At 66.3% G+C, this 89,137-nt stretch carries 71 protein-coding genes and 1 pseudogene; 25 read left to right on the top strand and 47 right to left on the bottom strand.

Translation table 11 applies throughout. The features are described 5' to 3' along the window. Nucleotides 1-158: 158 nt before the first annotated feature. The 3 genes from DBV14_RS06675 to DBV14_RS06665 form a co-directional block, all read right to left on the bottom strand. Nucleotides 159-944 (bottom strand): IclR family transcriptional regulator, encoded by a 786-nt coding sequence (locus DBV14_RS06675; protein WP_124458411.1) that lies wholly within the window; start codon nt 942-944, stop codon nt 159-161. Nucleotides 945-1,193: 249 nt separating this feature from the next. Continuing rightward, a complete protein-coding gene (gene dusA / locus DBV14_RS06670; RefSeq protein ID WP_124458410.1) occupies nt 1,194-2,195 on the bottom strand; it encodes a tRNA dihydrouridine(20/20a) synthase DusA in 1,002 nt (333 codons plus the stop codon). 342 nt (nt 2,196-2,537) lie between these two features. Further along, nucleotides 2,538-3,092 carry a hypothetical protein gene (locus DBV14_RS06665; protein ID WP_124458409.1) on the bottom strand — a complete coding sequence of 185 codons (555 nt, stop codon included), beginning with the start codon at nt 3,090-3,092 and terminating at the stop codon, nt 2,538-2,540. Between the two features lie 249 nt (nt 3,093-3,341). Between DBV14_RS06665 and DBV14_RS06660 the strand changes: the two genes are divergently transcribed. The 5 genes from DBV14_RS06660 to DBV14_RS06640 all read left to right on the top strand — a co-directional run bounded on the left by DBV14_RS06660 (nt 3,342) and on the right by DBV14_RS06640 (nt 9,038). Beyond that, nucleotides 3,342-4,181: a DUF6502 family protein gene (locus DBV14_RS06660; protein WP_124458408.1), complete on the top strand. Its 840-nt coding sequence runs from the start codon at nt 3,342-3,344 to the stop codon at nt 4,179-4,181. A 5-nt stretch (nt 4,182-4,186) separates the two neighbouring features. Beyond that, a complete protein-coding gene (locus DBV14_RS06655; RefSeq protein ID WP_260396847.1) occupies nt 4,187-5,581 on the top strand; it encodes a DUF5666 domain-containing protein in 1,395 nt (464 codons plus the stop codon). 217 nt (nt 5,582-5,798) lie between these two features. Further along, nucleotides 5,799-6,278 (top strand): hypothetical protein, encoded by a 480-nt coding sequence (locus DBV14_RS06650; RefSeq protein ID WP_124458406.1) that lies wholly within the window; start codon nt 5,799-5,801, stop codon nt 6,276-6,278. A gap of 332 nt (nt 6,279-6,610) precedes the next feature. Next, the gene (locus DBV14_RS06645) at nt 6,611-8,305 is read left to right on the top strand and encodes a sensor histidine kinase (protein ID WP_124458405.1); all 1,695 of its coding nucleotides are present in this window, start codon (nt 6,611-6,613) and stop codon (nt 8,303-8,305) included. 43 nt (nt 8,306-8,348) lie between these two features. Beyond that, nucleotides 8,349-9,038, top strand: a complete 690-nt coding sequence (locus tag DBV14_RS06640) for a response regulator transcription factor (protein ID WP_124458404.1) — start codon at nt 8,349-8,351, stop codon at nt 9,036-9,038. Nucleotides 9,039-9,094: 56 nt separating this feature from the next. On the opposite strand, the gene DBV14_RS06635 is transcribed toward DBV14_RS06640, so the two are convergent. From DBV14_RS06635 to DBV14_RS06545, 20 genes are all read right to left on the bottom strand, one after another. Continuing rightward, nucleotides 9,095-10,015 (bottom strand): type II secretion system F family protein, encoded by a 921-nt coding sequence (locus DBV14_RS06635; protein ID WP_260396846.1) that lies wholly within the window; start codon nt 10,013-10,015, stop codon nt 9,095-9,097. 12 nt (nt 10,016-10,027) lie between these two features. After that, entirely contained in the window at nt 10,028-11,020 is a 993-nt protein-coding gene (locus tag DBV14_RS06630) for a type II secretion system F family protein (RefSeq protein WP_124458403.1), read from the bottom strand. 9 nt (nt 11,021-11,029) lie between these two features. Then, on the bottom strand, nt 11,030-12,400 hold the full coding sequence (locus DBV14_RS06625) for a CpaF family protein (RefSeq protein WP_124458402.1): 1,371 nt from the start codon (nt 12,398-12,400) through the stop codon (nt 11,030-11,032). A gap of 40 nt (nt 12,401-12,440) precedes the next feature. Then, nucleotides 12,441-13,592 (bottom strand): AAA family ATPase, encoded by a 1,152-nt coding sequence (locus DBV14_RS06620; protein ID WP_124458401.1) that lies wholly within the window; start codon nt 13,590-13,592, stop codon nt 12,441-12,443. A 19-nt stretch (nt 13,593-13,611) separates the two neighbouring features. After that, a complete protein-coding gene (locus DBV14_RS06615; protein WP_124458400.1) occupies nt 13,612-14,040 on the bottom strand; it encodes a TadE/TadG family type IV pilus assembly protein in 429 nt (142 codons plus the stop codon). Next, nucleotides 14,037-14,495, bottom strand: a complete 459-nt coding sequence (locus DBV14_RS06610; protein ID WP_124458399.1) for a TadE/TadG family type IV pilus assembly protein — start codon at nt 14,493-14,495, stop codon at nt 14,037-14,039. Before DBV14_RS06610 ends, DBV14_RS06615 begins: the two co-directional genes overlap by 4 nt. Nucleotides 14,496-14,500: 5 nt before the next feature. Then, on the bottom strand, nt 14,501-15,769 hold the full coding sequence (locus tag DBV14_RS06605; protein ID WP_124458398.1) for a pilus assembly protein TadG-related protein: 1,269 nt from the start codon (nt 15,767-15,769) through the stop codon (nt 14,501-14,503). Nucleotides 15,770-15,893: 124 nt separating this feature from the next. Beyond that, on the bottom strand, nt 15,894-16,073 hold the full coding sequence (locus DBV14_RS06600; RefSeq protein ID WP_124458397.1) for a Flp family type IVb pilin: 180 nt from the start codon (nt 16,071-16,073) through the stop codon (nt 15,894-15,896). A 106-nt stretch (nt 16,074-16,179) separates the two neighbouring features. Then, complete coding sequence (locus DBV14_RS06595; protein ID WP_124458396.1) at nt 16,180-16,389, bottom strand: Flp family type IVb pilin; 210 nt, start codon at nt 16,387-16,389, stop codon at nt 16,180-16,182. Between the two features lie 137 nt (nt 16,390-16,526). Next, entirely contained in the window at nt 16,527-16,820 is a 294-nt protein-coding gene (locus DBV14_RS06590; RefSeq protein WP_124458395.1) for a hypothetical protein, read from the bottom strand. Between the two features lie 11 nt (nt 16,821-16,831). Then, a complete protein-coding gene (locus DBV14_RS06585; RefSeq protein ID WP_124458394.1) occupies nt 16,832-18,370 on the bottom strand; it encodes a type II and III secretion system protein family protein in 1,539 nt (512 codons plus the stop codon). Between the two features lie 25 nt (nt 18,371-18,395). Then, complete coding sequence (gene cpaB / locus DBV14_RS06580; RefSeq protein WP_124458393.1) at nt 18,396-19,235, bottom strand: Flp pilus assembly protein CpaB; 840 nt, start codon at nt 19,233-19,235, stop codon at nt 18,396-18,398. 33 nt (nt 19,236-19,268) lie between these two features. Next, nucleotides 19,269-19,853 (bottom strand): prepilin peptidase, encoded by a 585-nt coding sequence (locus tag DBV14_RS06575; protein ID WP_124458392.1) that lies wholly within the window; start codon nt 19,851-19,853, stop codon nt 19,269-19,271. A 16-nt stretch (nt 19,854-19,869) separates the two neighbouring features. Further along, on the bottom strand, nt 19,870-20,016 hold the full coding sequence (locus DBV14_RS33350) for a hypothetical protein (protein ID WP_185545950.1): 147 nt from the start codon (nt 20,014-20,016) through the stop codon (nt 19,870-19,872). A gap of 203 nt (nt 20,017-20,219) precedes the next feature. Next, nucleotides 20,220-20,858, bottom strand: a complete 639-nt coding sequence (locus DBV14_RS06570) for an RNA polymerase sigma factor (RefSeq protein ID WP_124458391.1) — start codon at nt 20,856-20,858, stop codon at nt 20,220-20,222. A 20-nt stretch (nt 20,859-20,878) separates the two neighbouring features. Next, nucleotides 20,879-32,311, bottom strand: a complete 11,433-nt coding sequence (locus tag DBV14_RS06565; protein WP_185545949.1) for a filamentous haemagglutinin family protein — start codon at nt 32,309-32,311, stop codon at nt 20,879-20,881. 115 nt (nt 32,312-32,426) lie between these two features. Then, on the bottom strand, nt 32,427-33,437 hold the full coding sequence (locus DBV14_RS06560; protein WP_185545948.1) for a FecR domain-containing protein: 1,011 nt from the start codon (nt 33,435-33,437) through the stop codon (nt 32,427-32,429). 88 nt (nt 33,438-33,525) lie between these two features. Next, entirely contained in the window at nt 33,526-34,017 is a 492-nt protein-coding gene (locus DBV14_RS06555) for an RNA polymerase sigma factor (protein ID WP_260396845.1), read from the bottom strand. 29 nt (nt 34,018-34,046) lie between these two features. Next, entirely contained in the window at nt 34,047-34,757 is a 711-nt protein-coding gene (locus DBV14_RS06550; protein ID WP_124458387.1) for a TonB-dependent outer membrane receptor, read from the bottom strand. 245 nt (nt 34,758-35,002) lie between these two features. Continuing rightward, nucleotides 35,003-35,929 carry a LysR family transcriptional regulator gene (locus DBV14_RS06545; protein WP_124458386.1) on the bottom strand — a complete coding sequence of 309 codons (927 nt, stop codon included), beginning with the start codon at nt 35,927-35,929 and terminating at the stop codon, nt 35,003-35,005. Between the two features lie 162 nt (nt 35,930-36,091). Between DBV14_RS06545 and DBV14_RS06540 the strand changes: the two genes are divergently transcribed. Continuing rightward, nucleotides 36,092-37,198, top strand: a complete 1,107-nt coding sequence (locus DBV14_RS06540) for a branched-chain amino acid ABC transporter permease (protein ID WP_124458385.1) — start codon at nt 36,092-36,094, stop codon at nt 37,196-37,198. Between the two features lie 94 nt (nt 37,199-37,292). After that, a complete protein-coding gene (locus tag DBV14_RS06535; protein ID WP_124458384.1) occupies nt 37,293-37,913 on the top strand; it encodes a bifunctional 2-polyprenyl-6-hydroxyphenol methylase/3-demethylubiquinol 3-O-methyltransferase UbiG in 621 nt (206 codons plus the stop codon). 9 nt (nt 37,914-37,922) lie between these two features. Here the strand turns inward: DBV14_RS06535 and DBV14_RS06530 are convergent, their stop codons facing one another. Continuing rightward, nucleotides 37,923-38,552, bottom strand: coding sequence for a hydrolase (locus tag DBV14_RS06530; RefSeq protein ID WP_124458383.1), 630 nt, complete (start codon nt 38,550-38,552; stop codon nt 37,923-37,925). Nucleotides 38,553-38,822: 270 nt separating this feature from the next. Between DBV14_RS06530 and DBV14_RS06525 the strand changes: the two genes are divergently transcribed. Then, nucleotides 38,823-39,782, top strand: a complete 960-nt coding sequence (locus DBV14_RS06525) for a LysR family transcriptional regulator (RefSeq protein WP_185545947.1) — start codon at nt 38,823-38,825, stop codon at nt 39,780-39,782. Between the two features lie 73 nt (nt 39,783-39,855). Next, nucleotides 39,856-40,581: a DUF1566 domain-containing protein gene (locus DBV14_RS06520; RefSeq protein WP_124458381.1), complete on the top strand. Its 726-nt coding sequence runs from the start codon at nt 39,856-39,858 to the stop codon at nt 40,579-40,581. A gap of 23 nt (nt 40,582-40,604) precedes the next feature. On the opposite strand, the gene DBV14_RS06515 is transcribed toward DBV14_RS06520, so the two are convergent. Genes DBV14_RS06515 through DBV14_RS06480 form a run of 8 tightly spaced genes read right to left on the bottom strand, consistent with a single transcriptional unit; the run spans nt 40,605 to nt 49,782 of the window. After that, complete coding sequence (locus DBV14_RS06515) at nt 40,605-41,531, bottom strand: helix-turn-helix domain-containing protein (protein WP_124458380.1); 927 nt, start codon at nt 41,529-41,531, stop codon at nt 40,605-40,607. Nucleotides 41,532-41,573: 42 nt separating this feature from the next. Next, nucleotides 41,574-42,575: a nitronate monooxygenase family protein gene (locus DBV14_RS06510; RefSeq protein WP_124458379.1), complete on the bottom strand. Its 1,002-nt coding sequence runs from the start codon at nt 42,573-42,575 to the stop codon at nt 41,574-41,576. Between the two features lie 47 nt (nt 42,576-42,622). Beyond that, nucleotides 42,623-43,609, bottom strand: a complete 987-nt coding sequence (locus tag DBV14_RS06505) for a tripartite tricarboxylate transporter substrate binding protein (RefSeq protein WP_124458378.1) — start codon at nt 43,607-43,609, stop codon at nt 42,623-42,625. Beyond that, complete coding sequence (locus DBV14_RS06500; protein ID WP_124458377.1) at nt 43,606-44,337, bottom strand: alpha/beta fold hydrolase; 732 nt, start codon at nt 44,335-44,337, stop codon at nt 43,606-43,608. The genes DBV14_RS06505 and DBV14_RS06500 overlap by 4 nt, the downstream gene beginning before the upstream one ends. Beyond that, nucleotides 44,334-46,115, bottom strand: a complete 1,782-nt coding sequence (locus DBV14_RS06495; RefSeq protein WP_124458376.1) for a class I adenylate-forming enzyme family protein — start codon at nt 46,113-46,115, stop codon at nt 44,334-44,336. Before DBV14_RS06495 ends, DBV14_RS06500 begins: the two co-directional genes overlap by 4 nt. A gap of 15 nt (nt 46,116-46,130) precedes the next feature. Next, nucleotides 46,131-47,576, bottom strand: a complete 1,446-nt coding sequence (locus DBV14_RS06490; RefSeq protein ID WP_124458375.1) for a carotenoid oxygenase family protein — start codon at nt 47,574-47,576, stop codon at nt 46,131-46,133. Nucleotides 47,577-47,587: 11 nt separating this feature from the next. Further along, the gene (gene paaN, locus DBV14_RS06485) at nt 47,588-49,315 is read right to left on the bottom strand and encodes a phenylacetic acid degradation protein PaaN (protein WP_124458374.1); all 1,728 of its coding nucleotides are present in this window, start codon (nt 49,313-49,315) and stop codon (nt 47,588-47,590) included. Then, a complete protein-coding gene (locus tag DBV14_RS06480) occupies nt 49,312-49,782 on the bottom strand; it encodes a lipocalin-like domain-containing protein (protein ID WP_124458373.1) in 471 nt (156 codons plus the stop codon). Before DBV14_RS06480 ends, paaN begins: the two co-directional genes overlap by 4 nt. A 198-nt stretch (nt 49,783-49,980) precedes the next feature. Between DBV14_RS06480 and DBV14_RS06475 the strand changes: the two genes are divergently transcribed. From DBV14_RS06475 to DBV14_RS06460, 4 genes are all read left to right on the top strand, one after another. Continuing rightward, complete coding sequence (locus DBV14_RS06475; protein ID WP_124458372.1) at nt 49,981-50,493, top strand: sigma-70 family RNA polymerase sigma factor; 513 nt, start codon at nt 49,981-49,983, stop codon at nt 50,491-50,493. After that, nucleotides 50,486-51,478, top strand: coding sequence for a FecR domain-containing protein (locus DBV14_RS06470; protein ID WP_124458371.1), 993 nt, complete (start codon nt 50,486-50,488; stop codon nt 51,476-51,478). Before DBV14_RS06475 ends, DBV14_RS06470 begins: the two co-directional genes overlap by 8 nt. A gap of 99 nt (nt 51,479-51,577) precedes the next feature. Next, nucleotides 51,578-54,142: a TonB-dependent receptor gene (locus tag DBV14_RS06465; protein WP_260396844.1), complete on the top strand. Its 2,565-nt coding sequence runs from the start codon at nt 51,578-51,580 to the stop codon at nt 54,140-54,142. Nucleotides 54,143-54,214: 72 nt separating this feature from the next. Further along, complete coding sequence (locus DBV14_RS06460) at nt 54,215-55,183, top strand: hypothetical protein (RefSeq protein WP_124458370.1); 969 nt, start codon at nt 54,215-54,217, stop codon at nt 55,181-55,183. Nucleotides 55,184-55,286: 103 nt separating this feature from the next. Here the strand turns inward: DBV14_RS06460 and DBV14_RS06455 are convergent, their stop codons facing one another. From DBV14_RS06455 to DBV14_RS06415, 9 genes are all read right to left on the bottom strand, one after another. Continuing rightward, the gene (locus tag DBV14_RS06455) at nt 55,287-56,099 is read right to left on the bottom strand and encodes a winged helix-turn-helix domain-containing protein (RefSeq protein ID WP_124458369.1); all 813 of its coding nucleotides are present in this window, start codon (nt 56,097-56,099) and stop codon (nt 55,287-55,289) included. Between the two features lie 653 nt (nt 56,100-56,752). Continuing rightward, a complete protein-coding gene (locus DBV14_RS06450; RefSeq protein WP_124458368.1) occupies nt 56,753-57,745 on the bottom strand; it encodes a fimbrial protein in 993 nt (330 codons plus the stop codon). 54 nt (nt 57,746-57,799) lie between these two features. Continuing rightward, on the bottom strand, nt 57,800-58,804 hold the full coding sequence (locus DBV14_RS06445; RefSeq protein WP_124458367.1) for a fimbrial protein: 1,005 nt from the start codon (nt 58,802-58,804) through the stop codon (nt 57,800-57,802). A 37-nt stretch (nt 58,805-58,841) separates the two neighbouring features. Continuing rightward, nucleotides 58,842-59,837: a fimbrial protein gene (locus DBV14_RS06440; RefSeq protein ID WP_124458366.1), complete on the bottom strand. Its 996-nt coding sequence runs from the start codon at nt 59,835-59,837 to the stop codon at nt 58,842-58,844. Continuing rightward, the gene (locus DBV14_RS06435; protein ID WP_260396843.1) at nt 59,834-62,467 is read right to left on the bottom strand and encodes a fimbria/pilus outer membrane usher protein; all 2,634 of its coding nucleotides are present in this window, start codon (nt 62,465-62,467) and stop codon (nt 59,834-59,836) included. Before DBV14_RS06435 ends, DBV14_RS06440 begins: the two co-directional genes overlap by 4 nt. A 244-nt stretch (nt 62,468-62,711) precedes the next feature. Further along, the gene (locus DBV14_RS06430; RefSeq protein ID WP_124458364.1) at nt 62,712-63,488 is read right to left on the bottom strand and encodes a molecular chaperone; all 777 of its coding nucleotides are present in this window, start codon (nt 63,486-63,488) and stop codon (nt 62,712-62,714) included. A 133-nt stretch (nt 63,489-63,621) separates the two neighbouring features. Continuing rightward, the gene (locus DBV14_RS06425) at nt 63,622-64,197 is read right to left on the bottom strand and encodes a fimbrial protein (protein WP_124458363.1); all 576 of its coding nucleotides are present in this window, start codon (nt 64,195-64,197) and stop codon (nt 63,622-63,624) included. Between the two features lie 446 nt (nt 64,198-64,643). Further along, nucleotides 64,644-68,885 (bottom strand): autotransporter outer membrane beta-barrel domain-containing protein, encoded by a 4,242-nt coding sequence (locus tag DBV14_RS06420; protein ID WP_185545946.1) that lies wholly within the window; start codon nt 68,883-68,885, stop codon nt 64,644-64,646. A gap of 270 nt (nt 68,886-69,155) precedes the next feature. Next, nucleotides 69,156-69,635: an autotransporter domain-containing protein gene (locus DBV14_RS06415; RefSeq protein WP_124458361.1), complete on the bottom strand. Its 480-nt coding sequence runs from the start codon at nt 69,633-69,635 to the stop codon at nt 69,156-69,158. Between the two features lie 234 nt (nt 69,636-69,869). Between DBV14_RS06415 and DBV14_RS06410 the strand changes: the two genes are divergently transcribed. Continuing rightward, complete coding sequence (locus DBV14_RS06410; protein ID WP_124458360.1) at nt 69,870-70,520, top strand: 2OG-Fe(II) oxygenase; 651 nt, start codon at nt 69,870-69,872, stop codon at nt 70,518-70,520. A 130-nt stretch (nt 70,521-70,650) separates the two neighbouring features. On the opposite strand, the gene DBV14_RS33765 is transcribed toward DBV14_RS06410, so the two are convergent. The 3 genes and pseudogenes from DBV14_RS33765 to DBV14_RS06400 all read right to left on the bottom strand — a co-directional run bounded on the left by DBV14_RS33765 (nt 70,651) and on the right by DBV14_RS06400 (nt 72,153). Beyond that, nucleotides 70,651-70,977, bottom strand: coding sequence for a DUF4440 domain-containing protein (locus tag DBV14_RS33765; protein WP_260396842.1), 327 nt, complete (start codon nt 70,975-70,977; stop codon nt 70,651-70,653). Between the two features lie 219 nt (nt 70,978-71,196). Continuing rightward, nucleotides 71,197-71,625, bottom strand: a pseudogene (locus DBV14_RS34195) (DUF4019 domain-containing protein); the annotation flags it as partial. 189 nt (nt 71,626-71,814) lie between these two features. Beyond that, entirely contained in the window at nt 71,815-72,153 is a 339-nt protein-coding gene (locus DBV14_RS06400) for a response regulator (RefSeq protein WP_185545945.1), read from the bottom strand. Nucleotides 72,154-72,407: 254 nt separating this feature from the next. On the opposite strand from DBV14_RS06400, the gene DBV14_RS06395 reads away from it, so the two are divergent. After that, on the top strand, nt 72,408-72,791 hold the full coding sequence (locus DBV14_RS06395; RefSeq protein WP_124458357.1) for a response regulator: 384 nt from the start codon (nt 72,408-72,410) through the stop codon (nt 72,789-72,791). Between the two features lie 15 nt (nt 72,792-72,806). Here DBV14_RS06395 and DBV14_RS06390 read toward each other — a convergent pair whose 3' ends face one another. After that, entirely contained in the window at nt 72,807-74,057 is a 1,251-nt protein-coding gene (locus tag DBV14_RS06390) for a serine hydrolase (protein WP_124458356.1), read from the bottom strand. Then, nucleotides 74,054-74,998, bottom strand: coding sequence for a GntR family transcriptional regulator (locus DBV14_RS06385; RefSeq protein ID WP_124458355.1), 945 nt, complete (start codon nt 74,996-74,998; stop codon nt 74,054-74,056). The genes DBV14_RS06390 and DBV14_RS06385 overlap by 4 nt, the downstream gene beginning before the upstream one ends. A gap of 249 nt (nt 74,999-75,247) precedes the next feature. Between DBV14_RS06385 and DBV14_RS06380 the strand changes: the two genes are divergently transcribed. From DBV14_RS06380 to DBV14_RS06345, 9 genes are read left to right on the top strand one after another with little or no spacing between them, the layout of a single operon-like run. Continuing rightward, nucleotides 75,248-76,552, top strand: a complete 1,305-nt coding sequence (locus DBV14_RS06380) for an aspartate aminotransferase family protein (protein WP_124458414.1) — start codon at nt 75,248-75,250, stop codon at nt 76,550-76,552. 47 nt (nt 76,553-76,599) lie between these two features. After that, the gene (locus DBV14_RS06375; RefSeq protein ID WP_124458354.1) at nt 76,600-77,694 is read left to right on the top strand and encodes a C45 family peptidase; all 1,095 of its coding nucleotides are present in this window, start codon (nt 76,600-76,602) and stop codon (nt 77,692-77,694) included. 32 nt (nt 77,695-77,726) lie between these two features. Next, nucleotides 77,727-79,376: an ABC transporter substrate-binding protein gene (locus DBV14_RS06370; RefSeq protein ID WP_260396841.1), complete on the top strand. Its 1,650-nt coding sequence runs from the start codon at nt 77,727-77,729 to the stop codon at nt 79,374-79,376. A gap of 16 nt (nt 79,377-79,392) precedes the next feature. Continuing rightward, nucleotides 79,393-80,337, top strand: coding sequence for an ABC transporter permease (locus DBV14_RS06365; protein WP_124458353.1), 945 nt, complete (start codon nt 79,393-79,395; stop codon nt 80,335-80,337). After that, nucleotides 80,334-81,149: an ABC transporter permease gene (locus tag DBV14_RS06360; RefSeq protein ID WP_124458352.1), complete on the top strand. Its 816-nt coding sequence runs from the start codon at nt 80,334-80,336 to the stop codon at nt 81,147-81,149. Before DBV14_RS06365 ends, DBV14_RS06360 begins: the two co-directional genes overlap by 4 nt. Beyond that, nucleotides 81,146-82,867, top strand: coding sequence for an ABC transporter ATP-binding protein (locus tag DBV14_RS06355; RefSeq protein ID WP_260396840.1), 1,722 nt, complete (start codon nt 81,146-81,148; stop codon nt 82,865-82,867). The genes DBV14_RS06360 and DBV14_RS06355 overlap by 4 nt, the downstream gene beginning before the upstream one ends. Beyond that, nucleotides 82,864-83,850 carry an alpha/beta hydrolase fold domain-containing protein gene (locus tag DBV14_RS33345; protein WP_260396839.1) on the top strand — a complete coding sequence of 329 codons (987 nt, stop codon included), beginning with the start codon at nt 82,864-82,866 and terminating at the stop codon, nt 83,848-83,850. Before DBV14_RS06355 ends, DBV14_RS33345 begins: the two co-directional genes overlap by 4 nt. A 9-nt stretch (nt 83,851-83,859) precedes the next feature. After that, a complete protein-coding gene (locus DBV14_RS33340) occupies nt 83,860-84,519 on the top strand; it encodes an FMN-binding negative transcriptional regulator (protein ID WP_185545944.1) in 660 nt (219 codons plus the stop codon). Between the two features lie 23 nt (nt 84,520-84,542). Further along, complete coding sequence (locus DBV14_RS06345; RefSeq protein ID WP_124458351.1) at nt 84,543-86,324, top strand: hypothetical protein; 1,782 nt, start codon at nt 84,543-84,545, stop codon at nt 86,322-86,324. Nucleotides 86,325-86,524: 200 nt separating this feature from the next. Here the strand turns inward: DBV14_RS06345 and ilvB are convergent, their stop codons facing one another. Further along, nucleotides 86,525-88,321 (bottom strand): biosynthetic-type acetolactate synthase large subunit, encoded by a 1,797-nt coding sequence (gene ilvB / locus DBV14_RS06340; RefSeq protein WP_124458350.1) that lies wholly within the window; start codon nt 88,319-88,321, stop codon nt 86,525-86,527. Nucleotides 88,322-88,386: 65 nt separating this feature from the next. Between ilvB and DBV14_RS06335 the strand changes: the two genes are divergently transcribed. After that, a complete protein-coding gene (locus DBV14_RS06335; RefSeq protein WP_185545943.1) occupies nt 88,387-88,881 on the top strand; it encodes an Lrp/AsnC family transcriptional regulator in 495 nt (164 codons plus the stop codon). Nucleotides 88,882-89,137 lie beyond the last annotated feature (256 nt).

Here is an 89,137-nt window from a genome sequence, read left to right as displayed (position 1 = left end):
TGGTGTACCGCTGATCAACGACCACTCTGATGACGCTCACGCGGATGGTGTGCTCTGCGCAGCGAAATAAAGGAGGAGCGAAGCGGGGGACATTCGCGGAGCAGAGCACACCGTCGGCGTGAGCGGCGCCCTGAACGGCCCCAGCAGCCGCCCTGCAGTCAGCCGTTGCTACCCGTACCAACCTCGGCAGCAATGCGCTTCGCAGTGACCAGCAGATGCGGCGCCACGCGCGTGAGCATCACCTCCCTCGGCAGCAGGTAGGCCGGCCCGCCACAACTCACCGCATAGCGTTCACCGCGCGGACCGTCCAGCGCAAAGCCCAGGGCGTGAATGTGCGGATGCCACTCGCCGAACGAACTGCAGTAGCCCTCGCGGGCGTATTCCTCGAGGCCGGCCATCAGCCGGGGCTCCACCGAAGGCCAGTTCTCGCCGCTCTCCAGGCGGATCTTGTCCAGCAGCGTTGCCTGCTCGTCGGCGGGCAGGGCCGCAAGGTAGGCCCGGCCGCCGGCCGAGGTGACGATCGCCATGCGCGTGCCCACCTCGATACGCGAACTGATCACCGCCGAACGTGGCCGCAGCGAATCGATCACCAGCACGTCCAGCTCGTCGCACACCCCGATGTGCACACTTGCGCCCGCGAACTCCGAAAGCTCCGACAGATGCGGGCGCGCCACCGTCCGCAGATCGAAATGCCGCAGGTAGCGGCTGCTCATGTCCAGCAGCGCCGGCCCCAGGCTGAAACGCTCGCTGTCTTGCGACTGCCGCAAATAGCCCGCGCCCACCAGCGTTGCCGTGAGACGCGACACCGTGGCCTTGGGAATACCCGTCGTGTCGGCCAATTCCCGGTTACCCATCGGCCCACCCGACATGCCGATCATCTTGAGGAGTGCCAAGCCGCGTGCGAGCGCGCTCACTTCTTCTTTGCTGCCAACAGCTTCGCTCATATTGCAGAACCTTTTTTTGTGTTTCCCTGACGCTCTTTATTCTTCAGCAAAAAGTGGTGCCGCAGTCACACTTGTTATTACATTGTTTTGAAACATCGTTTTATAAAAACAATGGAAAACATCTAGGGAATGGGCTCCTGCAGGCCCTCCCTCATGCGACGGTGCAAGCGTGCGTGCTCCCATGAAACACCCGCGAAGGTGTTTCATGTGTCCAGGGAAACGTGGGTGCCGACCGTGTCGGCGCGTGGCTCAGGCGACCTGTGCCACTGGCTCGTGCGCGAGCGCCATCACCTCGTGCGGCGGGCGCGTCTTGAGCTTGTGGTCGCTCCAAACCTGGCGCCAGCGGCGGGCACCCGGCAGGCCATTGCGCAGGCCCAGCATGTGGCGCGCAATCGACCACCAGTTGGTGCCGTGCTCGGCCGCGTCGCGCACCATGTAGTCGCACATCAGCGACTCGACCTCTTCGCGCGTCAGCACTTGGGGCGCGGCACCGAAGAACTCGGCGTCCCACTCGGCCAGCCACCAGGGGTTGTGGTACGCCTCGCGCCCGACCATCACGCCATCGAGCAGCCGCAGGTGCTCGTGCACCTGCGCGTTGACGGAGATGCCGCCGTTGATCGAAAAGTTCAGCGACGGAAAGTCGTGCTTGAGCCGGTGCACCAGCGCATAGCGCAGCGGCGGGATCTCGCGGTTCTGCTTCGGGCTCAGGCCCTGCAGCCACGCGTTGCGCGCATGCACGATGAAGGTCCGGCAACCGGCCTCGCTGACCTTGCCGACGAAGTCGCGCACGAACTCGTAGCTCTCGATCTTGTCGATGCCGATGCGATGCTTGACCGTGATCGGCACGTCGGTCACGTCGACCATCGCCTTCACGCAGTCGGCCACCAGTTGCGGCTCGTTCATCAGGCAGGCGCCGAAGGCACCGCGCTGCACGCGCTCGCTCGGGCAGCCGCAGTTGAGGTTGATCTCGTCGTAGCCCCACTCTTCGCCGAGCTTGGCGCAATGCGCCAGGTCGGCCGGCTCGCTGCCGCCGAGCTGCAGGGCCACGGGGTGTTCTTCGGCGTGGAAGCGCAGGTGCCGGGGCACGTCGCCATGGATGAGCGCACCGGTGGTCACCATCTCGGTATAGAGCAGCGCGTGACGCGACAGCAGGCGGTGGAAGTACCTGCAATGACGATCGGTCCAATCCATCATGGGCGCAACGGACAGGACTTTTTCTTTTAAATTCAACAACTTGGCGCTATCACTCATACATTTGAAATCCCTCGTGTGCACTTCCATTCGCTTGGGCGGTGCATACACACAGCGCACACGAAGCTCCCACCTTCAAGCAGCGTCCGTCCGACACAAGGGTGTCTGCGCGAGCAGGACGTTTCAGCGGCACAAGAACATCCGGGAGCAGGCTCTGCCAGCCGAGCGCCGCATCGGTCCGGGTGAACCGGCAAGCCAGCCGTTCGATCTGCATGGTGCCTACATGAAGGAAGTGCTGCGAGCCCACCCGCGTGGACATCGGCTACATCAAGCGGGTAGTTTCTCACGCTGCAATGGTTCACGGGACTCGCGTCAGATAGAGCCCCGCGCAACCTCATTCAATCAACGCAGCCTGCTCCCTTTGTCCTCGGGACCCGGCAAGAACCAATCCAGATCCGTGTCGGCCCCGCAAGAGGGACACCTGATCACTAGGTTCCGGCCTGGCCAGACCCGCATCCGCTGTTGATGGGAATGGCATCGGCTCGCGGCCTTCTCCGCAAGCACCACGCTGGCGTGCTTCAGCGAGTAGACGGAGTACGTGACCTGATCGTCCACGATGAACTCGTTGCGGGAAAGGAAGCCGGCGATGAAGCCGCTCGCAGGAAAAAGCACGCTCGAACCGGGGACCTCCGGCCAGAAGAAACGGGTGGCGGTTTCCGCGGGCGCGCGCACCAGGTGCATCGCGTCGCTCAGCTGAGCCGGCTCGAATTCGAGATACGCGTCGCACGTCTTCCTGACGGTGCGGCAGACGCCATTCAACGGGTCGGGGATCAGCACACCCGTTCCGTGCTGCTGGGTGCACAGCTTGGTCAGGGTCGCGCCCGGCCTGACACCCGCTCTGAGAGCGTGCAAGCCGGCTCGCAAGCTTTCGAAGTCTCTGGTCAGGTTCGGGTTCATGGTTTCAGTGTGCGCACGTCGCGCAGAGACCGAAAGGGACATTTGCCCTGCGATTTGTCCTGCTCCAGGCAGGCCTTCCGGCTTCGGCCTCGTCCATTTGGCCAATGGCATTAGCACGGGATGACGGCAAACAGTAGTCCAAAGCTTTCACATCAGCGCGGTTGCGCAGGAGAATAGCTACCGACTGGTCGGCGGCCGGCGCTGCGGACCTCATTTCGAAACGCACCTTCAGGAATAACGCTCGCCTCCATGGAACACCACCGGCTGGAATGGGCCCTTGCCGCCTGTGCTCGCATCCTTCGCCCGGTGGTAAGGCTCGCCCTCGCAATGGGGGTCAAGCACCCCCACCTGGAGAAGCTGCTGCGCGACCTGCTGATCGAGGAAGCGCAGCGAAGCTGGCGCAGCCAGGGTGTGCCCATGCCCAACCTGAGCCAGTTGTCGGTCACGACCGGCCTGAACCGCAAGGCCGTGACCGCCAAGGTCCGGGCCACTGCCGACCCCCTGCCCCACACCGAACTGTCGGCAGCAGCCAAGACTTTCACGTTGTGGCTGCAGATGCTTACCCAGGACGACTCCTTCCGGCGCCTGCCCATCACAACAGCAGGCAATGCCGTGCCCTCTTTCGAGACAGTGGCGCGCATGAGCAGCCGCGGCAATGTGCACCACCGGACCATCCTCGATGAGCTGGTGCGCCTGAACATGGTGAGCGAGGGCGAAGGCGTGGTCGAGCTCACGAGCGACGGCTTCGTGCCGGTCGAAGACCTGCAGTCCATGCTCGCCTTCCTTGGCGACAACGGCCGCGACCATCTGCTGGCAGCCGTCTCCAACACGCTGGGCGAAGAGCCCAGGATGCTCGAGCGCGCGGTGTACGCGCGCGGGCTCACGCTACGTGAATGCGAGCAGATCCAGCACATGGTCCGGGAACGCTGGGCCGTGCTGCATCACGAACTGGCGCAAGAGATGACACGGGCGGTCGACCACGCCCCTGCCGGCGCCAGGGGGCGCATACGGGTCGGCATCTACACCTACTACGAAGACGAGGGCGCGCCTGTGCCGCCCCGTCCGACTGAAAGGGAGCCCAAGCCATGAACGCGATGAAGACACCCCGCCGGCTCATGCTCGGCTTTTTGTCCGTCGGCCTCATGGCCCTGCTGCTGTCCTGCGGCGGCGGGGGAGGAGGAGGCGGCAGCGGTGCCCCAGTGGCCGGCGTCGGCTTCGGCGCCGGGGGCATCCCATCGACGGGCAATGGAACGGACTCTCCCGCGGGAACGGGAACGGGAACGGGCTCCACCGGCGATACCGCTGGCACGGGTGGTACTGGCGGTACTGGCGGTGCGGGCGGTGCGGGCGGTACGGGTGGCAACACAAGCACTGCCGGCAACAGCGGCACGGACGGCTCCGGCGTGGGTTCGGGCGGCACCGGCGTGACGGCCGACGCCGCCGGCATCGGTGCGGCGGACGGCCTGGGCAGCATCATCCTCAACGGCCTGCGCTACAACACCGACAGCGCCACCATTACCGTCGAAGACGCCACGGAGTTGCAGATCGGCATGAGCGCGCGGATCGCCGGCAAGGTCGACGCCGACTTCAACAACGGCATCGCCACGCAAGTCATGTCGGCGGCCGAGCTGCGGGGCGCGGTATCGGGCATCGATACCTCGGCCGGCACCTTCGTCGTGATGGGCATCAGCGTGAGCGTGGACCAGGCCACCGTCTGGGCCGATGCGAACGGGCTGGCGGACGTCCGCGCGGGCAGCATCATCCAGGTGTGGGGCCTGCCGGGCGCACCAGGCACGCTGCGCGCCACGCGCATCCTGATCGCACCCGCGCTGACCGCGCCTCTGGTCACGGGGACGGTGCAGAACCTCGACACCGTGAACAAGACCTTCACGCTCGGCCTGCTGACGATCGACTTCAACAGCGCCGCCTTCACGGGCATGAACGCATCGTCGCTGGCCAACGGCATCATCGTGCGCGCCCGCGGCACCACCGCTCCGGTTGCGGGGCGGCTCACGGCCACGACGGTGCAGGGCTGGTATGCCATTCCTACCGGCGACGGCATCGCCGTCCAGCTGGCGGGCGTCATCACCGACTTCGCCTCGCGCGGCGCCTTCAAGGTCCTGGGCACACCGGTCGACGCCACCAACGGGCAGATCACGGGCGGCCCCGCGAACTCGCTCGGCAACGGCGTGAAGGTCGAGGTCGACGGCTTCATGTCCGGCGGTGTGCTGGTGGTGAAGAAACTGCGCATCCGCAACGTTCCGGGCACCGGCGGCCCCGCCTCGTTCACGCTGATCGGCGCCATCGGCGCTTACCAGTCACCGGCCAGTTTCAGGGTCCGCGGCCAGCCCGTGGACGCCAGCGGCAGCGGCGTGGTCTTCGAGAACGGCACCGCCGCGAACCTGGGCAACGGCCAGCGCGTGACTGTCGTGGGAGATCGGGTGGTCGACGGCGTGCTGATCGCCCAGCGGGTCACGTTCACACCCTGACCTGACGCCAGCTCCGGGGCGTCCGCACTGCCGGGCGCCCTTTTCATTCGCGGCTTTATTCCGCGACTTTCTTCACGAAATCTCGCCCACGGCCCTTAGGCCGTGGCGGGCTCTCTATCGACAAGGCCTGGCGGCCGATGTACAACTAAACAATTAAAAGTGAAAAATTCACATTTAATTGGCCAGCAGCCCGGACCTCGCAAAGAAAGGAGCATGTATGCCGCTCACCCTTCTCCTTCGACTCCTGCACGCGAAGTTCCCGGTCATGCTCACGACCGATGCGGACATCCGGAACGCATCGGTGCTGCTGGCCACCGGGCTGGTGGAAGCTGAATTCCACCATGACCATTTCGGCTACCAGCAGTACGAAAGTGCCCTTGTGTTCGGCATCACCGACGAAGGGCACGCGGAGATCGTCAACCTGCAGGCCGGCGGCGCCACAGTTGCCGCCGAAGACCAGCAATGGCCGCTCATGCCGCTCGACTACCTGCGCAAGATCGGCCATTCGGTCTTCCCCCTGCACATCGAAGATCCGGCGGAGATCAACTCCGTGGCCGTGCTGAACGCGGCCGGCATGGTCGAAGCCATGCTTCCCCCGACTTGCCGCGCCCGCCAGCCCCAGCTGAAGTTCAAGCAGGCGGTGGTCCTGCGGGTCACGCCCCTGGGGCAGACAGCGCTGGTCGAGCGGCGGATGTAGGTCCGGGAGCAGCCGGTGGCAGCCTCGCCGCTTCGCATCGAACGGGTACCTGCAAATAGCGCCTTCTTCGCCGATAGGCGGGGCAATTCCTTTCGGCGGGCACTCGAAACGAGCCCTCAACGGTCAATATGTTACTTTGAGTAACAGTCGTCACAGACCCTCCTGGCACCCGGACCTCCATTGTTTTCGACAACGAAAGTAGTAATGTGAAACCTTCACATACATCGCTTTCTGGTGCGAAAAATGAATTCCAAAATGACACCCCAGAGCTTTGCCGCCCACGGCCGACAGGCTCGCTTCGCCTGACACGGCGCGTGCCGAGGACCTTTTCCATGCTGGCCCGCACCGCTTCCCCCGACGTCGACGCAAGCGTCGCCACGGATGCCCTCATGGTGGCCCGCATGCGGCTGGTGCTGTCGGTTTCCGCGCTGCTGGCTGTCGTGGTCGAAGCCGGAGACCACCGCCAGCAGATCCCCAACGCGGTCTGGCTGGCCTTTTCGGGTTACGTCCTGCACAGCCTGCTGGTGTACGCGTGCACGCGAACGGGCCGCCCGTACTTCCAGGGCAAAACCATCCATTGGTCCGACGTGCTGTGGTTCACGCTGATCATCTACATGACCGACGGCGTCCAGAGCCTTTTCTTCCTGTTCTACTTCTTCGCGATCCTCACCTCCTCGTTCCGCTGGGGTTTCGAGGAAGGCGCCCGCGTGACGGTCGCATCGGTCGCGTCGTTCGCCGCCTGCGGCCTGGCCACGAACACGGAGGCCGGCGACGCGCCCCAGTTGCTGATGCGCACCACGTTCCTGCTGGCGCTGGGGCACATGATCGTGCACTGGGGCGGCTCCAAGCTGGGCCTGCAGCGGCGCCTGGCACTGCTGGGCGATGTCAGCCAGCTGTCGAACCCCCGCTTCGGGGCCGGCCGCACCATCGCCCGCACGATGGAAAAAACGCTGGCCTTCTTCAGGGCCAGCCACTGCATCCTGCTCACGCGAGACACCGCCACCGGCAACTGGATCCTGCGCACGCTGCGCAAGAACGACGCCTGCGAACACGTCAGCGTCGAGACGATCGGCCGCCTGGCCGAATCGCCGCTCATGGCGCTGATGGCGCTGACGTCGGGCCACACCGTGCTCAGCAACCGCCTGCCCTGGCCCTTGAATCGCCTGTGCGCGCAAAGCCATGTCTTCGAAGCCTGCGAAAACAACTGGCGTGCAGATGACGAGGAAGGCGCGCAGCGCTGCGCCGCCGTGGCAGCCATGCTGGAGGCTCGCGGCTTCATCAGCGCCCCGCTGCCGATGCGGCTGGGCGAAGGCCGGGTCTTCGTGTCGTCCCGCGACGGACTGTTCAACAAGTCCGATGCGCTGTTCCTGGCGCATCTCATGGAACAGATATTTCCGGTCATCGAAACCATCGAGGTGCTCGACCGGATGGCCTCCGAAGCTGCCTCGGCCGAGCGCCTGAAGTTCGCGCTGGACCTGCACGACACGGCCGTGCAGCCGTACATCGGCCTGCGCATGGGCCTGTGCGCGCTGCGCAAGAGAGCGGCCGCCGACAACCCGCTGCGCGAAGACCTCGACAAGCTCGCCAGCGTGGCCGACGGCGTGATCGCCGACCTGCGCCGCTACGCCGGCACGGTCAGAAACGGTGCGAACAGCTCCTGCGGGCTCGTGCTGCCCCATTTGCATCGCCAGGCCGCGCGGATCAACGGGCTCTATGGCATCGACATCGCCATCACCGTCGATGAGCCGGTCCAACTGGACGACCGCATGACCGCGGAGGTCCTGCAGTTGGTGGGCGAGGGGCTGAACAACATCTGCAAGCACACCCATGCGCGCCACGGCAGCGTTCGCCTCGGCTGCAAGAACGGGCGGCTGCTGTTGTGCATCGAGAACGAAGCCTGCGAAGAGAGCTTCACGAAGTTCCGTCCGCGCTCCATCACCGAGCGCGCCGCGGCGCTCGGCGGGCAGGCACAGGTTCATCAGTGCGCCAACGGCGGCACCGCGGTGCTGGTGGAAATTCCGATCTGAAGAACAGCTCCATAACAACCCGAAGAACAGCGAGGAATCCGTCATGCAACCTGTTGCTCATTCCATCGGCGTCCTGCTCGTGGACGACCACCAGACCATGCTGTGGGGCCTGTCCAGGCTCATCGACGGCGAACAGCCGCGCATGCATGTCGTAGGCACGGCCCGCTGCTGCGAAGACGCGGTGGCGACCTCGGAAGATCTCGCGCCCGACGTCATCGTGCTCGACCTGGACCTGGACGGCCACTGCGCCATCGACATCCTGCCCCGGCTCCTGTCGAACGAGGTGTCGCGCGTGGTCGTGCTCACCGGGGAACGCGAACAGCGCACGCTCGACCTTGCCGTGCTGCACGGCGCGCGCGGCGTGATGCGCAAGGATGCCTCGGCGCAGGAAGTGCTCGATGCCATCGAGCGCGTCTACCACGGGGAGCTTTGCGTCGATGCGCAAACCATGGGCCGTGTCTTCTCCGAGCTGACCTCGGTGAAGAAGCCGCCGAAGGCCGACCCCGACGCCGCCAGGCTCGCAAGCCTGACGCACAAGGAACGGGAAATCGTCCGGGTCGTCGTGGAGGGCAGCGGCGCCTCGAACAAGGCACTGGCGTCGAAGCTCTTCGTCACCGAGCACACGCTGCGCAACCACCTCACCTCGATCTACCAGAAGCTCGACGTGACGAACCGCCTCGAGCTGTACGTGTACGCGATGAGGCACCAGTTCGACACGACGCCGGTGCACTGAAAAACGCACCGCGCCGAGTTGCCTCAAGCCCCAGAGCGAGGGGCACCCGGCTCGACTCAAGACCCGCTCAGCATCGGGCCGATCATCCGCACGACGCGAATCATCGCCGGCGTGAGGATCACCATCGAGATGCACGGAAAGATGCACAGCACCAGCGGCAGCAGCATCTTGGTCGGCACCTTGGCCGCCAGCTCTTCCGCGCGAACCTGGCGCTTGTGGCGCAGGTCTTCGGAGAACACGCGCAGCGATTCACCGATGCTGGTGCCGAACCGGTCCGATTGGGTCAGCATGGTCGCGAAGGTGCTGATCTCTTCCACGCCCGTGCGCAGCGCGAGGTTGCGCAGCGACTTCTCGCGCGTAGCACCGGCGCGCATTTCGAGGTTGGTCCAGTGCAGCTCCTGCGCGAGCGCCATGCTCTTGACCTGGATCTCCTCGGTGACCTTGGCCAGGCCGGCATCGAGCCCCAGCCCTGCTTCGACGCACACGAGCATCAGGTCGGCGGCGTCGGGGAAGTTCTCGAATATCTCGCGGCGGCGCGCGCGAATGAGCAGGCGCAGCACCAGGTTGGGCAGGTAGCAGCCGGCCAGCGCCGCCACCGCAAGCCACAGCAGCATCACGGTGCGGTCTTCCGCGGCCCCGGTCGCCCGCATCGCCAGGAATGCGAGCGCCGCAAAGCCCAGCGGCAACAGCGTCTTCAGGCCGAAGTACACGAGGTAGGCGTCCGGGTGGCGGATGCCCGCGTTCAGGAAGCGCACCCGCAGCGGCGACAGATCGGCGTCGCTGGTGGGCGAGGACAACTGCGCGAAAGGACCGACGATCTTGACGGCGGTCTCGGCCCAGGCCGACTTGCCGGCCGCCGGCGCCACCGCCTGCAGGCGCTGCGCGGTGCGCGTCGGCGACAACCAGACCGCCAGGCCGCCGATGGCCAGCGACACGGCCAGGAAAACCAGGATGGGAAACAGCATGGTGATGGTCATGGCCCTTCTCCTTCAGACGCGGATCTTCGCGATCTTGCGCAGCAGCACGACGCCCACGAACATCAGTGCCAGCATGTACTTGAGCACCGTCTGCCCGATCGGGTCCGTCCACAACGGCGCCATGAACTCGGGGTTGAAGATGTTCATGAGCGCCGCCAGGGCGAACGGCATGAGCCCCAGTATCCAGGCCGACAGCCGCCCTTCCGACGACAGCACCCGCACCCGCGCGAGCAGCTTGAGCCGGTCGCGGATGAGCTTGCTCAGGTTGCCCAGCACCTCGGTCAGGTTGCCGCCGGAGTCGCGCTGGATCAGCACCGACACCACGAAGTAGCGCAGGTCGGTGAGCGGCACGCGCTCGCTGAGATTGGTCAGCGCCTGCTGCAGCGAAACGCCGAAATTCACTTCGTCGGCGACCATGCGGAACTCGCTGGCAATCGGGTCGGGCATTTCCTCGCCGATCATCTGCACGCCGCTCGCGAACGCGTGCCCCGCGCGCAGGGCGCGCGTCACCAGGTCCAGTGCATCCGGCAGTTGCCGCTCCATGCGGGCCAGCCGACGGCTGCGTTGGCGCTGCAGGTAGAACACCGGAAGCATCGCCGCACCGATCCCGATGGCGAGCGACAGAAGCGCCGGCTGGTGCGCCATCCCTGCCGCCACGAAAAATGCGAGCACGCCGAGCGTGCCGCACGCCAGCAGGAAGCTCGAAACAGTCCAGTCCAGCCCCGCCTGCAGGATGAAGCGGTCCAGCCGGTGCGCCCGCGGTAGCGTCAGCAGCATGCGCTGCAACCACGGCACCTCGCTGAGCATGCGCTCCTTGACCAGGTGGGCTTGCGGCGTGCGGTCGATCGCGGCGGAAAACGCCTGCAACCGCTTCTCGATCTTGCGCGCCTCGGGACCCTTGTACGAGCGCCACAGCAGGTACAGGCCCTCGATCATGAGCAGCACGGTCACGAAGACCAGCACGGTGACGGTAATGAGGGTGTGCCCCCCCAGGTTGTCGAACATGATGGTCTCCTATTCGTAGTGCTTGCCGGGCTCGAACATGGTGTCGGGCAGGTCCACGCCGTACACGTGCAACCGCTCCGCGAATTTCGGCCTGACGCCCGTCGCATGGAAATGGCCGCGCACCTGGCCGTCGGGGCCCATGCCTGTCTGGTGGAAGGTGAAGATCTCCTGCATGGTGATCACCTCGCCCTCCATGCCGGTGATCTCCTGGATGCTTGTGACCTTGCGCCGCCCGTCCACCAGCCTCAAGACCTGCACCACCACGGTGATGGCCGACGCGATCTGCTGGCGCACGGTGCGGTGCGGCAGGTTCAGGTTCGCCATGCCGATCATGTTTTCCAGCCGCGAAAGCGCATCGCGCGGCGTGTTGGCGTGGATGGTGGTCAGCGAGCCTTCGTGGCCGGTGTTCATTGCCTGCAGCATGTCGACCGCCTCGGCGCCGCGCACCTCGCCGATGACGATGCGGTCGGGCCGCATGCGCAACGCATTGCGCACCAGCGCGCGCTGCGTGATCTCGCCCTTGCCCTCGATGTTCATCGGCCGCGTTTCCATGCGCGCCACGTGCGGCTGCTGCAGCTGGAGCTCCGCCGCATCCTCGATGGTGATGATGCGTTCGCTCGGCGGAATGAAGCCCGAGAGAATGTTCAGCAGCGTGGTCTTGCCGGCGCCCGTGCCGCCGGAAATGAGCATGTTGACCTTGGCCTGGGCCAGCCCCTCCAGCATCTGCGCCATCGGCGGCGTCAGCGTCTTGAGCTCGTTCACCAGGTTCTCCATGCGCAGCGGGATCTTCGCGAAACGCCGGATCGACATCATCGGTCCGTCGAGCGCCACCGGCGAAATGACGGCGTTCACGCGCGAGCCGTCGGGCAGCCGCGCATCGACCATGGGGCTGGACTCGTCGATGCGCCGCCCCACCAGCGAGACGATCTTGTCGATGATGCGCAGCAGGTGCTTCTCGTCGGTGAAGCTGACGTTGGTCAGCTCCAGCCGGCCCCGGCGCTCGACATAGATCTTCTCGTGTGAATTGACCAGGATGTCCGATACCGTAGGGTCCGCCATCAACAGCTCGATCGGCCCGAAGCCGAGCATCTCGTGCTGGATGTCGCGGATCAGCGTGCGCCGCTCGATGTCGTTGAGCGCCTCGGGCTCTTCCTGCAGCAGCCGCGTGACCATGGTCGAGATTTCCTGGCGCAGCACGTCGGGTTTCAGGGTCTCGAGCGCCGCCAGGTCGAAGCGGTCCAGCAGCTTCAGGTGCATGCGCTCCTTCAGCAGCTTGTAGGAATCCGACGCAAAGGGTGCCGCGGCAAGGTCTACCGCATGCCCGCCTGGCCGCCCGGCGGGGTCGGCCTCGATCGCATTGAGCTGTTCTCTGAATGACATGGGAACCTGCCTTGCTGTTGAATGAAGAATGAACCTTTGCTCAGGCGCGGCGGAAGAGCCGCCCGATGAAGCCGGGCGCAGCCTCCTGCCGCGGACTGAGCGTGTGAGCAATCTCGGCAAGCCGCTTGGCGAGCGCGCTGCCGCGCGACATCTCAACCAGCGGCACGCCCCGGTTGATGGACGTGTCCACGTCCTTGCCGCCGTCCGGCACGATCGAGAGCGTCGCGCCCACCAGCGAGCGCCGCATGTCGGACAGCCCGATCTCCCCGCCGCCGGCGCTGCGGTTCACGAGCAGCTCGACCTTGCCGGGTGCGTAGCCCAGCGACTTGAACACCTGCATCAGGCGCGTCACGTTGCGGATGTGCGGCAGGCTCGGCTGCAGCACGGGAAAAATGCGGTCCGCGCGGTCCAGCACCCGGATCGAGAGCGTGTCGATGCGCGGGCCCAGGTCGAACAGCACGAAGTCGTACATCGGCTGCGCAACCTGCAGGATCGCGTCGATGTGCTCTGCCTTGACATCCATCGCGCGCGAAAGATCGTCGGGCGCCGGCAGGATGCTGAAGCCCGGCGCCACGCGCACGACGCTGGCCGCGAGCAGCGAAGCGTCGAGGCGGGCGATGTCGCGCGCAACGTCCGCCATGGTCGAGCTCGGCCGCATATCGCTCACATACGACAACGCGTCGCCGAACTGCAGGTTCAGGTCGATCAGCAGCACCGAGCGCCCGCGCGAGAGCTGGTAGCCGATGTTGGTGGCCAGGAAGGTCGCGCCGCTGCCGCCCTTGCACGGCATGAACGCCACCACCTGGCCGGGGCTGCGCGCCTGCGTGCCGGCCATCTTGAGCGCGATGCGCTCGACGGCGGCCTCGAGCGCGGCGGTGTCCGAAGGCGACGGCAGCACCTCGCGCACACCCGCGCGCATCGCGTGGATCAGGAACTCCGGCGTCTGCATGGCGCACAGCAGCACCACCGCGATCGCAGGGTGCTGCAGCGTGAGCTTCTCCACGAGCACGAGCTCCTGGAGGTCGCAGCACATGCCGTCGACCAGCAGCAGGTCAGGCGCGGCCTTCTCGACGACCCACTGCATGCGGCTCTTGCCGCCCTCGAACAGCGACACCTGGTGAGAGCGCCCCTCGAGGACCTTGCGCATGTCCTGCAGGTGGTTCGGATTGGGGGAAATGATGGCGATCTTCATGGTCGTGTCCGGTACGTTGCTAGGAGCAGATGGCCGCGCTGTTCGGGTCCTTGCGCATGACCTCGCGCGGCAGGTAGGTCGAGAACCCTGGCATGGGGATCAGCGGCCCGGCGACGCCCACGATGGGAGAAATCCACTGGTAGTTCAGGCCGGTGATGCTGACGGTGACACCCTGGCACGTGGCGGCCGTGCAGCCCGAAGGCGCCCACGCCACCGACACCGTGTTGATCTGCGGCATCAGCGCCTTCATGCGGGCCAGCACCTGGGCCTGGTAGGCGGTGTCGTCGCACACCACCGCGTACCGGGCTCCCGCGCGCGTGGCCTCCTGGGCCGCGCTCCACATGAACAGCATGCGCGAGAAGTCGACGATGCCCAGCACCAGCATCAGGAAGATGAGCAGGCCCAGCGCGAACTCGACGGTGGTCGCGCCGTTGACGTGGTGTCTCATGATGGCGCCCTCATGGTGGCGGTGATGTCGCTGAAGACGATGTTGCCGTTCACACCCGTGAGAGCGACACCCATCACCGAAGGGAACAGCGAATGAAAGGAGTAGCTGCTGACGCGCACCGTGACCGTGGTGATGATCGGGCTCGCACCGGCCGACTGCCAGGTGCAGCAACTGCCGGCCGGCACGTTCGAAAGGCTCAGCCCGCGCGCCAGCGGCGTCCCGGTGCCGGCCGTGTTGCCGTACACGATCAGGTTGCGCGCCTCGGTGACGTGCGTGTTGGGTGTCTGCACCGACAGGTAGCGCACCGCGTCGCGGGTGGATTTGACGACCGCGTTGTACTCGTACACCGCACGGCCGAACTCGGTGGTGATGAAGGTCAACAACAACAGCAGCGGCATGATGAACGCCAGCTCGATCAGCGCGGCGCCATGCTGGGTGCGACGGGACTTTTTCATGATGCTCACCTCACCAGGACCGGAACCAGCGGGCCTGCCGATCCACCGGCCAGCCCGCTGGTGGTGCAGGGGCTGCTGGGGGCTCCCGCGTTGCCGAGAAATTCCAGCTGCGTGTCGGTCATCGGAATGCTCAGCGGCTGCAGCATCAGCATGCAGAGGTAGTCGATGACGCGGTTGCCGCCGTCGATGACCGGCACCGTGACGAAGCGGCGGTCAAGGCCGTACTGCATGTGGCCTCCGGCCACGTTGCCGGGATTGGCCAGCTTCTGGAAACTGTTGAGCGACAGCCCGGTGATCGATTCGCAGCTGTTCGCGCCCTTCACTTTGGTGCCTGTGTCGGCGCACGAAGCAAAGGCGGCCCGCTTGGTCACGAAGTTCTGGGCCGTGCCGCCCCCACCCGGGGCCGGGCCGTTGTAGGCGTTGAACTGCGCGGGCCAGTTCAGCGAGGTGTAGGCATAGCCGGTGTAGTCGGGCCTGTCCACGCTGGGGTCGCCGCTGTTCTTGTAGATGCCGAAGCGATAGTTCCAGGTGTCGGCCACCGAGGTCTGCACGCCGGGAGTGCCCACCGTATCGCCCACCTTGGCGCCGCAACGGCCGTTCAGTTCGGCCTCGGTTTCCGAGGCGCTGTTGCTGCCGTCGAGGTTGGCCCAGCCGATCTGGCCGCCCGCGGCAGCGTTCTGCGCCATGATGAGCGTCACCCATTCACCGACGGCAAAGCCGTAGTTCGGCGCCGTGCCGCCCGCCTTCGGCTTCGCCGCGACCGGAATGGGGCATGCGCTCTGTGCGCTCGCACGGGTGGCAACCGCGCTGGCGGCCACGCTGCGTGTCGCGGGGTTGCCGGCGGTATCGCCCGAGAAGGCACCCACGGCCTGCATCAGCCACATCCTGATGTTGGGCTGGCTGTGCGCGCACTGCGCGTAGACGGCCGCGGTGGGAACGCTCGTGGGCGCATAGGAAGCGTCGCGGAACGTGACTTCAGCGGCCACGATCTGGCCCTGCCCGCCCCAGGTGGCCGACTGCATGTTCACCCGGTTCGCGTTGCCGGCCGTCTGGCCGGCGCTCTTGCCCCGCGTGATCGCCGAGCTCGTCTTGTCGAGCTCGCGCGCCGCGGCCAGCGCGCAACTGTCCACCGCCGTCTGCAGCTCGGTCCGGACGACGAACAGGTGGCCGAAATCGAGCGCGATGCCCATGAAGCCCAGCATGAACAACAGGAACAACGCGGCGGTGACGATCATCGCGCCACGCTGGCGGCGATGGGTGCGGTTGGCTTTCATGATCGGTCTTCCTGTGGGGGGTGATGACCTCGGCTCTTGTGGAGAAACAGTCACTTGGAAGCGAATGAAGGGGTGGCGCAAAGCGGGCCGGTGGCCCCGGCCCGCTCCCCTCCCCGAACGCCATTCAGACGCAGGGTCCCGGCCCGTTCAGGCACACGTTCAGGCGACCGATGAAGTTCGTGAAGGGCGCCCCGCTGGCGAGCAACTGCAGCGCAACGACCAGCGCAATGGAAACGACGGCGATGATCAGCGCGTACTCCACGACCTGGGCACCGCTTTCGTCTTTCAGAAATTTCTTGAGCATGGTGATGACCTCGGTTCGTTGTGGGAAAGAGTCAGGTGGAAGCGGATGAAAAGGTGGAGCGGAGCGAATCGGAAAACCCGGCCCGCTCCTCTCCCCCGAACGCCACTTACACGCAGGGCCCCGGCCCGTTCAGGCACGTGTTGACGCGAGCGATGAAGTTCGTGAACGTGGCGCCCGTGGTGAGCGCCCTCAATGCAATGACCAGCGCGATGGAAACGACCGCGATGATCAGCGCGTACTCGACGACTTGTGCGCCCTCTTCCTCGAGCATGAAGCCGCGTGTCGATTGGCCGATGGCCTGGAGAAAGTTTTTCATGGTTCTTTCCTATCAAGGTTTGAACAGTTGGAAATCGGGTTTGAAAAAGAGTGGTGGTGGAAAAAGTTCGTTGCAGTTCGTGGCGTTCTCCTTTCCATGTGAAGACTCGTGTGAATGAATCCGCGCAACGCGGCCTGTCACTTCCCCGAGCCGCCCCCCTGGCTACCGATGCCGCCGCCGATGTTGATGACGTTGATCGCCGGCGGTGGCGTCTTGTAGGACTCGTGGTACTGGTTCATCGACTCGCGCGCCGCGCGGCCGTCCATGCCCGCAACCGGGTCGCCGTTCTTGCCGGCGTCCGGGTTCACCGTCATCTTTTTCCTGGCGTCGCGCACCGCGTCGCCGAAGCGCGCGTCGTAGTTGGGCGTGACATGCGAGCAGCCGGTTGCAAAGAGGCATGCGAGCGCTACGGTGGTCGATCTGATGAACATGGCGGTACTCCTCACGGGGTTGCGCTGGCCGGGGCGGCCGGTGCCGGGGTGGCGCTTTCGAGGGCGCCGTTCAGGTAGACCTCGGCGCGGCTGGGTACGACGTGGTTGTCCGTCGGGACCCGCGGCGACTCGGCCAGCGGGCGAACCAGGCGCGGCGTGATGACGAACATCAGCTCGGTCTGCTCGTTCTGGAATTCGGTGCTGCGGAACAGCGCCCCCATGACCGGTACTTCGCCCAGGCCCGGATAGCGCTTGACGCTCTCCGTCACGTTGCTCTTGATGAGCCCGGCAATGACGAAGCTCTGCCCGTCGTTGAGCTGCACGGTGGTGTCGGCGCGGCGCACCGTGAGGGACGGCAGCACCGCGGTAACGCCCCCGACCGTCGTGAACGGCGAACCGGTCTGCGACAGGTCCGACACCTCGGACACCATCTTCAGGTTGACCCGGTCGCCGTTGAGCACCGTCGGGGTGAACTTGACGCCGATGCCGAACTCTTTTTCCTCCAGCGTGATGTTCGTCCCGCTGCCGCCGCCGGCGCTCTGCGCCACCGGAATGAAGATCTTGCCGCCCGACAGGAAGCTGGCCTGCTGGCCACTGATGGCCATGATGTTGGGCTCCGCAAGAATGCGCACCAGCCCGTCGTCTTTCTGGCCGTCGATGGTCAGCGAGGTGCGGCCGATGCGCAGCGCCTGGACCAGGCCCGCGCCCGAGCTCAGGAAATTGGAAATCAGCGAGTAGTTGTTCTGGCCACCGCTGCCGCTGCGCGCAAGACCGACGCTCGCGCCCAGCCGGTCGAGCAGCGTCTTGCTGACCTCGGCGATCTTCACTTCGAGCATCACCTGCTGCGGCCTGGAGACGCGCATCAGGTTCACCACCTTCTTTCCATCGGCGCCGTAGGCCGCCGCCAGGCTCATCACGTCGTCGAGCTTGAGCGCATCGCTGAGCTCACCCGTGAGCACGATGGAGCGCTCGGCGCTGCGCACGCGGATGCCGCGCTCTTCGGGCATCAGCTCGGCAAGCTTGGCCTGCAGCGCCATCGGATCGATGGTGACGATCACGTCCTTGATGTAGCAGGTGCCGTCGGCGCTTTGCAGCACGACGTTCATCGAGCCCGCCTGGCGGCCGCGAAAGAACAGGTCGGTCGGGCTCAGCAGCGTCACGTCGATGTCGGCGATGCCTTCGCCCGAATTCGCGTTGGCGGCCGGTGCGGCCGGCTGCATGCCCGCCGGAACGGCCGCGGCCGAAGCCGCGGTCGCCCGGTTCGGGGGCTGCCCGCTCACCACGATGCGCACCACGCGCGCCCGCAGCGGAATGACCACCGATTTGCCGAGCACGGCCTGGGTCGGCTGGTCGTCCGGAATGATGGCCGTGCAGCGCCGGCTGGCGGGTGCGTTGCCCGCCGCTGCCGCCGGGGGCGCAGCTGCAGCAGCAACTGGCATGGTGGCCGAGGCCGGGGCGGCCGCCACGACGTCCGCGGCCATGGCGGCGGGAGCCGCCACTGTCGCGAGGGTCGCCAGCAGACGGGCGAGTGTTGTTGAAAGATGGCGCACTTGGTGTTCCTCCTTGCGAACCGGATCAGAAACAGGCGAGCGAGCGGGCCGCGTTCTGGATGACCTCCACGCACTCGGACGGCTGCGCGGCGGGGCCTGCGCGATGGACACGGGGACGGACCGGGGCCGGGGCCGCTGCGGTAGAGACCTGCACCACGGCCTTCTCGCCGAACAGCTGGCCCTTGGTGATGCCGCCGGTGGAGACCGTGGTCTTGTCCATCTGGTTGCGCAGCACCAGGGACAGCGTGCCCACGCTGCGTGCCAGGTCGAGCTTTTCAGAATCTTCGAGCGAGAGTTCGAGCGTCACGGCGCTGACGACCTTGGGCTTGGTGTCGTCGCGGTTGGCCTCTTGCGCCACCGCCAGCACCAGCACTTTCTCGAGCACCGTCTTGCTGATCTGCAGCGCGTCTTCGCCGCGGCCCTTGTCCTGCTGGGCGTTGACCATCACGTCGACGTAGTTGCCCGGCAGCGCGAAACCGGCGACGCCCACCACGTCGTTGACGCGCACCGTCATGGCCCGCTTGCCGGAGGCAATCACCGCCGACAGGCCGCCCTGGGTGCCCACCGGTGCCAGCTTGCCTTCGATGATGGCTTCGCCGCGCAGCACGCCGACCTTCACCACGCGGTCGTCCAGCGCCTTGACTTCACTGAACGAGCCGTTCGGCACGGAGCCGCTGGGCCAATCGACCGTGGACAGCATCTGCGCGTTGACGCGGCTGCCCAGCTCGATATCGACGGCCGCCACCACGACCTTGTTGGACGCGATGCCGCTTTGCCTGGAGATCCACCCGGCCGCATAGACCGCGGCCGCCAGCCCCGTCAGAAGGGCCAGAAGGATCAGCCCGATCGCCTTGATGTTCTTCATGTGAACCTCCGTCGCAGGTAAGAGATGAGCGGGCTAGAGGTAGCCCAGTTGATGTGCAAGCACTTCGACCACCGTGCCAGCCGCGATGCAGATGCCATAGGGCAGCTTCCCCACGGACAGGTTGGCGTGGATGCCCGCCGAAGGCCGGATGCCCGCAATGCTGGAGACCACCATCCCTTGCGCCGCGGTCTTGACGTTGGCCAGCATGTGGCCGACACGGCGGCGATGGATCGCGAAGGCCAGGGCAGCGACGCCGCCGGCGATGAAAGTGCAGAGCACGGCCATCAGCGTTTGCTCCGGCCCGAGGAAGGCGCCCGACATGGCCATCAGCTTGACGTCGCCGGCGCCCATGATTCCGATGGCATAGAACGGCAGCATCGCGGCGAAGCCCACGCCCAGCCCGCTGAAGGCGCTCAGCGCACCCACGGTCGGCGTGCGGGCGGCCAGCGTCCCGTAGACGAGTGCGAAGAACGCGCCGCCGAAGGTCAGCCAGTTCGGAATACGGTAGGTGCGCCAGTCGCTGACGGCAGCCACCACGAGCAGCACGAGAAGCGCCGGCATGCGGATGTCGGAAGCCAGCATTGCCAGCAGTTCGAGAACGGCGTCGAGTTCTTGCATGATCGGCTCCCCGGGTTCAGGCGCTGCGCCGCACGGCGAGCAGCAGGAGCAGGCACACGACCATCACCAGGGCGCCGATCAGCGCGAACTCCATGAACGACATTCCTGCGTCTTCCCGCAGCAGGCTCATGAAGGCTCTCGGCAGCAGTGCGAACGGTTCCATGCGTGTTCCCCGGTTGTCGTTGCCGGCCGGAACCGCTTGCCTGCCCGGTGTGTGCAGAAGCGTTCGGCCTGGGGATGACTTTAGGAACCGCGTCGCCTTCGCACATGAGCGAAGTGACCTTTCGCGAGGGGGCCGGATGCCCCGGTTTTTTTGCGCGGGGGCATGACAAAGCGCCTATGCCCGGCCGTGCGGACGCACGCCCTCTACGCGCTCACAGGCATGCCCTGCGGACGCAGCGCCCGCCGCGGCGCGCTCACACCGGCGAGCACCTGCTGGCCCGCGCTCCCGGCGCAGTAGTCCAGCGCCTGCCGCAAGGCGGTGTCCACGCCGCGCACCGAAAGCGCATAGCGGCTGGCCACCTCGTCACGCGTCATCTCGTCGATGCGCAGGGCGACGAGCACCGAGCGATGCCGGCGCGGCAGGCGCTCCATGGCGCGCTGCACCGCCGCCAGGTCGGAGCGGGCTTGCGCAATGCGCTCGGGGCCTGGCGTGTGATCGGCGAAATGCTCGATGCCCATGTCGGCATCGCCCGTGTACTGCCACGACCTGTCGCCCCGCATGCGGTCCATGGCGGCATTGCAGGCCACGCGGTAGATGTAGGCGCTGGGGTTCAGCACCGGCGAACGCACCTCCAGGTCGCCCAGCCGCAGCCAGGCGTCGTGCAGGCATTCGCTGGCCATGTCGGCGCAGCCCAGGTGGCGGGCCAGCTTGCGGCACAGCCCTTCGTAGTTCGCACAGAGAAAGCCCTGCAGCGCAAGGCGGCGCTGCGCCTCGTCCAGCGGCTCGTTGGCGGCGGGGTCGCCCGCCGCCGCTTGCGGTTCGCAAAGAACGCTCAATGCCATGGTGCATTCACCCGTGCGGCCTAGCGGTCCTGCTGCAGCCGACGACGCTCGTCGGTGCTCAGGCTCGCCCAATGCCTGGGATCGATGTTCCGGCCCATGCCCACGACCTGCACGGGGTTCAGCGGGTCATAGTTGGGCCGCGCACCCGATTGCAGTCCCTTGCCGGTCGGCGGCGCGTCGCTCGCGCCCTGCGCGGGCTCGTTGCCGAAGCCGAGCACGCGCACCGTGAAGACCGAAGGCAGCGCCTGCCGTGCGGCCGAGCGTTCGCGCTGCATCATGTCCTGCGCGGCGGCCGTTGCCTGCGCAGCCGCGGCACTGGCGTTGGTCAGCGCGCCGATGTTCACGGCCGCGATCACCGGCAAGCCCTTGGTCTCGCCCTTGACCTGGATGTTGTCCGCGTTCAGCACCTGCAGCGCCGCGATGTTCAGGTTGCCCGCCACGCGCAGGCCCGCGTCGCCGGCGTTGACGGTGCCGCGTGGCGCCACCAGGTCGACGTCGCCGTCGCCCACGGTGCCGATGCCGCTGCCGCTCATGTCCGACTTCTCGCGGATCACCGTCACGCCGTCCAGGTCGGTCGACACCTCGGGCGCCGAAGGCACGCGCAAGGTCTTGGCGCCGCGCCCGGCGTCGATGTCGCCGACGGTGGACCAGATGATCTGGTCGCTGCCCTGCTTCGTCACCTCGGGCACGAACGACAGGATGCGCGACTGGTTCACGGTGACGTCGTTCCGGGCCGCAATGCCGATGTGCCCCGACGCCAGCGTCACCAGCCCGTAGCCGGCCGGCACCGCGGCGCCCAGCGCCGCCACCTGCAGGCCGCCGCCGGGCGTGATCACGTCGATGTCGCCGCCGGCCATGGTGCGCAGCATCAGCTTGTTGGCCGCCACGTCGCCCTTCCATGTGTCGCCCGGGAACAGCGTCTCGATGGCCGTGTAGCCGCGGTTGTAGCCGCCGTTGCGCGGCAGGCCACCGGTGCCCGGCTCGTTCTGGTCGCGCCCGGCTTCGCGCAGTTCGAGCAGGTACACCTGCCGCAGGAACTGCTGCTGCGCGAGCTGGGGCAGTTTCTGGAAGCGCGCCCAGGCTTCGAGCGGCTCCAGCTTTTCGCCGGTCATGTCCGACATGAACGACACGAGGCCGCGGCGCACGGTTTTTTCCTGCCCCCCCGCGCGCGTTTCGACCTGGTCCACCAGGTAGATGGGCAGCACGCTGCCGTCGGCGCCCCGGGTCTTCAGGTAGTCGGGCATGGACGCGACCTTCGACGGATCGAGGTAGGCGGCCGTGAACGCGTCGTAGCCCACCGCATGGTTCAACCCGGCCATGGCGGTAATGGCGGCGCCGTGTTCCGGCAGGCCCTTGACCTGCGTCTCGGGCAGCGCGCGGTTGTTCCTGTCGTAGCGCTGGTTGCCCAGCGTCTGCACCTGCAGGTTGTCGGCATACAGGTCGCGGCCGGCGGCCAGCACCAGCGTGCCGGGGCCCTGGATCTCGATGTTGCCGGTCAGGCCCACCGAGAGGTCGTTGTTCGGGTCCAGGCGCGCCGTGCTCTTCATCGCCAGGATGTCGTTGCCCGCCTCCAGCAGCGTGACGTCGGAACCACGCAGGTTGCGGCCCGCCAGCCGCAGGCCGCGGATGTCGGTGCCCGCGCGCACCCAGGTCTGCTCGTTGGCCTTCACGTCGAGCCCCACGATGGAGCCCTGCGATGCATAGATGCGGCTGGGCTCGAAGTCGTTGGCCAGCGGCAGCACTTCGGGGTTGTTCACGCTGCGCAGGTACGAGTTGTTGACGGGCGAGGCCAGTGCCCGCTCGATCAGGTTGTCGAGCATGTCCTCCATGTTCATCTGGCTGAACGGCGAGCCCGCGCCGGCCGGCCTGTAGCCCGTGGGCATCATCGCCGGCGTGGCGTAGGCCATGACGAGCGGCGCGTCGAAGCGGATGTCGTTCTTCGCGACCACCCGCACGTCGTTGGTGGTGCCCGGCAGCACATACAGCGGCCCGTCGATGGCAATGCCGCCATTCAGGGCGGCCGCCGAGAAGCGCGCCGGATACCGGTTGCCGCCGAAGCCCACCAGCGTGTCCTTCTCGACCCAGCGCAGCAGCAGGTCGCGGAAGATGAACTCGGTCCGATTCACGAAGGTGATGTTGCCGCCGGTCGACACCAGCCGGAGCGCGCTGCGGTCGGTGTAGCCGCTCATGTAGGCGCCGTAGTTCAGCATCTGGCCGTCGCCTCGAAGGCCCTCGCCGTAGGTCACCAGCAGCGGATCGACCACCGTCTGCAGGCGCAGGTCGCCGGCTGTGCGAAGGCTCAGCGTGGCGTCGCCCAGCGCGAGGATCGGCGCCACGGTGTAGCTGGACTTCGTGAGCCCGCCGCCGCTGTCGTCGCGGGTTATCGTCACCGTGTGGCCGACCGCCGTTTCGCCGGCGCGGATGTCGCCCGCGCCGCGCGCCACGTAGTACTGCCCGCCGCGGATCGTGCCGCCGGCCTGCACCGTCATGGCGCCGCCGTTGCGCATTTCCATGGCCATGGCTTCGCTGACGGAACGGCCGCCGCGCATGCGCATGTGGGTCGGCAACGCGACCAGCAGGTTGCGCAGGTCGCCGCCGGCGTCCACGCTGACGTTGCCGCCGCCCAGCGCGCCCACGCCCTGCTGGAAGCGCCCGTAGTCGATCCACCAGCTCGACTGCTCGGGTGCGTGAATGACGGGGCCGTAGACGCCGTCCGGGTTCCAGCCGTTTTCGCCGTTGGTGTATTCGCCGAAGAAGCGCTTTTCATTGAGCGTGCCCTGCCGGTTGAGCCACTCGCTGAAGTGCTGGCCCGACGGCGCGGCCTCGATGCTGCCCTGCGCGCCGATGGCGAGGTTGCCGCCTTCCACGCCGTAGCTCGCGTTCGGGTTGGCGGTGGAGAAGTCGCTCCACACCGTCGTGTCCTTGCGCCCGGCGGTGTAGATCACCGATTCCTTGTGCGCCAGCGTGAGGTCGCGGCCCGCGCGCACCTCGAGGTCGCCGGTGCCGGTGCGCACGAGCTTGCCCGCGCCGTTGTCCGGCTTCGGGTCGCTGTCGGTGGGCACGGCGGTGTTGGCCGTGCCCACGGTGATCGACCCCTTGCCCGCAGCCTGTGCCGCGAGCGGCTTGAGCGCCATCGCATCGGCCGAGGCCAGCTCGCCGCCGGCCACCAGCCGCAGGTTCCACGACGGGCCCGCCTGCAGCCGGCCGCTGCGGTCGGCCGCATCGAAGCCATCGCTCAGGTGGCCATTGATGGCGAGGTTGCCGCCCGCGCGCAAGGTCAGCGTGCCTTCGCGCGCGCCGGAGAAATCGTTGAAAATATTCCAGTCGCTGTTCAGCGCGAGGTCGCCCGCGCTGCGGACCTCGATGCCGGGCATCACGGCCAGCCCGGTGCCCAGCCGTGCCGCCACCCCGCCCGATGCGGCACGAAAACGCGCGGCATCGGCAATGGCGTCGGGCCTGACCGAATCGACCGTGGCGCCGTCGTAGTCCTTCACGTCGTAGACGCTCACGCCTTCGAGCACCGCCGAGCGCGCACCGTTCACCGCAACGTTGAGCGCGCTGACCGCGACGTCGTCGTGCGTGGCGTTCTGCTGCGCGCGCAGGCGCACCTTGCCGCCTTCGTTGCCGGCCACGTCGATCAGGCCGCCTTGCAGGTTGAGTTGCCCGCCCGCTGCTTCGAGCGTGACGCGGCCGTTGCCCAGGCTGCCGGTGGCACCGGCGAGCAGCTGCGCACCGGCCTGCATTGCCACGCCGTTGCCGGCGGTGATGCGAATGGCGCCGCCGTAGGCCGAGCGCGCATCCACCGTGCCCGAGATGTCGATGCTGCCCCGATCCGCCGTGAGGCCGAAGTCTTCCACCTGCGTGAAGCCGCCCAGTGCCACGTTGCCCTGGCGGATGCGGAACTGGCGCGAGCGGTTGAAGCCGGCGTCGTTCAGCCGCTGGCTCACGCCGGCGAAATCGGGCAGCGCCTCGATGTCGAGCGCGAAGCTGCCGGCCTTGCCGCCATTGCCTCCCGCCTGCGCCGCGATCTGGCCGTCGAGCACCACCGTGCCGCCCTGCGATGCCGCAAGGCTCAGCGTGCCGGCGTCGCCGCCTCTCGGGTGCGCGGCCAGGTCGAGCCGGCTGCCGGCCTCCAGCCGCACGTCGCCGCCCACCGCCGACAGGCCGATGCGGCCCGCGTCCGCGTATTCGGCCACGTCGAAGAACTGCTTGGCGGAGCCGCTCACGTCGATGGTGGCGCCGCGCGCCACGACCAGGCTGCCGCCGGTCGCCGTCATGTCGATGCTGCCGCCCCGCGCGACCGCGCGGCCGTCGAAGGCGATGCTGCGTCCGCTGAGGTTCAGGCGCAGGCCCAGGCTTTCCTGCGGGTCGAACGACGCGGCCTCGCCTTGCGCCGAAGCGACGACCTGCAACGCGCCGCCCGTGGCGATCGACTGCGCCGCGCCGCCACGGCCGGTGAGCAGCGGCGTGTTCAGCGTGAGCGGCGACGCGCCCGTGTCGATGCCGCCCGCCCCCTCGCCGACGATCGCGTTGCGGCCCGCCAGCGTCACCGCGCCGAAGCCCGAGAACGTCTTCTGGCCCGCGCCCAGCACCAGCGTGGCCGCGTCCAGCGTGAAGCCGCCCGCACCGCCGGCGGCAGGCACGCCGGTGCCGCCACCGCCGCTGTTGATGAGCGCGATGCTGTCGCCCTTGATCGTCACGTCGCCCGCGCCGCGGCCCACGAATGCGCCGCCGTCGAAGGTCAGCGATTTCAGGCCCGCCGCGCCCAGGTCGAGCGAGCTGTAGAAGTCGAAGTCGGTGTAGCTGCGCAGCGTCAGGCGCGTCGAGCGGCCCAGCTGCGCAAGCGCGCCGCTGTCCAGCACCATGCCTTCGGTGCCGCCGCCGAAGCCGATGCGGCCGGCCGCCACCGACAGGTCGGTGCCCGCGATCTGTGCCGAGGCCGCCAGTTCCGTCGTGCGCGTGGCGTCGATCAGCAAGGCCGCGTCGCCGTTGACCATCGCGCCCGCACCGACGGAAACCAGCCCGCCGCGCGAGGTGTCCACGCCCTGGCGGATGACCTTGACCGCATCGCCGGTGGCCACGCGCACCAGCGCGCCCCAATCCCTGGCGGCCGAGACGAGCACGTCGTCGACCGCGTCCTTGGCGTCGATCACGCCGTCGAAGTTGTCGTCCAGTTGCCCGTCCGGGTCGGCGTAGACCGCCGCCACCCGCGGCTTCATGACCAGGTTGCCCGCGCCGCGTCCGCCCGCGCCCTTCGCGCTGACGCGGCTTCCGCCTTCGATGGCCACCTTGTCGCTGGCCGCCAGGATGATCTCGGGGCCGGACAGCTCGGAGCCCTCGTTGTTGCGCACCACGATGTCGGTCGCGGTCACGTCCAGCTCCAGGCCGAGCGCGTTGCCCTTGCGCTTGCCGCCCACCAGCAGGCTGCCCGCGCCGAAGTTCGACAGGCTCGCCGCATCGATGACGAGGTAGCCGTCGGCCTGCAGGCTGGCGCTGTCCTGCCCGCTGCCGACGATGGCGATCTTCTTGCCGGCAATGTCGACCAGCCCGCCGCGCCCGCCCTCGTCGGGCGCGGAGCGCAGCGTGCCGTCCAGCACCAGCCGGCGGCCCGCGTCGAACACCACCGCGCCGCCGTCGCGCGGCAGGCGCGGCGTGACCACGTTCTGGCCCGTCAGGCGGTACTGCGTGAGCTTGAAGGCCTCGGACGAGAAGAAGTCGTTGGCCGTGGCCTCGTTGTATTCGGAGTAGCGCCGCAGCACGGCACCGGACATCACGCGCCAGGCCGAAGCCTGCACGTCCTGGTTGCCGCCATAGGTGTTGCCGGCCTTGCCCTGCATGACCAGGCTGCCGTCCGGCGCGCGGGCGGCGGGCGCGAGCGCACCGCCCCAGGCCTTGCCAGTTGCCTGCACCGCGAAGGCGCCGGGCAACAGCGCATAGCGCGCGGGCAACAGCGTGTACCAGCCGGCCGCCAGGCCGGGACCGCCGGCGAGCCAGACGCGCTGGCCCGCCGCGGCACCGCCAGCGGGTGCCGCGCCGGCCTGCCCCGGCAGGATCGCGTACATGCCCGGCATGTTCAGCATGTCGTGCGAGCCCCCCGGGCCCGGCACGAATTCGGAGGCATGCAGGTCGCCACCGCCGGCGATGTCCACCACCGCGCCACGCGCCAGCGCCACGTCGGGCGACTTCATGGTGATGCGCTTTTCAGGCGGCGCGACCAGCGAGCCGGTCGACGGATTGACGGGATCGACCGCCTTCGACGGGTCGTGCCAGTGCTCGTTGTTGGACAGCGTGCCGAAGGGCACGGTCATTCCGGCACCCGACACCGAAGTGAGGCTGCCCGCGCCCAGCGACAAGCGCTCGCCTGCGTTCAGCTCGATCTGGCCGAAGGGCGCGCGCAGCACACCGTTCTGCGCGATCACCGGTGCTTCCAGGCGCAGGCTGCCGCCGGCCGACAGCGGTGCGCTGCCGGCATCGCCCAGGCGCTCGACGGTGATGGAATCGCCGGCGCGGATCACGCCGGTCATCGCGGTGGTCGGGTACACCTGTCCGGCGTTCAGCACCAGCTGCCCGTCTACGTCGAGGTTGATCTGCAACCGGGTTTCTTCGTTGATCGGCGAAGGCAGCGCGCCGCCCATGCGGATCTCTCCGGCTTCGAGCACCGTGCGGCCGAAGCCGCCGATGCGCACGGCGCCGGCCTGGAACTGGGTCGGGTCTTCCGATGCCGAGATGTCGATCAGCGAGCCGGCCACGGTGAGCTGCCCCGCCCCTGCCGACGCGGCCGACGATGCCGGCGCTTCAGGCGAGGCGGCAGGCACCGCCGACAGCACGATGCGCGGCGCGCGCAGCGACGACGACGAGCCCGCGTGCCCGACGATCGGCCCCTGCAGCAAGATCGAGCGGCCCAGCACGAGGTTCGCGTTGTCCAGGCGAATCGCGCCCTGCGTCGCATTCACCAGCGAGAGGTCGGCAAAGCCGCCGTCCTTGAAGGCCTGCGGACGCACCGTCAGCGTGGACACCTGGCCGGGCTTGTTCAGCAGGTCGCGCAACAGGTCGCTCGAAAAGAGCGCGTCGCGGAACAGGTCCAGCGCCTGCGGCGTCAGGCCGAACTGGGCCGCATCGAGCGCACCGTTCACGCCGGGCAGGCCCAGCCGGTCGGACACCACCAGCTCCTTCACGTCCGCCAGCTTCGCGAGCAGGGCCGACGACAGGATCATCGGCCCGTCGATCTCGTAGCCGTAGCTGCGCAGGCCGGGCGCCCAGTCGTAGTCCACGCCCTGCCGCCAGTCGCTGCACACGCCGTCCACCGCCAGGCCCACGCAGTCCGGGTCTTGCAGCACGCGTTGCAGTTGCTCCAGCGGCGAGCCTGTCGGGCCCGATGTCGCGGTCATGTTCAGGCGGATGCGCCCGCCGACGCCGTTGGGCCCGCCCGCCTTGCCCACCATCCTGCTTTCGATCAGGCCCTTGCCCGTGATCTCGATCAGGCCGCCGTTGCTGTCCAGGCGGATCTCCGGCGCGGGCCGGGACACGCGCGTGCCCGAGGGGCCGGCGTCGGGCACGCCGTCGATCGTGCCGGTGGCGCCGGACACGTCGATGAGCGCATCTTTCTCCAGCCGCATGTCGCCCGCCTGGATGCTCACCGTGCCGCCGTCGCGCACCTCGCCCACGCGGCGGCCGCTGCTGCTGTCGATGCGGATCAACGGAACGCCGCGCGCCAGCAGTTCAGCGCCGGCTTCAAGGACGACCGTGCCGCCGCTCAGCCCGATGCGGCCCGCCGGCGCGTCAAGGCGCCCGCCGACCGTCAGCGCGCCCTGTTCGCTGCCGGCGTTCAGCGTCAGGCTGCCGCCGGTGTCGGTGCGCACGCTGGCGCCTCGCGCAATGCGGACCGGACCGTTCTCGGTGCCGAGCGACAGCGCCGTGGGGTTTCGCGCCGCGCGCTCGTCGGGCCGCAGCACACCCAGGGGCGCTGCCTCGGCCAGGTTGCGGCCGCTCGGCAGGTCGCGCCAGGCGAAGTTGTTCAGGTCGATGCTCGTGGCTTGCTGCGACACCGACACGCCTTCGGGCACCACGATGCCCTTGCCTTCGCCGCGCACCGAGACCGTGACGTTGCCGAACCCGCGCTCGCCGAAGAGCGTGGGCGGCAGCATCACCACCGAAGAGGCCGCGGTGGCTGGGGTCGCCCCGGCATCGTCCGGCGGCGAAACGGGCGGCACGCCACCGATCTGCACCGCCGAGGCGGTCTGGATCGACAGGCTGCCCGCCGAGCCCGCCGCATGGGCGCGCATGTTCAGTGCGTTCAGGTCGAGGTCGGGCGTCACGCCGGACAGCAAGATGGACCCCGCATTGCCCACGCGCAACACCGGCAGGCCCTGCTTGCCGGGGTCCGCGCAGCCACCGCCCGATACGTCGAGCACGGCATCCTTGTGGGCCACGATTTTTCCGGCAATCACCGTGATCGCGCCGCCGTCCAGCGCCCAGGCGCCGCGCAGTGCGCCGTCGCGCCAGGTGTTGATCCACTGGCCGCTGGCGTCCAGCCGGCCCTGCTCGCCGAGCTCCACTTTTCCGTAGGCCGACGAAAGCCCGATCTGCCCGCCCGGCACGCGGATCAGTCCGTTGATGCGGATGTCGTTGGTCGAGCCTTCGGTGCCGGCCACCGAGAGCGACGCGCCCGGCGAGAGGTTCAACGCGGCGCCGCTCGCAAGCTCGAAGTCGCCGTTGATGTGGTTCAGCACGATGCTGCCCATGCCCGAATTACTCAGCATGTCGTCCGACAGGAACGTGAGCTTGCGCGACTTCTGCTCGCCCGGCTTCAGCTGCACATAGAAGTCGTCGCCGAGCTTCGTGTTCGCATCGAAGTCCTGCGCGAGCCGCTTCGGGTCGTGGCTGACGATGATGGTGCCCGGCGACCACGGCCGGCCATCCGGCGAGTTCTCGCCCAGCTGCAGCCGGCCGCCCTTGTTGCCGCCCGGGTTCTTCGACTGGCGCTCGCCCACCACCACGCCGCCCAGCATGTCGCCCTCGAGCACCATGGTGTCGCCCGCGTAGATCTGCACGGCACCGGCCTTGCGCCCTTCGGTGTAGCCGGCTTCCTTGTAGTCGGCACCGATGAGCGGCGTGCGCCAGGTGGTCTTCACGCCCCAGCGCGCATGCTGGTTGGTGAACTCGCCCGCGATGCCGGTGTAGTCGGTGTCGGACATGGCCCGGTCCATGGTGTGCACGCGGCCGTCCGCGCCCATGAGCTTGGTCGCGGTGTTCATGCCGTCGGTGTAGCGCACCGAGCCGCCGGACACGTCCAGCATCGATCCCGTGCGCATGATCACCGAGCCGCCCGCGCGCATCTCGATGCTGCCCGCGTTGGCCGAGAGCTCGCCCAGGTCGGTCTTGCCCACGCCCACCCAGCCGCTCACGTCGCCCAGCGGCGTGCCCACCCAGGCACCGGGAATGTAGGTGGCGCCGTCGGGGCCCGTCACCCATTGCACGCCCGCCATCGGGCCGTCCTTGAACACGCCGCTCACGCGCCGGTCGACGATCACCTTCTTGCCGCGCACCCACGCGTCGAGCTGCATGGGCGAGTCGCGCAGTTCGTTGATGCGCAGCTCGGCCTCGATGAAGTTGCGCGACATGGCCACCTGCATGCCCTGCAGGCCCGCCACGCTCAGGAAGGCCTCGTTGTCCACGTAGATGCGGCTCGCGTCGCGCAGGCTGCCGGGCTTGAAGTAAGGGAACAGCGTGAACATCGGATTGACGGCCGATTCGAGCTTGATGGTTCCCGCCGGCACCAGCACGCCGGCCTTCGAGCGGATGTCGATCAGTTGCCCGTACAGGCTCACGCGGCCCGGCTGGTAGCGCGTGGCGAGCGCGGACGCCTCGATCTCGCTGGTGTCCGACGTGTCGGGCAATACCTGCGAAATGCTGCCTTCGCCCAGCGTGAGCGTGCCGGCCGACCAATTGATCAGGTCGTTCACGCCATCGGCGTACATGTGCGAGCCCAGGCCCCAGGCGCGCAGCAGGATCGAGCCGTTGCGGTTGTTCAACGCGGTGGTTGCGCTGAGCACGCCCGACTGCCGCACGTCCTGCGCCTGCAGGGTGATGTTGCCGCGGTCGGCCTGCACGGTGCCGGTGTTGACCACCTCGTAGCCGACCGCCTTGGCGCGCGCCGCCATCTCGGGCATGACGACATCGCGCAGGCCGGCGACGAAGTTGGCGTCGGCATAGACCGGCGAGAGCTTGAGCGCGCCCCACACCTGCCCGCCGGTGAAAGCCCAACCGGGCACTGCCGAAGCGGCCACGTCGAGGCCGCGGGGCGCGTTCGGGTCCTGCGTCGATGGCGTCTTCAGGTAGATGTTTTCGCCGGCCGCGAGGATGACCTGGCCGTCGGGTGCCGAGATGCGGCCCGCGTTGCGCACCTTGGGCGCGAACAGCATGACCTTGCCGCCGCTGTTCGCCGCCAGCTGCGCGCCTGCGTCGACACGCACTTCGCCGGGGGCCGCGCCGGGAACGAAGCGGTCCACGTCGCCCATCTTGTCGGGCGCGCCGCCGACGCCGGGCTTGAAGCCCGCGTCGCCGTAGATCAGGGGCCGCGCGGAGGTGAACTCGCCGAACTGGGGAATCGGGAAATCGTTGCCCTGGTTGGTGAGCACCTGCGGGTTGTTGATGCCCAGCTTGAACTGCTTGTCCGACAGCGCCAGGCTCGACGCCACCAGCGAGCGCGTGTCCACCTGGCTGGAGCCGGTGAAGACGATGCCGTTGCGGTTGACCAGGTACACCGAACCATCGGCCTTGATCTGCCCCGCGATCTGGCTGGGCCGGCCGCTCGGGTCGTTGATGCGGTTCAGCGCGATCCACGAGTTGGTCCCATCGGGCTTGGCGCCGCCCTTCTGGTCGAACTGCACCGTGGTGTTCTTGCCGACGTTGAAGCTCTCCCAGTTCAGGATCGCCTTCTCGTCGGTCTGGCGGATGCCGACCACGGTGCGGCCACCCGCGGCGGTTTGCACCGGTGCCGCCGCATTGAGCCAGCCCGCGGTGAGGCTGTTGCTGTCGACCTTCAGGCCGCCATCGGCCAGGCCGTCGGGAATGTCGGAGCCGCCGTTCAACGCGGCCAGCCGCGCCGCTTCCTGCGCCGCCTGCTGCGCCGCGATGCCGCGCGCGGCCGTGTTCAGGTTGTTGAGCGAGCGCTGCAGTTGCTCGCCTGCCTTGCGTTGCTCCAGCGGATTGGTCAGCATCGAAGCCGGCATGCCGTTGGGCAGCCGGCCGGTGGCCGTTGCGGTGCTCTGCGTGGCGTTCTTGTTCGCGAACCATGCGCCGCTGAAAGCCTGCTGCGCCTGGGCTTCGATGAGCGCGCCGTTGGCCGCCAGGATCATCGCGATGGCGCGTGCCAGCGGCGCCATGCGGAAGGCCCGCATTCCGTTCGTCGTAGCCGCTGCTGCTGTTGCGCCCTGGGGTCCGCGTGTGCTCATGAGGTGTTCCGCGCTGAAGTTGATTCGATGCACTACGACGAACGACCGCCCCACCATCCCGCAACTTATTTTTTTGCGGCCTTGCCCCTCTTGCCTCTCTTGCCCCTTTTTTGCTTCAGCTCAGCACGACCACCCCGCCCGGCAGCGAGCGGGCCTCCAGGTCGAAGGCATGCTGCAGCTGCGCAAGCGCCAGGTCGAGCGATGCGATGTAGAAGCTCCCCGTCACGGGCCGGTTGCGCGCGGCGGCATTCATCAGCATCACGCGGCCGGGCCGGTAGCGATTGATCTCGTCGAGCACGTCGGAGAGCCGGGTCTGCGTGAACACCAGTTCTCCCTTGCGCCAGGCGGAAAGATTCGCCGCGCTGACCAGCGCCACGCTGCTCAACGAACTGCCGTCGTACACCGCCTGCTGGCGCGCACGCAACTCGCGCGTGCCGGCGGGGTGCTCGACGCGCACGCCACCGTCGATGCAGGTCACGCAGACCTTGCCGTCCAGGTAGCGGACTTCGAAGCGCCCCGCGCCGGCCACGCTGCGGCCGACGCCGGCGGTGACGCTGAAGCCTGGGCCGCCGCTGTCGGTGCTCGGCAGGTCGATGGCCGCTTCGCCCGCGAGCAGGTCGATGCCCGTGGTCTCGTCGCCCGCCATCCGGCGCCGGATGCGGGTCTGGGTGTTCAGCGTGACCTCGACCCGTTCGGCCAGACCCACCACCAGCTGTTCGCCCGTGGCGGTGCGGTAGTCGGCGCCCCACTCCGCGGGCGCGGGCCACAGCCCCGCCGGCGGATGGAACACCGCCACGCCCGCGACACCGGCCATGGCCGCCGCGCCGACCGCCGCCCCGAGGAAGGCGCGGCGGGGAAGCACCGGCCTTGGCAAATGGCGCGCATGAAACGCCGCCGCTTCGGCATTCGTGCGAAGCAGCTCGGCGGACGCCGGGCCTATCGCGGCCCATTGCGCCCTTGCCTGCCTGAAAGCCGCCGCTTGCGACGGGCTGCTCGCCACCCAGCGCCTGAAACGCTCGGCGTCCTGCGGCTTCACGGCGCCTGAATGGAACAGGCGCAGCCACTCCCAGGCCTCTTGCCTCGCTGTCTCAGCGTCGATGGCGGGAACGTCGGCGGGTGTCGTCATGGCGTCATGCGTCATACGTCACTGCAGCAGCCCTGGGCAATTCGATTCTTCACCCAGTACGACGAACGGGCCCGCCGGATCCCGCAACTTATTTTTTGTCATGGGCCATCCTGCTGCTCAGGTAGTCGTGTGCGTGCTTGAGTTCATATTCGATGGTGCGCAACGAAACGCCCAGCCGCCTGGCCGCTTCGGGTTGGGTGAGCCCGTCCATGTGCACCAGCACGACGACCTCGCGCCGCCGCGCGGGCATGCGGTCCATCAGCCGGGCCACGGCATCCAGTTGCGAGCGTGCCTCGGCGACCCGCTCCGGGCCGGGCGCCGTGTCGGCCAGCTCCATCAGCGCATCGATCTCGTCGAACGGCAGATTGCGGCTCTGGCGGCGCTGGATGTCCAGTGCAATGTTGAAAGCCATGCGCACGATGTAGCCGCCCGGCCGCTGGATCGGGCCGTCTTCCTGCTTGCCCTGGTCGTTCACGCGCAGCCAGGTGTCGTGCAGCGCGTCTTCGGCGAGATCCGGATTGCGCAACGCCCGCCCCAGCTGCCGCTTGAGGGCGTCGTAGTGCCTGGAAAGGTAGTCCATGAGAACGGGGCGCGTGTCTTCCGCCATGGTCAGGACGCCCCGCCCTCTGCGTCACGGCAGCGTGTTCCGCCTCGCGAATCCGTGGGCAGCACGAGCAGGGTCAGCGGCTGCGGCAGATCGGGCGGCGGCGCCTGCGCGAGATGCACGCCTTGAAGGACTTCCAGCATCGCGGCATCCCGGGACGCATCGCCGGTGGGGCCGAGCAGGCGTGGCCGCCGCACCTGCCCCGTGGCATCCACCTCGAAGCGCAACAGCGAGCGGTACGTTCCCGGCCGCGTGCGGGTGTTGTCGCACAGCGCCTCCCACACCTGCGCCTGCACCAGGCTCGGGTAGCCCACCAGGCTGCCGAGACCGGCCGCACGCGGGGCCGCCACCGGAGCGCCCGCCGGCTTCAGTGCGAGCGCAACACCCGAATCCGTGCGGACCTTCTCCGCGACCAGGCCCGTGCCTTCCAGCAGCAGCCGGAGGGCAACGTCGGGCGAGAACGCACCGCGAACGGCAGACGATGTGAGGTCCACCAGGAGTTCGCTGCGAAAGAGCGCGGGCTGCCGCGTCACGGCGGCATAGCGCTTGAGCGCATCGCCCAGCGGGAGCGCCGGAATGTCGAAGTCGATGGCCTGCTCCGCGGCGTTGGGCGCCACGTCCACCGGCGGCTCGCCATCGCGCGGCGCCGGCGCGGGTCCGTCAGCCGCCCATGCCGATCCGGCGAGCCGGAACAGCAGCATTCCGCAGAGCGTCACCCTGCGGCATCCGGCGCCGGCGAAGGACAGGCGCACGCAGCTCAACCCCGGCGCGCCGCACGGCCGCGAGCATGGGCACGGCTGCCGCAATGCTGCAAGGGCCATGGCAGGGGGAAGATTCGAGTCGGCAAGGAAAGCACGCCATTCGGGAAACTTGCATGCTGTCACCGGCGTGTGACGGCATCGTTGCAATGCTGGGCGCGGGCGCCATTCCCCCGCTCACGGCAGGTACTCCGAAAAACGACTCAACCGGCCGCCACCGGCGCGCCGGATCGATCACTTGCCTGCTCGGACAGGTGCCTGCACAGGTGGTCCACGAACACGCGGACCTTGGGCGACAGATGCCGGCTTGACGGCCACAGCGCCTTGAACTCGCCGCCCGCGGCGAGTTCCTTGTCGAGCACGCCGGCAAGCCGGCCCTCGGCGAGCATCTCGCGCGCAAGAAAGTCGGGCATGCAGGCGATGCCCAGCCCGCGCAACGTGGCGCCAAGCACCGCCTCCATGTTGTTGCATGCGAGGACCGTGCGAAGACGCCCCTCGATATCGGGAGCGGACCGCAGCATCGGCCACTCGAGCAGCTTTCCGGAATTCGGGTGCCGAAAGCGGATCGTCGCGTGCCGCTCCAGGTCGCTCGCGACACGTGGCGTGCCGTGCCGCGCCAGGTAGCCCGGCGAGGCGCACAGCATCAGCCGAAAAGGGTTCAGTGGCCTGGAGACCAGCCGGGAGTCGGGCAAGTTTCCGCTGCGGATCGCGACGTCGATGCTTTCGTCGATCAGGTCCACCGTGCGGTCGGTGAAATTGATGTCGAGTTCAACCTCCGGGTACAGCGCCACGAAACCCGGAATTACCGGCAACAGGAAATGGTGGCCGACGATCGGCGCGCTGACCCGCAGCCTGCCACGCGGCGCCTCGCGCACGTGCGACAGCATGGCCTGCGCATCGTCGAGGTCTTCCAGTATTCGGCGGCAACGCTCGTGGAACAGCCGCCCTTCCTCGGTGAGTTGAATGCGCCGGGTGCTGCGCTGCAAGAGACGCACACCCATCTCCTGCTCGAGGCGGGCCACGCCCTTGCCGATCGCGGAGGCCGACAGCTCCAGTGCCCGGCCCGCCGCAACGAAGCTGCCAAGGTCAGCCGCCTTCACGAAGGCCAGCAGGCCGCTGAGTTTGTCCATCCGGATATACCTCTTTCATTGCGGCGTTTTGTTCCGCTTCAAACGGAACTGCCATCTCTTTCCAGGCGATTCGCGCCAGTCTAACGTTGGCCGTACCGAATAAGACAAACAAGACGATCGACACAAAGGGGCCTCGCGGCAATGGAGATTTCAGACTCGCCGATGGCAAACCCAAGCGATGCCCGGCCCCGAACGGATCGCCGTCGCGTGGCGTTCAAATACGCAGCGCTGGTCGGGCTCCTGTTGCTGCCCCTGCTGCTGCAGTCGGCGGGCACGCATTGGGTTCGAACGGCCGACACCTGCCTCCTGTACATCATGCTGGCGCTGGGTGCGAACGTCGTGGTGGGCCATGCGGGCCTGCTCGACCTCGGCTACGTGGCTTTCTATGCGCTCGGTGCCTACATGTTCGCGCTGCTGACCTCGCCTCACCTGGTCGACAACTTTGCCTGGATCGCCGCGATGTTTCCCCTGGGCCTGCACACGCCGTGGTGGATCACGATCCCGCTTGGCGCACTGCTCGCCGCGTTGCTGGGAACGCTGTTCGGTGCGCCCACCCTGAAGCTTCGCGGCGACTACCTGGCCATCGTGACGCTGGGCTTCGGCGAAATCGTCCGCCTGCTCATCGTCAACTTCAGTCATCCCATCAACATCACGAACGGCGCAAAAGGCATGGGCCCCACCGATTCGATCAACTTCTTCGGGCTGGACCTGGGCAAGCCCTTGTCGCTCGGCGACTTTCAGATCGCTTCGGTCACCCTGTACTACTACCTGTTCCTGGCGCTCGTGCTGCTCACCGTGACGATCTGCCACCGGCTGCAGCATTCGCGAATCGGCCGTGCCTGGATGGCCATTCGCGACGACGAGGTCGTGGCGCAGGCCATGGGCATCAACTCACGGAACATGAAGCTCCTGGCGTTCGGCATCGGCGCCAGCTTCGGAGGCGTTTCCGGGGCCATGTTCGGTGCGTTCCAGGGCTTCGTTTCGCCGGAGGCGTTCGGCCTTCAGGAGTCGGTGATCATCCTTGCGATGGTGGTGTTCGGCGGCATCGGGCACATCCCGGGCGTGATTCTTGGCGCGTTGCTCCTGACCGCGTTGCCGGAGGCCCTTCGCTACGTAGCCGGTCCGCTGCAGGAGATCACCGATGGCCGGCTCGACGCGGGGATCTTGCGGCCCCTGCTCATCTCGCTGGCCATGATCGTCACCATGCTGGCGCGCCCGCATGGGTTGTGGCCCATGCCGGAGCACGGCAAGTCGCTTCGCGGGCGGTAGCGGGGGGCGCCCGCCGCCCGCACGGTTGACATTTTTGTCATCATGCAACATCATATGTTGCATGACAATCAAACCGGCTGCTCAAGAGCCCCGCATGACCGAATTCTGGGAAAACGCCTTCAACGAAAAACAGCTGATGTGGGGCTTCGAGCCCACCGCCTCCGCCATCGTCGCGCGGGACTTCTTCGCCCGAACGGGCGTCAGGAATGTCTTGATACCTGGCGTGGGGTACGGCCGGAACGCAAAGGCGTTTCTCGACCGAGGCATGTCGGTCACGGGCATCGAGATCTCCGACACGGCCATCGCGCTGGCCCGGTCGCAGCTCGGCCTTGAAATTCCCATCCACCACGGCTCGGTGGCGGACATGCCGTTCGACAACCGGCAGTACGACGGCATCTTCTGCTACGGGCTCATCTACCTGCTGGACGCCAACGGGCGCGCCAAGCTCATCCAGGACTGCTACCGCCAGCTCTCGCCCGGCGGGCACATGATCTTCACGCTTATCTCGAAGAAGGCCCCGATGCATGGCCAGGGAGCCAGGCTGGGCGACGACTGGTACGAGAGAGCGCCCGGCCTGTCGATGTTCTTCTACGACGCGGCCTCGGTCGAGCGGGAGTTCGGCCCGTACGGTCTGCTCGAAGTTTCGGAGATCGACGAGCCGACGCACGGTGGCAGCGCCCTTCCCTTCATCAACGTGATCTGCAGGAAGGGCTGAGCGCAGCCTTTAGCGTTTCTTCAGCGACTGCAGGTAGAACGCGCCGATGGACATCGCGCCTGCGTGCTCCGAGATGATCTTGCCGACGGGGCCGGCTGTCTCGGCGCGGGTCCAGTCGGCCTGCCACTCGAGCATCACGGGCAGCCAGGTGATCGGGACCGCACCTGCCTGCACCAGCCGCTGGACGGCGCGCTCGTGCGATGCGGCATCGGAGTCTCCGCTCGCATCGGTGACAACGTAAACCTCGAAGCCTTCGGCAAGCGCCGACAGGGCCGGCAGCATGACGCAGTTGTCCGTCCAGAGCCCCGCGATGATCAGCTTTTTCCGGCCGCTCTTCCTGATCTGTTCGGCGATTCGCGGGTCTTGCCAGGCGTTGATCGGCGTGCGGTCGATGGGCGTCACCTTGGGCGCGGCGGCCTGCACCTGCGGAAATGTGGGGCCGCCGTAGGCTTGCGCGGTGATCGTCGTGATGATCGTGGGCACCTTGAAAACCTGTGCGGCCTTGGCGAGTCCGGCTGCATTGTTGAGCAGGGCATCGATGCCGATCGACTGCGTGGCAAAAGCATACTGGGGCTGGTAGTCCACCAAAAGCAGAATGCTGTTTTCAGGCGTCAGCTGGTCGTAGACGGGCTTGGGCATCCGGGCCGGCGAATCCGCAGCAACGGCGCACACGGCAGCGGACAAAAATACAGCGGCGGCAGCAAGACGCCGCAGAAGAGATGATCTTTGAAACATTCGAACCTCGGTGTTGAAGACAGAAAACGCGCAAGCAATCGCTTGATCGCGAGCTTTCGACTCTAGAAATTCACGGCGCAAAGATCAGCCCGGCTGGTGCGAACAGATTGTTCGATGCAGGGCACCAATCCGCGGTCGAGCCCCCGCTTGATCGACTTCATACTCGGACAGCACATGGAACATTTCACAGCGATCGCAACCTTTGTCGCGGTGGTGGACGCTGGCTCGTTCACGGCGGCGGCGGACACGCTGGACGTCGCCAGGTCGGTGGTCAGCAGGCGCATCGGTGCGCTCGAAGCCCGGCTCGAAACCCGCCTGTTGCATCGGACGACGCGCAGGCTGGCGTTGACGGATGCGGGCAAGCTGTTCTACGAGCGGGCCGAGCGCGCGATGTCGCAGATGCGAGACGCCGAACGCGAAATCAGCCAGCTGCGCGACGAGCCGAGCGGCCGCCTCGTCATCAGCGTGCCCATGAGTTTCGGGCTGACGCACATCTTCCCTGCCCTGCCTGCGCTCAAGTTGCGGTACCCCAAGCTCGAGCTCGACGTGCGCCTGGAAGACCGGCAAGTCGACCTGCTGCGCGAAGGCGTCGACCTGGCGATCCGGATTGCGGATCTCGATACTTCATCGCTCGTCGCGAGAAAGCTGGCGACGGTCGCTCATTGCGTGGTTGCCTCGCCGGCCTATCTGGCAAGGCGCACGGCACCGCTGCTGCCCGGCGACCTGCAGGCGCACGAGTGCCTGATCTATACGCTGAGCAAGACGCCGGGCACCTGGCGTTTGCGCTGCGCCGAAGCGCCTGAGTGGAATGCCGTGGCGGTCCGTGGATCGATGCACGCCAACAACAGCCTGGCGTTGCGCGAACTGGCCCTGGCGGGCATGGGGGTCGCGCTTCTTCCGGATTTCGTCGTGGCCAGGGACCTGGCCGAGGGCCGTCTTGCGCGGCTGCTAGGCGATTGGCATGCGACCGAGCTTGGCTTGTATGTGGTCTATCCGACCAGGCGCCATGTATCGCTGGCGGTGAAGGCGTTCATCGAGTTCATCGCGACTCGCGTGGGGGCGCACTCTTCGCAGTTTGCAGTGGAACCTGCCAGGCGCGGCAAGAGCGTGTCGCCATCAGATCGGCCGGCCTAGGCTGATCGCCGCCTGCGCGTACAGCGCTGGCTGCCTCCGCCCTGGAGCCGGGGAAGCAGGCACGCCCGAAGCTATGCTCGCTTGGTTCACGCCTGCGAAACCGCTTTCGCGGCACGTGTTTTTCTCGAACCTGAAGGTTCCAACGGGAGTCCATGATTTGACAGTCAACGGCGGCGCCACGCGCGCCCACTTCACCCAGTTTTCAACGAGATCGCAGCCCCGCTTCAAAGCGATGGCGATTGCCCTGGCGGCCTTGTCGCTGCTCGGCGGTTGCGATGAACAGGCCACGCCAACGAAGGCCCTCCCCGCAGCGACGGCCGTCGCAACCGATACCGCAACCGGCTTGCGGTGGCTGCGCTGCGCCCTCGGCCAGACCTGGCAGGACGGACGCTGTGCCGGCGAGGCCGAGACCCTGGACCTGATGACCGCCCAGGAGCGCGTCGAGGCGCTCAACGCGCGGGGCCACGAAGGCATCGCTCAATGGCGGCTGCCGACCATCGTGGAACTGGCCGCCCTGCGCCGCTGCGACCATGGCTTCGTGGGCGAAACCTTCACGCTCGCGCTGAGCCCCGAACAGGCCCCTGTCACCGTGCCGCGTTGGTGCGCGGGCGAAGCGACCATACCCACCATCGACGCCGCGAATTTCCCCGACACGCCGCCGGTCAAGTTCTGGTCTGGTTCCGGCAGCGAGGCCGACCAGCACTTCTATGCCGTGAACTTCGGCAACGCCTGGGTCGGCATCAACGAGGCGGCCGAATCTGCCTACGCGGTGCGACCGGTGGCGGACCGGGCGCGCTGATCGATCGCAAGCACTCGCGCGCCTCAAGCGCCTTCGGCCACGACCTCCCAGGGCTGCAGTGCTTCATCGCAATGGCTGCAGATCACCTGGGGCACGAAGGGCTGGCCGCAGCCCTTGTGGACCGGCCGGATCGAGCTGGGCTCGTTGAAGTGGTGCCGGCTGGCCCAGCTGGAAAAACAGATGATGTAGCCGAACAGGTCATGGCTCGCGGGCGTGAGGCGGTAGATCTTGCGCCGCGCATCGTTGAGGTCGGCCTGGCACAGCAGGAGCCCCGAGTCGACCATGCCCGCGAGCCGGCGCGTGAGCACGCTGCTGCCGATGCCCAGCACATGGCTGAGCTGGTCGAAGTAATGGCAGCCGAGGAACACGGCCGAAATGATGAGCAGCGTCCAGCGGTCCACGCGCAGGCCCAGCCCCATCTGCGTGCCCTCTTCCGGCGACAACCTTGCGGCGCGCTGGCGCGATGACGGCACGGCCCGCAGGGCCTCGTTCACTTTCAGCGTGAACGTGAGATCGCGGATGCCGACCTTTTCGCCGCAGGCCGAACAACTCATGCGGGGCACGAAGGCATGTCCGCAGGTGGCGTGAACAAGGCGCTGCGGCAGTTGCAGGCTGCGTGAACCCCAACGCCGCTCCCAGGCCCACATCATGAGCACGTGGTTGTAGAGCTGCAGTCCCTGCCGCGTGAGGTGATAGTCGTACCGCGGCGGGCGCTCCTGGTACGGTCGCGCGCGCAGCAGGCCCAGATCGGTCAGCGCCTTCAGGCGTTCCGTCAGGGTCTGCCGCGGAATGCCCAGGCGCGACTGCCATTCGTCAAAGCGGCGCACGCCGAGAAAGGCGCCAAGAATCACCGCCACCGTCCAGCGGTCGCCCATCAGGTGGAGGCCGTGGCTCAGCGTGCTGGTAGACAGCGCATCACGGGTGAGGTCGAGATCGGGAATGGGAGGCATGAAGGAAATCCAGGTCCGTCATGCTAAACGCCCCCCAGCGCCTCACGGCATGGCGGGCACCGGTGCGCGAGCCATGCCCGCAAGGCCCGCCAGGCCCGCAAGACGCGCGCAGGCCTGGGCGTACTCGCTTTCAAGGCGGTCCACCACGACGGCCACGGTCTCCACCTGGCGAATCGCGCCGACGCCCTGCCCGGCCGCCCACACATCTTTCCATCGCCTGGCCGCCATCGACTGGCTGCTGTCGTACTGCCGGTCGGGCGCCGCCGGCATGTTGTCGGGATCGAGTCCGTTGGCGCGCAGCGATGGCTTGAGCCAGCTGGCCGGCGTTCCGGTGATGCCCGCGCTCACGACCAGGTCGTCGACGGTGCTGTCGACCAGCATCTGCTTGTAGGCATGCGGCGCCATGCTCTCGGCCACCGGGATGAAGCGCGTGCCCATGTAGACGAAGTCGGCCCCGGATGCGATGGCGCCCGCCACGCCCCAGCCGTCGCTGATGCCCCCGCCCGTGACCACGTAGCCGTCGAAGAACTCGCGCACCGCGCTGACGAAGGCAAAGGGCGAGAGGAAGCCGGTGTGCCCGCCCGCGCCGGCCGACACGCAGGCCAGCCCGTCGGCGCCGGCCGCCACGGCCTTCCGGGCCAGCTGGATGTTGATGACGTCGGCAAATACTTTGCCGCCGTAGCGGTGGACGATGTCGATGACCGGCTTGGGGCTGCCCAACGCGGTAACGACCACCGGCGGCTTGTACCTGGCGACCAGTTCGAGGTCTTCGGCCAGCCGCGTGTTCGACGAGTGCGTGACGAGGTTGGCGCACCAGGGACCGATGGTCGATGCGGGCTGCTCGTCGCGCGCACGGGCCAGGCCCTCGGTGATCTCGCGCATCCAGCTGTCGAGCATCTCGACCGGTCGCGCATTGGGCGTGGGGAACGCGCCGACGATGCCGGCCTTGCACGCGGCCAGCACCAGCTCCGGGCCAGAAATCAGGAACATGGGCGCGGCGAAAACCGGCAGGCGCAATGCGAACGGGGCGTGGGATCTGTCCATGGAAGGCTCGGGGTTGGAGGGTGAATGAGGAAAGGACGGGCGCAGCATCATTCGCTCGCCTTGAAGCCGGAAATCTTCACGGCCTCGGCCCAGCGCTTCGAGTCGGCTTGCGCGAAGCGGGTGAACTCCTGCGGCGTGGACGGCAGGGTTTCGAAGTCCATGGCGCGCCATTTCTCCTTGAGGTCGGCCGACTTGAGGATCTTCACGAACTCGGTGTTGAGCCGGCCGATCACCGCGTCGGGCGTGCCCGCCGGCGCGGCAATGGCAGCCCAGATATAGATTTCGAGATCGGGGTAGCCCTGCTCCGCGAAGGTGGCGATCTGCGGCATCAACGGCGAGCGCCGGGGGCTGGTCACGGCCAGCACCTTGACCTTGCCTGCATCCACCTGCGGCTTGACCGCGAGCAACGGCAGGAAGGCCGCATCGACCTGCCCGCCGACCAGGTTGGTCACGGCGGGCGGCGTTCCGTTGAAGGGCACGTGGACCATGTCGATGCCGGCGCGCTGGTTCAGGATCACGCCCGCGAAGTGCGACGAGTTGCCCGCCGTGAATGAAGCGAACGACACCTTGCCCGGACGCGCCTTGGCCCACGCCGCGAACTCCTTCACGTTGTTGGCCGGCACGCTGTTGTTGACCGCCATGACCATCGACGCGCCCAGGAAGTTGGACACAGGGCGAAAGCTCTTCTCGGGGTCGTAGGGCAGCCTTGCGAAGGTGTGCGGGTTGACGGTGAACATGCTGGTGTTGGCCAGCAGCAGCGTGTAGCCGTCGGGCGGCGCGGCCATGACGTTCTGCGCGGCGATGATGCCGGCCCCACCGGGCTTGTTGTCGATCAGCAGCGGGTGCCCGGTGTTCTTGCGGAACTCCTCGGCCACCTGGCGCAGCGCGGTGTCGAGCGTGTTGCCGGGCGCGAACGGCACGACGATGCGCACCGGCTTGTCGGGAAAAGCGGCCGGGTCCTGCGCCTGCGCGGCGGGCACCGCCGGCACCAGTGCCAGGGCGCCGAGTTGCTGCAATGCGTTGCGTCTGTTCATGGTGCCTTGTCTCCTTGCATGCGGCCGGCCAGCGCCGCAACCAGGGCCGCGACGCGCGCGGGTTGCTCGATCGGTGTCATGTGGCCCGCCTGCTCGATCCACTCCAGCTGCGCCGAAGGGATCAGCGCCGCCAGCTCCTGCGAATGCTCGGGCGGCGTGATGCGGTCCGAGCGCCCGCACACCACCAGCGTGGGAACGCGCAGCGCGGCGAGCGCGGCGCGGTGGTCGCCGCGCGTGCTGATGGCGCGGTTCTGGCGGATCGCCGTCTCGGGCCCGACCTCGCGCAGCAGCGCCCGCATCGCACCCATCCAGCCCTCGTCGGCACCACGCGACGGGTCCACGCCGAACTGCGCGATGCCCGCCACGACCTTGTCGAAATCGCGCTCGATCGCGGCGATGGTCTTCAGCCGCACGGCCGCGCCTTCGGCGGACTCGGGCCTTGCCGACGTATCGACAAGCGCCAGCGCATCGACCGGTCGCGGCCCTTTGCCGGCGACCATCTCGATGGCCGTGTAGCCGCCCATCGAAAAGCCGCACAACACCAGCGGCACGTGCGCGGGCACGTCGGCCACGCGGGCCCAGGCATCGCGTGCCATGGCGGCGATGCTGTCCTGCGTCTGCACCTCGGCGATGCGCACCTCGAAGCGGTCTTCCAGCAGCGCCGCGACGGGCCGCCAGACAGCGGCCGTGTTGAGCATGCCGGGAATCAGCAAGAGCACGGGCTTCATGCGGCCACCTTCAACGTCGATGCAGTGGATGCCGCGGATGCGGTCGATGCCGCCAGCGCGCGGGCCTGCTCGCGCAACTCGCGCTTCAGGATCTTGCCGACCGGGTTGCGTGGCAGGGCCTGCAACAGCAGCAGGTGCTCGGGCAGCTTGTAGACGGCCACGCGGCGGTGCTCGCGCAGGAAAGCGCCTATCGCGTCGAGCGTGACCGGCGCCGCGCCCTCCGCCGCCACGATGCAGGCGCACAGTTTTTCGCCCAGCACTTCGTCGGGCACGCCGACCACGGCCACTTCGCGCACGCCGGGGCACCCCAACAACAGGTTTTCGATTTCCTCGCTGGAGATGTTCACGCCGCCGCGAATCACCAGGTCCTTGGAGCGGCCGACGTAGCGGTAGTACTGGGCGCGGTCGCCCGCGATCTCGAACAGGTCGCCGGTGCGGTAGAAGCCCGCCGCGTCGAAGGCCTTGCGGCTGAGTTCGGGCGCGTTCCAGTAGCCGCTGAAGATGGTCGGTCCGTCGAAGCGTATCTCGCCCGGCCGGCCGGCTTCGTCGATGTCTTCGCCGGTTTCCATGTCCACCAGCCGCGTGCGGATCTTGCGCGTGGTCGAGATGCTCCACGCATAGCCCTGCACGCCTGCCCGCGGAAAGAACTGGGCGCGCAGCTCTGGGTCTGGAATGTCGATGTGGTTGCCCGACAGCGCGGCGCCTTCGTTGGAGCCGAAGTAATTGACGATCTGCACCCCGTGCCGCTCCGCGAAGCCGCGCACCATCCAGTCCGACAGCGGCGCCGAGCCGGAGCCGATGCGCGAGAGCCGTTCGAAGTCGATGCCCGCGAGCAGTTGCTCGTTCTGCAGCAGCATGTTGAGGATGGCCGGCGGCGCCACCGTGTAGTCGATGCGCTCGTCGCGCAGTTGCTGCAGGAACACCGGCAGCGTGAACGGCTGGTGCTGCACCACCGTGCCGCCCAGCACCAGCCAGGCCGCCATGGCAGTGGAAAAGCCCGCCATGTTGACCAGCGGAAAAGGATTGAGCAGGCGCGCGCCGAGACGAATCTCTCCGGCCTCGATGATCGAAGGCGCGATCACCAGCCATTCGTTGTGGCTGCGCGGCACGCCCTTCGGCGCGGCTTCGGTGCCCGAGGTCCAGCAGATGGTGAAGACGTCGTTGGCGGTCACGGCGGCGGTGCGTTCGGCTTGTTCAAGCGCCTCCAACTGCGCGGGCGATGGCGCGCTACGCATCGCGGCGGCCACGTCGACCATGCCTTCGCCGGCCGTGTCGCCCCAGGCGAACACCAACGCCAGCGACGGATGCGCCTTGCTCAACCCGGCGAACATGCGCGCGGCCGCATGCCCCGCCTCGGCCTTGCCGATCCGCGAGAAGGTGACAGCCGCACGGGCACGCGTCACGTCGAGAATGTGCGCCAGCTCGTGCTCGCGGTACTGGATCGGCACCGGCGTGACGATCACGCCCAGCCGCGCGCAGGCCAGGTAGACGACGAACTGCTCCACGCAATTGGGCATCTGCACCACGACCACCTCGTCGCGGCGCACGCCGTTCGACACAAGCAGCAGGCAGAAGCGGTCAATTTCTTCGCCCAACTGCGCCCAGGTCAGCCGGCGCGGCGCGCCGTGGGCAAAGTCGGGGCGGTTGGGCGCATCGGCCACCGCCTCTGCATCGGGCTGCTCGCGCAGGTGGCGCTGGAACAGCGACCACATCGTCTGGTCGCCCCACCAGCCATGGGCGGTGTACGCGTCGATCTTCTCTTGAGGTACGAGGATCATGGTGAGGCCTGCCCCTCAGTAGCCGCGCGCGAGCCGCTCGCCGCTGACCCAGGTTGCATGGAAGCCGTTGGGCACGCGGTGCGGCAGCCGGATGCGTGCCACCGGACCCTTGGCGATGTCGGCGGCGTCGAACACCGTCACGAACGAGGCCTTGGCCTCGTCGTCCCACAGGAACCCGACGAGGTAGCCATCGTCTTCGGCTTTCCAGTTGTCCTTGGGGGCGAACGGCGCTTCGCTGAACCACTTGTGCACGCCCTCGTGGTAGCTGGTGCTGGTGCCGCGCTGCAAGTCTTGCCGCACGAAGCCGCAGAAGCGCGGGTCTTCGGCGCGGTTGCTGCGGCCCATGAGCACGTTCCACGAATAGCGCGTCTTGTGGCCCTGCATCCACGAGTTGATGACAGGAAACTCCTGGTTCACGATGTCGTCGAGGATGCGTTCGCGCGTCTGCCCGGTGCGCAGGTTGAAGCGCCACTCGTAGAACATGAAGTCGTGCTCCAGGTTGGCAAGCATCTTCGGGAACTGATCGACCAGCACGTTGCCGTGCCAGTCGCGCGGCAACCTGAACGGCGTGCCGGTCATCACGATCTCGGTGCCGCCCTGGCCGTCGCTTTCTTCCCATGCGTTGGACACGTGGTACATGTAGGTCGGGCTGGCCTCGAACCAGCGGATCTGGTCGGGCGTGCCGTGGCGCGGAATGACGCCGAAGCGCGACGGCAGCGTGTGATGGAACTTGAGCTTGTGGCGCCCGGCCGCGAACGCGTCCATGTCGTAGAACAGCGGCAGGTCGTGCACGATGGTGTAGTTGGGCGTGATCGCCATGTCGTGCGGCAGGCGCGGGCCGGGCAGTTGCACCGGCATGAAGGTCTGCAGCTTGCCGGCGCGGTCCATCACGCCGTAGTGCATGTACGGCGACTCCTTGCCGTAGGCAAAGAACAAAAACTCGCCCGTGCGCTCGTCGACCTTGGAGTGCGCCGACACCGGCAGCCCCTTCATGCGCGGATCGAAATCGACCTTGCCCAGCGTCGAGAGGTCACCCGGGTCGCACCGGTAGACCTCGCCGCCCAGGTACCACATCGACACCAGGTTGCCGGCGTAGAACTTGACGTCGGTGTTCGAGGTGTTCTTCATCGGCGCATCGGGCCGGTCGCGGCGCGGCGGGTCCTTGATGCCCTGCCACAGCGCGGTGCCGGCCGCGAGCTCTTCGCGCAGGCCGTCGGTCATGACCCAACGGTTCAGGTACTGCGCACGGCCGCCCTCGAAGCGCACCGCGTGCAGCATGCCGTCGCCGTCGAACCAGTGGTAGCGGCCCGGCGCCTCGAAGCGCCGGTTGGGGCCGTTGCGCACATGCATGCCCGTCAGGTCTTTCGGGATCTCGCCCTGCACGTCGGTCAGGTCGAGCGTGATCTCTCCATCGATTGGCGCGAAGCCGCCGCTGAGCACCGGAATGTCGTTGTGTCCCATCGTTGTCTCCTTCAGGCTGTGGTGGTTTCGGCGGCCGGTACGGGCTGCCGCGATTGCGAGATGCGAAAGCGTCCGGCAACGAATGCCAGGTCGGTCAGGCTGGCGTTGCCGGCCGGGTTGAGGCCGGTCACGTGGTAGTCGCTGTAGGCCGCCGCGAAGTTGAGCGGCATCGGGCCGGTGAGGTTGACGGTGAGCTGCGCACCGGCGCGTGCAAAGGCCAGCTCAGCGCGTTCGACAAAAGCGCCATCGGTCGAATAGAAGAAGGCCGTGAGCCCGCCGAACTCTTTTGCGTCGCGCGTGGCCTGGGCCAGGGCATCGGCCGCGTCGTCGCAGGCAATCACGAAGCTGACCGGACCGAAACGCTCTTCGCCATACAGGTCGCGCTCGCCCTTGCCGACCTTCAGCATCAGCGGCGTGCTGGTGCGCGCCTCGGGAAACTCGGGGTGCACATAGGGAGCGTGCCGCAGCAGCACCTCGCCGCGCTGCCCGCCCTTGCCGGCCATGTCGTCGAGCATCGCAAGCGTGCGCGGCGACTGCAGGGTGGCAAGGATCATCGAGGCCTTCTTCGCGTCGCCGGTCAGGGCCTGCACGGCCTCGGCCAGGCGGCGCGCCACCTCGTCGAAGGCCACGGTGCCTTGCGGCGTGCGCACGCCCTGCCTGGGCAGGTAGATGTTCTGCGGGCTGGTGCACATCTGGGCGCTGAACATGCACAAGGTGGTGGCAAGGCTGCGCAGTACCGCGTCGAGGTCGGTCACCGAGTCGAGCACCACGGTGTTGCAGCCCGCCGTCTCGGTGAAGGCCAGCGCCGGGTGCGCATTGCGCTCCACCCATTGGCCAAAAGCCACGCTGCCGGTGAAGTCGACGATGGCGGTCTTCGGGTGCTTCACCAGTTGCTTGCCGACCGGCTCCGCCTGCGTGTCGAGCGCCAGCGTGACAAGGTTCGCGTCGAACCCGGCCGCCGCCAGCACGGCGCGGAACACCCGCACGGTGATCGCCATCGGCAGCACCGTCGCGGGATGCGGCTTGACGATGACGGCATTGCCCGTCGCCAGGCTCGCCAGCATCGAAGGCCATGCATTCCAGGTCGGAAAGCTCGCGCAACTGAAGCACACGGCCACGCCGCGCGGCATCAGCCGGTAGCGCTTGTCCAGCACGATCTTCGTCGCGCCGAAGGCCCTCTCCCAGCGGGCCCGGGGCGCGATGGCATCCATCGCCTGCCGGGCATGAACCAGCACCTCGATGCCCCGGTCGAGCGCATTCACGCCCGAGCCCGCGTAGGCCATGTTGAAGCTCTGGCCGGCGGTGTGCATGACGGCGTGAACGATCTCGAACAGGTACTCGCGATAGAGCGTGTCGAGCGCCTCCATCAGCACGCCGATGCGCTCGTCGACCGGCGCCGAGGCCCACGGGGCCATGGCGGCCTGTGCCGCATCGAACAGCGCATCGATGTCCGCCTGCGGGTAGCGCACGCCGAGCGACGCCTGCGTGTAGGGGGAAAGCTCTTCACCGATCTCGGCGACCGTGCCCGGCTGATCGAGCGCGAAGCGGCTGCCCAGGTGGCTCTGGTAGGCAGCCAGGCCCGCCGCCTGGGCCTGCGCGGCATCGGGATATTTGCCCGGCTGCTCCGGGTACGGGCTCCATGCGTGGCGCTCGCGGCAGGCCAGCACGGCGCGTTCGAAGGTGGCGCGGTGCTTGTCGAAAAGCGAGGGCGCGGCCTCGGAGCGCAAGACCGCGTTCATTGCGCGCCTCCTTGCGCCGCGCGTGTCCAGACCAGCCGGTGATGGCGCGCCACGGCCGTGCCGGGCACCGTGTCGGAGGCCGAGAGCGTCAGGCCGCCCTTGCCGTCGAAATGCATGTCGCGCACTTGCTGCGTACCGACGAAGTTCGGGTTGAGCGACTGCGTGACCGTGTGGACTACCTGTTGCTGCCCGCCATCGCGCTCGCGAATTTCGTAGCGGCCGGCGTACTGGAAGTAGCTCTCGAACGCCGACAGGCGCTCGGCCTCCGGCGCGGTGCGAACGCTGTCGCTGGACAGCCGTGCGCGGTCGGCTCGGGCGATGCAGGCGTTCATCCAGCCGTCGTCGCTGTAGACGATCAATCCACTGGCCGCCGCGCCATAGGGAAGGCTTGGCGCACGGCCATCGCCATAGGCAATTTCCCATCGAACAAGCTGCCACGTTCCCTGCAGCGGGTTGCGCATCTGCATCGCGTTGTCTCCTTTTTACTTTCTTAACTGGACTCAGTTTAGGCAGCTTGAAAAGGAAATGCAACAGAGCGATCCAGCGGCTGTGTCGCCTTGGCGATCAGCGCGCTGTGGCCCGGAAAACGCAAGCTGGAGCCGTTGGGGCGTGCGGCACGTCGAGCCGATAGAATGAGATTACTTCTCATTAACTTTTTCGGTTTCATGCCCTCCCCCGCCGTGGTTGCTCCCATCGACACGCTCTACCGCGAGCACCGCGACTGGCTGCTCGGCTGGATGCGGCGCCGCCTGAACGATGGGCACATGGCGGCGGACCTGACGCAAGACACCTTCGTGCGCGTCATCGTCGGTGGCCAGGCCCAGGTGCTTCAGGAACCGCGCGCCTACCTGACCACCCTGGCGCAGCGTGTGCTCTACAACTTCTGGCGCCGACGGGAACTGGAGCGCGCCTGGCTCGAGGCGCTCGCAGCCCAGCCGGATGAACTTGCGCCCTCTCCCGAAACCTACGCGCTGGTGCGCGAAGCCCTCGAAACCCTCGACCGCTGGCTCGATGGCCTGCCTTCCAAGGCGCGGGAGGCATTTCTCCTGCGCCGGCTCGAAGGCCTTGCACACGGCGAGATCGCGCAACGCATGGGCATTTCGATCTCTTCGGTCGAGCGCTACATCAAACAAGCCGTCGTGCACCTGTACACCTGCCCGGTACAGCCCGATGCCTGAGAGAGGAGCGCCGCTGGATCCCGCCACGGAGCAGGCGATCGATTGGCTGGTACGGCTCGACTCGGGCCACAGCAACCACAGCGACCAGCAGGCTTTTGCCCGCTGGCTGGCTGCTGCGCCCGCCCATGCCAACGCGTGGGCAGCGCTGCGGCAGCGGCTTAACCAGCGGATCGCGCCTGCCCTGAGCCAGTTGCAGGCCGACGGCCACGCGCCGCCTGGCGTGCGCGCCCTGAGCACGCCGCCTGACCGCCGCGCGCGCCGACGCGCCATGCTGGGCGGTGCCGCGGTGGCGCTGCTGACGGCCACGGGCGGCGGGCTCTGGGCCGACCGGCGCGCGCCGCTCACGGCGTGGAACGCCGATCTGCGCACTGGTACAGCCGAGCGGCGGCGCTTTGCGCTGGCGGACGGCAGCGACCTGTTGCTCAACGCACGCTCGGCGGTCGACCTGGATTTCAGCGAGGCACAACGCCGCGTGCGGCTGCGCGCGGGCGCGCTCATCGTCCAGGTGGCCGCCGACGCGCACCGGCCTTTCGTCGTGCAGAGCGCGCAAGGCAGCGTGCGGGCATTGGGCACGCGCTTCATGGTGCAGCAGGACGAGGGCCGCACGCTGGTCTCGGTGCTGGAACACAGCGTGCGCCTGAGCACACGGCACGACAGTGCCCCGGTCGATCTGCAGGAAGGCGGCAGCGCGTGGATCGAGGCCGACCGCATCGCGCCTCTTGCCACGGTTCGCGTCGACCCCAGCGCCTGGTCTGCCGGCGTGCTGGAAGTGCACGACCAGCCTCTGGGCGACGTCGTCGATGCGTTGCGCCCCTACACGTCCGCCATCCTGCGGGTCAGCCCCGAGGCGGCGCGGGTCGGTGTCTACGGTGTCTATCCGCTGGACCGGCCGATGGACGCGCTGCAGGCCCTGGTCGACACCCTGCCGCTGCGCGTGCGCCGCTGGGGCGACTGGGTCGTGTACGTGGACGTGCGCCCCGCATGAATCTGGCATCGGCACGCATGGGTTGACGGGTTTGCGCCCCCTCGTGGGTCATACAGGGTTGAACGCTTCGATCAACCTGAACCGACGAGAAAGTCCGCCGTGTCACTGTCCCTTCCTTCTTTTCCTGCCTGCCCGTCGGCCGGCAGCCGCCTGCCCACGCGCAGGACCGCGCTGGCGCTGGCCGCGTTGCTCGCATGCGCCGGCGCGCCGTCGTTTGCACAGACCACGCCCGCCACCGCCCCGCCCCCTGCCGTCGCCGATGGCGCGTCGGAATGGAACCTTGCGGCCGATGAACTGGGCATCGTTCTGGCGCGCATTGCCCGCATGGGCGGCCGCACCATCAGCGCCGCGCCGGCACTCGTGGCAGGACGGCGTGCCCAGGCCGTGCAGGGCCGCTTCACCGTGGCACAGGCGGCGCAGCAGGCGCTGTCGGGCAGCGGGCTGGCACTGGCACAGACACCCGGCGGCACGCTCACCGTCGTTCCCTCGGGAAGCGGCAACGGAAACGGCAACGGCACCGCGCCGGCGGCAAGCGCATCCGAGTCGGGCACGACGCTTGCCGAAGTGCGCGTGACGGCGCAGGCCGACCGCTCGGGCACCACGGAAGGAACCGGCACCTACACCGCCCGGGGCCCGACGGGCGTGGCCACCGGCCTTGGCCTGAGCCTGAAGGACACGCCGCAGTCGGTCAGCGTCATGACGCAGCAGCGCATGGAAGACGAGAACCTCACCAGCATCGGCCAGGTGCTGGCGCGCACGCCGGGCCTGTCGACCAACGCGCTCGGCACCGAGCGCTCCAGCGCCAGTGCACGCGGCTACGCGATCTCCAACTACCAGCTCGACGGCGTCAGCACCCACACCGAATTCCTGGGTCTCGACGCGCTGCCTTCGCAGAGCATTGCAGACATGGCGCTGTACGACCGCATCGAGGTGCTGCGCGGGGCCTCGGGCCTGACCACGGGCGCAGGCGATCCGTCGGGCATCGTCAACATGGTGCGCAAGAAACCCACGGCCACGTTCCAGGGCGTGGCGGAGGCCAGCGTCGGCTCGTGGGACGACCGGCGCGGAATGATCGACCTCTCGACACCGCTGAACGCGGCCGGCACCGTGCGCGGCCGCCTGGTGGCCGTGCACCAGGAGGGCGGCAGCTTCATCGAGCACTACAAAAAGAAGAAGGACGTGTTCTATGGCGTGGTCGAAGCCGACCTGACCTCTTCGCTCAAGCTCACCGCGGGCATCGACCACCAGGAGAACCGCTCGCGCGGCTCGCTGTCTTACCTGGGCTATCCGCTCTTCAACAGCGACGGCGAGCAGACCGACTTTCCGGTGTCCTTCAGCGGCGCCAGCCGCTACAACCGCTTCAACACCAACTCCACCAGCGGGTTCCTGACGCTGGAGCAATCGTTCGCCAACGACTGGAAGCTCAAGCTCTCGGCCAACTACCTGCGTTCGCAACAACGCGAAGACTCGGTCTACCTGGCCGTCAGCGCCGGCCTCTTCGACAAGACCACGGGAGACGGACTGCGGCTCAACGGCGAACGCCGCGACTACAGGCTGCGCAACAAGACCGTGGACCTGAAGCTGGGCGGCCCCTTCAGCCTGTTCGGCCGCCAGCACGAGGCGGTGTTCGGCGCCGACTACACCGACTTCCAGAGCCTGACCTACGGCAGCTTCGACAAATCGGGGCTCGACCGCAAGGCCGTCAACGTCTACCGCTGGGACAACAGCGGCATGCCGGTCTTCGGAGACCGCTTCGTCACCTTCGACAGCACGCGCCGCCAGAGCAGCCTGTATGGCGCCGGCCGCTTCGAACTGGCCGACGGGCTCAAGCTCATCGTCGGTGGCAAGCTGCTGAACTACGACAGCAACTACGTCACCCACACCACGGACGGCTACAACGAACGCGCGCCCTCTTCCGAGCGGCGCGTGTTCACGCCCTACGGCGGGCTGGTGTACGACCTGAACGCCAACCACACCCTGTATGCGAGCTTTGCCACCATCTACAACCCGCAGAACTCGCTCGACCGCAATGGCGTGCCCCTCGATCCGCAGGAAGGCAACACCTACGAGGCCGGCATCAAGAGCAGCTTCCTCGACGGCCGCGTGACGACCAGTGCCGCCGTCTACCAGATCAGGCAGGACAACCTCGCCGAGCCCGACGCGGGCCACTTCATCCCCGGCACCACCAACACGGCCTCGCGTGCCATCAAGGGCGCCCGGACGAAGGGCATCGACCTGGAACTCAACGGCACGCTGGCACCCGGCTGGAACATGAGCGCGTCGTACAACTACAGCAGTTCGCAAGACGCCGTCGGCAAGCGCGTCAACACCACTTTCCCGCGCCAGATGGCCCGGATATGGACCACCTACCGCCTGCCGGGCGACTGGCGCCGGCTCACGCTGGGCGGCGGCGTGGACTGGAACAGCGGCATCTACTACACGGGCGATGCCTGGCAGATAGAGCGCAGCGTCACCGCGCGCCAGCGTGCCTATGCCGTGGCCAGCCTGATGGCGCGCTACGACGTCAGCGACCAGCTGTCGGTCACGCTCAACGTGCAGAACCTCTTCGATCGCAAGTACATCGCGTCGATGTCGGGCTGGTGGTACTCGGGCATGTACGGGGCACCCCGCAACGTGCAGCTGACCGCCCGCTACAAGTTCTGAGCCGGGTGGCTGACGCCGCGCGCCTGTCGCCTCAGCGATTGCGCCGCGGCGCGCTTGCACCGATGCTGCCGCATGACCTCATCGACCGCACCCTTCAGCCACACCCCCGCCCTCTGCGGCCCGCTGCGCAAGCCGCGCCAGATGCTCAACGACCAGAGCTACGACGGCCACAAATCCATCCACGACGACAGCATGGCCGAGGGCCTGGGCCTGCGCGCCGGCCCCATCGAAGGGCCGACGCATTTCAGCCAGTTCGACCCGCTGCTCTTCGACGTCTTCGGCCAGTCCTGGTTCGAGACCGGCTGCATCAGCGCGCACTACCAGAACATGGTGGTAGAGGGCGAAGAAGTGCGCGCCTTCGTGCAGCGCCCCGCGCCCGGCGAGCGCTTCGTGCGCCTGTGGGCCGAGAAGCGCGACGGCACGCCGGTGCTCACGGGCTCGGCTTCGACAGGCGATGCGGCTGGCCTGCCGCATGAACTCGAACAGCGCATCGCCAAGCTGCGCCCGGCCACCGGCCTCGTCATCAACCGCGACCTGAAGGTGGGCCAGCGCGGCGCCGTGACCGAGAAGGTGCGCATGGGCTTCGACCAGCACATGGGCAACTACTACCCCTTCAGCCTGGCCGACAAGCTCCAGGCCATTACCGAGCCGAGCCCCTGGTACACGCCCGAAGGGGCCGCCGGTTCACCGTGGGGCCGCGCCATCATTCCGTTCGAGATGATCTCCGTGCTGCTGGGCAGCACCGTCGGCGAAGCGGGCTTCAAGTCGCGCGGGCCGGCGGTGGGCCTGTTCGCGGGGCAGCAGATCCGCTTGTTGAAGGGCCCGCTGTTCGTCGGCCATCCGTACGAGCTGGAGCGCGAGATCGTCGCGCTGAGCGAGAGCGCGCGCACCGAGTCGTGCTGGGTGCGCACCCGCGTGTACGACGGCCAGCCCGGCGCGGCACGCGAGCCGCTGGCCGAGATGATCCTCAACGGCGCGGTGCTCAAGGCCTCGTATGCAAACTATGAAGCCGAGGCGCGCGAGCTGGGCCTCGCTGCCTGACGGCACGCACATGTCAACAAGGGCGCGACCGCACCGCGCCCGGCATCACTGAACCTGCCGGGGCTCCTGCGGCAGGCTTTCCGCCAGTTCTCGCGCGGACGGATCAGAGAGGCGCTGGATCGGTGTGCCCGGAAATCGATGCAGCTGCGGGTGCGAATATCGGGCTTTCGATGATCGATTCCAGTTCGATTTCCGGCTTTTCGATTTCGATCATCTGATACCCCCGCCCGTAGAAGGCGCGAATTGCGAGCCCGTTCTCCTTGAGCTCGAGCTTTCTTCTTATGCATGCGATGCAGACGTCAAGAGCCCGGGAATTGGACGTGGCCTCCAGGCGCCACATTTCCTTGATGATCCACTTTCGCTCCAGAACCATGTTGATGTTTCTGAACAGCAGGAGCGCCAGTGCGCGCTCTATGGGCTTCAGCCGCAACTTTCTGCCTCGCAGAAAAACTCCTACCCCGTTGGCGCAGAACTTGTAGTCGCCCCAGGAAAAGTCGGTTTCTTCACCAAGATTGATGCGAGGCGCCGAAACCTTCTTGAGCAGCACCTGGATGCGCCAGCTCAATTCACCCATTCGCGTGGCTGAAGAAGAAACGATGTCGACGGGCCTGTCGTACGAATCAATTTCTTCGCTGCCTTTCAGGAGATTCCACTTTTCATCTGGAACCATCAGCAGCACTGGAATTTTTTCATTGGGAAGCAGAAAGTTTTTCCACTCCACTTCATCCTTCAGGGCAAGAATCAATAAATTGAATTTCTGGCCATTCTTCAATGCCGACTCGTAACCCTCCAGGTTGTCGTACATGACGGAGGGGTAACCCATATGGTCCAGCTGCTGGCGCAGCTCTGATTTTTGGCCCTCACTGATTTCCGCCAAAGCAATGGTGGCTTGCACATTCGTTTGAATGGGTGTCATTTTTTACTATTTCAAGGCACACTTTTGCACAACGCACGACAGAAAAATATTCCGCCACACCAATCCTCAAACAATACATCCATCAATTGCAATTGACGCATGGTTATCCCGGATTCACATTTGATTCTAAATAATAAAATGAAAAACTGCCGGACCTCCCGATATTTCCGCGATTCCCGGGAATATTCAACAAAATATCCGTGATATTGAAATCAATATTTACAAAATCAAACAATCTGAAATATATCTGCAAGATTTTTTCATTTCTACTGAAGCCCGGCCACACTGGCCTGGCGGATTCACCGATGACTTTTCGCAGATGGCATCCAGCCGAGAACCGTACCCGCCTGATCGTCGCGTCGGCTTGAATTGGGCACGCCCAATGAGATCAAAAAAATGCTAGCCGGTCTGTCGCCCTAGCCTCATTGGTTTGACGGCAGCCGCGCTGGGTTTGGGCTGTGGCCGGGCATCCACTTGCCTTTGAGCCCAGGTGCCCGAAAATGCCTGTACCGCCGATTGATTCGAGGGCGCGGTGCTGTTGGCGTCAATGCAGCTTCGACAACCGTGGCGTGCGAAAGGATTGGTTTTGTTCGGGCGCCGCAACCCGACGCCGTACGCCGAACTGTGCGAGACGCTGGCCACTCCAAGGCGACTCACTGGTAGCTCATCGTGAAAGTCGCCCGGCCGTTGGCGGAGCCTGGCGTGATCGTTGCCCCGGTCTGAATGTAGCGAGCGCTCAGGGGGATACGAAAAACCCCCGCGCCACTGTTGCCCGCAGACCATTGGCCCGGATTGCCGGGTAAATTCGAGTCGGGTCCATAGCCAATTACGGTTTGCCCTTGGAGCAACTGTATGGCGACTCCCGTGGCAATTGAGTCACGGGTCAGTGAAAGTGTCGTGCTTTGATTTCCGGGGTTGGTATTGTCGGTCAGCGTGATACTGATGGCTTTGCTATCGCCGGGATCGCCACCCGAGCACATCAGGTCGATGTTCAGCGGTTTTGTGCCAGTAGTGCTACCAATACCGGAAAAGGCTGTTTTAGGAATGCTTCCCAGTGGAACCGCTACCTGCGGTGTCGTCGTTGTGCACTGCAGAACGGCCGGCCTGACTGTCACGAGTATAGGAGCACTCCACATGTATTGCAGAAAATCCGTGGGCTGATTATCGAAAACCCAACGCCCAAAAACTCCACTCAACGATTTGCCACTCTCTATGACCGATTCAGTCTTGAAAAACTGAATATTTATAGAATGAGTGGCAACCTGAGCGGAGACGCCGGCAGCACATGTTATGGGCCATAGCCAAGGGCAGCTCCCTGTTCGAGTAATTCGATACCCAAGCCCTCGAATTCCAGTTTGGTAGGTATTTATGTCCGTCGCCTGCACCGCACCAGCAGGGAAGTCATATTTAGGCCTCCCGCCGCCGGTACACTCCACATCTTTCATGCTTTGCGAAGGCACCCATAGATTTCTCTCCCATAGAACCTCACCTATTTTTTTGTCCTTGAGGTCGATCGAAGCAGGGCCGTCTAGAATCACGACAATCGGGGCTCCGCAGGTATATGGTGCGGCCTTGGCCACCAAAGGCAGCAGGCCCATCAGCAACAATGAGCCAAGCAATGCAAGGGTATGAACAAGCTTTTTCATGATCAGATTCGTGGTTGATTTATTAACCAAAGCCCTCCCCCGCGCCGGGCTGCTTCAGTTGTAGTTCATCGTGAAAGTCGCCCGACCATTGGCTGAACCTGGCGTGATCGTTCCCGCGGTCTGAATGTAGCGAGCGCTCAGGGAAATATGAAAAACCCCGTCGCCGGCGTTGCCTGCAAACCATTGGCCTGGATTGCTGGCTGCATTTGAATCGGGTCCATAGCCAAGTACGGCTTGCCCATTGAGCAGCTGTATTGCGACCCCGGTGGCCATCGACCCACTGGTCAATGAAAGTGTTGTGCTTCGATTCGCCGGGTTGGTGTTGTCGGTCAGCGTGACATTGACAGCTTTGGTATTGCCGGGATCACCCCCCGCGCACGCCAGATCAATACTCAGTGGCTTGGTGCCGGCACTACTGCCAATGCCGGAAAAGGCCGTTTTTGGAATACTTCCCAGCGGAACCGTTATCTGTGGCGTTGTTACCGTGCACTGCAAAACGGCCGGCCTGATTATCACAGGCACAGGGGCACCCCACGAATATTGCAAAAAATCCGGTGTCGCGTCGTCGATGGTCCATTTCGCAAAAACTCCGCTCAATGATTGTCCGCTTGCAACCGCGCCAGTTTTGACCAATTCAATCTGGATGTCATGAGTGGTTGTTTGATCGGACACACCCCTGGATGAGCATTTCAAAGGAAAATATTGAGGGCACACATCAAGGCGTTTCACTCGATATCCGATTCCCTCAATATTGGATTTATAGGCAGCTGGAGATATGCCCGGCACCGCAGCCGTGCTGACGCTATATATAATTTCAGACGTACTTCCGACACAGGAAACGTCTCTGGTAGATGGCAAAACAACTCTCAACGGATTTGACCGCCATAAAACCTGACCGACTGCCGTATCTTTGACATTGATCGATGCCGGGGGCGTGACAAGTGCAACAATCGGGTTTCTGCAGGTATATGCATTGGCACTCAAAGGCAGCAGGCCCAGCAGCAGGAATGGGCCAATCAATGCAAAGGTGCGTACAGTTTTTCTCAAAATCAAATTCATTTTTTATTCATTGCCCAAAGCCCAGCACCGGGTTGCTTCACTCGTAGCTCATTGTGTAAGTCGCCCGGCCGTTGAATGAGCCCGCTCCTACCGTTGCGCCCGTTTGAACCGCTCGCGCTTCCAATGGAATTCTGAAGATGCCAGCTTGGGTCGTGCCCGCGAGCCATTGGTTGGGGTTGCCATTCGTTCTGGAATCTGCGCCGTAGCCGAGCGCCACACCGCCCTTGAGTATCTGTATTGCGATTCCACTGGCGATCGAATTGCTCGCAAGCGTCAATGAAGTCGATCGATTGGCGGGGTTCGTGCTGTCGGTCAGGGTTCCGCGAACAGTGACGGAAGTGCGGCTGTCACCTGTGCACTGCAATTCGATGGTGAGTGGCTGGCTGCGCGAAACGCTGCCTATTCCGGTGAATGTCGAGCGGGGAATACGTCCAAGATCTATGTTGTACAGCGGCTGCGCAGGCGCGCATGTAGGTGCTTTCGGCGTTATCGCCAGGCTTCCTGTCCATGCATAACTTATCAACCTATAGCCTTCGTAGGTCCACTCCAGGAAGTCACCGCTCAGTGAGCCTCCCTCGGGCGGAATCTCACCTGTCTTGAAAAGCACGACCTCGATCGTGGCTGCGCCGACGCGGGCAGCAAATATGCCGCCGCACTCGACAGGCCAAAAAGCGGGCGCTTGGCACCCCGCGGTCAAGAAGTGAACCCGATATCCAATTCCAGGGATTCCAGTGTCATAGGACTGGTCCGCGCGTTTGACGCCAGTTCCCTTGAAAGTGACCATGCCGTTCCCCCCGGAGCACATGGCATCGGTGTCAGTACCTGATTGCAGAGTGCCCCTCCAGAGCTCAGTGCCAATTGGAAGAGAAGGGTCGAAACGAATCCCCGCCGGGGTTTGCAACGTTGAACGGGGGGGAATTGTGCACTTCGTGGTGCTGGCGCTGGCGCTCACCGAGGCAAGGCTCAACAACAAAAATGAACCGAGCAACATCAGGCTGCGAATATATTTCTTTGTCGTCATATAGATGATCAATTGCTTTTTCCAGGGCGAGCGCCTGATGCGGTCGGCAGAGGTTTTTCCTTGGAAGCAACTTGCGTGTTTGCAACGCAGGTTGCATTGACCTGCTGGTAGCCCTCGGTCTTTGTCTTGCCTTCGTCGCGCACCGGCAATTCGTAGGCAATGCGGCACGACGCCGTGGCCTCATCTCCCCATTTCACCGTGAGCAGGCCCTTGTCTTGCAGGCCCCGCACGACGAGCTTGCTGCCCTGCCCGACCGATCCGATTTCTTCGCCGGCCTCGTCGAACACCGATGCGCCAAAGGGCAATGGCGCGCCATCCGCCTGCCTGACCAGCAGCAGCGCCGTGCGGCCCACCGTCGTCTGGAACTTGAGCATGGACACTGCGCCGGCGGTCGGCGCGACCTGCTGGCTGCTCGACTTCAGCTCAACGTCGGTCGACAGGCCCTTGGGGTCGAGTTCGACGCTGTTCATGTTGTAGGGCGTGAGGTAAGGCACGACCGCATAGCCCCGGCCATCGACCTTGACGCCCGAGGCATTGAGCAGGCGGGCACCGCCAGCGCCGGGCGCCTCGACAATGCCGAAGGTTTCGGACACGGACTGCGCCAGCGTTACGCCGCCCGGGTGAGCCACTGCGGCACCGCGCACGCCAAGCGACCCCTGCGAGTAGCCCGTGCCGGCGCCCGCCGATGCGGTCAAGTCGGCAAACGAGGTGCGGTACAGCACATTGGCGCTGCCGCCGGTGCTGTTGTTGCTGCCTGAACCATTGCTGGAGCCGCTGCCCGAGTTGCTGCCCGACGCGTGGTTGACCGTGACGCCGTAAGACAGGTCGTTGTCGACACCTGTCGAGCCGGACACGGTGGACTGCACGGACATCGGCCCCCTGCTGTCGCGCATGAGGTTGGTGCTGACGGTGACCGGGTTCGTGGTGCCCAGCGGAATCATCAGGCTGGCGTAGTAAGTGGTGTTCGACCGGCCGTTGTTTCCGAGGTTGCGCGACACCTGCAGGCTGTAGTTGAAATTCCTGAAGGTGTTGGCGTAGCCCACCATGTAGCTGAGGCTCGGCTGCAGGCGGTTCCAGTAGCTTGACGAAGACAACGTCATGTGCAGGCGCCCATTTCCTTCGCCGAGCTGCTGGCCGAAGGTAACCTGCGCACGATTGCGCGGACGCGGCACCAGGTCGATGGTCAGCCGGCGATCGACCATGTCGCGGGCACGCATGGCGGTGTTGAGGTCCATGAAGCCTTCGCTCGAGTAGCGGTAGGCAGCCAATACGATGTTGCTGCCGGTCTGGGGCAGGTCTTTGGAATAGCTGATACGCGCACTGCCGCCGTTCATGCCGGGCTTGCCCTGCAGCGAAGTCGACGATTGCGTGTAGTCGACCCCGATGGCGCCGAACGATGTATTGAAAGCGCCGCCGATCATGGCCGCGCCATAGCCCCCCGCCAGGTTGATGCCGCCGTAGCCCGTCAGGAGATTCGAAAAACCGTGCTGCCAGGTGGCCTGCGCAAAGCCGGGCTTGCTGCTCACGATCTGGCTGTCGAGCACGACCCCGACAGTCACGGCATAGCGGTTGACACCGGGCCGCAACGACATGGGAACCGCGGCGTAGGGCACCAGGAAAGTGCTGGACTGGCCGTCGGCCTCGGTGACCGTTACCGCCAGGTCGCCGCCATAGCCGGTGGCGTACAGGTCGTTGATTTCAAACGCGCCGGGTGCCACGGTCGTTTCGTAGACGGTGGTGTTGCCCTGCTTGATGACCACCTTGGCATTGCTGCGGGCGATGCCGCGCACAGTGGGTGCAAAGCCGCTGAGCGACTGCGGCAACATGCGATCGTCGGTGGCCAGGCGGACACCGCGGAAGCTGGTGGAGTCGAACAATTCACCGGATGTGTAGGCGTCGCCCAGCGTCAGTTGCGCGGACAGGCCTTGCAGCTCTCGTTGAATGTAGGTCGCGCTGCTTTGGTAGCGGCTCTTGCCCGTGGAGCCCCAGTTGAAAGAGCCGTTGTGGCGAAAGCGCCAGGGGCCGGCATTGAAACCCCAGCGCGTGCCCAGGTAGCCCTGGCTCTGTGCGCTGTCCATTCCGCGGTTGCGCTGCTGGTAGAGGCTCAGGTTGTAGTCGACGAAGCCCGCGGTAATGCCCTGGTCCCAGAACTCGGGGCTCACGTAGCCGCGCGCACTGCGGCTGATAACCGCTTGCGGCACGCTGAGGTTCAGGAGCTGCTCGCCAAAATCGAAGCTGGCCGTTGCATCGGGAACGATCTGCTCGATGGGCAGGCAGGCCTTCGGATCGACCAGTTGCTCGAGCACGGAGGGCTCGAGCTTCCGCAGATCGATGCCCATGCGTTCGACGTCGCTCTTGCTGAAGCACGGCACCGCGCTGGCGTTGTCGCGCGCGCCGTCGGGTTTCTTGAATGTGGTGCGGGCACGCCCCACCCAGTTCTCGTTCACCGTCAGCTCGACGATGTATTGGCCGGGAGCCACGAAATTGCCCTTGCTGAAACGGCTCAGGTCGACGCCCTTGGCGCTGCTGGGCGCCAGGAAGCTGCTGTCGAATTCGACCTGCGCCACTTGCGTCGGCGCAGCACCCACAGCTGGGCCAGCCTGCGCGCCCCCGGGCCATGCCGACAGTGCGTACATGATCATCACGCAAAGCGGCCTTAGACGTGGGCACGGGCGGAGAGAGTTGGAATAAGGGAGTTGCATGGTGGCGAACGCAAAAGGGCGATGGCGAGAGGCACGGGGCTCCTCGCAAGGCCGTATGGCTTTGCTCCAGTGGAGGGGAAAACGCGGGGAGGGAAGCGCTCAGGGTTCTGGCCGCATCCGCACGCTTTACGGATCGGCCCCACGGATTGCCGCGAGGCACCCGGAGAAGAGAAAAGGACGGCGGCTAGCGTCCGGCTGCACCCGGTGAACTGGGTGCGGCGAGTTGGCCCAACTCGCGCCGCCCTTTCACAAGACCACCGTAGTCGTTGATGCTCATGAACTCGACAACCGCATCCGGCCCCGGGCGCTCGGACAAACCCGTCATGGGAAACACCTTGGAGCCACCCGGCGGCACATGGTCGCCACCGCCGTCGAAGCGCTTGCCACCCGTAGCCAACTCGACCTGACCAAGGTTGACGAAAAAGGCCGTAGGGTTGGTCGCGCGCAATGCAAAGCCCTTGCCGCCCTCTGCCGGCACTACTTCCCAGCTCACCTTGGCGGGCGACTCGCCTGCGGACCCGGGCAGGCCCTGCGGACGGAACATGAGCTTGATGCGAGAGCGAAATGACAACTGCAGCTTGCTGCCACCGTCGTCCGGCCCCTTGGGCGGGACCTCGAGCACGTTCACCCAGAACAGCGTTTCCTTGTCCTGCGGCAACGGCTCCTTGGTGTAAATGATGCGCAGGGTCTGGCCCTTGTTCGGGTCCATGCGGAACATGGACGGCGTCATGTTGAAGGGCACGTCGATGGATTCGGGCGGTGCGTCAGCCTCGCCCTTGTCGAACCAGGTCTGGACCAGAACGGGCGAAGCGCCCTTGTTGCTGAGCTTGAGGGTGACCTCCCGCTCCTGGCCCGGAAAAACAACACGCGTCTCTTCGATGATTACGCCGGCATGCGCAAAGCTGGCAATAAAGCCCGCGCCAATGGCCGCAAGGCATAGTTTTTTGAATATCGGAATCATGGTGTATTTGGCTTATGTATCTGAGCGGAATGTCTGTTCCTGCTAAGCCGTCTCGCGGAGGCCGCGAAACGGCTTAAAAAGTGTGAACACCCGACATGGCCGCATTTCGCAAGGCGGCCATGAGCTCTACGATTTATTCGTAGGCGATGGTGTAACGAACGCGGGTGACCACGGGGCCGGGGGTCGCAACGCCAGTGGCGTAGTACTCGGCGGCGTAGTTGAGGTCAGCCGTGCCAGCGACCATTTGCACAGGAGTCGTGTTCTGCGAACCCGGGGCAGCGCCAGCGACGATGGGTGCGCCGGCTGCGTTCAGCAGGGAAACTTCCACATTGCCGGCGCTGGCGGGAATTGCAGTGGCGCCGGAGCCGGAGGCAACAGTGACGTCAGCAACCAGGCGACCAGCTGCATTGGTCGTGGAACCGGGTTCGAAATACGCACGCACCACACCGGTTGCCGGCAGGCAGCCTGTCAGGGAGATGCGAATCGGCGTACGGCCAGCCGTTGCACCGACCGCTGCCAGCGAGTTTTTCGAAACCGTGGGCAGTCGCACAGCGATGTCACGGGAGGCGCCGCCACCGTTGATGACGCAGGTGGAAGCGGTGACCAGGCCGTTGATGGTGATGGTGCCGTCTTCAGCATGGGCCGCAGGCGCCAGAACCAGAAGACCGAGCGTTGCCGCAACGGCAGTAGAGAGAAGATTCTTTTTCATGAATATTTTACAAAAGTTGTTAAGAGTAAATCCCTCTCCGAATGCGCGCTGCATATTGAATTAACACGCAACAGACTCCAAAAAGGGTAGGTGCAGTTTATCTTTGAGCCTCTTTCGGAATCCTAAAGCTCTCATTTGAAAAATCAAAACCAAGCAATTAATGCACAAAAAATACAAAGCAAAAATATTACCGATACCTATAATTGTTTTAGATTCTTATCAATTATTCATACGTTGATTTGTTTCACAAAAATTAATTGAACCTTTCAATTGGCTGTCAGCTTTTTGGAAGTCAAAAACCAGTTACCGAAGACACTCGGGCTCGGAACTGGCTGGCAGTGGCAGCGACGCCGTCCGCCGGAACAAAAAAAGTGGCCGATGGCCCGCCCGCCGCAAGGCGAGCGGGCCATCGGCCCTTCTTCTTCAGTCAGTCGCTCAGGCGGTCATCACCAGAGCACGCGTGCCCCCGCACTGCCCTGCAGCGAGCTCTTGACGCGCGTATTGCCACCCGCGCTCCAGAGCTTGCCGATCTCGCCGTACAGGCCGAAGGTCGGCGTCAGCGCCAGCGTGGCGCCTGCGGCCAGTTCGGCTGACGTGCCACCGGTCGAAGACGCGATGGCCGTGCGAGCACCCGATGCACTGAAGCTGGCCACGTCGCTGCCGTTCGAGGCGCGGTAGAGGTTGAAGCGCGCATACGGCTGCAGCCGCCCTGCCCCCATTCCCACTTCGCCCTTCACGCGCACGCCCAGGCGAGCGAGCCATGCGCTGTCGGGGTGCTGCCGTACCTGCGTGCCGCCGGCAAGCGTCGCGTCGTCGAGGCTCAATCGCTGATGGGTCAGTTGCAGCTGCGGCTCGACCTTCCAGTTGCCCGTACCACCCAGTTCGAAGGACTGCCCCACTTCGACTGAGGCCAACAGGCTTTGGCCCTTGCCGGCGCCGGCACTGCCGGACTGCGTCAATGGGTTGACGAAGCTGTAGCTATGGCGGCCAGACTGCAGCACTGCATCCGCATACAAGCCGTTGTCGCTTGCGTAGGTGCCGTAGGCGCCCAGGTACTGGTTGTGCAGGCTGCTCCCACCCACGTGCAGGTTCTGGACGCCGCGCACTGAGCCGCTCACGCCCATTTCGCCATCGAGTTGACCGACGTAGACGCCCGCGCGCCAGTTGCGAACGCTCAGCAGATCAGTGCCCGCCTGGAAGCCGTCGAGCCGGCCATGGCTCTGCGGACTCACGGTGCCGCTCTGGCGGATATTGAGGTTGGCCGAAATGACACGGCCCCATGCCCGGCGCGAGTTGCTGTCGCTGCCGTTGGAGCCTTCCGATGGCGCGCTGTTCGTGGTCTTCACGTCATCGTCACCCGCGCGCTGGTGCATGTTGCCCAGCATGGCCAGGCTGGCCTGGCGCAGTTGCGCTGGCAGTGCCGCGTACTGAGGCACTTCACTGCGGTAGTAGGTCTGGCCCTTCGGCGAGGATGAGCTCAGGTAGCCGCCGCTGCCGATGTTGTTCAGGCGGTACTCGTACGCGCCGACATCGACGTGACCGCCCGCCAATGCAAAGGCATTGCCCTGAATGCTGGCGCCTCCCGTGGTGCCGATCAGTTCGATGCCGTTGCCAACCGTCGCGCCACCAAGGCCCACGAAGTTGCCGACCTGCACCGTGGTGAGGCCGCTGGCAACTGCATTGGTGCCACTGAGCAGCACCCGATCCGAGACCGAGGGGCTCACGGTGCCGAGCTTGAGCAAGCCACCGCTGCCAACCCACGGACCCGCAACGGTCAGCACGGTGCCGGGTGGCGTGCCCGACACGACGACCGTGCCGGCGAGGTTCATGCCTCCAATGCGCTGGTTGTAGCCAGCCAGGTTCAGCGTGGCGCCGGTGTTCACAGTCATCGCGCTGGTGGCGCTGAAGGCATTGACGGCACCGGCTTGCAGCGTGCCCGCCGCGACGATGGTGGCGCCGCTGTAGGTGTTGGCGCCCGTGGTGGTCAGCACACCACTGCCGTTCTTGGTGAGGAAGCCCGTGCCGCTGATGACGCCGCTCAGGGTCTCGGAGAAGGCACCGGTGTCGATGACGGGGTCCTGGGTGCCGGTGAGCTTCACGCTGTTGACGACGTTCAGGCCGTCGGCGCTGAAGCCCAGCGTGGTGCCGTCGTCCATCGACAGGGCACCGGTCCCGAGGGCGTTGTTGTCGCCGACGTTCAACTGGCCCGCCTTGAGCGCGGTGCCACCGGTGTAGGTGTTGGCGCTGGCCAGCGTGAAGGTGCCGCTGCCGGTCTTGGCAACACCACCGCTGCCGGCGATCTGCCCCGAGAACGCCGTCGAGCTGTTGTCGGCACCGGTGGTCAGCGTGGCCGTTCCCAGCGCGACCTTGCCCGCGCCGGACAGGGAGCCGATGGTCTGGTTGGCGCTGGCCAAGTCGAGCTGCCCCTGGGTGTCCACGAAAAACGCACTGCGCGCGGAAAAGCCCGTCGCAGAGCCTGCGCGCAACGTGCCGTTGATGACTCCGGTAGGGCCGGAATAGGTGTTGGCGCCCGACAGCGTCAGAGTGCCTGTACCCAGTTTCGCGAAGCCACCGGGCGTGCTGCCGTCGGTGATGGCGCCAGAAAGGGTCAGGCCGAAGGCCTGGGTGTCGATGTTGCCGATGCCGCTGACCGTGATGGCATTGGCCAGCGTCAGCTTGTCGGCCACCGCCTGGAGGGTCGTTGCATCGGACATGGCGAGCGTGCCGGTCCCCAGCGCGCTGGCATGGCCCACGCCGAGAGTGCCGCCTTCCAGTCGCGTGCCGCCCGAATAGGTGTTGGCTCCCGTCAAGACCAGGGTACCGAGCCCCATCTTGACCAGGCCGCCGGCGTAGTCCGCATTGGTCCTGGTCTGCAGGTAGGCGATGCGAGACTCGCCACTGGCGATCTGGCTTTGGATGGCCGTGCGCAGTACGTTGGCCACATACTTTGCCAATGCCAGATCGTTGCGGCCGGCAATGAAATTGTCGAAATCGGTGGTCTGGCTGTAGGGGCCGGTCCAGCCGGGCTTGTAGCTCTCATACGTTTGCAGAAGCTGCTTCCCGACAGGGTCGGCATTGACGGCATCCAGAGCCGCCTTGAGTGTCTCGGCGGTGTACACCCCGCGCGTATTGGCGATGATCGCGGCCAGCAGAAGTGCCTTGCCCCGCGAGATGGCAGCCACGAACTCATCGGAAGGGGCCGTTGCCTCCGGAAAGGGCTCGAGTTGCCTCAGCAAGCCAGCCTTGGTGTCGGACCAGGCTGCGATTTCGGCCGTTTCCTCCTTCTTTCGCTGGATCAGCGCAGCCTCCGAGATGTTGTTGCTCCAGGTGTCGGACATGCCTTCGAGCAGCTTGGCGTTGAAGGTGCCGAGGAACTGCCCCGGGCCGTTCATGCCCTTTTGCATGTCGGGTTTGCCCCAGCCGAAAGTGGCGTTTGGCACATCGGCAGGGCCGTCGCCAAGGTGCTTGGCGGTTGTGAAAAGGACGTCGCGAGCCTCGGAGTCTCCGAGGTAGGGAAACCGCTGCATCAACAAGGCAAGTGATGCCGTCACATTGGGCGCTGCCGCGGAAGTCCCGTTGTAGGTCGGCGAATAGGCAGCTTGGGGAGGTTTCTTGGCCAACTCCTCCGGCGTGTGATGCCCGTAGTCGTAATCGTTGTCGCCGCCGTTCAGCCCGACGGATGTCGTGGTGATTTCGACGGTGGGTCCCGCCATGCACCAGTATTTTGCGATGCCACAGCGGTCGTAGACCGTCCTGTCGTCCTTGGTCACGCCAGTGACCGTAATCCAGTATTTTTCGATTTCGGGGCGAAAGTAAGGCAGGGTCGAGACCGCGCGCGGATTGTCTCTTCCTTCGTTTCCATTCGCCCAGACTTGAATGGTCCCGTATTGCTGCGAAACCTCGGCGGCGGCATCGAGGAAGGTCTTCTTTCCCGCGAAAGTGGAGTGGAGCCTTATCGTGCCGGCGAGGGTGCCATAGTCACCGGCTGTGGCAGATTCCTGGCCCCAGCTCGAGTTGACGACGCGGGCTCCGTTGCGCGAAAGAACACCATAGGCTTCCTTGAAATACTCATAGTCGACATCGGGTCCGTAAACCGAGTCGTCGGTACCGCCTGAATTGGATGAATACAGATGCGCATCGAAGGCGATGCCATGCATCTTGTCCTTGGCCGGATCTCCTGTCGCATCGCGCTTCGCCACCATCTCACCTGCCGCCGCAGTGCCATGGCTGTCGTTGATCAAGGGATCGTAATTGCCGAAGGTGCTGAATTTGTCTCCCTTCTTCCATGTCTTCCCGGAGTCATCGAGCTGCGCGCCATCCAGGCCATACACCCCTTGAACCACCAGCGGCGTGTATTGCCCTTGCAGCTGAGGATGACCTGCGAAGGCGCCCGAATCCACCATGCCGATCTTGATGCCTTTCCCGGTGAAGCCATAGGCGTAGGCGTACTCGGCCTTGACGTCGGGCAGTGCATGGTCCAGAAGGAACTCCGGCGTTCGCCATGTTTTCGCGGCGGCTTCGAGATCGTTCGTGCGCGTGCCATCGGCATTGAAGTACCTTCCCTGCGGCTCTGGAGACTGAGCCGCCGCGCAGGCGGAAGCGATCGCAAGAACGGTCAATGAAATGCTCGATTTCAATTTCTTGCGACGAACCGAAACGGGGACTCGAATGGTCTTGCTGTTTTTCACTGTTTTACTCTCTGGATAGCGATCAAACTCTTGCCGGCAAATGGGGTGTTTGTCTGCACATGCCCCAGCGTGCGATGCAGGCAAGAAAGATGGGGTGGATTCCGATGCCAATGCGTCGTCGTTCTGTATTGCTGCTCCTCGGATGGATTGTTCGAAGGCGCGGCCCTTGAGCCACGGGGACATGCGACCAGTTGCCGACACCGGCATCCGGCCACGGATTTCGTCGAAGTCCTCAGGATCGTCGGCAGCGCCGGAACGCTGCCGTGGAGCTCACCAGAGGATGCGTGCGCCGATGCCGCCCTGGACCGAGCTCTTGACGCGCGTGTCCCCGCCCGCGCTCCAGAGCTTGCCGATCTCGCCGTAGAGGCCGAAGGTCGGCGTCAGCGCCAGCGTGGCGCCCGCGGCCAGTTCGGCCGAGGTGCCGCCAGTCGACGAGGCGATGGCGGTACGTCCGCCCTGCGCGATGAAGCTCGCCACGTCGTTGCCGTTCGAGGCACGGTAGAGATTGAAGTGCGCATAGGGCTGCAGCCGCCCTGCCCCCATTCCCACTTCGCCCTTCACGCGCACGCCCAGTCGCGCGAGCCATGCACTGTCGGGGTGCTGTCGTAGTTGACGTAGCTCTGTGCACCAGCTTGGATCGCCATCGTCGGCCCAAGGGCAAGGAGCACCGCATAGTGAACCCGGCGTGGCTTGAATGACGAATTGCCCCCTGCACTTTTGTTTTTCTTTGTACTGCTTTTCACAATCCATCTTTCTTAAAAACAATGTTTACTTTATTTACCCAGGCGATATCTGCGAACGACGTCTTTCGACTGCGCCGACTAATCTTCTGAGCAACATTTGCGCCATCAATAGTGGTTCTCCAGCGCGAGCATGCGGCTCGTGCATTACCTGATTCATGGAGAAGCCGGGTCGTTTAAAAATTGCGTTTCGGCAACTTAATTAACAATTAGCAGAGATAAGAAGGAGGTGAAAATTGCGCCCATGAGCAGCAAGCCACTTCCGCAGCCTTCCACCCGGCCATCGACTTCCGGCAATGCAGATGTCGGCACGGGCATCGTCGTTGTCGACGACGTGCTGCCGCACAACGAGCAACAGGAGATCCATCGATTCCTGACCAGCGGCAATTGGTCGTACGGCTGGCGATCCAACAAAGAGGCGGATGCCCAGAGGTTCTGGCACCGGCACTTTGCGGGAGTCGTCGATAGTTCGGAGTTGCAGGGCGACAGCAAGCAGCATTCAGCCGACTGCGCCGATGAGTTGAAGGCAACCGCGCCGCTTCTGCACAGCTTCTGGCAGCGCCTGCAAATGAAGATCTTCCAGGGCCACGTGCTGTCGCGCTGCTATGCGAATGCCCTGCCCTACGGAACCGAAGGCGGAACACACACCGATTCACCCATTCCCGGCGATTGCACCGCGGTCTATTACCCGCACGACACGTGGCATCCGGATTGGGGTGGCGAGACGATCATCTTCAACCAGGACCGCAGCGACATCCTGGCGGCGGTGTACCCGAAGCCAAATCGCCTGCTGGTCTTTCCCGGCTTCGTCAATCACGTGGCGCGTGGCGTGTCGAAGAGTTGTCCGCAGATGCGGATCACGCTGATGTTCAAGACGACCAAATCAACCAATTAATTTATTGGCCAATTAATTAGTGCGACCGGGAGACTTTCAATTGCGCACGGCGCCGCTCGCAATTGAAGTCTGCCAACGACAGCGGAGGCGCCACTTTCGCGCCCGGCGCCTCCGCTCACATCCGCTCCAATCAGGCGCCCACGGTTTCCTTGCGAATCAGCCACTGGCCACCGACGCGGCGCAACTCGAGTGTCTTGCGGTCGGTCTGGTTCAGCTTGTCCGCACGGTAGGTCTGCCTGAAGCTGGCGCTCGCGCTCTGGCCGTCGATGTTCACGACCAGCTTTTCGAGAGTCACGCTGATGCTCGACTTGCCGCCAATGCGCGCACGGCGTTCTTCTTCCCAGTTCTTGCGGCTCAGGCCGCTTGCGGGAGCGAAGTCGGACGCGTAGGCCGACAGGTAGCGGTCCACGTCCCGTGCCGACCAGGCCGCGCCCCATGCGCGCACGGCGGCTTCCACTTCGGCCGTCTCTGCGTTGGACGCCGGAGGCGACGAGGGTTGAGCTACTGGCGGCGTTCGTTGAATTGCTGGCGGCGAGGGCTGAGCTGCGGGAGTCGCCGAAATCGCAGGAGTTGCAGGAGTCACAGGAACAGCGGGCGCCGCAGTCGCGTCTGGTGCGGTGGACGGCGACTGCGACGACTGCGACGAAGGCGCCCGCGCTATCGCATACCCCGTGAAGTGCCACACGTTCTTCTCGAGTGCGAAGCTGATTCGCTCGGATGCGTTCTTGCCGCTGTCCAGGCGAGTGAGCAGTTCGACATTGGCATAGAGGCCCGCGGGCACTCCGGAATCATTGCCCGCCTGGTATTTGAGGCGCGTCACGCTCGACCATTCACGGAATGCAACCGGCCCCATCGTCAACCGCGCTTTTCTTGTGGCCTGGATGAATGTGGTCTTGCTCATGCTGCTTTTCAGCACGTCGGACCCCGACTCCCAAAGCTCGCCCAACCGGTCGGTATCGGCCTTGTGAAGAATTTCGAAAGCGGCGCGAAGCAACTCGTCGGACGATGTGTTGGGCGCAAGCGGCGCGGCGGCGGCCGCCACGGCGAGTTGCAAGGACGCAGCCGCAAGGCATCCGGCAAGAAGCCGGATAGAGAATCGATTCATTGAAATTGCCCTTCCCTGGAGTGTTGTGGAGAAGTGCTTATATGGCGATGGAGCGATACCCCGTTGCAGGGCGCATGAAGGTGCCGCGCAGTAACGGGCACATGTTCACGCCAATAGAAAATTTCCACGCCGACAGATTCGGCGGTATGCAAGGCCGCGTACGGGCGGCCGGCGTGGCAGCGCTCTGACCTAAGCCTGCGACGCCATCGACTGCTCGAGTGCGCCCATCAGCTGCTCGACCGTATAAGGCTTGCGCAGCCACACCGTGCCCTGCATGGCCGTGGCCGGCTGCGCCCGCCCGGTGACGAAGATCACCGGCACGCGGTGGCCGCTGAGCAGCTTCTCGGCAAAGTCATGGCCCGAGAGCGCGGGCAGGCCGATGTCGACCATCACCACGTCGAATGCGCCATCGAAGAAGCGCGCCATGGCGGCCTCGGCGCTCTTCACGCCGGTGGCCCAGTGGCCCAGGGCTTCCAGCAGTTTCAGGGTGGTGGCGAGCGTGTCGACGTCGTCCTCTACCAGCAGCACGCGCAGCTTTTGTTGTGGTTCTGGCGATGGCGGCGGTTCTGTTGTCTGTTCTGTTGTCATTTGCAAGGCATTTTTCCAGACAAAACGCATCTGTGCGTCGCTGGCGCCCCGCCATACGCCCCATCTCGCTGGGATCTACGCCAGATGGCGGCGTTGTCCGACTCGGCCGCCCTCCCCGAACCAGACAATTTGCTCCTCGGCCGAGACAAGCCGAAGCGAAGCAACAACGAGCAAGCCCCCGGCCTCGAACAACAATGACCCGCATCTACCTGATAGAAGACAACCCCCTGATTGCAGCGACAGTGACCGACGGGCTGCAGGCCTTTTCCGAATGCGACGTGGTCGGCATCGCCACCACCGCCGACGAAGCCATCCACTGGCTCGAAGCCAACCCCGAAGCCTGGGACGCGGCGGTGATCGACGTCTTCCTTGCCAAGGGCAACGGCCTGACAGTGGCCAACTACCTCAAGCAGAACAAGTCGCGCAACCAGCGCACCGTGGTGCTGATGAACTACGCCAGTTCCGAAGTGCGCGAAGGCGCGCAGTCGGCGGGCGTGGATGCGGTGTTCGACAAGTCGCTGCAGCTCGACGCCTTCTACGACTTCTGCAAGACGCTGAATCTTTCAGCCGCCCGCTGACCACGCACGCACTCATCAGCCGGCGGCGTCGTTGCGCATCAGGTGCTCGGCCACCGCGCGAAAGGCAGGCATCGACGTCGGCAAATGCGCATTCGCGGCCATGGGGTGCGAGGCAAAACGCGCCACCACCATCTCGGCTTCCGGGTCGATGTGCAGCGCCTGGCCGTGGATGCCCTGCGCGGTGAAGGTGCGGCGCGCGTCGTGCGCCACCCACCACATGTTGCGGTAGCTCCAGCCGGCCAGCCGCGTGTAGCCCGCCAGCGCAAAGCGGGCCGGATCGGCACCGCGGCGAATGTCGGCCACCACGGCCTCGGGCACGATCTGCGTGCCGTTGAAGAAGCCGCCGAGCCGCATCATCTCGCCCAGCCGCGCCAGGTCGCGCAGGCCGGTGCACAGGCCACCGCCCGCAAATTCGGCGCCCTGCCCATCGACGGCAAAGGCGGCGTCCTGCTCGGCGCCCAGGCGCGACCAGATGCGCTCGCTCAGCACCTGTGCCAGCGGCTGCCCGGCCGCGCGGCCGATGAGCCAGCCCAGCACGTCGGTGTTCACGGTGCGGTAGGCAAAGGCCTCGCCGTGCGTGCCCCGCCCCTGCACGGTCTGCAGGAACTGGCGATAGCCCTCGGCGCCCGAGTAGCCGGCGGGGCGCGGCAGCAGTTCACCGGCACGCGCGTGCTTCCATACGCCGGCATCGGGGTCGGTGTAGTCCTCCGAATAATCGATGCCGGTCGTCATGTCCATCACCTGGCGCACCGTGGCATGGCCGAAGGCGCTGGCCGCGAGCTCGGGGATGTAGTGCGCCACCACGGCGTTTTCGTCCAGCGCGCCCTCGGCCGCCAGCATGGCGCCGACCGTGCCCACGACCGACTTGGTGACCGACATCGCCATGTGCTGCCCGCGTTCGTCGAGCGCGCCGAAGTAGCGCTCGTACACGATGCGCCCGCGGTGCAGCACCACCGCGCCGTCGGCATGAATGGCGGCCAGCGCGCTGCGCCAATCGGTGCGCGATCCGTCCGCGGGCAAGGTGAAGCCCAGTGCGTCCAGCTCGGGCCGCTCGGCGCGCGGCAGCACCGACACCGGGCCGTTGCCGCGCGACACGTTGCGTGTCGGCTGCAATTCACGCAGGTTCGAAAAGGCCCAGCGGTTCTCGGGGAACTGGAAGATCGACCGGTCGCGCGGCCGCTGCGTGGCGGTGCCCGCCGTGGGAAAACCATCGCGCCAGCCATCGGCCAGCGCGGCATTCGGTGCCGTCGTTTCGTGGGTGTTCATGGGGGTGTGGTGGCTTGTTCGTCGAGCGCGTCCAGCTCGCCCATCACGCGGCGCTCCAGGATGTCGCTGGCCCGGCTCAGGTGGGCATGCATGTGCCTGGCGGCCACTTCGAGCTTGTTTTCCTCGACCGCATCGAGAATCTGCAGGTGCTCGCGGCACGACTTGCGCAGCAGGTCGATGTTCACGAGCGGGTAGTCCGACAGGTCGGAAATGCGGCGCAGCCGGTTCTGCTGCTTCACCGCATCGAGGATGAAGCGGTTGCCCGAGGCGCTGGCCAGCAGCTCATGAAACTGCGCGTTGGCCTCGAAGAACTCCATCCACGAATGGCGCGATGCGTGGGTCAGCAAGGTCCGCTGCTGCTCGCGGCAAGCCAGCAGCCGCTCGTGCTCGACCTTGAAGCCGGGCTCGCGCAGTGCCGCGCATTCGACCGTCAGACGAAAGCGATAGCTCTCGCGTTCGCTCTCGACCGAGTCGAGCGTTTCAGTGAACTCCCAGCGCTGGTAGTGGCGCCCGCGCAGCACGCCGTCTTGCAGCAGCGTGGTCATGACGTTGCGCAGCAAGGGGCGCGGCACGCCGTAGGTCTGCGCCAGTTCGAGCTCGTTCACGCGCGTGGGCAGCTTGCCCGCCAGGCGGTCGCGCAGCACGCGGTAGTACAGCGTTTTTTCTTCGTCCTCGGGCATCTCGCGGCGGGCCTGGCCCAGCGCCTCGCGGTCGGCCACCAGCGTGTAGCCGCGGTTGGGCACGTGCGCCAGCAGCTCGCGCTCGTGCAGCAGGCGCAGCGCCGCGCGCACCGGCGTGCGCGAAATGCCGAGCCGCCCCGCCAGGTCGGACTCGGTCATGTGGCGGCCGTTTTCGTAGCCGCCGGCGAGTGCCTGGTCGAGGATGTAGCGGCTCACGCGCTGGGTGAGCGGCGGGATCGACTTGTCCATCTGCTGGGCCATCCATGGTTCTCCCAAAACGCGGGCTGGGTGCCGATCATCGCGGCTATTTTGTATTTTTAGCCCTAAAAAACCATGTACATCTCGCGTCAAAAATACAATTTAAGTTTCAAGATCGGCCCCACGCCGACCCGGGAGACGGGTCGTTTCCACCGGAGAAAACAACTCGTGGCCCAAGCCGAAACACTCTCTTCTTCCCGCAGCGCCAGCGCTGCAGCAGCCGGCGCTCCCGCATCGCTCGACGCGTTCTGGATGCCCTTCACCCCCAACCGCAAGTTCAAGCAATCGCCGCGCCTCATCGTCGGCAGCGAAGGCCTGTACTACGACCTGGCCGATGGCCGCCGCGTGCTCGACGCCATTGCCGGCCTGTGGTGCGTGAACGCCGGGCACCGCAACCCGCGCATCAGCGCCGCGCTGAAAGCGCAGATCGACGTGCTCGACTACGCCTCGAACTTCCAGATCGGCCACCCCGCCGCCTTCGAGCTGGCGCAGCGCCTGACGCAGATCGCGCCGGCCGGCATGAATCACGTGTTTTTCACCAACTCGGGTTCGGAGTCGGTCGACACCGCGCTGAAGATCGCGCTGGCCTACCACCGGGCGCGCGGCGACGCGGGCCGCTACCGGCTCATCGGCCGCGAGCGCGCGTACCACGGCGTGGGCTTCGGCGGCATCTCGGTCGGCGGCATCGGCCGCCAGCGAAGCACCTTCGGCCCGCTGCTCAACGGCGTGGACCACCTGCCGCACACGCTCGACCTGGCGCGCAATGCGTTTTCTCGCGGGGAGCCCGCGCACGGCATCGACAAGGCCGATGCACTCGAAGCCATGTTCACGCTGCACGATGCATCGACCGTGGCCGCCGTGATCGTCGAGCCCGTGGCCGGCTCCACGGGCGTGCTGCCGCCGCCGCGCGGCTACCTCAAGCGCCTGCGCGAAATCTGCGACAGGCACGGCGTGCTGCTCATCTTCGACGAGGTCATTACCGGCTTCGGGCGCCTGGGCAGCAACTTCGCGGCCGACCTGTTCGGCGTGGTGCCCGACATCATCACCACCGCCAAGGGCCTGACCAACGGCGCCGTGCCCATGGGCGCGGTGCTGATGCGCGACGCTGTGCACGACGCCTTCATGCACGGCAGCGTGGGCGCGGTCGAGCTTTCGCACGGCTACACCTACTCGGGCCACCCGCTGGCCTGCGCCGCCGCCATGGCCACGCTCGACGCGTACACGCAAGACGGGCTGATTGCCCAGGCAGCCGAGCTGTCGCCCTACTTCGAAGACGGCCTGCACGCGCTGCGCGGCCTGCCGGGCGTAGTCGACATCCGCAACGTCGGCCTGCTCGCGGGTGTCGAACTGCAGCCCTGGGCCACGGGGCCGGGCACGCACGCGCAGGCGGTGGCGCAGCATTGCCTCGACCACAGCGGCGTGCTGGTGCGCTCGGTGGGCGACACCATCGCGCTGTCGCCGCCCTTCACGCTGGAGCGCCGGCACATCGACCAGATCGTCGACAGCCTGCGCGCCGCCATCGCGCAGACCGCACAGCCGACCGACGTGGCCGCCTGAACGCACGGCGCGCCGCACGCAACCCCCAAGACAAGGAGACAAAAGACATGGACATCGAATCGTTCCCCCTCTATGACATCGAGGGCGACGCGCGCCAGTGCGGCCAGCAATACGGCCGCGCCGCCGGCGACCGCATCGACCTGAGCCTGCGCACCTACCGCCTGGCCTTCGAGCGCGTCGGCCTGAGCTGGGACCGCACCCGCGCGCTGGCGCGCCGCTTCATGCCGCTCATCGAAGCCTTCGATGCCGGCATGCTGCGCGAGATAGAAGGCGTGGCCGAAGGCGCGGGCGTGCCGGCCGAAGACATCGTGGCGCTCAACGCGCGCAGCGAAATGCTCTATGCCTTCCAGCAGCTCGAAGCCACCGAGCCACCCGACGGCTGCACCGGCGTGGTGGTCATGCCCTCGGCCGCGCGGGACGGCAAACTCATCCACGCGCAGAACTGGGACTGGCGCGTTGAGAGCCTGGAGCTGGGCGTGGTGCTGCGCATCCAGCCGGCCAAGGGCCCCGCCATGCTCACCTTCGCCGAAGCCGGCACGCTGGCACGCGCGGGCCTGAACAGCGTGGGCATTGCCGTCACCGGCAACTTCATCAAGGCCGATGGCGACGGCCAGCAGCAAGGCGTGCCGCTGGCGCTCATTCGCCGCGGCATCCTGCAGTCGGAGCTGTACGCCAACGCGCTGGGCGTGGTGTGCCGCAGCGCGCGCTCCATCTCCAACAACATGATCGTCACGCATGCCGAGGGCGAGGCCGTGAGCCTGGAGACCTGCCCCGCGCAAGTGTTCTGGCAGCAGCCCGAGGCCGGCATCCTGGTACATGCCAACCACTTCAAGACACCGGCGGCACTGGCCCGCGTGGTCGACCGCAGCCTGGAGACAACGCCCGACTCGCTGTACCGCGACCGCCGCGTGACCGAGGCACTGCACGCCAAGACCGCGGGGGACCTCACCGAGCAGGACGTGCTCGACGCATTGCAAGACCGCTTCGGCGCACCGCGCGCCGTGTGCCGCAGCCCGAGCGCGGGCCCTGGCGGCGCATCGTCGGCCACCGTGGCGACCATCGTGATGGACCCGGCGGCACGAAAGATGCGCATTGCACCGGCGCCCTTCAAGGCCCACCGCTTCACCGAGTATTCCCTCTGATGATCCGCCCAGCTTTCGCCAGGAGTGTTGCCATGACCATGCCCGTGCCCATGCCCCCGTCCCGCCCTCCCGCCGCCGCTGCTGCCACCGCGCTGCTGGCGCTGGCCCTTGCCGCCGGCGCGGCCTGCGCCCAGGCCCAGGCCCAGGCCCAGGCCCAGACCGCCGCCGCCGTCGCCGTCGCCGTCGGCGCAGGCCAGACCATGCGGATACAGATCAACTCCGACATCCGCTCCACCGACCCCGGCGGCAACCGCGACGACAACACCGACAACGTGCTCACCCACGTGGTCGAAGGCCTGGTCGCGCTGCGCGAAGACACCTCGGCCGGCCCGATGCTGGCCAGCAAGATCGACACCTCGGCCGACGGCCTGACCTACACCTTCACGCTGCGCGACGGCGTGAAGTTCCAGAACGGCGCCGTGCTCACCGCCGACGACGTGGTGTGGAGCTGGCAGCGCTACCTGAAGCCCACCAGTGGCTGGCGCTGCCTGCCCGAGTTCGACGGCAAGGGCATGACCAAATTGCTCTCGGTGGAAGCGGCCAACCCCAAGACCGTGGTCTTCAAGCTCGACCGCCCGAGCGGGCTGTTTCTCACCATGATGGCGCGGCCCGACTGCGGCAGCGCCGCCATCATTCACCGCAGCTCGGTCGGCGCCGATGGCCAGTGGAAAGAGCCCGTGGGCACCGGCCCCTACAAGCTGAAGGACTGGAAGCGCGGCCAGTACGTCGAGCTGACGCGCTTCGACGGCTACACCTCGCGCAGCGAACCGCGCGACGGCCTCACCGGCGGCAAGAAGGCAGAAATAGAAAACCTGCGCTTCGTCGTCATTCCCGATTCGGCCGCGGCCAAGGCCGCGCTGTACAGCGGCGGCATCGATGCCTTCATCAGCCCCAGCCCTTCCGACGTGATCGAGATGCGCAAGCGCAGCGACGTCATCGTCGACACCACGCCGGTCATGACCATGGTCGCGCTGCTGCTGCAGACCAACGACCCGCTGCTGAAAGACGTGCGCATTCGCCGCGCTTTGGCGCTGGCGCTCGACACGCCCGAGGTCGCCAAGTCGGTTACCGAAGGCCTCTCGGCCGTCAACAACTCGGCGGTGCCTTCGTCCAGCCCCTACTACAGCGCCGTGCAGGCGGGTGGCTTCAAGCGCGACATTCCCGCCGCGAAGAAGCTGCTGGCCGAAGCCGGCTACCGCGGCCAGCCGATCAAGCTCATGGCCAACAAGCGCTACGAGGCGCTGTACTCGGCCGCCGTGCTGGTGCAGGCCATGGCGTCCGAAGCCGGCATCAACGTCGAGCTCGAAGTGCTCGACTGGGCCACCCAGCTCGACCGCTACACCAAGGGCCAGTACCAGAGCATGGCCTTCGTGTACTCCGCGCGCATCGACCCCTCGCTCAACTACGAGATGGTGTCGGGCGACAAGGCCGCGCAGCCGCGCAAGGTGTGGGACAGCGCGTATGCGCAGACCCGGCTGGCCGAGTCGATGGTGTCGCGCGACAAGGCGCGCCGCCAGGTGCTGTTCGACGAAATGCACAGGCAGATGCTGCAGGACGTGCCGATGATCGTGCTGTTCAACGCCAGCGACGCCACGGCCATGCGCAAGAGCGTGGTGGGCTTCAAGGGCTGGGCCCCGGCCAAGCCGCGGTTCTGGAACGTCCGGCTCGACGCCCGCTCCTGACAGAGGCGCCGCTTCCATGCCCGCCTACCTCCTGCGCCGGATCGCCATGACGATCCCGACGCTGCTGCTGGTGTCGATTGCCGTCTTCGCGCTCATGCGGCTGATTCCGGGCGACCCGGTGCAGCTCATGCTCGGCGAAGGCGCCGACCCCGCGCAGCTCGAACTCATGCGCCACCAGATGGGGCTCGACCAGCCCCTGGTCACCCAGTACTTCGTGTGGCTGCGCCATGCGCTGGCGGGCGACCTCGGCGTGTCGACCACCAACGCACTGCCGGTGCTGCCGCTGATCTGGGAGCGCTTTCATGTGAGCGCCGTGATCGTGCTCACCGCCGTGGCGCTGGCCTCGCTCATCGCGGTGCCGGCGGGCCTTGTCGCCGCCTGGCGCAAGGACCGGCCGACCGACCTGGCCATCATCGGCGCGGCCACGCTCATGCTGTCGGTGCCGAGCTTCTGGCTCGGCCTGCTGCTGCTGATGTTCTTCGGCCAGTTCCTGGGCTGGCTGCCGGTGGTGGGCTACGTGCCCATGTCGGAAAACTTTTCGCAGGGCGTGCTGTATGTGATCTTGCCGATCGTCACGCTGGTGCTGGTCGAGACGGGTGTGCTCACGCGCATGTCGCGCGCCAGCACCATCGAGATCTTGCGGCTCGAATACGTGACGCATGCGCGCGCCAAGGGCGTGCCCGAGTCGCAGGTGCTGCGCCGCCACGTGCTGCCCAACGCCTTCAACCCCACGCTGACGATGATCGGCCTCATCCTGGGCCATCTGCTGAGCGGCATCGCGGTGCTCGAGACGGTGTTCACCCTGCCCGGCCTCGGCCGCCTGATGATCGACGCGATCTTCGCGCGCGACTATCCGGTGCTGCAGGGTTGCCTGCTGTTCACGGCCTGCATCTACGTCGTCATCAACCTGATCGTGGACATGTGCTACCCCTTCTTCGATCCACGGGTGTCGGTGCAGTGAAAAAGCTCAAGACCCATACCCTTGTCGGCGGCGTGCTCATCGGCGTGCTGCTGGTGCTGGCCGTGGTGGCCGCGCTGTGGACGCCCTACAACCCGCTGGGCATCGACCTGCGCAACAAGCTGCAGGCGCCGTCGATGGCGCACTGGCTCGGCACCGACGAGTTCGGCCGCGACGTGGCCAGCCGGGCCATGCGCGCGGCATCGACCAGCTGCCTCATCGCGCTGCTCACCGTGGCGCTGGCCACCGCCATCGGCCTGGTGGTCGGCGTGGTCGCGGGCTTCGTGCGCGGCTGGACCGACCGCGTGCTGATGGCCTTCAACGACACGCTGCTGGCCTTTCCGGGCCTGCTGCTGGCGCTGGGCGTGATGGTGATCGTCGGCGCCAACCAGTGGGGCATCGTGCTGGCGCTGAGCATGGCGTATGCGCCCTCGGTGGTGCGCGTGGTGCGCGGCACCGTGCTGTCGCTGCGCGAGCGCGAATACGTCGAGGCCTCGCGAATGATCGGCAACGGCGAGATCTACACCATGTGGCGCCACATACTGCCCAACTGCGTGGCACCCGTCGCCGTGCTGGCCACCAGCATGTTCGGCTGGGTGCTGCTGTCTGAAAGCGCCCTGAGCTTCCTGGGCCTGGGCGTGCCGCCGCCCGCGCCCACCTGGGGCAACATGCTGTCCAGCGCGCGCCCCTACATGGCCTCGGCCGTGTGGCTGTGCGTGGTGCCCGGCCTTTGCATTGCGCTCACGCTGCTGGGCATCAACCTGCTGGGCGAATCGCTGCGCGACCGGCTCGACCCGCGGACGGAGAAGTCATGAGAAACACAACCTCTCCCGACATTCAAGTCGCGCAGCCCGTGCTTTCGGTGCGGCACCTGAAGATCGACCTGCACGGCGGCGCCCAGACGCTGGTGCACGACCTTTCCTTCGACGTGCACCCCGGCGAATTTCTCGCGGTGGTGGGCGAATCGGGCAGCGGCAAGACCATGGCCGCGCGCGCCATCCTGCAACTGCTGCCGCCGGGCATCGCGCAGGCCGGCGGGCAGATCGTGTTCGACGGCGAAGACCTGAGCACGCGCGACGTGAAGGCCATGCGCCCCATTCGCGGGCCGGGCATCGGCATGGTGTTCCAGGAGCCGATGGTGTCGCTCAACCCGGTGCACCGCATCGGCGAGCAGATGGCCGAAGGCCTGCGCATGCACACGCAACTGTCGGCGCCGGAGATTCGCACGCGCTGCCTCGACATGCTGCGCCGCGTGCAGATTGCCGACCCCGAGCGTTGCATGGACGCCTACCCGCACGAGTTTTCGGGCGGCATGCGCCAGCGCATCATGCTGGCCAGCGTGATGCTGCTCAAGCCGCGCCTGCTGATTGCCGACGAGCCGACCACCGCGCTCGACACCCTGAGCCAGCGCGAAGTGCTCGACCTGATGGTCGGCCTCGCAAAAGACCAGGGCACCGCCGTGCTGCTGATCACCCACAACCTGGGGCTGGTCGGGCGCTATGCGCAGCGCGCCATCGTGCTGGAGAAAGGCCGCCTGGTCGAAACCGGCGACGTGCCCGAAATTCTCGTGGCGCCGAAGCAGCCCTACACGCGCAAGCTGGTCGACGCTCTGCCGCGCCGCCAGGCCGCGAAGCCGCAGGCCGCAGCTCCGCAGCAGCCGCTGGTGCAGGTGCGCGGCCTGTGCGTGAGCTACCCCGGTGCGCGCGCCGGCTTCTTCAAGCGGCATGCGCCAGTGCGCGTGATCGACTCGCTCGACCTCGACATTCACCCGGGCGAGATGGTCGCGCTGGTGGGCGGCAGCGGCTCGGGCAAGACCACGCTGGGCCGCGCCATCCTTCGGCTGGCGCCTTCGCATGGCGGGCAGATTCTTTTTCGCGGCGAAGACGTTCGCACGGCCGACCGCGCCGCGCTGCACCGCTTCAGGCTCGCCTGCCAGCTGGTGTTTCAAGACCCGTTCTCGTCGCTCGACCCGCGCATGCGCGTGCACGACATCGTGGCCGAGCCGCTGCGCCACCTGCCCCAGCTCGATGCGGCGGCACGCCTGCGCCGCGTGAAGGAAACGCTGGACGAGGTGGGCCTTGACGGGCTGGGCACGCGCTACCCGCACGAGCTGTCGGGTGGCCAGCGCCAGCGCGTGGCCATTGCGCGTGCGCTGGTGCGGCGCCCCGCCTTCGTGGTGGCCGACGAGCCCGTGTCGGCGCTCGACATGACCATCCAGGCGCAGGTGCTGCGCCTGTTCCAGAGCCTGCAGGCACACCACGGCTTTGCCTGCCTGTTCATCAGCCACGACCTGGCGGCCGTCGAGCAGATTGCCGACCGCGTGATCGTGATGGAGCGCGGCCGCATCGTGGAGCAAGGCGCGCGCGACGCCGTGTTCGACGCACCGCGCCACGCCTACACCCAGGCCCTGCTGGCGGCCACGCCGCGGCCGTTGGCCACGCTCGGCGTTGCTCCGGGGGCCACGCCCACGTTGCCCGCCGAGGCCATCGAGCCCGCCTCCTTCGTCCTCTCTTCCGAGAAAGTTCCTGCGTGACATCTCCGCTGTCTTCCACCTGGCTGAACCCCACCGCACCGCCGCCGCTCGATCCGCAGATCGTCGAGTTCATGCGCCTCATGGCGGCCGAAGGTGGCCGCTACCCGAAGCGCCACACCATTCCGATCGCCGAAGGCCGCGCGAATGCCGAGAAGGTGCGCGCGCCCTGGACGCAGGGCGGCCCCGTCATGGCGCGCACCGTCGAGCACAGCGTGCCCACGCGCCACGGCGACGTGCGCATTCGCGTGCACTACCCCGAAGCGCGCACGCTGAAAGGCGCGCTGGTGTACATCCACGGCGGCGGCTTCGTGCTGTTCAGCCTCGACACCCACGACCGCGTGATGCGCGAGTACGCGGGCCGCGCCGGCATTGCCGTCATCGGCATCGACTACACGCGGGCGCCCGAGGCGCAGTTTCCGCAGCCGCACGACGAATGCGTCGACGTGATGCGCTGGCTGAACACCCATGCGCCCACGCTCGACATCGACCCGGCCCAGCTCTTCATCGGCGGCGATTCGGCGGGCGCCAACCTGTCGGTCGGTGCCTGCCTGGTGCTGCGCGACGCGGGCGATGCGCTGCCGCTGGGCATGCTGCTGAACTACGGCGCCTTCAGCACCGAGCTGTACCGCGAATCGGTGGTGCGCTATGGCGCCGGCGAATACGGCCTGACGCTGCACATGATGGTGTGGTTCTACGGCCTGTACCTGCGCAAGCCCGAGGACTTCAACGACCCGCGCCTTGCCAGCCTCACGGCCCGGCTCGAAGGCCTGCCGCCCGCCTGCTTTGCCATTACCGAGTGCGACCCGCTGCACGACGACAACGTGCTCATGGCCGCGAAGCTGCGCGCCGCCGGCGTCGAGGTGACCGACACGCTCTACCCCGGCACCATCCACGGCTTTCTGGAGGCCGTGTCCGTCGCCGACGTGGCCGGCCGCGCCTTCGACGACGCCGCGCGCTGGATGCGTGCACTGGCCGCGCGCTGAACGCACGCCATGTACACGCCCAAGCCATACGTCGAGGCCGACCTCGCGACGCTGCACGCCGGCATTCGCGCGTGGAGCTTCGGCACGCTCATTACCGTGGGGCCTTCGGGCGTCAACGCCACGCACCTGCCCTTCCTGCTCGACGCGGCTGGAGAAGCTGGTGACCAGGACCCGCAAGGCCATGGCCTGCTGACCACGCACCTGTCGAAGAAGAACCCGCAGTTCGAAGACCTGCGCGCGGGCGCCGAGGCGCTGGCCATCTTCCAGGGGCCGCATGCCTTCATCACGCCCAGCTGGTACGTGAAGCAGAGCACCTTCCCGACCTGGAACTACACCGCCATCCATGCGCGCGGCACGCCCCGCGTCATCGAAGAGCGCATGGCCGTGCACGCCGTGCTGCGCCGCACCGTGGCCCTGTACGACACGCCGCTCGGCGGCAACTGGGACTTCGACGCCATGTCCTTCGACTTCGTGGCGCCCCGCCTGGACATGATCGCGGCGGTGCAGATTCCGGTGCGCGTGCTGGAGGGCAAGTACAAGCTCAACCAGGACCGGTCGGAAGAAGACCGCAAAGGCGTCATCGCCGCGCTGGAGCGGCTGGGCGAACCGCAGGGCGTGGCCGTGGCGGGGCTGATGAGGCAGCAGCTGGCCGCGCTGGCGGGCGGCTGATTCAGGGCGGCACAATCGTCCGCGTGCCGCTCTTCAAACACAGCCTTTCAGCCAGCCTTGCGCTGGTGTTCGCCCTCACCGTCACCTTCGCTGCTGCGCCCGTCGTTGCGCACGCCGCCGAGCCGCTTCTTCTGGTCACATCGCCTGCCGCTTTGCAGGCCGCGGAAAAGGCCGGTGCCGGCTTCGCCCGCTGGGTCGGCGGCGGCGCTCCTTCTTCCAGCGACGGCGTCACGACCAACCAGGCGCTGATGCGCTCACCCGCGTGGCAATCCATCGCCGACCCGCTGCGCGACAGCCTCGCCGGCATCCAGAAGCGCGACCGGCAGGCGGGCGTCGGCATCTCGCGCTATCCACACCGGCTGTTCGATGCGCGCTGGCTCGCGAGCCCCGATGCGTTCTTCGAACTGGTCGGCGTGGCCAACCGCATGGACCGGCGGCCTTTTCAAAGCGGCGCATGCGGCGAAACGCGGCTGGTGTACCGGCTCGCCTACCGCACGGCCGCGATGCAATCGCGCCTGCCGATGACGGTGAACGTGGAGCTGCGCGGCGATGCGCCCGATGCCGATGGCAGTTGCGCGAGCAGCGCGCGGCTCTGGCAACCGCCGCAGGCCATGACCGCGAACACGAACGCAACCGCGAACGACGAGGCGCTCGGCCGTTGGCTGGTGTCGGCCGAAGGCCCGCTCGCACCGCAACGCATCGCGCCCACGCGCATCGCCCAGGTCACGACCAATCTGCAAAGCGTGCGCTGGCCCTCGGCCGTGCGGCCCGACCTGGGCGGCCATGCCGAGTACATGCTGCGCGCCTTCCGCTGGAACGCCGGTGCGCGACGCTTCGACATCGGCCCGCTGGAAAACACGCCCGACGTCGCGCGCCTCAAGGCCGATGCCCCCTTGCGCAAGGAACTGCTGCAGTGGCTGCGGCAGCCCGCCAACCTGCGTGCGCTGGACGAAGCCACGCTGCAGCTTCCCGAAAAATTTCTTGCGACCGAGTCCGTCTCGGTGGCGCCGCGCGGACAGGAGCGGCTGGCCAACAAGCCCTTTGCGCAGATCTTTCCGGCTGGCGAATGGCAGGCCGTGCCCGGCAGCCGCACGCTGCAATCACCGCAAGCCGTGCTGCGCCGCCTCGACGACCTGAGCTGCGCGGGCTGCCACCAGAGCCGCGCGGTCGCGGGCTTTCATCTGCTGGGCGTGGACCGGCGCGGCGCCTCGCGCACCTTCACTGCGGGCAACGCGCTCGCGCTGCCGCATTCGCCGCACATGCAGGACGAACAGGCACGCCGCGCCACCTACGTGAAGGCTGCGCTGGCGACGCCTCGGCCCGATCCGTTCCGGCCGCTGGCCGAGCCGGACGACGTGAGTGCCACGGCGGCCAAGGCAATGCCGGCCACGGTCGGCGCGAGCTGCGAGCCGACGCGCATTACGCAATCCGCGAATTCGTGGCTCGACCGCGCGGAGAAGCTGCCGCGCATCGCCTGTGAAGGTGTCTTCTCGGTGTGCGAGAAAACCTCCGTCGGGTTTCCGGGCGGCATGTGCTCGGGGCCTTGCGATCCGTTCGACAAGAAGAACGGCACCTGCGGCGGCATCGCCATCCTCAGCGACTTCAACCAGTGCCTGGCTGCGAACAAGCCATTTGGCGAATGCCTGAGCAAGCACACGCGGCCGGGCAATTTGCGCAGTTGCTCGGCGGAGCAGCCTTGCCGCGATGACTATATTTGCGCGCAGGCGGATGGGCAGGCTGAAGGGCGTGGGGCGTGCATTCCGCCGTATTTTTTGTTTCAGATGCGGGTGGATGGGCACTCTTGATTTGGGGGCGGTGCTTTTTCAAAGGCACCGCCCTCACCCCAACCCTCTGGCTGTTTGTGTTGTCCCCTCTCCCTCTGGGAGAGGGCTAGGGTGAGGGCTGTCGGCCTCGCAACATCGCGCAGCCTCGAACGCCGCTTGCCCTCACCCCAACCCTCTCCCAGAGGGAGAGGGAGCAAAGCGGGGTCAGGGCCGCAGCTCCCTCAAGCCCCCTCTTCCTCTTCGTACCACCGGTCCTTCGCCAGCATCACCCGGTGATGCCCATGCCCCGACGGCATCATCGGAAAGCAGTTCTCCTGCGCCGCGACCTGCACGTCCAGAAAGAACGGCCCTTCGCTCTCCAGGCATTCAGCCAGCGCGGCCTCCAGCTCCGCCGGGTCCGACACGCGCCGCGCGCCCCAACCAAAAGCCTTGGCCAGCGCCACGAAATCGGGCAGCGCTTCGTTCCAGCTGTGGCTCAGGCGGTTGCCGTGGTTCAGCTCCTGCCACTGGCGCACCATGCCCATGTAGCCGTTGTTGCACAGCACCAGCTTCACCGGCACGCGGTGCTGCATGGCGGTCGACAGCTCCTGGATGTTCATCAGCACCGACGCATCGCCGCTCACGCACACGGTCAGCGCATCGGGGTGCCCGATCTGCGCACCGATGGCCGCCGGCAAGCCGTAGCCCATGGTGCCGGCGCCGCCCGAGGTGAGCCAGTGGCGCGGGCTGTCGAAGCGCAGGTACTGCGCGGCCCACATCTGGTGCTGGCCCACGTCGGTCGACACGATCGCGTCGCGCCCGCCGATGGCGCGCTGCAACGTCGACATCAGCTGCTGCGGAAGAATCGAATCGGCGCGCGGCTCGAAGGCCAGGCAGTCTTCGGCGCGCCAGCGTTCGATGCGCGCCCACCATGGCGCCAGCCGCTCGGGCGCAAAGCCCTCGGCCGGCAGCATCGCCAGCAAGGCATCGACGATGGCGCCGCAGTCGCCCACCATCGGCACGTCGACGTGCACCACCTTGTTGATGCTGCCGGGGTCGATGTCGATGTGGATCTTGCGGGCATGCGGACAGAACTCGTCGAGCTTGCCGGTCACGCGGTCGTCGAAGCGCGCGCCGATGCACACCACCAGGTCGGCCTCGTGCATGGCAAGGTTGGCCTCCAGCATGCCGTGCATGCCCAGCATGCCGATGAACTTCGGGTCGGACGCGGGGAAGGCGCCCAGCCCCATCAGCGTCAGCGTGCACGGCGCGTGCAGGCGGTGCACCAGCTGCGTGAAAGCCTCGCAGGCGGCCGGGCCCGAATTGATGAGCCCGCCACCGCCGTACAGCACCGGCCGGCGCGCCGTCGACAGCAAGTCGGCCGCGCGCTGCAGCATCGCCCTCGGCGGCAGCGGTGCCCTGCCCGTGCGCAGGGGGCGCAGCGGCGCCGATGGTTCGGCGCCGTGGCCCAGGCGCTGCAGCTGGATGTCTTTCGGCACGTCGAGCAGCACCGGCCCGGGCCGGCCCGAGCTGGCGATTTCGAGTGCACGCCGCACCAGCGCCGGCACGTCGTCGGCCGCGCGCACCTGCCGGTTCCACTTGGTCACGGGGCGCGACATGCCGAGCGCATCGCTCTCCTGGAATGCCTGCGTGCCGATGACCGCCGTCGCGACCTGGCCGCTGATGCACAGCACCGGCACCGAATCGCTCATGGCGTCGAGCAGCCCGGTGATGGTGTTGCCCACGCCCGGCCCCGAGGTGACCAGCACCACGCCCACGCGGCCGGTGCTGCGCGCATAGCCTTCGGCGGCATGCACGGCGGCCTGCTCGTGCCGCACCAGCACATGGCGTAGCCGCGGCTCGCCGTGCAGCGCGTCGTACAGCGGCAGCGCGGCGCCACCGGGGTAGCCGAAGATGGTGTCGACGCCGCATTCAACCAGCGTGTCCAGCAGGGCCTCGGCGCCGTTGCGCACGCGCGGTGCGGCTTCGGGGTGGAGGGAGAGGGAGGGCGTAAGGGGAAGGTGGTCGAGCAGTCTCATGCCGTCAATTCTTCCGGTTTGAGCGCAAAATATGCTTCTTTCTTTTGGCTCTTTGGACCTGATTAATGAAGAACAATCGGCAAACTGCTGGCGACAACGAAGGATCTTTCGACAAGACCGACCTGGCGATCTTGCGGGTGCTGTTGCTGGACTCGCGCAAGACGCTGCAGGAGATCGGCAACGAGGTGGGCTTGTCGCCGACGAGTTGCTGGACGCGGATCAAGAAGCTGGAAGCCTCGGGGGTGATCAAGCGCTACACGATCGATGTGGACCCGGCAAAACTGGGCTATCACGATTCGGTGATCGTGCAGGTGACGCTGGAGAGCCACACGGACGAAACGCTGTACGACTTCGGGCGGGTTCTGGCGACGATTCCCGAGATTCAGGAGGCGTACCTGGTGTCTGGCGACTACGACTACTACATACGCATAGCGGTGCGGGACACGCGCGACTACGAGCGGCTGTTGCGCGAGAAGCTGTACAAGATTCCGGGCATTCGACATAGCAAGTCGCACTTTGTGCTGCGGGTGCTTAAGGAGAGCAGCGTGCCGGTTATTTGAGTTTGCTTGTGCGGTGTTTTTTTGGCGCTGCTGTTTTGGAGCGGGGTCATTCTTTGTGCGTGCACAGGACACCGGGTACTTCCCTCCGCGAATGTCCCCCGCTTCGCTCCTCCTTTATTTCGCTGCGGGAAGCACCCGATGCCCTGCGCACCTGGGCACGCGGCTGGTTCGCAGCCGATCAACGACCGCTCTGAGGAGCTCGCGCCGGCGGTGTGCTCTGCGCAGCGAAATAAAGGAGGAGCGAAGCGGGGGACAT

The sequence above is a fragment of the Variovorax sp. KBW07 genome (genome assembly GCF_003852515.1).
Lineage (GTDB): Bacteria > Pseudomonadota > Gammaproteobacteria > Burkholderiales > Burkholderiaceae_C > Variovorax.
Note: the sequence above shows the minus strand (reverse complement) of the source record. Positions and strands in the feature narration are given on the sequence as shown.

Bases quoted from the DNA above. Each gene is read 5' to 3' on its own strand.
- DBV14_RS06390 (WP_124458356.1), bottom strand. From the start codon at position 74,057: ATGAACACCCACGAAACGACGGCACCGAATGCCGCGCTGGCCGATGGC.
- DBV14_RS06500 (WP_124458377.1), bottom strand. From the start codon at position 44,337: ATGAAGCCCGTGCTCTTGCTGATTCCCGGCATGCTCAACACGGCCGCT.
- DBV14_RS06560 (WP_185545948.1), bottom strand. From the start codon at position 33,437: ATGACGACACCCGCCGACGTTCCCGCCATCGACGCTGAGACAGCGAGG.
- DBV14_RS06595 (WP_124458396.1), bottom strand. From the start codon at position 16,389: ATGAAAAACTTTCTCCAGGCCATCGGCCAATCGACACGCGGCTTCATG.
- DBV14_RS06600 (WP_124458397.1), bottom strand. From the start codon at position 16,073: ATGCTCAAGAAATTTCTGAAAGACGAAAGCGGTGCCCAGGTCGTGGAG.
- DBV14_RS06425 (WP_124458363.1), bottom strand. From the start codon at position 64,197: ATGAAAAAGAATCTTCTCTCTACTGCCGTTGCGGCAACGCTCGGTCTT.
- DBV14_RS06555 (WP_260396845.1), bottom strand. From the start codon at position 34,017: ATGGACTACCTTTCCAGGCACTACGACGCCCTCAAGCGGCAGCTGGGG.
- DBV14_RS06335 (WP_185545943.1), top strand. From the start codon at position 88,387: ATGAAGAACAATCGGCAAACTGCTGGCGACAACGAAGGATCTTTCGAC.
- DBV14_RS06380 (WP_124458414.1), top strand. From the start codon at position 75,248: ATGCCCTTCACCCCCAACCGCAAGTTCAAGCAATCGCCGCGCCTCATC.
- DBV14_RS06470 (WP_124458371.1), top strand. From the start codon at position 50,486: ATGCCTGAGAGAGGAGCGCCGCTGGATCCCGCCACGGAGCAGGCGATC.
- DBV14_RS06375 (WP_124458354.1), top strand. From the start codon at position 76,600: ATGGACATCGAATCGTTCCCCCTCTATGACATCGAGGGCGACGCGCGC.
- DBV14_RS06480 (WP_124458373.1), bottom strand. From the start codon at position 49,782: ATGCAGATGCGCAACCCGCTGCAGGGAACGTGGCAGCTTGTTCGATGG.
- DBV14_RS06370 (WP_260396841.1), top strand. From the start codon at position 77,727: ATGACCATGCCCGTGCCCATGCCCCCGTCCCGCCCTCCCGCCGCCGCT.
- DBV14_RS06655 (WP_260396847.1), top strand. From the start codon at position 4,187: ATGAAGACACCCCGCCGGCTCATGCTCGGCTTTTTGTCCGTCGGCCTC.
- DBV14_RS06640 (WP_124458404.1), top strand. From the start codon at position 8,349: ATGCAACCTGTTGCTCATTCCATCGGCGTCCTGCTCGTGGACGACCAC.
- DBV14_RS06355 (WP_260396840.1), top strand. From the start codon at position 81,146: ATGAGAAACACAACCTCTCCCGACATTCAAGTCGCGCAGCCCGTGCTT.
- ilvB (WP_124458350.1), bottom strand. From the start codon at position 88,321: ATGAGACTGCTCGACCACCTTCCCCTTACGCCCTCCCTCTCCCTCCAC.
- DBV14_RS06365 (WP_124458353.1), top strand. From the start codon at position 79,393: ATGCCCGCCTACCTCCTGCGCCGGATCGCCATGACGATCCCGACGCTG.
- DBV14_RS06395 (WP_124458357.1), top strand. From the start codon at position 72,408: ATGACCCGCATCTACCTGATAGAAGACAACCCCCTGATTGCAGCGACA.
- DBV14_RS06675 (WP_124458411.1), bottom strand. From the start codon at position 944: ATGAGCGAAGCTGTTGGCAGCAAAGAAGAAGTGAGCGCGCTCGCACGC.
- DBV14_RS33350 (WP_185545950.1), bottom strand. From the start codon at position 20,016: ATGGAACCGTTCGCACTGCTGCCGAGAGCCTTCATGAGCCTGCTGCGG.
- DBV14_RS06615 (WP_124458400.1), bottom strand. From the start codon at position 14,040: ATGAGACACCACGTCAACGGCGCGACCACCGTCGAGTTCGCGCTGGGC.
- DBV14_RS06475 (WP_124458372.1), top strand. From the start codon at position 49,981: ATGCCCTCCCCCGCCGTGGTTGCTCCCATCGACACGCTCTACCGCGAG.
- DBV14_RS06435 (WP_260396843.1), bottom strand. From the start codon at position 62,467: ATGATCATGTACGCACTGTCGGCATGGCCCGGGGGCGCGCAGGCTGGC.
- DBV14_RS06490 (WP_124458375.1), bottom strand. From the start codon at position 47,576: ATGGGACACAACGACATTCCGGTGCTCAGCGGCGGCTTCGCGCCAATC.
- DBV14_RS06495 (WP_124458376.1), bottom strand. From the start codon at position 46,115: ATGATCCTCGTACCTCAAGAGAAGATCGACGCGTACACCGCCCATGGC.
- DBV14_RS06605 (WP_124458398.1), bottom strand. From the start codon at position 15,769: ATGAAAGCCAACCGCACCCATCGCCGCCAGCGTGGCGCGATGATCGTC.
- DBV14_RS06455 (WP_124458369.1), bottom strand. From the start codon at position 56,099: ATGACACCCATTCAAACGAATGTGCAAGCCACCATTGCTTTGGCGGAA.
- DBV14_RS06625 (WP_124458402.1), bottom strand. From the start codon at position 12,400: ATGTCATTCAGAGAACAGCTCAATGCGATCGAGGCCGACCCCGCCGGG.
- DBV14_RS06525 (WP_185545947.1), top strand. From the start codon at position 38,823: ATGGAACATTTCACAGCGATCGCAACCTTTGTCGCGGTGGTGGACGCT.
- DBV14_RS06565 (WP_185545949.1), bottom strand. From the start codon at position 32,311: ATGAGCACACGCGGACCCCAGGGCGCAACAGCAGCAGCGGCTACGACG.
- DBV14_RS06590 (WP_124458395.1), bottom strand. From the start codon at position 16,820: ATGTTCATCAGATCGACCACCGTAGCGCTCGCATGCCTCTTTGCAACC.
- DBV14_RS06645 (WP_124458405.1), top strand. From the start codon at position 6,611: ATGCTGGCCCGCACCGCTTCCCCCGACGTCGACGCAAGCGTCGCCACG.
- DBV14_RS06505 (WP_124458378.1), bottom strand. From the start codon at position 43,609: ATGAACAGACGCAACGCATTGCAGCAACTCGGCGCCCTGGCACTGGTG.
- DBV14_RS06415 (WP_124458361.1), bottom strand. From the start codon at position 69,635: ATGGATTGTGAAAAGCAGTACAAAGAAAAACAAAAGTGCAGGGGGCAA.
- DBV14_RS06445 (WP_124458367.1), bottom strand. From the start codon at position 58,804: ATGAATTTGATTTTGAGAAAAACTGTACGCACCTTTGCATTGATTGGC.
- DBV14_RS06650 (WP_124458406.1), top strand. From the start codon at position 5,799: ATGCCGCTCACCCTTCTCCTTCGACTCCTGCACGCGAAGTTCCCGGTC.
- DBV14_RS06665 (WP_124458409.1), bottom strand. From the start codon at position 3,092: ATGAACCCGAACCTGACCAGAGACTTCGAAAGCTTGCGAGCCGGCTTG.
- DBV14_RS06430 (WP_124458364.1), bottom strand. From the start codon at position 63,488: ATGATTCCGATATTCAAAAAACTATGCCTTGCGGCCATTGGCGCGGGC.
- DBV14_RS06520 (WP_124458381.1), top strand. From the start codon at position 39,856: ATGCTCGCTTGGTTCACGCCTGCGAAACCGCTTTCGCGGCACGTGTTT.
- DBV14_RS06630 (WP_124458403.1), bottom strand. From the start codon at position 11,020: ATGTTCGACAACCTGGGGGGGCACACCCTCATTACCGTCACCGTGCTG.
- paaN (WP_124458374.1), bottom strand. From the start codon at position 49,315: ATGAACGCGGTCTTGCGCTCCGAGGCCGCGCCCTCGCTTTTCGACAAG.
- DBV14_RS33340 (WP_185545944.1), top strand. From the start codon at position 83,860: ATGTACACGCCCAAGCCATACGTCGAGGCCGACCTCGCGACGCTGCAC.
- DBV14_RS06610 (WP_124458399.1), bottom strand. From the start codon at position 14,495: ATGAAAAAGTCCCGTCGCACCCAGCATGGCGCCGCGCTGATCGAGCTG.
- DBV14_RS06535 (WP_124458384.1), top strand. From the start codon at position 37,293: ATGACCGAATTCTGGGAAAACGCCTTCAACGAAAAACAGCTGATGTGG.
- cpaB (WP_124458393.1), bottom strand. From the start codon at position 19,235: ATGAAGAACATCAAGGCGATCGGGCTGATCCTTCTGGCCCTTCTGACG.
- DBV14_RS06575 (WP_124458392.1), bottom strand. From the start codon at position 19,853: ATGCAAGAACTCGACGCCGTTCTCGAACTGCTGGCAATGCTGGCTTCC.
- DBV14_RS06620 (WP_124458401.1), bottom strand. From the start codon at position 13,592: ATGAAGATCGCCATCATTTCCCCCAATCCGAACCACCTGCAGGACATG.
- dusA (WP_124458410.1), bottom strand. From the start codon at position 2,195: ATGAGTGATAGCGCCAAGTTGTTGAATTTAAAAGAAAAAGTCCTGTCC.
- DBV14_RS06540 (WP_124458385.1), top strand. From the start codon at position 36,092: ATGGCAAACCCAAGCGATGCCCGGCCCCGAACGGATCGCCGTCGCGTG.
- DBV14_RS06410 (WP_124458360.1), top strand. From the start codon at position 69,870: ATGAGCAGCAAGCCACTTCCGCAGCCTTCCACCCGGCCATCGACTTCC.
- DBV14_RS06450 (WP_124458368.1), bottom strand. From the start codon at position 57,745: ATGAAAAAGCTTGTTCATACCCTTGCATTGCTTGGCTCATTGTTGCTG.
- DBV14_RS06660 (WP_124458408.1), top strand. From the start codon at position 3,342: ATGGAACACCACCGGCTGGAATGGGCCCTTGCCGCCTGTGCTCGCATC.
- DBV14_RS06515 (WP_124458380.1), bottom strand. From the start codon at position 41,531: ATGCCTCCCATTCCCGATCTCGACCTCACCCGTGATGCGCTGTCTACC.
- DBV14_RS06385 (WP_124458355.1), bottom strand. From the start codon at position 74,998: ATGGCCCAGCAGATGGACAAGTCGATCCCGCCGCTCACCCAGCGCGTG.
- DBV14_RS06570 (WP_124458391.1), bottom strand. From the start codon at position 20,858: ATGGCATTGAGCGTTCTTTGCGAACCGCAAGCGGCGGCGGGCGACCCC.
- DBV14_RS06510 (WP_124458379.1), bottom strand. From the start codon at position 42,575: ATGGACAGATCCCACGCCCCGTTCGCATTGCGCCTGCCGGTTTTCGCC.
- DBV14_RS06545 (WP_124458386.1), bottom strand. From the start codon at position 35,929: ATGGACAAACTCAGCGGCCTGCTGGCCTTCGTGAAGGCGGCTGACCTT.
- DBV14_RS06635 (WP_260396846.1), bottom strand. From the start codon at position 10,015: ATGACCATCACCATGCTGTTTCCCATCCTGGTTTTCCTGGCCGTGTCG.
- DBV14_RS06460 (WP_124458370.1), top strand. From the start codon at position 54,215: ATGACCTCATCGACCGCACCCTTCAGCCACACCCCCGCCCTCTGCGGC.
- DBV14_RS06530 (WP_124458383.1), bottom strand. From the start codon at position 38,552: ATGCCCAAGCCCGTCTACGACCAGCTGACGCCTGAAAACAGCATTCTG.